Source organism: Amycolatopsis sp. CA-126428 (assembly GCF_002904335.1).
In the GTDB taxonomy this organism is placed as follows: Bacteria; Actinomycetota; Actinomycetes; order Mycobacteriales; family Pseudonocardiaceae; genus Amycolatopsis.
In genome coordinates this window covers 1-97781 of the sequence record NZ_PPHF01000142.1, presented here as the reverse complement: position 1 = coordinate 97781, position 97781 = coordinate 1, and the positions used below count along the sequence as shown (strand labels likewise).

Annotated in this window: 92 protein-coding genes; 47 read left to right on the top strand and 45 right to left on the bottom strand. The window is 73.2% G+C overall.

The genetic code is table 11. The features are described from left to right. Positions 1-72 (top strand): hypothetical protein (locus C2L58_RS51590; RefSeq protein ID WP_369903980.1); only part of this gene is annotated, 72 nt, incomplete at its 5' end. Positions 73-417: 345 nt separating this feature from the next. Continuing rightward, positions 418-771, top strand: a complete 354-nt coding sequence (locus C2L58_RS35885; RefSeq protein WP_103342092.1) for a VOC family protein — start codon at positions 418-420, stop codon at positions 769-771. On the opposite strand, the gene C2L58_RS35880 is transcribed toward C2L58_RS35885, so the two are convergent. The 6 genes from C2L58_RS35880 to C2L58_RS35855 are packed head-to-tail and all read right to left on the bottom strand — an operon-like array spanning position 768 to position 6053. Then, entirely contained in the window at positions 768-1769 is a 1002-nt protein-coding gene (locus C2L58_RS35880) for a proline racemase family protein (protein ID WP_103342091.1), read from the bottom strand. The two genes, C2L58_RS35885 and C2L58_RS35880, sit on opposite strands and share 4 nt — an antisense overlap. Further along, positions 1770-2681: a dihydrodipicolinate synthase family protein gene (locus C2L58_RS35875; protein ID WP_103342090.1), complete on the bottom strand. Its 912-nt coding sequence runs from the start codon at positions 2679-2681 to the stop codon at positions 1770-1772. Continuing rightward, on the bottom strand, positions 2678-3961 hold the full coding sequence (locus tag C2L58_RS35870; protein WP_103342089.1) for an FAD/NAD(P)-dependent oxidoreductase: 1284 nt from the start codon (positions 3959-3961) through the stop codon (positions 2678-2680). The genes C2L58_RS35875 and C2L58_RS35870 overlap by 4 nt, the downstream gene beginning before the upstream one ends. Further along, on the bottom strand, positions 3958-4224 hold the full coding sequence (locus C2L58_RS35865) for a (2Fe-2S)-binding protein (protein WP_103342088.1): 267 nt from the start codon (positions 4222-4224) through the stop codon (positions 3958-3960). The genes C2L58_RS35870 and C2L58_RS35865 overlap by 4 nt, the downstream gene beginning before the upstream one ends. Beyond that, positions 4221-5387, bottom strand: a complete 1167-nt coding sequence (locus C2L58_RS35860) for an NAD(P)/FAD-dependent oxidoreductase (protein ID WP_103342087.1) — start codon at positions 5385-5387, stop codon at positions 4221-4223. Before C2L58_RS35860 ends, C2L58_RS35865 begins: the two co-directional genes overlap by 4 nt. A gap of 51 nt (positions 5388-5438) precedes the next feature. Next, complete coding sequence (locus C2L58_RS35855; protein ID WP_103342086.1) at positions 5439-6053, bottom strand: helix-turn-helix domain-containing protein; 615 nt, start codon at positions 6051-6053, stop codon at positions 5439-5441. A 74-nt stretch (positions 6054-6127) separates the two neighbouring features. Here C2L58_RS35855 and C2L58_RS35850 point away from each other — a divergent pair, with 74 nt between their 5' ends. Then, positions 6128-7117, top strand: a complete 990-nt coding sequence (locus C2L58_RS35850; RefSeq protein ID WP_103342085.1) for a methyltransferase — start codon at positions 6128-6130, stop codon at positions 7115-7117. 74 nt (positions 7118-7191) lie between these two features. On the opposite strand, the gene C2L58_RS35845 is transcribed toward C2L58_RS35850, so the two are convergent. After that, a complete protein-coding gene (locus tag C2L58_RS35845; protein WP_103342084.1) occupies positions 7192-7491 on the bottom strand; it encodes a DUF1540 domain-containing protein in 300 nt (99 codons plus the stop codon). A gap of 114 nt (positions 7492-7605) precedes the next feature. Further along, positions 7606-9621 (bottom strand): phosphocholine-specific phospholipase C, encoded by a 2016-nt coding sequence (locus tag C2L58_RS35840; RefSeq protein ID WP_103342083.1) that lies wholly within the window; start codon positions 9619-9621, stop codon positions 7606-7608. Positions 9622-9798: 177 nt separating this feature from the next. Between C2L58_RS35840 and C2L58_RS35835 the strand changes: the two genes are divergently transcribed. Then, positions 9799-10335, top strand: coding sequence for a MarR family winged helix-turn-helix transcriptional regulator (locus tag C2L58_RS35835; protein WP_103342082.1), 537 nt, complete (start codon positions 9799-9801; stop codon positions 10333-10335). Next, positions 10332-10700 (top strand): hypothetical protein, encoded by a 369-nt coding sequence (locus C2L58_RS35830; protein ID WP_103342081.1) that lies wholly within the window; start codon positions 10332-10334, stop codon positions 10698-10700. Before C2L58_RS35835 ends, C2L58_RS35830 begins: the two co-directional genes overlap by 4 nt. A gap of 10 nt (positions 10701-10710) precedes the next feature. On the opposite strand, the gene C2L58_RS35825 is transcribed toward C2L58_RS35830, so the two are convergent. Both C2L58_RS35825 and C2L58_RS35820 read right to left on the bottom strand, forming a co-directional pair. After that, the gene (locus C2L58_RS35825) at positions 10711-11595 is read right to left on the bottom strand and encodes a hypothetical protein (protein WP_103342080.1); all 885 of its coding nucleotides are present in this window, start codon (positions 11593-11595) and stop codon (positions 10711-10713) included. Positions 11596-11599: 4 nt separating this feature from the next. Continuing rightward, positions 11600-12259 (bottom strand): hypothetical protein, encoded by a 660-nt coding sequence (locus C2L58_RS35820; RefSeq protein WP_103342079.1) that lies wholly within the window; start codon positions 12257-12259, stop codon positions 11600-11602. Between the two features lie 261 nt (positions 12260-12520). Between C2L58_RS35820 and C2L58_RS35815 the strand changes: the two genes are divergently transcribed. Both C2L58_RS35815 and C2L58_RS35810 read left to right on the top strand, forming a co-directional pair. Beyond that, positions 12521-12847 (top strand): lycopene cyclase domain-containing protein, encoded by a 327-nt coding sequence (locus tag C2L58_RS35815; RefSeq protein ID WP_103342078.1) that lies wholly within the window; start codon positions 12521-12523, stop codon positions 12845-12847. After that, the gene (locus C2L58_RS35810; RefSeq protein ID WP_103342077.1) at positions 12847-13164 is read left to right on the top strand and encodes a lycopene cyclase domain-containing protein; all 318 of its coding nucleotides are present in this window, start codon (positions 12847-12849) and stop codon (positions 13162-13164) included. The genes C2L58_RS35815 and C2L58_RS35810 overlap by 1 nt, the downstream gene beginning before the upstream one ends. 225 nt (positions 13165-13389) lie before the next feature. Here the strand turns inward: C2L58_RS35810 and C2L58_RS35805 are convergent, their stop codons facing one another. After that, positions 13390-14583: an MFS transporter gene (locus C2L58_RS35805; protein ID WP_103342076.1), complete on the bottom strand. Its 1194-nt coding sequence runs from the start codon at positions 14581-14583 to the stop codon at positions 13390-13392. 112 nt (positions 14584-14695) lie between these two features. On the opposite strand from C2L58_RS35805, the gene C2L58_RS35800 reads away from it, so the two are divergent. Beyond that, positions 14696-15409 (top strand): ArsR/SmtB family transcription factor, encoded by a 714-nt coding sequence (locus C2L58_RS35800; protein WP_103342075.1) that lies wholly within the window; start codon positions 14696-14698, stop codon positions 15407-15409. Positions 15410-15412: 3 nt separating this feature from the next. On the opposite strand, the gene C2L58_RS35795 is transcribed toward C2L58_RS35800, so the two are convergent. The 3 genes from C2L58_RS35795 to C2L58_RS35785 are packed head-to-tail and all read right to left on the bottom strand — an operon-like array spanning position 15413 to position 18782. Further along, complete coding sequence (locus tag C2L58_RS35795; RefSeq protein ID WP_103342074.1) at positions 15413-16159, bottom strand: succinate dehydrogenase/fumarate reductase iron-sulfur subunit; 747 nt, start codon at positions 16157-16159, stop codon at positions 15413-15415. Further along, positions 16156-18078: a fumarate reductase/succinate dehydrogenase flavoprotein subunit gene (locus tag C2L58_RS35790; RefSeq protein WP_103342073.1), complete on the bottom strand. Its 1923-nt coding sequence runs from the start codon at positions 18076-18078 to the stop codon at positions 16156-16158. The genes C2L58_RS35795 and C2L58_RS35790 overlap by 4 nt, the downstream gene beginning before the upstream one ends. Beyond that, complete coding sequence (locus tag C2L58_RS35785) at positions 18078-18782, bottom strand: succinate dehydrogenase cytochrome b subunit (protein ID WP_103342072.1); 705 nt, start codon at positions 18780-18782, stop codon at positions 18078-18080. Before C2L58_RS35785 ends, C2L58_RS35790 begins: the two co-directional genes overlap by 1 nt. Positions 18783-18863: 81 nt before the next feature. Here C2L58_RS35785 and C2L58_RS35780 point away from each other — a divergent pair, with 81 nt between their 5' ends. Next, on the top strand, positions 18864-19808 hold the full coding sequence (locus C2L58_RS35780; protein ID WP_103342071.1) for a LysR family transcriptional regulator: 945 nt from the start codon (positions 18864-18866) through the stop codon (positions 19806-19808). Here the strand turns inward: C2L58_RS35780 and C2L58_RS35775 are convergent. After that, complete coding sequence (locus C2L58_RS35775) at positions 19801-20655, bottom strand: TIGR03619 family F420-dependent LLM class oxidoreductase (RefSeq protein WP_103342070.1); 855 nt, start codon at positions 20653-20655, stop codon at positions 19801-19803. The genes C2L58_RS35780 and C2L58_RS35775 overlap by 8 nt on opposite strands. A 253-nt stretch (positions 20656-20908) precedes the next feature. Here C2L58_RS35775 and C2L58_RS35770 point away from each other — a divergent pair, with 253 nt between their 5' ends. Continuing rightward, positions 20909-25096, top strand: a complete 4188-nt coding sequence (locus C2L58_RS35770) for a cation-translocating P-type ATPase (protein ID WP_103342069.1) — start codon at positions 20909-20911, stop codon at positions 25094-25096. A 130-nt stretch (positions 25097-25226) separates the two neighbouring features. Further along, complete coding sequence (locus C2L58_RS35765; protein ID WP_103342068.1) at positions 25227-26342, top strand: serine hydrolase domain-containing protein; 1116 nt, start codon at positions 25227-25229, stop codon at positions 26340-26342. Between the two features lie 30 nt (positions 26343-26372). Here C2L58_RS35765 and C2L58_RS35760 read toward each other — a convergent pair whose 3' ends face one another. The 4 genes from C2L58_RS35760 to C2L58_RS35745 all read right to left on the bottom strand — a co-directional run bounded on the left by C2L58_RS35760 (position 26373) and on the right by C2L58_RS35745 (position 28588). Next, complete coding sequence (locus tag C2L58_RS35760; RefSeq protein ID WP_103342067.1) at positions 26373-26879, bottom strand: DUF6630 family protein; 507 nt, start codon at positions 26877-26879, stop codon at positions 26373-26375. Between the two features lie 52 nt (positions 26880-26931). Further along, positions 26932-27402 (bottom strand): hypothetical protein, encoded by a 471-nt coding sequence (locus C2L58_RS35755; protein ID WP_146073735.1) that lies wholly within the window; start codon positions 27400-27402, stop codon positions 26932-26934. Next, entirely contained in the window at positions 27399-27878 is a 480-nt protein-coding gene (locus C2L58_RS35750) for a hypothetical protein (RefSeq protein ID WP_103342065.1), read from the bottom strand. Before C2L58_RS35750 ends, C2L58_RS35755 begins: the two co-directional genes overlap by 4 nt. 131 nt (positions 27879-28009) lie before the next feature. Further along, on the bottom strand, positions 28010-28588 hold the full coding sequence (locus C2L58_RS35745; protein WP_103342064.1) for a helix-turn-helix domain-containing protein: 579 nt from the start codon (positions 28586-28588) through the stop codon (positions 28010-28012). Positions 28589-28654: 66 nt separating this feature from the next. On the opposite strand from C2L58_RS35745, the gene C2L58_RS35740 reads away from it, so the two are divergent. The 3 genes from C2L58_RS35740 to C2L58_RS35730 all read left to right on the top strand — a co-directional run bounded on the left by C2L58_RS35740 (position 28655) and on the right by C2L58_RS35730 (position 30490). After that, a complete protein-coding gene (locus C2L58_RS35740) occupies positions 28655-29272 on the top strand; it encodes a class I SAM-dependent methyltransferase (RefSeq protein ID WP_103342063.1) in 618 nt (205 codons plus the stop codon). A gap of 11 nt (positions 29273-29283) precedes the next feature. Further along, on the top strand, positions 29284-29766 hold the full coding sequence (locus C2L58_RS35735; RefSeq protein ID WP_103342062.1) for a DinB family protein: 483 nt from the start codon (positions 29284-29286) through the stop codon (positions 29764-29766). A gap of 229 nt (positions 29767-29995) precedes the next feature. Further along, positions 29996-30490, top strand: coding sequence for a hypothetical protein (locus C2L58_RS35730; protein ID WP_103342061.1), 495 nt, complete (start codon positions 29996-29998; stop codon positions 30488-30490). Positions 30491-30640: 150 nt separating this feature from the next. Here C2L58_RS35730 and C2L58_RS35725 read toward each other — a convergent pair whose 3' ends face one another. After that, entirely contained in the window at positions 30641-30994 is a 354-nt protein-coding gene (locus C2L58_RS35725; protein WP_103342060.1) for an STAS domain-containing protein, read from the bottom strand. Between the two features lie 253 nt (positions 30995-31247). On the opposite strand from C2L58_RS35725, the gene C2L58_RS35720 reads away from it, so the two are divergent. From C2L58_RS35720 to nrfD, 4 genes are all read left to right on the top strand, one after another. Next, positions 31248-32756: an MFS transporter gene (locus C2L58_RS35720; protein ID WP_103342059.1), complete on the top strand. Its 1509-nt coding sequence runs from the start codon at positions 31248-31250 to the stop codon at positions 32754-32756. A 173-nt stretch (positions 32757-32929) separates the two neighbouring features. Next, a complete protein-coding gene (gene fdh / locus C2L58_RS35715; protein ID WP_103342097.1) occupies positions 32930-36199 on the top strand; it encodes a formate dehydrogenase in 3270 nt (1089 codons plus the stop codon). Then, positions 36196-37245 carry a 4Fe-4S dicluster domain-containing protein gene (locus C2L58_RS35710; RefSeq protein WP_103342058.1) on the top strand — a complete coding sequence of 350 codons (1050 nt, stop codon included), beginning with the start codon at positions 36196-36198 and terminating at the stop codon, positions 37243-37245. The genes fdh and C2L58_RS35710 overlap by 4 nt, the downstream gene beginning before the upstream one ends. After that, on the top strand, positions 37242-38273 hold the full coding sequence (gene nrfD / locus C2L58_RS35705) for an NrfD/PsrC family molybdoenzyme membrane anchor subunit (RefSeq protein WP_103342057.1): 1032 nt from the start codon (positions 37242-37244) through the stop codon (positions 38271-38273). Before C2L58_RS35710 ends, nrfD begins: the two co-directional genes overlap by 4 nt. A 26-nt stretch (positions 38274-38299) precedes the next feature. Here the strand turns inward: nrfD and C2L58_RS35700 are convergent, their stop codons facing one another. Next, on the bottom strand, positions 38300-38719 hold the full coding sequence (locus tag C2L58_RS35700) for an STAS domain-containing protein (RefSeq protein ID WP_103342056.1): 420 nt from the start codon (positions 38717-38719) through the stop codon (positions 38300-38302). A gap of 283 nt (positions 38720-39002) precedes the next feature. Between C2L58_RS35700 and C2L58_RS35695 the strand changes: the two genes are divergently transcribed. The 4 genes from C2L58_RS35695 to C2L58_RS35680 all read left to right on the top strand — a co-directional run bounded on the left by C2L58_RS35695 (position 39003) and on the right by C2L58_RS35680 (position 44057). After that, the gene (locus C2L58_RS35695; protein WP_103342055.1) at positions 39003-40379 is read left to right on the top strand and encodes a serine/threonine-protein kinase; all 1377 of its coding nucleotides are present in this window, start codon (positions 39003-39005) and stop codon (positions 40377-40379) included. Positions 40380-40544: 165 nt separating this feature from the next. Then, the gene (locus tag C2L58_RS35690; RefSeq protein ID WP_103342054.1) at positions 40545-41918 is read left to right on the top strand and encodes a serine/threonine-protein kinase; all 1374 of its coding nucleotides are present in this window, start codon (positions 40545-40547) and stop codon (positions 41916-41918) included. Between the two features lie 125 nt (positions 41919-42043). Further along, positions 42044-43132, top strand: a complete 1089-nt coding sequence (locus C2L58_RS35685; RefSeq protein ID WP_103342053.1) for a LacI family DNA-binding transcriptional regulator — start codon at positions 42044-42046, stop codon at positions 43130-43132. A gap of 73 nt (positions 43133-43205) precedes the next feature. Beyond that, positions 43206-44057, top strand: a complete 852-nt coding sequence (locus C2L58_RS35680; RefSeq protein ID WP_233226125.1) for a protein kinase domain-containing protein — start codon at positions 43206-43208, stop codon at positions 44055-44057. Positions 44058-44061: 4 nt separating this feature from the next. On the opposite strand, the gene C2L58_RS35675 is transcribed toward C2L58_RS35680, so the two are convergent. Further along, positions 44062-45168, bottom strand: a complete 1107-nt coding sequence (locus tag C2L58_RS35675) for a substrate-binding domain-containing protein (RefSeq protein WP_233226124.1) — start codon at positions 45166-45168, stop codon at positions 44062-44064. Continuing rightward, positions 45168-46934: a heparinase II/III domain-containing protein gene (locus C2L58_RS35670; protein WP_103342050.1), complete on the bottom strand. Its 1767-nt coding sequence runs from the start codon at positions 46932-46934 to the stop codon at positions 45168-45170. Before C2L58_RS35670 ends, C2L58_RS35675 begins: the two co-directional genes overlap by 1 nt. Positions 46935-47042: 108 nt before the next feature. Between C2L58_RS35670 and C2L58_RS35665 the strand changes: the two genes are divergently transcribed. The 6 genes from C2L58_RS35665 to C2L58_RS35640 are packed head-to-tail and all read left to right on the top strand — an operon-like array spanning position 47043 to position 54749. After that, positions 47043-48347 (top strand): ABC transporter substrate-binding protein, encoded by a 1305-nt coding sequence (locus C2L58_RS35665; protein WP_103342049.1) that lies wholly within the window; start codon positions 47043-47045, stop codon positions 48345-48347. Further along, positions 48347-49279: a carbohydrate ABC transporter permease gene (locus C2L58_RS35660; protein ID WP_103342048.1), complete on the top strand. Its 933-nt coding sequence runs from the start codon at positions 48347-48349 to the stop codon at positions 49277-49279. The genes C2L58_RS35665 and C2L58_RS35660 overlap by 1 nt, the downstream gene beginning before the upstream one ends. 41 nt (positions 49280-49320) lie before the next feature. Further along, positions 49321-50130: a carbohydrate ABC transporter permease gene (locus tag C2L58_RS35655; RefSeq protein ID WP_103342096.1), complete on the top strand. Its 810-nt coding sequence runs from the start codon at positions 49321-49323 to the stop codon at positions 50128-50130. Then, the gene (locus C2L58_RS35650; protein WP_103342047.1) at positions 50127-51140 is read left to right on the top strand and encodes a hydroxyacid dehydrogenase; all 1014 of its coding nucleotides are present in this window, start codon (positions 50127-50129) and stop codon (positions 51138-51140) included. The genes C2L58_RS35655 and C2L58_RS35650 overlap by 4 nt, the downstream gene beginning before the upstream one ends. Beyond that, positions 51137-53059, top strand: a complete 1923-nt coding sequence (locus C2L58_RS35645; RefSeq protein ID WP_103342046.1) for a DUF2264 domain-containing protein — start codon at positions 51137-51139, stop codon at positions 53057-53059. Before C2L58_RS35650 ends, C2L58_RS35645 begins: the two co-directional genes overlap by 4 nt. Before the next feature lie 49 nt (positions 53060-53108). Next, entirely contained in the window at positions 53109-54749 is a 1641-nt protein-coding gene (locus tag C2L58_RS35640; RefSeq protein WP_103342045.1) for a glycoside hydrolase family 13 protein, read from the top strand. Positions 54750-54756: 7 nt separating this feature from the next. Here the strand turns inward: C2L58_RS35640 and C2L58_RS35635 are convergent, their stop codons facing one another. Next, positions 54757-55047, bottom strand: coding sequence for a helix-turn-helix transcriptional regulator (locus C2L58_RS35635; protein ID WP_103342044.1), 291 nt, complete (start codon positions 55045-55047; stop codon positions 54757-54759). Between the two features lie 184 nt (positions 55048-55231). Here C2L58_RS35635 and C2L58_RS35630 point away from each other — a divergent pair, with 184 nt between their 5' ends. The 3 genes from C2L58_RS35630 (at position 55232) to C2L58_RS50045 (ending at position 56836) form a co-directional block, all read left to right on the top strand. After that, the gene (locus tag C2L58_RS35630) at positions 55232-56155 is read left to right on the top strand and encodes a TerC family protein (protein WP_103342043.1); all 924 of its coding nucleotides are present in this window, start codon (positions 55232-55234) and stop codon (positions 56153-56155) included. A 2-nt stretch (positions 56156-56157) separates the two neighbouring features. Beyond that, positions 56158-56529, top strand: a complete 372-nt coding sequence (locus tag C2L58_RS35625; protein ID WP_233226123.1) for a bacteriophage spanin2 family protein — start codon at positions 56158-56160, stop codon at positions 56527-56529. Between the two features lie 73 nt (positions 56530-56602). Continuing rightward, positions 56603-56836: a hypothetical protein gene (locus tag C2L58_RS50045; RefSeq protein WP_103342041.1), complete on the top strand. Its 234-nt coding sequence runs from the start codon at positions 56603-56605 to the stop codon at positions 56834-56836. A 48-nt stretch (positions 56837-56884) separates the two neighbouring features. Here C2L58_RS50045 and C2L58_RS35615 read toward each other — a convergent pair whose 3' ends face one another. The 5 genes from C2L58_RS35615 to C2L58_RS35595 form a co-directional block, all read right to left on the bottom strand. After that, positions 56885-57853 carry an RNA polymerase subunit sigma-70 gene (locus C2L58_RS35615; protein WP_199191618.1) on the bottom strand — a complete coding sequence of 323 codons (969 nt, stop codon included), beginning with the start codon at positions 57851-57853 and terminating at the stop codon, positions 56885-56887. Next, complete coding sequence (locus C2L58_RS35610) at positions 57850-58422, bottom strand: maleylpyruvate isomerase family mycothiol-dependent enzyme (RefSeq protein ID WP_233226122.1); 573 nt, start codon at positions 58420-58422, stop codon at positions 57850-57852. The genes C2L58_RS35615 and C2L58_RS35610 overlap by 4 nt, the downstream gene beginning before the upstream one ends. Beyond that, positions 58400-59176, bottom strand: coding sequence for an isocitrate lyase/PEP mutase family protein (locus tag C2L58_RS35605; protein WP_103342040.1), 777 nt, complete (start codon positions 59174-59176; stop codon positions 58400-58402). Before C2L58_RS35605 ends, C2L58_RS35610 begins: the two co-directional genes overlap by 23 nt. Continuing rightward, positions 59169-60584: a DHA2 family efflux MFS transporter permease subunit gene (locus C2L58_RS35600; RefSeq protein ID WP_103342039.1), complete on the bottom strand. Its 1416-nt coding sequence runs from the start codon at positions 60582-60584 to the stop codon at positions 59169-59171. The genes C2L58_RS35605 and C2L58_RS35600 overlap by 8 nt, the downstream gene beginning before the upstream one ends. 88 nt (positions 60585-60672) lie before the next feature. After that, complete coding sequence (locus C2L58_RS35595) at positions 60673-63087, bottom strand: helix-turn-helix domain-containing protein (protein ID WP_103342038.1); 2415 nt, start codon at positions 63085-63087, stop codon at positions 60673-60675. Between the two features lie 141 nt (positions 63088-63228). Here C2L58_RS35595 and C2L58_RS35590 point away from each other — a divergent pair, with 141 nt between their 5' ends. Continuing rightward, complete coding sequence (locus C2L58_RS35590) at positions 63229-64299, top strand: alpha/beta hydrolase (RefSeq protein WP_103342037.1); 1071 nt, start codon at positions 63229-63231, stop codon at positions 64297-64299. 333 nt (positions 64300-64632) lie between these two features. Here C2L58_RS35590 and C2L58_RS35580 read toward each other — a convergent pair whose 3' ends face one another. Continuing rightward, the gene (locus C2L58_RS35580) at positions 64633-65583 is read right to left on the bottom strand and encodes a helix-turn-helix transcriptional regulator (RefSeq protein WP_103342035.1); all 951 of its coding nucleotides are present in this window, start codon (positions 65581-65583) and stop codon (positions 64633-64635) included. A 63-nt stretch (positions 65584-65646) separates the two neighbouring features. Here C2L58_RS35580 and C2L58_RS35575 point away from each other — a divergent pair, with 63 nt between their 5' ends. After that, the gene (locus C2L58_RS35575; RefSeq protein WP_103342034.1) at positions 65647-66795 is read left to right on the top strand and encodes an epoxide hydrolase family protein; all 1149 of its coding nucleotides are present in this window, start codon (positions 65647-65649) and stop codon (positions 66793-66795) included. A 6-nt stretch (positions 66796-66801) separates the two neighbouring features. Here the strand turns inward: C2L58_RS35575 and C2L58_RS35570 are convergent, their stop codons facing one another. The 4 genes from C2L58_RS35570 to C2L58_RS35555 form a co-directional block, all read right to left on the bottom strand. Further along, positions 66802-67380 (bottom strand): copper resistance CopC family protein, encoded by a 579-nt coding sequence (locus C2L58_RS35570; protein WP_103342033.1) that lies wholly within the window; start codon positions 67378-67380, stop codon positions 66802-66804. 81 nt (positions 67381-67461) lie between these two features. After that, complete coding sequence (locus tag C2L58_RS35565; protein WP_103342032.1) at positions 67462-68130, bottom strand: hypothetical protein; 669 nt, start codon at positions 68128-68130, stop codon at positions 67462-67464. Positions 68131-68136: 6 nt separating this feature from the next. Then, positions 68137-68508 carry a hypothetical protein gene (locus tag C2L58_RS35560; protein WP_233226126.1) on the bottom strand — a complete coding sequence of 124 codons (372 nt, stop codon included), beginning with the start codon at positions 68506-68508 and terminating at the stop codon, positions 68137-68139. 45 nt (positions 68509-68553) lie between these two features. Beyond that, entirely contained in the window at positions 68554-68922 is a 369-nt protein-coding gene (locus tag C2L58_RS35555) for a roadblock/LC7 domain-containing protein (RefSeq protein ID WP_103342030.1), read from the bottom strand. A 468-nt stretch (positions 68923-69390) separates the two neighbouring features. Here C2L58_RS35555 and C2L58_RS35550 point away from each other — a divergent pair, with 468 nt between their 5' ends. Together C2L58_RS35550 and C2L58_RS35545 are read left to right on the top strand one after the other, a co-directional pair. Beyond that, complete coding sequence (locus C2L58_RS35550; protein WP_103342029.1) at positions 69391-69906, top strand: RNA polymerase sigma factor; 516 nt, start codon at positions 69391-69393, stop codon at positions 69904-69906. 28 nt (positions 69907-69934) lie between these two features. Continuing rightward, positions 69935-70393 carry a redoxin domain-containing protein gene (locus C2L58_RS35545; RefSeq protein ID WP_103342028.1) on the top strand — a complete coding sequence of 153 codons (459 nt, stop codon included), beginning with the start codon at positions 69935-69937 and terminating at the stop codon, positions 70391-70393. Positions 70394-70402: 9 nt separating this feature from the next. Here the strand turns inward: C2L58_RS35545 and C2L58_RS35540 are convergent, their stop codons facing one another. Continuing rightward, positions 70403-71242, bottom strand: coding sequence for an LLM class F420-dependent oxidoreductase (locus tag C2L58_RS35540; RefSeq protein WP_199191616.1), 840 nt, complete (start codon positions 71240-71242; stop codon positions 70403-70405). A gap of 71 nt (positions 71243-71313) precedes the next feature. On the opposite strand from C2L58_RS35540, the gene ligA reads away from it, so the two are divergent. Then, positions 71314-73305 carry an NAD-dependent DNA ligase LigA gene (gene ligA, locus C2L58_RS35535; RefSeq protein WP_103342094.1) on the top strand — a complete coding sequence of 664 codons (1992 nt, stop codon included), beginning with the start codon at positions 71314-71316 and terminating at the stop codon, positions 73303-73305. A gap of 102 nt (positions 73306-73407) precedes the next feature. Continuing rightward, a complete protein-coding gene (locus C2L58_RS35530; protein WP_103342026.1) occupies positions 73408-73848 on the top strand; it encodes a hypothetical protein in 441 nt (146 codons plus the stop codon). A 348-nt stretch (positions 73849-74196) separates the two neighbouring features. On the opposite strand, the gene C2L58_RS35525 is transcribed toward C2L58_RS35530, so the two are convergent. From C2L58_RS35525 to C2L58_RS35510, 4 genes are all read right to left on the bottom strand, one after another. Beyond that, positions 74197-76488, bottom strand: coding sequence for an FtsX-like permease family protein (locus tag C2L58_RS35525; RefSeq protein ID WP_103342025.1), 2292 nt, complete (start codon positions 76486-76488; stop codon positions 74197-74199). Then, positions 76485-77174, bottom strand: coding sequence for an ABC transporter ATP-binding protein (locus C2L58_RS35520; protein ID WP_103342024.1), 690 nt, complete (start codon positions 77172-77174; stop codon positions 76485-76487). The genes C2L58_RS35525 and C2L58_RS35520 overlap by 4 nt, the downstream gene beginning before the upstream one ends. After that, positions 77174-77695, bottom strand: a complete 522-nt coding sequence (locus tag C2L58_RS35515; RefSeq protein WP_103342023.1) for a PadR family transcriptional regulator — start codon at positions 77693-77695, stop codon at positions 77174-77176. The genes C2L58_RS35520 and C2L58_RS35515 overlap by 1 nt, the downstream gene beginning before the upstream one ends. 133 nt (positions 77696-77828) lie before the next feature. Then, positions 77829-78446 (bottom strand): TetR/AcrR family transcriptional regulator, encoded by a 618-nt coding sequence (locus tag C2L58_RS35510; RefSeq protein ID WP_103342022.1) that lies wholly within the window; start codon positions 78444-78446, stop codon positions 77829-77831. 69 nt (positions 78447-78515) lie between these two features. On the opposite strand from C2L58_RS35510, the gene C2L58_RS35505 reads away from it, so the two are divergent. The 9 genes from C2L58_RS35505 to C2L58_RS35465 all read left to right on the top strand — a co-directional run bounded on the left by C2L58_RS35505 (position 78516) and on the right by C2L58_RS35465 (position 89022). After that, positions 78516-79400: an NmrA family NAD(P)-binding protein gene (locus C2L58_RS35505; RefSeq protein WP_103342021.1), complete on the top strand. Its 885-nt coding sequence runs from the start codon at positions 78516-78518 to the stop codon at positions 79398-79400. Positions 79401-79606: 206 nt separating this feature from the next. Next, complete coding sequence (locus C2L58_RS35500) at positions 79607-81508, top strand: hypothetical protein (RefSeq protein WP_103342020.1); 1902 nt, start codon at positions 79607-79609, stop codon at positions 81506-81508. A 24-nt stretch (positions 81509-81532) separates the two neighbouring features. Next, positions 81533-83116, top strand: coding sequence for an ABC transporter substrate-binding protein (locus C2L58_RS35495; protein WP_103342019.1), 1584 nt, complete (start codon positions 81533-81535; stop codon positions 83114-83116). 131 nt (positions 83117-83247) lie between these two features. Further along, positions 83248-84150 carry an ABC transporter ATP-binding protein gene (locus tag C2L58_RS35490; protein ID WP_103342018.1) on the top strand — a complete coding sequence of 301 codons (903 nt, stop codon included), beginning with the start codon at positions 83248-83250 and terminating at the stop codon, positions 84148-84150. Next, positions 84147-84911, top strand: coding sequence for an ABC transporter permease (locus C2L58_RS35485; RefSeq protein ID WP_103342017.1), 765 nt, complete (start codon positions 84147-84149; stop codon positions 84909-84911). The genes C2L58_RS35490 and C2L58_RS35485 overlap by 4 nt, the downstream gene beginning before the upstream one ends. Then, positions 84911-86041 carry a streptophobe family protein gene (locus C2L58_RS35480; protein WP_103342016.1) on the top strand — a complete coding sequence of 377 codons (1131 nt, stop codon included), beginning with the start codon at positions 84911-84913 and terminating at the stop codon, positions 86039-86041. Before C2L58_RS35485 ends, C2L58_RS35480 begins: the two co-directional genes overlap by 1 nt. After that, entirely contained in the window at positions 86038-86730 is a 693-nt protein-coding gene (locus tag C2L58_RS35475; protein WP_103342015.1) for a response regulator transcription factor, read from the top strand. The genes C2L58_RS35480 and C2L58_RS35475 overlap by 4 nt, the downstream gene beginning before the upstream one ends. Beyond that, on the top strand, positions 86727-88181 hold the full coding sequence (locus C2L58_RS35470) for a sensor histidine kinase (RefSeq protein ID WP_103342014.1): 1455 nt from the start codon (positions 86727-86729) through the stop codon (positions 88179-88181). Before C2L58_RS35475 ends, C2L58_RS35470 begins: the two co-directional genes overlap by 4 nt. 100 nt (positions 88182-88281) lie before the next feature. Continuing rightward, a complete protein-coding gene (locus C2L58_RS35465) occupies positions 88282-89022 on the top strand; it encodes a ribonuclease activity regulator RraA (RefSeq protein WP_103342093.1) in 741 nt (246 codons plus the stop codon). Here C2L58_RS35465 and C2L58_RS35460 read toward each other — a convergent pair. The 5 genes from C2L58_RS35460 to C2L58_RS35440 form a co-directional block, all read right to left on the bottom strand. After that, a complete protein-coding gene (locus tag C2L58_RS35460) occupies positions 89019-90287 on the bottom strand; it encodes a mandelate racemase/muconate lactonizing enzyme family protein (protein ID WP_103342013.1) in 1269 nt (422 codons plus the stop codon). The genes C2L58_RS35465 and C2L58_RS35460 overlap by 4 nt on opposite strands. Further along, positions 90284-92269, bottom strand: coding sequence for an ABC transporter permease (locus C2L58_RS35455; RefSeq protein ID WP_233226121.1), 1986 nt, complete (start codon positions 92267-92269; stop codon positions 90284-90286). The genes C2L58_RS35460 and C2L58_RS35455 overlap by 4 nt, the downstream gene beginning before the upstream one ends. Before the next feature lie 29 nt (positions 92270-92298). Then, positions 92299-93723, bottom strand: a complete 1425-nt coding sequence (locus tag C2L58_RS35450) for an ABC transporter substrate-binding protein (protein ID WP_103342011.1) — start codon at positions 93721-93723, stop codon at positions 92299-92301. Between the two features lie 166 nt (positions 93724-93889). Further along, positions 93890-95038: a Gfo/Idh/MocA family protein gene (locus C2L58_RS35445; RefSeq protein ID WP_103342010.1), complete on the bottom strand. Its 1149-nt coding sequence runs from the start codon at positions 95036-95038 to the stop codon at positions 93890-93892. A 50-nt stretch (positions 95039-95088) separates the two neighbouring features. Continuing rightward, positions 95089-95835 carry a FadR/GntR family transcriptional regulator gene (locus tag C2L58_RS35440; RefSeq protein ID WP_233226120.1) on the bottom strand — a complete coding sequence of 249 codons (747 nt, stop codon included), beginning with the start codon at positions 95833-95835 and terminating at the stop codon, positions 95089-95091. Positions 95836-95906: 71 nt separating this feature from the next. On the opposite strand from C2L58_RS35440, the gene C2L58_RS35435 reads away from it, so the two are divergent. Beyond that, positions 95907-97064 carry a mandelate racemase/muconate lactonizing enzyme family protein gene (locus tag C2L58_RS35435; protein WP_103342008.1) on the top strand — a complete coding sequence of 386 codons (1158 nt, stop codon included), beginning with the start codon at positions 95907-95909 and terminating at the stop codon, positions 97062-97064. Between the two features lie 114 nt (positions 97065-97178). Here C2L58_RS35435 and C2L58_RS35430 read toward each other — a convergent pair whose 3' ends face one another. Continuing rightward, positions 97179-97502 (bottom strand): hypothetical protein, encoded by a 324-nt coding sequence (locus C2L58_RS35430; protein WP_233226119.1) that lies wholly within the window; start codon positions 97500-97502, stop codon positions 97179-97181. Between the last annotated feature and the right edge of the window lie 279 nt (positions 97503-97781).

Sequence of the window (97781 nt, the reverse complement as noted above, 5' to 3'; positions counted from 1 at the left end):
GCCTACCACTCCGCCGCCGTCCTCGTCCCCGACGCCCTCGGCACCCTCGACGACGTCCAGGTCGGTCGCTGAATTACGGGAATGGTCACGGTGACCTCGGGCGCTGCCGAGGCGATCGACGACGACGGCGCCGATCGACGGCACCCCGCGTCACCGGAAGCGTTTCGGCCACGAACGTCACCGTGAAACGTCGGCGAAACGGCCACAGCGCCAGTTTTCCGCGGGCGTCCGGCTGCACGGAACCGGCACCGGCACGACGGCGGCCTGCGCCACCGGCTGACCTCGGCGCACGCGTGGTCCCGCGTCGGCCGAGGCCCGGCCGGCGCAGCGCCGGACGATCACAGCCGCCGCCCGGAGTGGACGGCACCGTCCGCGTGTCACCGCTCCCGGCGGCGGCCGGGCTGGCAGGATCGCGGCATGGAACGTGTGCTCGGAATCGGCGGGTACTTCATCCGCGCGGCGGACCCCGCAGCCCTCGGCGCCTGGTACCGCGACTGCCTCGGTCTCGACACCGACGAAAACGGCGTCTGGCAGCAGGAGCCCGGCCCGACCGTCTTCGCGCCGTTCGAGGCCGGGACCGACTACTTCGGCTCCGAAACCCAGCAGACCATGCTCAACTTCCGGGTCCGCGACCTCGACGCCATGCTCGAACAGCTCCGCGCCCGCGGCGCCGACGTGGCCGACGACGTCCAGGACATGGCCGGCGTCGGGCGGTTCGGCTGGGTCACCGACCCCGAAGGCCACCGGATCGAACTCTGGCAGCCCGTCTAGAGCACGAACCCCGTCGGGAACGGGTCGTCCGGGTCGAGCAGGTAGGTCGCGGTGCCGGTGATCCAGGCCCGGCCGGAGAACTCCGGGACCACCGCCGGCACGCCACCCACCGTCGTCTCGGCCACCAGCTCGCCCGTGAACGTCGTGCCGATGAACGATGCGTTCTCGAACGGCGTGTGCAGCGGCAGTTCGCCGCGGGCGTGCAGCTGGGCCATCCGGGCGGACGTGCCGGTGCCGCACGGCGACCGGTCGAACCAGCCCGGGTGGATCGCCATCGCGTTCCGCGACGCCCGCGCGTCCGAGCCCGGGGCGAGGAACTGGACGTGCTTGCACCCGCCGATGAGCGGGTCCTCCGGGTGCTTCGGCGGCCGCTGCTCGTTGATCGCGTCCATGATCGCCAGCCCGGCCGCGAGAATGCGGTCCTTCTCGGCCCGGTCGAACGGGATGCCCACCGAGGACAGGTCCAGGATGGCGTAGAAGTTGCCGCCGTAGGCCAGGTCGTAGCGGACCCGGCCCAGGCCGGGCACGGACACTTCGGCGTCGCGCTCGGCGAGGAACGAAGCGACGTTGCGCAGCTTGACCCGGGAAGCGCGCCCGTCGCGAACGGTGACCTCGGCGTGCACCAGCCCGGCCGGCGTGTCCAGGCGGACCACCGTCGTCGGCTCGGTCACCTCGACCATGCCCGTCTCCACCAGCACCGTCGCCACGCCGATCGTGCCGTGCCCGCACATCGGCAGGCAGCCGGACACCTCGATGTACACCACGCCCCAGTCCGCGTCCTCGCGGCAGGGCGGCTGCAGGATCGCGCCGCTCATCGCGGAGTGGCCGCGCGGCTCGTGCATCAGGAACTGCCGGAGGTGGTCCAGGTGCGCCATGAAGTACCGCCGCCGCTCGGCCATCGTGGCGCCGGGGATCGGCGCCACCCCGCCGGTCACCACCCGGGTCGGCATGCCCTCGGTGTGCGAGTCGACCGCCGTGATCGCGCGCGAAGACCGCATCTACGCCACCCCCAGCGCCGCGAGCGCGCGGCCCATGTCGGCGCGGACCTGCTCGCGGTGGACGTCCGAGAGCGGTCCCCGCGGCGGACGGCACGGTCCGCCGCGACGGCCCACCATGTCCATCCCGAGCTTGATGGCCTGGACGAATTCGGTGCGGGAGTCCCAGCGGAACGCGGCCACGAGCGGCTCGTAAAGCGCCCTGGCCTCCTCGAGCTTGCCCGCCGTGGCCAGCTCGAACAGGCGCGCCGATTCGGCCGGGAACACGTTGGGGAACCCGGCGAACCACCCGGACGCGCCCATCAGCAGGCTTTCCAGGACGACGTCGTCGGCGCCGCCGATCACCGCCAGCCCCGGCGCCCGCTCGCGGATCTCCAGCACGCGGCGGACGTCGCCGGAGAACTCCTTGACGGCCACGACGTTGTCGATCTGCGCGAGCTCGGCCAGCAGGTCCGGCGTGAGGTCGACCTTGGTGTCGAACGGGTTGTTGTAGACCATCACCGGCAGGCCCACCGACGCGACGGCCTCGAAGTGGGTGAGCACCTCGCCGCGGTTGGCGCGGTAGAGCGTCGGCGGCAGGCACAGCACGCCGTGCGCGCCGTCCTCGGCCGCTGCCTCCGCCCAGTACCGCGCCTGGTGCGCGCCGGGGCCGTGGACGCCGACGACGACGATCCCGTCCGTCCCGACGGCTTCGATCGCGGTGCGGGCGACGCGGCGGCGTTCGTCGTCGGTGAGCGAGGAGTACTCGCCGAGGGAGCCGTTCGGCCCGACACCGCGGCAGCCGTTTTCGACGAGCCACCGGCAGTGTTCGGCGTAGGCGTCGTAGTCGACGGCCAGCCCGGCCGGTGCCGTGTCGTCGGCCCGGTAGGGCAGCGCGGCGGCGACGACCACGCCCCCGAGGTCGCGGGTCTTCATGGGGTCTCCTTCGGATCGGCGAGCTCGCCCAGGCGGATCGGCTGGGCGATCGGACGGTGGTGCCGCTCGGTGCTCCCACACAGTTCGGCGACGGCCGCGCCGCACATCCGCCCCTGGCACGGGCCGAGCCCGGCGCGGGTGCCGAGCTTGAGCGCGTGCGGACCCGGGGTGGCCGGGTCCGCGGCGGCGCTGCGCAGATCGCCGTAGGTGGTTTCTTCGCAGCGGCAGACGACGGTGTCCTCGCGCAGCCACCCGGGCCACGCCGCACCGATCGGGTGGGCGGCGGCCAAGCGGCGGGCGAAGGCGCGGGAGCGGTCACGGCGCTTGATCAGCGCACGGCCCGGCGTCCTCCCGGCGGCGGCCCACCCGGCGACCGCTCCTTCCGCCGCGGCGGCGACCGCACCGCCGATGCCGGTGAGCTCCCCGGCGGCGAACACCCCGGCGACGCTGGTGCGCTGGTCGTCGCCGACCCGGACGAAGCCGCCGTCGAGGGCGCAGCCGGCCGCGACGGCCAGTTCGGGTTGCCCCGCGAACCCGTGCCCGACGCAGAGGGCGTCGACCTCGTGGGTGCGCTCGGTGCCGGGGACGACCGACCAGTCCGCGCGGACCCGCGCGGTGACGGCTTCGCGGACCCGGTCGCCGCCGCGGGCTTCGATCACCGCCTCGCCCATGCGGTACGGGACGCGGTGCCGGGCCAGCGTGGCGGCGTAACGAACCAGTTCGTTCATCTTGCCGATGTGCGCCGCCGCGCGCCAGGACCATCCCTTGAGGACGGTCTTCGCCGGGTTCGCTTCCAGGACAGCGAGTATTCCGGCGCCGACGTCCAAAAGGGACTCGGCGACCGGCAGCAGGAACGGCCCGGCCCCGGCGACGAGCACCCGCCGCCCGACGGCGACCCCCTCCCCCTTGGCCAGCGCCTGCGCGGCGCCCGCGGTGAAGACGCCGGGCAACTGCCAGCCGGGGAACGGCAGGACGCGGTCGTGCGCGCCGGTGGCCAGGACCAGCGCGTCGGGTTCGAGGGTGTGGCGTCGCCGGCTCGTCCCGTCGGCCGGGCCGCGCAGGACGTGGACCCGCTGGCCTTCCAGGGCCCAGACCGTGCTTTCCGGCCACCACGTGCACCGGCTCAGGAGCGCATCGAACCGGTGTGCCGCTCCCCGGTGGTACTGGCCGCCCGGGGCGTCCGCCTGGTCCAGGACGGTGACGTCGGCCCCGGCGGCGAGCGCGTGCTCGGCCGCCGCGAGCCCGGCGGGCCCGGCGCCGACGATGACGACGTGCCTCACGCGCCCTCCTCCCGCGACTGGGTCCGGACCTCGTCGCCGTCGGCGGCGCGGCGGCGGCAGGCGCGGACGTCGGCGACGCCGTTGACGGTGAGCAGGCAGTCGAAGCAGGCCCCGATCCCGCAGAAGACCCCGCGCGGCGCGCCGGACCGCGTGGTGCGCCAGGACAGCCGCCCGGCGGCGAGGAGGACGCCGGCGACGGTCTGCCCGGCGGCCCCGGTCACGGTCTCGCCGTCGACGGTGATCGTGATCGGCCGCTCGCTCACGCCAGCACCGCCGGCCGGTCCACAGTGAACTCGTCCACCGGCATCGACGGGGTCGCGCCGGTCAGCAGATCGCGCAGCAACCGGGCCGTCCCGACGCTCAAGCCGATCCCGGCCCCTTCGTGTCCGGTGGCGTGCCACAGGTTGCCGAGCCTCGGGTCCTCGCCCAGCACCGGCAGGTGGTCGTCGACGTACGGCCGGAAACCGCCGTACGCGCGCATCACCGCGGCGTCGGCCAGTGCCGGGAACAGCCGGACCGCCTTGGCCGCGATCGCGCCCAGCACGTGCGGCCGGATCGTGTCGTCGAAGCCCACCCGGCGGCGGGACGAGCCGATCAGCACCGTGCCGCCCCGCGTCGACTCGACCACCGCCGACGTCTGCAGTTCGCCGCTGTCCGTGCCGACCGCGCCGACGTAGTCCGCGTCGTAGACCTTGTGCCGCACCACGCCCGGCATCGGCGTGGTCACCAGGACCTCGCCGCGCCGGGGCCGGACCGCGATCGGCGCCGCCAGCCGGGCCGAGCAGGCACCCGCCCACGGGCCCGCCGCGTTCACCACGACGTCGGCCTCGACGACTTCGCCCGCCACCTGCACTCCGGTGATCCGGCCGCCTTCCGTCCGGGCGCCGGTGACCTCGGCTTCGGTCCGCAGCCGGGCGCCGTGGCGCAACGCCGAACCGAGCAGGGCGAGCGCGGCGGCGGCCGGCTGCACCTGGGCGTCGTCGGAGTAGCGGACGGCGGCGGTCAGCTCCCGGGTCAGCGCGGGCTCGGCCGCCGCGACGTCCGCCGCGTCGAGCCGCTCGGTGCGGACCCCGGCCGCGGCCTGGGCCTCGGCGAACGCGAGGAGCGCGCCGGCACCGGCCTCGGTGGTGGCCACGACGATGCCGCCCTTCGGGTCGAACTCCGTCGCGGCCGCCGCGCGCGGGTCTTCGTCGGCGATTTCCGCCAGCACCCGCGGCCACAACCGGGACGACAGCCGCGCGAGCGCGAGTTCGGCGCCCGGGCCCTTGTCGGAGACCAGCAGATTGCCTTCGCCGTGCGAAGTGGTGCCGCCCGCGGGCCGGCCGCGGTCGAGGACCAGGACGTCGAACCCGGCCAGGGCGAGTTCGCGAGCACACGCCGTGCCGATGATGCCGGCGCCGATCACCACCACCCGCGTTCGGTTCATCGACCCTCCAGCGTTCGATATAGCGAACGATAGTTGCCGATCGAGACGGGGTCAATCCGGCAGGACGGGGTGCGCCCGGCCGTCGAGCCGTTCGTCCGCGCGGTACTGGAGCAGTAGCACCGACTGCACGGGACCGTCCGGCGCGGTGTAGCTGTGCGGCTCGCGGGCGTCGAACGCGACGTAGTCGCCGGGCCCGAGGTCCACGGTCCGGCCGCCGACCTCGACCCGGAGCCGGCCGGTCTGCACGACGGTGTGCTCGACGCCGACGTGCCCCTGCGAGCGCTGCGGCGCGTCGCCGCGGACGACCTGGTCGTAGACCTCGAAGACGCTGTTGTCGCCCTCGATCCGGCGCAGCGGCCGCAGGTCGACGCCCTCGCCGCGGAGCACCTCGACCTCGGCGGCCCGCACGACGGTCAGCCCGCCGCGCGGCCGGTGGTCGAGCAGGTCGGAGATCGCCACTTCCAGCACCCGGGAGAGGCTGAAGACGGTCTCGATGGTCGGGTTGCCGGTCCCGCCCTCGAGCTGGGACAGCGTGGCCTTGCCGATGCCGGACCGCCGGGACAGCTCGGACAGCGAAAGGCCGCGCGCCGCCCGCGCCGCGCGGAGGTTGACCGCCAGCATGTCGCGGATCGACGGACCGCCGTCGTCGTTCGGTAAAGCGTCCATCAGCGGGCGCCTTTCGTTCGGTTTGCCGATCGGGCCAGGCGTCATGATGCCACGTCGTCGCTAGTCTCGACCGGGTGCAGCAATCGATCCTCGCGATGGCCGAGCTGGCCACGCCCATGGCGATCCGGGTAGCGGCGACCCTCGGCCTCGCGGACCACGCGGACGGGACGGCCGCCGAGCTGGCTTCGGCCACGCGCACGTCTCCCCCGGCGCTGGCCCGCTTGCTGGACCACCTCGTCACGGCCGGGGTCTTCGCCTTCGACGCGGAGTCCGGCCGCTACCGGCCCACGGAACTGGGTGCGCAGCTGCGTTCGGACGACGCCCGGTGGCTGCTCGACATCCGCTCCGCGGGCGGGCGCGCGGAGCTCGCCTTCGCGGACCTGCTGGAGACGGTGACCACCGGCACGCCCGCCTACGAACACCGGTACGGCCGCGATTTCTGGACCGACATCGACGCCGAACCGCGGCTGCGGCGCTCGTTCGACGCCCAGATGAACTGGCGGTTCCAGGTGCAGGCGCCGCAGATCGCCGCGCGTTTCGACTGGGGACGGTTCCCGCGGATCGTCGACGTGGGCGGCGGGGACGGCCTCGTGCTCGCGGAGATCCTGCGCGCCCACCCGGCGGTGCGCGGGGAGGTGGTGGACCTGCCGCCCTCGGCGACCGCGGCGGCGGACCGGTTCGCGGCGGACGGGCTCGCCGACCGGGCGCAAGCGGTGCCCGGCAGCTTCTTCGACCCGCTGCCGGAGGGAGCGGACGCGTACGTGCTGTCGGACATCCTCCACGACTGGGACGACGACCACGCCCGCACCATCCTGACCACCTGCCGCCGCGCGGCCGGGAAAGACGGCACGGTGGTGGTGATCGAGCCGCTCCGCGACGGCGCGTCCACGGCGATCAACCTGTTCATGCTGATGTGCTTCGGCGGCCGCGAGCGGACGGTGGCCGAGCTGACGGAACTGGCCGAAAGCTGCGGCTTGGTCCTACGCGGGACGACAAAGGTATCCGACGGCCGCACGGCCCTCGAGTTCGGCGCCGCCCCGAAACCCCCGCACGCCCGGTCGTGAGTGGTAAGGCGGGTTCTAACCCGCCTTACCACTCACGACCGCGGCGGCAGAGCGCTCGCCGGGACCGGCCGGCTCTACCTCGTCGTGTACGTCAGGCAGTTCGCCGCGTGGGCGCTGTCGCCCGGGCCGACTCGGATGCTGTCCGCCGTGCACTCCAGCGACGAGTTGTGCCGGCAGTCCGTCCGGGAACACGCGCCGACCTGGGCGACTACCCGGTCCAAGCCGCCCTTCGTGTTCAGTGGGACGAAGGTTCCGCAGTCCGCCGATCCGTTGCCGCCGCCGACCGTGATGGCGAAGGCGTGGCAGCCGTCGTGGTTGTAGGAACAGCCGCTGACCGTGCACTCGTGCACGGCCGGCATTTCGGTGGTGGTCATCCGCACTCCTGGTTCCGTGGTGGGAAAACAGTCGGTTACCCGACGCTCCCACCACGAACCAGGCCTCGCAAACGGACGCCACCACGGCCGGGTGACGAAGACCCCCGATAGGGCCTAGTTCGTGAGCGTGTTCGGGTCGCTCGTGCTCGGCCGCCCGTTCTCGACGTGCCCCGCCAGGCGGCGCAGGAACCGCGGATCGCGGTCCGAGGTGATCGAGACGTCGTACCAGTTGCCGCTGCGCCGCGTGTCCACCACCTCGACCACCCGCGCGCCCGGCCGCAGGACCCGCGACGTCGAGCGGCGGCCGTACGCGTCGGTCAGCGTGAGCCGCACCGGGGTCGGACCGCTGTTGGTCAGGACCAGCGCCAGGTTCCCGCTGCGCCCCTCCGGGCGCGCGCTCACCTCGGGTCCCGCCGAGCCGCCGCGGAACTGCCGGACGAAGCCGTTCGGCCCGTGGACGGTGTAGTCGTAGCCCCCGGAGACGGGCAGCGCGGCGGCGAGCGAGCACCCCGCGCCCGCGGTGTAGGTCCGCGGCTCACCCCCCGGCGAGGTGACGTAGAACGTCGCGCCCGCCCGGCCCTGGTTGACGAACGACAGGTTCACCGCCGCCCCGGCCTGGGCATCCACCGCCAGGTCGTACGGCAGCGCCCGCGCCGGCCGCAGCCCCGGCTCCTGCTTCGGCAGCACCGTTTTCGCCGGGACGGCGGGCACGTAGTCCGGGTGCCGCTCGCGGTCCGGCGGGAGGTAGCCCGCGGTGTCCGGCAGGGCGGGCACCCGCGCGTCGGTCCGCGCGAAGTCGAACGCCGAGGTCAGGTCGCCGCACACCGACCGGCGCCACGCCGAGATGTTCGGCTCGTGCACGCCGAAGCGCCGTTCCATGAACCGGATGATCGACGTGTGGTCGAACGTCTCCGAGCACACGTAGCCGCCCTTGCTCCAGGGCGACACCACGAGCATCGGCACGCGCTGGCCGAGCCCGTACGGCCCGGCCGGGTTCGAAGCCGAACCGGCGAAGATCTCGCCGGCCGTGTCCACAGTGGACTGTCCGGCGGTCGCGTACGGCGGGACGACGTGGTCGAAGAAGCCGTCGTTTTCGTCGTAGGTGATGAACAGCGCGGTCTTGCTCCACACGTCCGGGTTCGCCGTGAGCGCGTCGAGGACCTGCGCGATGTACCAGGCGCCGTAGTTCACCGGCCAGTTCGGGTGCTCGCAGAACGCCTCGGGCGCGGTGATCCACGAAACCTGCGGCAGCGTCCCGGCCTTGACGTCCGCGCGCAGCCGGTCGAAGTAGCCCTCCCCCGCCTTGGCGTTCGTGCCGGTGCGGGCCTTTTCGTACAGGGCGTCGCCGGGCTTGGCGTTGCGGTAGGAGTCGAAGTACAGCAGCGAGTTGTCGCCGTAGTTGCCGCGGTAGGCGTCATCGATCCAGCCCCAGCCGCCGGCGGCGTCGAGGCCGTCCCCGATGTCCTGGTAGATCTTCCACGACACGCCGGCCTGCTCGAGGCGCTCGGGGTAGGTCGTCCAGGAGTAGCCCTTTTCGTCGTTGCCGAGGACCGGTCCGCCGCCCTTGCCGTCGTTGCCCGTGTACCCGGTCCACATGTAGTAGCGGTTCGGGTCGGTCGAGCCCATGAACGAGCAGTGGTAGGCGTCGCAGATGGTGAACGAGTCGGCGAGGGCGTAGTGGAACGGGATGTCCTCACGCGTCAGGTACGCCATCGTGGTCGAGCCCTTCGCGGGCACCCACTTGTCGTAGCGACCCCCGTCCCACGCCGCGTGCGTGTCCTTCCAGCCGTGCGGGAGGTCCTGGATGAACTGCAGGCCCAGGTTGTCCGCTTCGGGGCGGAAGGGCAGGATGTCGCGCTTGCCGTCCGACTGCGCCCAGACGGACTTCCCGTTGACCAGGGTCACCGGCCGCGGGTCGCCGAAGCCGCGGACCCCGCGCAGCGAGCCGAAGTAGTGGTCGAACGACCGGTTCTCCTGCATCAGCACCACGACGTGCTCGACGTCCCGCAGCGTCCCGGTGCGGTGGTGCGCGGGGATCTCCGCGGCGCGGGCGATGCTGGTGGACAGCGCGGAAAGGGCGGCGGTACCGCCGGCCAGCTGCAGAAAACGTCGTCGGTTGACGTCCGTCATGGGGACTCCGGGGGTGTCGTGGTGGCGAGCCGGGTCAGTATGGGCGGCGAAGAGCGAACCTGTCCCGGGAGCGAGGCTAACGCCGGGCGAAACCCTGGTTAACGCCCGCGAGCGGACAGGCCCCGGACAGAGATGTTGACAAAGATACGGAAGCACGTACTAATGTAGTGCTTCACTATGAATGACGTAATCGACTTCCCCCGGGACGAGGACGACCGGCTCTACTCCCCCGACGCCCGCAGCGCACTGGCCGGGTTCACCCTCGGTGAAGACACCGGCGCGCTCGAAGCCGCGGCCGCCGTCCGCACCGCCGCGCGGAGCCTCGAGGCGCTGCGCTCGCAGGGCACCGACAGCCGCGGCCTCAGCCCCGGCGCCCTCGACATCCTGATCCGGCTCGGCACCGGCGAAGCGAACATCAAGGACCTCGCCGCCTCCGCCGGGGTGAGCTCCCGGAACGTGACCGGCCTGGTCGACACCCTGGAACGCGCCGGGCTCGCCGAGCGCGTACCCGACCCGCGCGACCGGCGGTCGGTGCTCGTCCGGATCACCGCGGACGGCCGGACGTGGCTGGCGGAGTTCCGGCGGCCGTCGCAGCTGGCCATGGCCGCGCTCTTCCGGGGGTTCACCGCCGCCGAAACGGCCCAGCTGCGGCACCTGTGCCTGCGGCTGGCCGAAAACCAGCACCACCTCGCCCGCCACCTGGAGGACCGATGACCGCACAGACCAGAGAAACCGTCCAGGCCTACCACCGCGCCCGCTTCGCCGGCGACGTGACCGCCGCGGCCGCGCAGCTGGCCGGCACGTTCACCTTCTCGAGCCCGCTGATCGCCTCCGCCGACGCCCGCGGCCACCTCGACGGGCTGGCGGGGTTCGTCGGGATCGTCACCGGGGTCGACCTGATCAGCGAGCTCTACGGCGAGACGGAGGCCACGCTCGTCTACGACGTGCACACCGCCACCCCGGTCGGCACCCAGCACACGGCCGAGCACTTCCGGCTGCGCGACGGGAAGATCGAGGCCATCACCCTGATCTTCGACGCGACGCGCTGGCACCCGCTGATGGCGGCCGTGCGGCGGTGAGCCGCCGGGATCAGGGCCGGCGGTTCTGGAACTGGAACTGGACCCGCACCGAGCCGTCCAGCGGGACGATGATCGTCGAGTTGCTCGCCGACCACTGGTCCGGCACGAGGAACATCCGGTCCTTGCCGTGGATCAGCAACCGCAGGTGCCGGTACCGGTAGTGGAAGGTCTGCCCGTCGGAGAGGGGCAGCTTCGTTTCCTGGACGCCCGGGCTGCGCAGGAACAGGCTCTCCTTCGTGTCGAGGATGACGCTGGGCAGCTTGTCCAGGCGGCTCGCCTCGTACATCGCGAGCCCGCGGCCGGACCACTGCGCCACGGTGGCCGTCATCCAGAACACGCTGACGGCGATCACCAGGTAGACGAGGACGACGAAACTCCGGTGGAGCGAGCTCGCGGGCGGCGCGTCTCCCGGAGTTCGCGGTGGCAGCCGGATGGCCGTGCCGTACTGGTAGAGGACGCCCCCCACCGCGATCAGCAGCGGGGTCACCAGCCCGTACAGCGGCCAGTCCCGCAGGAAGACGTAGCCCACCAGCAGCAGCAACCCGCCGATCAGCGCGCTCAGGCCGGCCGCCTGCACGCCACGGCCCAGCCGGCGCATCCGCGCCGTGGTCCGGATCCGCTGCCGGACCAGGGCGTGGACCGCGACCGCGCCCAGGCCGGCCGCGGTGAACACGAGCAGCGGGGTGAGCAGGGGCTGCGGGCTGCGCATGACGTAGTCCTGCGTGCCGAGCCCGATCGTGTCGACGTCGACACCGAAGTATTCGTACTTCGCCCGGGCGGAGACGTAGCCGAAGTAGAACAGCAGCGCGCTGAGCAACGTCAACGGCGGGATCACCGATTTGCCCGCGTCGACGAGCCGCTCGATCCGGCCGGGTGCCGTGCGTTCCCCGGCCACCGGCTCATCCACTGGGGCTCGACGAGGATTCGGTCACCGAGGATTCGGTCACGGAAGATTTGGGCACGGAAGATTTGGGCACAGAGGATTTGGGCACCGACGATTCCGATCCGGTGATCCCGTGCAGGGAAATGTGTCCCCCGCACGAGCTTCCCTGCCCGGGCGGGCAGGTGAACTTGCCCTTGAGCGTCAGCTCCGCGTCGTCCTTGCCGAACCCGTTCACCTGGACGGTGCAGCTGAGGGCGTTCCGCCGGAAGGTGAACGAGCCGCAGGCAGGCCCTCCGCAGCCCCCGGCCACGCTGAAGCCCTTCGGCGGCGTGATTTCGATCTTGGCGACCGTGACGCCGTTGTCCGGGAGCAGCTCCGGCCGGTTCCAGCCGGCGGTCGCGCACTGGTTCCCGGCGGCTTTTTCGTCGCTGTTCCCGCCGATCGGCAGCTGGGCGAGCGCGAGCGCGGGTTCGCCGTTGCCGCTGGGCCTCGGGGCTTCCGGCCCGGACGGCTCCATGCTCGGGGTGCCCCCGCCCGAAGTTTCGGCGGCCGGGGACGACTCCGGGGCGGAGCTCGGCACGCCGGGATCCGACGACGCCGAGCAGCCGGACACCCCGAACGCCAGGACGGTGGCCGCCACGAACAGGGCGCGGCGGGTCGATCGGAACGCATTCATCGTGGTTCCTCCTCGCCTTGCAGAGCCGCGCGGGCAGGAGGTGATACGCGGTCGTGCCGCGCCGGACGGGGAAGCCGCTCGATCCGCCGCCGTCTTCGGCTCGGCGGTGATCACCGCGTTGCGTAAACTGCCGTATGGCTCGCAGAAGGACTGGAAAAGAAGACGGCCGGCCGCTGTCCGACGCCGGTTTCCGCCGGGCGCCGGCATCGCTCGCCGCCGGGAACGCCGCGCCGTGGCGCCGGAACCGGGCGGGGATCTGACGTGGGGCGCGCGGAATACCTGGTCGTCCTCGCCGTCTGCGTGCTGGTGACGCTGCCGATCGAGCTGGCCGGCGCGCGGGTGTACCGCAGGCCGGGCCGGCTGGTGCGCGCGGTGCTGCCGGTGGCGGCGGTGTTCCTCGTCTGGGACGCGCTGGCCATCGCCGCCGGTGTCTGGCACTTCGATCCGGCGTTCGTCACCGGGCTGCGCACCCCGTTCGGGATCCCGCTCGAGGAAGTCCTCTTCTTCGCGGTGATCCCGGTGTGCGGCGTGCTGACCTACGAAGGGGTCGGCTTGACCGGGCGGCTGCTGCGGCGGGTGCGCCGGTGATGCCTTGGGGCTACACGGTTCCGGCCGTCGCCGCGGTGCTCGTCGTCGTCGCGGCGGAGCTGCTGGTGGTGCGCACCGGGCTGTTCCGGCGGCCGGCGTACTGGGTCACCATGGTGATCGTCGTGGCCTTCCAGGTCCCCGTGGACGGGTGGCTGACGAAGCTGTCGGCGCCGGTCGTCCGGTACGCCCCCGGCGGCATCACCGGCTGGCGGTTCCCGTGGGACATCCCGGTCGAGGACTTCCTGTTCGGCTACGCCCTGGTGACCGCCGTCCTGGTGTTGTGGGAGCGGGGAAAAACCCGGGAGGACGGGGCTTAGGCCCGCCTCCGCTCAGCGGAGGTCCGAGGGGGGTCGACCTGCGAGCGGAGGCGGGAGTTCGAGGTCGGTACGGGGGTCGCCTCGCGGCGAAAGGCACAACACGGCTCCTGCGTGACCGGTATTCCGTGAAGGCAAGGGGTGAGGCCCGGGGACACCGCCGTACCGACACTCTGTACAACGTCGCGGCCCCGCTGGTGTTCCGGCCGCGGAGGTGACGTGCGTCGCTCAGCGGGCCGGCACGGGCTGCCGCGTCCGGACCGCCCAGCGGGTCAACGCCGGCACGGGCGCGACGGCCGCGAGGAACACCACCGCGACCAGCAGCCATCCCGGGCCGCCGAGTCCGCCGACGGCGAGGGTGAACACGCCGGGCCCCACCATCTGCACGGTGGCCGTGGCCGCTTCGGTCGCGCCTTGGTAGGCACCCTTGGCGTCTTCGCGCATCAGCCGCACCGACAGGCCCCAGCCGGCGGCCACGTACGCCAGCTCCCCGACGACGTGCAGCACCGCGGCCAGCCCCACCACCGCGACGGCGGCCGCTCCGGAGCCGCCGGAGGTCGTGGCGAGCAGCACACAGCTCGCCGCGAGCACCACGCCGGACACCACCGCCGTCCGCGCGGCCTGGCCCGCCGTGCGCGCGAACCGCGAGAACGGCACCTGGAACACGGCGATGCCCACCGAGCTGATCACGACCACCACGCCACCCAGGCCCAGCGGCAGGTGCGTCCAGCCGGACAGCCACAGCGGCAACCCGGCCGACAACATGGCCCAGCACAGCGAAAGCACGGCCGTCGCCGCGGTGAGGCACAGGTACGGCCGGTCCTTCAGCACGACCCGGGACGGCTTTCCCGGGATCGGGTTTGCCCGGGCCGGCGCGGGCACCAGCAGGGTCGCGCCGGCGAGCACCAGGAAGCTGACGGCGTTCCCGGCGATGGCCAGGGTGTAGGCCCACCGGGCGTCGGCGGTCAGCACCAGGGCGCCGAGGCCGGCCCCGGCGGCGTACCCGACGTGCTGGGCCACCCGCTGCCGCGCCAGCACGCGCACCCGCTCGGCGGGCTCGGTGACCAGCGCCGTGATGAGCGCCGTCCGCACCGCCGTCCCGCCGGTGGCCAAGGCGGTGAACGGCACCGTCACGGCCAAGAACGACCAGGTGCCGTCCACCGCGAGGTAGCCGGCCATGGCGGCGGCCCGCACCAGGGTGAGCACGACCAGCACCGGCCGCGCGCCCACCCGGTCCGCGAAGGCGCCCAGCGGCACCGCGGCGGCCATGCCCACCGCGCTCGCCACGGCCAGCCCGGCGCCGACCGTGACCGCCGGGAGCCCGGCGATCCGGGTGAGGTAGAGCGCCCAGATCGTGAACCAGAGGCCGTCGCCGAGCGCGGAAACCCCGCGGCCCCACAGGAGGCTTCGCAGTCCAGCCATGCACTCACCCTTCACGAAGGCGTGAATGGTAACCACGGTCCGCGCGGCCGCGCAATCATCATTCATGATCTCGTGAAGCGTGTTACGCTCGGGCGCGTCGGAAGGAACGGTGATGGGCGGACTGGTCGATCCGGGCAACGCCGTCCAGGGCGCGATCGTCGAACTGACGCGCGAACTGGCCGATCCGGTGCGGCTCACGGCCCTGCAGGTGCTGGCCGCGGAAGGCCCGCACACGATGGTGCAGCTGGCCGACGCCCTCGGCGTCACCGCACCGCGGCTGGGCAACCACCTGGCCCGGCTGCGGGCCGCCGGGCTCGTGACGGCCGAACACACCGGACGGCACGCGCTCTACCGCGTCGGCCGCGAGGACCTGCTCGGCGTGCTCACCGCCCTCGCGCGCTATGCCGGTAATGAGAACATCACCCCGCCGGACCGCGCCGAGTCGGGCGCGGACATCGCGCACACGTGCTACGACCACGCGGCGGGACGTCTCGGCGTGGCGGTGTTCGCCCTGCTCGTCTCCCGGGGAGCGCTGCGGCCACCGGACGGGTCCGCACCCGAAGTCGCCCTCGGCGACGACCTCTCGGCGTTCGGGGACCTCGGCGTCTCCCCGGCGGAGGTGGCCCCGGGCCGCCGCCGCCCGGCGACGGCGTGCCTCGACCGGACCCACCGCGTCCCCCACCTCGGCGGGGTCCTGGGCCACGAGGTCCTGGAGGCGTTCCTGGCCGATGGCCTGGTCCGGCGCGGCCCGGAGGACCGTGAGCTGCAGATCACCACGCGCGGCCGGCGCCGGTTCGGTGCCCTGCTGCCGGAGTTTGCGCCTTAGCCGTCAACCACGGCCGGAGCGGGTGGCGGCGAGGTACTCGCGGTTGAGCGTCGCGATGCTCGTGAACGGGATGCCCTTCGGGCAGGACGCCACGCACTCGCCGGTGTTCGTGCAGCCGCCGAAGCCCTCGGCGTCCATCGCCTCCACCATGTCGAGCACCCGGCTCGCGCGCTCAGGGGCGCCCTGCGGCAGCAGGCTCAGGTGGGTCACCTTCGCCGCGGTGAACAGCGTTGCCGAGCCGTTCGGGCACGCCGCCACGCAGGCGCCGCAGCCGATGCAGGTTGCGTTGTCGAAGGCCAGGTCCGCGTCCGGCTTGGGAACCGGGGTGGCGTGGGCGTCCGGGGCGCTGCCCGTCGGGGCGCTGACGTACCCGCCGGCCTGGACGATCCGGTCGAGCGCCGAGCGGTCGACGACCAGGTCCTTGACGACCGGGAAGCCCCGGGCCCGCCACGGTTCCACGTCGATCACGTCGCCGTCGGCGAAGGAGCGCATGTGCAGCTGGCACGACGTCGTGCGCTCGGGGCCGTGCGCCTGTCCGTTGATCACCACGCCGCACGAGCCGCAGATGCCCTCGCGGCAGTCGTGGTCGAACGCCACCGGCTCGTCGCCGGCTTCGATCAGCCGCTGGTTCAGCACGTCCAGCATTTCCAGGAACGACATGTCCGGGCTGATGCCGTCGACCGGGTAGGCGACCAGCCGGCCTTCGGCGGCCGGCCCGGCCTGCCGCCAGACGCGGACGGTGAGTTTCACGTGTAGCTCCGCTGGGTCGGGTGGACGTGCTCGAAAACCAGGTCTTCGCGGTGCAGCACCGGCTCGGCGCCGTACTCCCACGCGGCGACGAAAGCGAAGTTCTCGTCGTCCCGCAGGGCTTCCCCTCCGGCGGTCTGGTGCTCTTCGCGGAAGTGCCCGCCGCACGACTCCTCGCGCGCGAGCGCGTCGACGAGCATGAGCTCGGCCAGCTCCAGGAAGTCGGCCACCCGGTTCGCCTTTTCCAGCTCCTGGTTGAACTCCGCGCCGCCGCCGGGCACACGGACGTCACGCCAGAACTCCGCCCGCAGCTCCGGCACCCGGTCCAGGGCCTTGCGCAGGCCTTCGCGGGTGCGGGACATCCCGCAGTGATCCCACATCAGCAGCCCCAGCTCGCGGTGGAACGAGTCGGCCGACCGCGTCCCCCGGACGGCCAAGAGACGGGAAATCCGGGCGCGCACTTCGGTCTCGGCTTCACGGACCGCGGAGGCGGAAACCTCGTCGAGCCGCGTGCTGCCGAGGTAGTCGTTGACCGTCGCGGGCAGCACGAAGTAGCCGTCGGCGAGCCCCTGCATGAGCGCCGACGCGCCGAGCCGGTTGGCGCCGTGGTCGGAGAAGTTCGCCTCGCCGATCACGAACAGCCCGGGGATGGTGCTCTGCAGGTCGTAGTCCACCCAGAGCCCGCCCATCGTGTAGTGGATGGCCGGGTAGATCCGCATCGGGGCCGCGTACGGGTCTTCCGCGGTGATGCGCTGGTACATGTCGAAGAGGTTGCCGTAGCGGGCTTCGATCGCCGGCCGGCCGAGGCGCGCGATCGCGTCGGCGAAGTCGAGGTAGACACCGAGTCCGCCGGGACCGACGCCGAACCCGGCGTCGCACACGTTCTTCGCCGCCCGCGAAGCGATGTCCCGGGGCACGAGGTTGCCGAAGCTCGGGTAGAGGCGCTCGAGGTAGTAGTCGCGCTCGTCCTCGGGGATCTCCCCCGGCGGCCGGGTGTCGCCCGGCTGCTTCGGGACCCAGATGCGGCCGTCGTTGCGCAGCGACTCGCTCATCAGCGTCAGCTTCGACTGGTGTTCGCCCGACCGCGGGATGCACGTCGGGTGGATCTGGGTGAAGCACGGGTTCGCGAAGTGGGCGCCGCGTTTGTGCGCCCGCCAGATCGCCGTGGCGTTGGAGCCCTTCGCGTTCGTGGAGAGGTAGAAGACGTTGCCGTAGCCGCCGGTCGCGAGCACGACGGCGTCCGCCAGGTGGGTGGTGATCTCCCCGGTGACCAGGTCGCGCGCGACGATGCCGCGGGCGCGCCCGTCGGCGACGACGAGGTCGAGCATCTCGGTGCGCGCGTGCAGCTCGACGTTCCCCGCGTCGATCTGCCGGGACAGCGCCTGGTATGCGCCGATCAGCAGCTGCTGGCCCGTCTGGCCGCGCGCGTAGAACGTCCGCTGCACTTGAACGCCGCCGAAGGACCGGGTGTCCAGCAGGCCGCCGTACTCCCGCGCGAACGGCACCCCCTGCGCCACGGCCTGGTCGATGATCTGCGCCGACACCTGGGCCAGCCGGTACACATTGGACTCGCGGGCCCGGAAGTCGCCGCCCTTGACCGTGTCGTGGAACAGCCGGTATACCGAATCGCCGTCGTTGCGGTAGTTCTTCGCGGCGTTGATCCCGCCCTGGGCCGCGACGGAGTGCGCGCGCCGTGGCGAGTCCTGGAAGCAGAACTGCACGACGTGGTAGCCCTGCTCGGCCAGCGTCGCGCCGGCCGAGCCGCCGGCCAGCCCGGTGCCCACGACGATCACCCGGTGCCGGCGCCGGTTGGCGGGGTTCACCAGTTTTGCGGCGAACTTCCGCTCGTCCCACCGGCTTTCGAGGGGAACGGCGGGGGCCTTGGTGTCGGCGATCGGGTCGCCCACGCGGTAATCGGACATCAGTGCACCAGTCCCGTCATGATCGCGACCGGGACGAGGGCGTAGCCGCCCGCGACCACGACCGCCGTCGTGCTGCCGAAGATCCGGATCGCCCGTTCCCGCCGCGGGCGGGTGAGGCCCAGCGTGCGTGCCGCGCTGGCGAAGCCGTGGTGGATGTGCAGGCCAAGCATGGCCAGGGCGGCGAGGTAGATCAGGTTGACCCACCAGACCCGGAAGTCCGCGACGAGGTTGTGGTACGCGTCGCCGGGGACGAAGCCGCGGTTCACCGTGCCGACGGTGAAGTCGAGGATGTGCCAGACGACGAACACCGCGAGCGTCGCCCCGCCCCAGCGCATCGTCCGCACCGCGAAGGTCGCGCGGGCCGGTGGCCGGTGGACGTACCGGACCGGCCGGGCGCGGTGGTCGCGCCGGGCCAGCTGCACCGCCGCGGTGACGTGCAGGACCAGCGCGGCGAGCAGCACCGCGCGCTGGAGCCAGAGGAACCACTCGCGGCGCAGCACCGGTTCGCCGATCGTGCGCAGCCAGCCGGCGTAGTGGTTGAGCTCGGCGGCGCCCAGGAACGTCTTGAGGTTGCCGACCATGTGCGCGAACACGAAGGCGAGCAGGAGCACGCCGGTCACCGCCATGACGGCTTTCTTGCCGATCGTCGAGGCCCAGAAGCGCCGGACGCCGGAGCGCCGGTGCGGGGCGAGCGTGTTCACCACCCGATCGACGGTAGGAGCGCGTCGACCAGAGGTCAAAGACATGATGGCTCTGCGCTCGATAGCCAACAGCTATCATGGGGTATGCAGTTCCAGCAACTCGCCTACTTCGTCGCCGTCGCCGAGCACCGGCACTTCACCCGGGCCGCCGAGCAGGTGCGGGTGGCCCAGCCGTCGCTGTCCCAGCAGATCCGGGCACTCGAACACGACCTGGGCGCGCCGCTGTTCCACCGGATCCGCGGCAACGTCTCCCTCACCGAAGCCGGGGAAACGCTGCTGCCGATCGCGCGGCGGATCCTGGCCGACACCGAAACCGCCCGGCTGGCCATCCGGGAACTCGACGAGCTCGATCGCGGCCGCGTCCGGCTGGGTGCGCCGCCGAGCCTGTGCACGGGCCTGCTGCCCGCGATGCTCGCGGCGTTCCGCCGCCGGTACCCGGGCATCCAGCTGGAGCTGCACGAAAGCGGGTCGGGCGACCTGCGGCAGCGGCTGACCGAGGGCGCGCTGGACCTGGCGTTGCTGGCGGGCGCCCGGACGACGGCCGAGGCCGGTCTGGCGGCGACGCCGCTGCTGCTCGAGGAGCTGGTGGTGATCTCGGCCCCGGACGCCGCTCCCGGCCCGGTCGCGGGCGAGCGCCTCGGCATCGGCGACCTCGCCGGCGTCCCGCTGGTGATGTTCCGCCGCGGCTACGACGTCCGGGAGGCGACGGTCAACGCCTGCCGCGCCGCCGGGTTCGAACCGTCGTTCGCGATCGAGGGCGGCGAGATGGACGCGGTGCTCGAACTGGTGCGCGCGGGCGTGGGCGCGGCGGTGGTGCCGAGCACGGTGGCGGGCGACCGGTTCCGGAGGACCCGGTTCACCCCCGAGGCGGGGATGACGCGCGTGGTGCAGCTGGCCCACCGCGCGGACGTGGAGCCGACCCGGGCGGTGCGCGCGCTGCGGTCGGCGATCGCCGGGTTCGTGGCCGACCCGGCCCGGCGGGCGAGCCTGCCGCCGGGCATCGAGTCGCTGGTGGACGACGTCAGCTGAGGCCGAACCGGTCGGCGAACGCGGCCATCTCGTCACGCCTTTTCGCGGGTTCGGCCGTGCCCGGGGTGACGACCAGGCGCGTCACCCCCTGCCGGGCCAGCTCCTCGACGTCCTCTGTGGACATGTCGAGGCTCCCCCAGCGCGTGTACTGCAGGCTGTCCGGGTCGCGGCCGGTCTCCTCCGCCGTCGTCCTGGCGAGGTCGAACTGGCGGCGGCGCTCGTCCGTGGTGAGCGCCCCGCCGGGGAAGTACCCGTCGCCGCGCCGGCCCGCCCGCCGGGCCGCGGCCGCGCTCGAGCCGCCGATGTGGATCGGCAGCTCGCGGACGCCCACCGGCTTCGGGAAGCTGCAGACGTCCTCGAACCGGAAGAACTCGCCGTCGAAGGAGACTCCGTCTTCGCCGCCCGCCCACAGCAGCCGCAGGACGTCGATGGCCTCGTCCGCCCGGCGCCCGCGGGTGGCAAAGTCGACGCCGGCCGCCCGCGCCTCGCCGGGCAGGGCACCCACCCCGACCGTGAGCAGCCGCATGCGGCCGCCGGACAGCACGTCGACCGTCGCCAGCCGCTTGGCCAGCACCACCGGGTGGTGGTAAGGCAGCAGCAGGACACCGGTCCCCAGCAGGATGCGGCCGGTGACGGCGGCGACGAAACTCAAGCACTCCAAGGGATCCGCGTACGGCAGGGACGGCGGCAGCGCCATCGGCCCGATCTTCGCGCCCGGATACAGCGCGACGTGCTCCGGCAGGTACAACGACTCGAACCCGCACTCCTCCGCGTCCCGCGCGAACCCGGCGATCACCTGCGGGTCGGCGCCGAAAAAGGGAGTGCTGTAACTGATCCCGAACTTCACCCCCGAGAAGCTAGACGTTGACGCCCACGTCAAGGCAATGGCCGGAGCCCTGTCAATCGCGTGAGGGCGGCGAACCCGGCATCGGTGCGGGCCAGCGTCGGTGGGGCGCGGCGGTCCGGCCGCCGGAGTGTTGCACGCTCACTCCGCCGTGGTCCGGCGCTGTCGCGCGATCGGGCTGAACACTCCCCCGGCGGGTTTGGCCTCCCCGCGCCGGGGAACGCCGAGCGGACATGATCGGCAGGCGGAGGTCGGAGTGCTCGGAGCGGTGTTCGCGGCGACGAAGGTGGGGATGACGCTGGCCCTGGCCGGCCCGGTTCTCGTGACGCAGCAAACGAAACGGGCGGCTTCGGCGCTCGGTCCGCTCGCCGGGGAACTGACCGCGGGAGCGACCGGGACCGTCGCGGAAGCGACCCGGACGAGCAGCCGCACGGCCGTGCGCGCCGCGCGGGTCGTGCGCAACGCCGCCGGCCCGCGGACCGCCGTCTGGCGCGCCGGGCGGCGGCTGCACGTCCCCCTGCGGCCGATCGTCGACGCCGATCACCCGGACGGGTCCGCGCTCGCCGCCGAACTGGCCGCCCACGCCGGGGTGGCCGGGGCCTACTGGGACGGTGGGCTCGGCAGTGTGGTCCTCCACCTGGCCGAGGCGGCCGCCGCCGACCGTGTGGTCGGCTGGGTCGCCGAGCGCTGCGCGCGGCACGGGCTGACCCCGGCCGAGCCGGGTGACTGCGCTCCGGCCCACCCCGGCGACACCTACGGGGTGCGGGCCGCGGCGCTCGCCCTGGCGATGGACGTCGCCGGGCTGGGCGTCTCGGTCGGCACCCGCGCCGTGCGCTCGGGACGGCTGCACGAAACCGTGCGCGCGGCGGTGGCGGCGGCCCGCGAACACCCCGCCGTCCGCGCGGCGCTCGACGAGCAGTTCGGCTGGTACACGGCCGAACTGGCGCGCTCGGGCGTGTCCGCCGCGGTGCGGGGGCTCAGCCAGGACCCCCTCGAACTGGTGCTGGACGCCCTCCTGCGCACCGGCCAGCTCACCGAGGCGATCGCCCGGCTCACCGCGTTCGACGCCGCCCACGACGACCTCTGTTCGCCGGAGCGGCCCAGCCTCGGCGTGACCCCGCCGCAGCGGCGGGTCCGGATCCCCATGGAGGACTACGCCCGCAACGCCGTCGGCAGCGGCCTGCTCGCCGCGCTGGCCGACCTGCTGGTGCGCCGCAAACCCCGCGAAGCCGCCGAAGCGTTCCTCGCGGCGTCGCCGATGCCGGCCCGGTACGCCGACACCGCCTTCCACACCGCGATGGGCACCGCGTTCGCCCGCGAAGGCGTGCTCGTCCGCGACCCGGACCGGCTCAAGGCACTGGACACTGTGGACACCGTCGTGCTGCACGCCGACGCGCTGCACGGCGAAGACGGCCTCGATCCGCACGCCGAAGCCGTGCTGGACGCGGCCCGCCGGGCCGAGGCGCGGGTGGTCATCGCCGGCGACGACGCCCGCGGCCGGCTCGGCGAGTTCGCCTCGCTGGCCGACGACGTCGCACAGGAATCGTTCTTCGGCCTGGTGACGCGGCTGCAGGACGAAGGCCGGGTCGTGCTCACCGTCGGCCGCCCGCCCGCGCGGTGTGCGCCGCACTGCGACGAGGTGGCGGGCCTGCTCGCCGGCGATCTCTGCGTCGCCCTCGCCGATCGCCACGCGCCGGTGCTCTGGGGCGCCGACCTGGTCGTCCGGCCGGGGCTGTCCGGCGTGTGGCGGGTGCTGCGGGCGGCCGGCGCCGCGCGGGTGAACAGCAAGCGGGCCACCCGGGTGGCGACCGCGGGCAGCCTGATCGGCGGCCTGCTGCTGATGTCACGCCGGCGGCGGACGCTGGTGCCGTTCGTGCCCCGGCTGGACCCGGCGCTGCTCGGCGGCCTGACCGGGCTGGCGATGGGCACGCTCGCCGCGGCGCGGGTGGCCGCCGCCCGTCCCCCGGCCGGCCGCACCCGGATCGCCTGGCACGAGCTGACCGGCGACGAGGTCCTCCGCCGACTCGCCGACGCGGAAACCGAGCCCACGAAACGGGAATTGACGGCCCGGCGGGTGCGGGCGGTGGCCGGCGCGGTGGCCCGGCACCCGGCCGCGGCGCCGGTCCGGTTCGGCGCGGGCCTCGCCGCCGACGTCGCCGCCGAGCTGAAGGACCCGCTGACCCCGGTGCTGGCCCTCGGCGCGGTCGCGTCCGCGGTGGTCGGCTCGCCGGTGGACGCGCTGCTGGTGGCCGCGGCGATGGGCCTGAACGCCGTCGTCGGCGGCGCGCAGCAGTTCCGCGGCCGCCGCGCGCTGGCGAAGCTGCGGGACGGGATGCGGCAACGGGCGCGCCGGGAAGGCGGCGGGGTCGTCGACGCACGGGCGCTGAAGGCGGGCGACCGGATCGCACTGCGGGCCGGGGACGTCGTCCCGGCCGACGCCCGGCTGCTGACCGCCAACGACCTCGAAGCGGACGAATCCGCGCTGACCGGCGAGTCGCTCCCGGTCGCCAAGCAGCTCGACCCGGTGCCGGGCGCGCCGATGGCCGAGCGCAGCTGCCTGGTCTTCGCCGGCACCACGGTGGTCAGCGGCGAAGGCACCGCGGTCGTCGTGGCGGTCGGCTCGGAGACCGTGGCCGGCCGGGCGGTCGAGCTGGCCACCCGGACCGCAGCCGCGGTGGGCATCCAGGCGCGGCTGCAGGACCTCACCCGCCGCGCCCTGCCGCTGACGATGCTCGGCGGCGCGCTCGTCACCGGCCTCTCGGCGATCCGCGGCCGTCCGCTGCGCCGCGCGCTGGCCGGTGGTGTGGCGATCGCCGTCGCCGCGGTGCCCGAAGGCCTGCCGCTGGTGGCGACCGTGGCCCAGCGGGCGGCGGCCCGGCGGCTGTCCGCGCGCGGCATCCTGGTCCGCGCGCCGCGGGCGCTGGAGGCGCTGGGGCGCCTCGACGTCGTGTGCTTCGACAAGACCGGCACGCTGACCGAGAACCGGCTGCGCGTGGTGGCCACGACCGGGCCCGGCGGCGAGGCGCGCGAGCCCGGGCCCGGGGACGCCGTGCTGCGGGCCGCTGCCCGGGCCTGCCCGGGCACGCTCGACGACCCCCACGTGCGGGCCCACGCCACCGACCACGCCGTGCTCGAGGCCGCCGGCCCGGACGAGGGCTGGACCGAGCTCGCCGGGCAGCCGTTCGAAGCGAACCGGGGTTACTCGGCGACGATCGGCAAGGACGCCGACGGCGAGGTGACGCTGGTCGTCAAGGGTGCCCCGGAGGTCGTGCTGCCCGCCTGCGCCGGCGCGAACGAGCTGGCCCGCGCCGCGGAAGCGTTGGCGGACAACGGATTGCGCGTGCTGGCGGTGGCGTCCCGGAAGGCTCCGCCCGCGCTCGACGGCGACGACGAAGAAGTGCTGGCGGACCTGGAATTCCTCGGGTTCCTCGGGCTGGCGGACACGCTGCGGCCCACCGCCGGGCCGCTGATCTCCGGGCTGCGCGCGGCCGGCGTGGCGCCGGTGATGCTCACCGGCGACCACCCGAACACCGCGCGGGCCATCGCGGCTTCGCTCGGCTGGCCGTCCGACGCCCCGGTCGTCACCGGCGACGAGCTCGCCGCCCTCGACCGGGCCGGCCGGGCCCGGCTGCTGTCGGGCGCCGGCGTGATCGCCCGCGTCGCCCCGGAGCAGAAACTCCAGGTCGTGGAGGCGCTGCGCGAAGCCGGGCGGGTGACGGCGATGGTCGGCGACGGCGCGAACGACGCGGCGGCCATCCGCGCCGCGGACGTCGGCATCGGCGTGCGCGCCCGGGCGTCGACCGCCGCCCGCACCGCGGCCGACGTCGCGCTGACCGGCGAGGACCTGACCGTCCTGCTGGAGGCGGTGGCGGAGGGCCGGGCGCTGTGGCGCAGCGTGTCGGACGCGGTGGTGATCCTCGTCGGCGGCAACGCGGGCGAGATCGGGTTCTCGGTGCTGGGCACGCTGCTGTCGGGCGACTCGCCGCTGGGCACGCGCCAGCTGCTGCTGGTCAACCTGCTGACCGACCTGTTCCCGGCGATGGCGGTGGCGGTCACCCGCCCGGACGACGACGGTTCCGGCGGGCTCGGCGACGGCCTGACCCGCGCGATCACCAGCCGGGGCGTGACGACGGGCGTCGGCGCGACGACGGCGTGGCTGATCGGGCGGTGCACCCCGGGAACGGTGCGCCGCACGAGCACGATGGCGCTGTGCGGCCTGGTCGGCACCCAGCTGGCCCAGACCCTGCGGGGCCGCCGCCGCAGCCCCCTGGTGGTCGGCACGGCGGTCGGGTCGGCGCTGGTGCTGGCGGCGATCGTGCAGACGCCCGGGGTGAGCCGGTTCTTCGGCTGCACCCCGCTCGGCCCGCTGGCGTGGGCCGGAGTCGGCGCGGGCGTGGCGACGGGAGCACTGACGTCCTCGCTGCCGATCCTGCGGCAGCCGTGACTCGCGGACCGGAACCGGGTCGGGGGTAGCGCTGGCGCTACCCCCGACCCGGTGGTCCGCACTGCTGATCTTCGCGCCGGATCCCGGCATCGTGAGCGGTGTCCGAATCCGGTGACGAAGGAGCGAGAAGATGAGCACTTCCTTGGCGCGCAAGGGTGTGGTGGTCCTGGCGGTGGCGGGCCTGCTGGGCGCGGCGGTCACGACGGCCGAGGCGGGGCCGCCCCGCAACGGCGTCCTCCAGAAGGAACTCGACGCGCTGGTGGGCCGGTTCCCGGCGGCGCTCGCCTCGGTGAGCCGCGGCGGCCGCACGGAGTCGCTGGTCGCCGGCTCCGCGCGGCGGGGGAGCCGGGTGCCGGTCCCGGCCGACGGGCGGGTGCGGGCGGGCAGCAACACGAAGTCGTTCACCGCGGTCGTCGTGCTGCAGCTGGTGGCCGAGGGCAAGGTGGAGCTGGACGCGCCGATCGAGCGGTACCTGCCCGGCCTGGTACCCGGCGGGGCGGCGATCACCGTCCGGCAGCTGCTGCAGCACACCAGCGGGCTGCCGAACTACACCGAGTACCTCGGGCTGGACGACATCGCGAAGCTGCGGCACCGGTACTTCCAGCCGCACGAGCTGCTCGCCCTGGCACTGGCCCACCCGGCGAAGTTCGCCCCCGGCACGAAGTGGGAGTACAGCAACACGAACTACGTGCTGGCGGGCCTGCTGATCGAGCGGGTCACCGGGCGCCCGGTGGCGGAGCAGATCACCGAGCGCGTGATCCGGAAAGCGGGCCTGCGCAACACGTACTGGCCCGAAGTCGGCGACCAGGCCATCCGGGGCCCGCACCCGCACGGCTACGCGCGCTCGGGCAGCGAGGTGATCGACGTGACCGAACTGGACCCGTCGTGGGGCTGGGCGGCCGGTCAGCTGATCTCGACGCCGGGCGACCTCGCGCAGTTCTCCCGCGCGCTGCTGGACGGCAAGCTGCTCCCGGCACCGCAGCTGGCCGAGATGCGCAAGACGGTCGACGCGCCCCTGCTGCCGGGCTGGCGCTACGGACTCGGCCTGTTCAGCGTCCCCCTCAGCTGCGGCGGCGTGTACTGGGGTCACGGCGGCGACATCCACGGATTCGAAACCCGCGGCGGCGCCACGGACGACGGCCGTTCGGTCGGCTTGGCCGTGACGGCGCTGCCGGGCACCTTCGGCGACGCCGACCAAGCGGCCCTGGCGGTGGTTTCCGCGGTGGACACGGCGTTCTGCCGCTGACGCCGGATCGGCCGGAGCCCACGGGCCTTCCTAGCGGCCGAGCACCTCGGCGGTGAACCCGGCCGCCGCGGCGAAGGCGGTGAGCTCGTCACCGCGGGCGGCGGGCAGGAGGACGAGCGGGTAGCAGTCGGACTCGATGTCGAGGACCGCGAGGGCCGTTCCCGTGCTGTGCAGCCGGTTTCCCGCGGCTTCGAGGAACTCGTAGGTGGGCAGCTCACTCCGCGCCAGTGACGTCCAGAGCTCGTCCGCCGGCGGCGCGGACCGCAGGGCCCGCAGCCGCCCGGTGATTTCGCCGGCCGGCTCCTTCCAGTCGACTTCGGCGAGCAGCCCGTGATCGGCGAGGGCGTTCACCAGCGCGATCCACGCCAGCAGCGGGAAGGGTTCGTCGATCCCGCGCTCGTCGAGCCGCTCGGCGTGCTCCGGCAGGAAAGCGCCGGGATCGTCGTGGGCGGCCCCGGCGTGCTCGGCCACCCGCGGCGCGTCCGGCGCCAGCAGGGCGGCGACGGCGAGGAGCGCGTCACGAGCGGGTGCGGTCATCGATGTCCTCCGTGGGGCCGGCGTGCGACGGGACAGATCATGGCAGCCCCCCTCACCGGCCGGCGGCGTCCGGGTACACGTGGTGGGCGCCGGCTCCCGGCCGGACCGGGTCCCGGTCGAACAGCCGCCACTGCTCGATCGGGCCGCCGCAGGCCGGGAGCACCTCGATCACCACCGCGTCGGTCAGCTCCAGCGTCATCGCCCCCGCGCGGCCGAGAACCGCCGACTCGACGACGTACGCCACGGCCTCGAAGCGCTCAGTGAGGCGGCGGGCCTTCCTGTCGAACATCGTCGCGTTGCGCCGGAAGGCCTCGCCCGGGTCCGCGTCCGCCGTGGCCGGGTAGGCCATGTCGACCGTGCCGAACAACGTCGTCTCGCCGCGGGTCACCCGGAACGGGCACTGGGCGTGCAGCCGCGTTTCCGTCGTCCCCCGGGCGAACCCGACTTCGGCGATGTCCACCGTCCGGCCGAAGCCGGTGACCCGTGCGGAAACCAGCCCGGCCACGGCTTGCTCGAGGCTCAATCCCGGCCTGCCGCTTCCGGGTACACGAAGTGCCCTTCGCCGTCGCCGAGGCCGAACAGGCGCCAGCTCTCGATCCACGGCCCCGAACAGTCCGGAAAGACTTCGAGCCGGATCGGATCGCCGTCGCCGGTGGCCTCGATGGCCAGCCGGCCGCCGGGGCCGAATTCCGTGCCGGTGACCCGGAAGTCGCTCGTCGCGCACCGGGCCGTCAGGAATTCCGCCTGCGCGTCGTACTTCGTGGTGCCGTTCTCGAACGCTTCGTCACGGTCGGTGCCGCGATCCCGCGGCCAGTTCAGGTCGCGTGAACCCAGCAGGATCACGTCGCCGTGCGTGATGCGGAACGGGCATTGGGCGTGGATGGTCCAGCCGGGCCCGTCGCCGGGCCGGAACACGACGATCGCGAGGTTCGCCACCCGCCGGACTTCGGTCAGGCGCGTGCCGGCCAGTGCCCGGACCGCGGCGGAAATCGCGCTCATCCGGCCCGGCCGGACAGTTCGAGTCTTTCGCGAAGAATGTCGTGACTCCTCGGATCAGGTGGTGCGCCGGCTCTTTTGCCGTGCGGTGGGCCGAGCGTAGCCGGAATCGCCGGGTGATCGCGGCGAATTATTCAGTGCGCGCGGGCGCGCAGGTGCGCGCGTTCCCCGTGGCGGCCGAACAGGATCAGCAGCTCGACCGCCTTTCCGTCGGCACTGCCGAGCCAGTGCGGGATCGTCGTGTCGAACTCCGCCGCCTCGCCCGCGGGCAGCACCAGGTCGTGCTCGCCGAGGACCAGCCGCAGGCTTCCGTGGAGCACGTACAGCCACTCGTGGCCGTCGTGGGTCTGGTGGTCCGGCACCGGTGGCCGGTCGGTGCCGGGGATGATCATCTTGTACGCCTGCATGCCGCCGGGGCGCCGGGACAGCGGCACGAACGTCATGCCGTGGCGGTGGATCGGGGAGAGGTGGATGCGGGGATCGCCGGTCCGGGGTGCGCCGACGAGGTCGTCGAGCGGGACGTCGTAGGCGCGGGCCAGCGGCAGCAGGAGTTCCAGGCTGGCCCGCCGCTGCCCGCTTTCCAGCCGCGACAGCGTGCTCTCCGAAACCCCGGTGGCGGCCGCGACGTCGGCGAGGGTCATCCCGCGGTGGCGGCGCAGCGCCCGCAGCCGGGGTCCGACCGCGTGCAGCACGTCCTCGAAGTCGTCGCTCACCCGGCCATCTTGCCGGAACCGCAAGAAACCGTGCCAATTGCGCCGGTGTCGGGTCAGGGTGGGCCCATGACCACCTCCACCACCGAAGCGTCCCGGTTCTGGGACGGCCACTACACGGCCCACCTCCCCGGCGGCGAGCCGCGCGCCAACGTCCGGCTCGTCGAGGTCGTCGCCCGGCCGGCCCCGGGCCGGGCCCTCGACCTCGGGTCCGGCGCCGGCGGGGACGCGCTGTGGCCGGCCCGGCGCGGCTGGCGGGTGACCGCCGCCGACATCTCCGCCGTCGCCCTCGCCCACCTCGGCCGCCGCGCCCGGGACCTCGGGCTCGCCGGCCGGATCACCGGGGAACGGCACGACCTGGCGGCGACGTTCCCCGCCGGCCCGTTCGACCTCGTCTCGGCGCACTACCTGCACACGTCCTTCCCGCTCCCCCGCGACCGCGTGCTGCGGCAGGCCGCGGAAGCGCTCTCCCCCGGCGGCCGGCTCCTGGTCGTCGAGCACGGGTCCGTCGCGCCGTGGTCGTGGCACCAGGACCCGGCGGCTCGCCCGCCCCTCGAAGCGCCGTCGCTCGATCCGGCGGGGTGGACCGTCGAGCGCGCCGACGCCCTCACCCGCCGGGCCACCGGCCCCGGCGGGCAGACCGCCGAAGTCGTCGACCACCTCCTGCTGATCCGCCGCACCCGCTGAAAGGCCGAGCGATGCCCCGAACCCGGCGGCGGGACACCCCGCCCCCACGCACCGGACCGGCCGAAAAGGAGGTGCTGCGCGGTTTCCTCGACCACCTGCGGGCCGCCGTGGTGGCCAAGGCGCAAGGCGTGCCGGAGCCGCAGGTCCGCACGCCCGGCGTCCCGTCGGGCACGTCGCTGCTGGGCCTGGTCCGGCACCTCGCGCACGTCGAACGCTTCACGTTCCTCGGCGAGGACACCGCGGACTGGCCCGGGACGTTCCGGCCGCGCCCGGACGAGACCGTCGACTCGGTCGTGGCGGACTACCGCGCCGCGTGCGACCGGGCGAACGCGGTCATCGACGCCTGCACCGACCTGACGCGGCCAGTGGCCCGGCCCGGCCGCTCCGCGCCGTCGATGCGCTGGGCGCTGGTTCACCTGATCGAGGAGACCGGCCGCCACGCCGGGCACGCCGACATCCTGCGCGAGCTGATCGACGGCAGCACCGGCCGCTGACCACGGCTCGCGCGACCGGGTGGCCGGGCGCGGACGAGGTGCCACGACCGCACCGCACCCGATCTTGCGTTTTTTCGCGCCCCGGCCCGGGAACCGCTTGTGAATCCACTGTGGAACGGCGACCGGAAGGGGAATTTCCGCGTGCGGACCGGAGCCGGAAAAGGGGCGGCCGGGAACGCCCGGCCCGCTCGCCCTGCGAGTCGCCCGGAAGAGTGCTATTTGATCCTTTATGAGTGGATCACCGAACTACCCGCAGTCGTCCGCTTCGACGGGCCCGGCGCCCGCTCCGGCCCGGCCGGGCACGGTCGAAGGCGCCTTCTGGGCGTTCATCGTCGCGCCGGTGATCGGGCTCATCGGGGGCCTGCTGATCTTCGGCAACCGGGACCGGATCGCCACCACCATGCGTGACACGAACAGACAACGCGGCGGCAACCTCACCGACGCGCAGATCGACCAGGCGGTGAACGTCACGATCATCACCGCGATGGTGATCGCGGTGATCATCGCCGGGCTGTACCTGCTGTTCGCGTTCAAGCTGCGCGCCGGCCGCAACTGGGCGCGCATCGTGCTGACCGTGCTCGCCGCCCTGCAGCTGCTGTCGGTGCTGATCGGCCAGAGCACGATCGGCGGCTACCTCGCGGTGCTCGCGGCGGTGGTCGGCGTGGTGCTGTCGTTCACCGGCCCGTCGAACGCCTACTTCGCGGCGGCCAAGGTTCAGCGCTGAGCAGCTTCGCGCGGCGGCCCGGTGCGGACCGCCGCGCGGACCCTGCCCACCACGGCGATCGGGTGACCTTGCGCGGCCTTGGCCGGCGGGAATCAGGTGACGTTATCGGGACCACGGAACCCCGCCGGGTAAACCGTCCGCTGTGGACAGTCAGCTGTTCCACATCCGGGCGGTCAGCCGGAGGAACTCGCGGCCGTCGCCGGCACTCAGCGCCGCTCCCCGATCGGGGTAGACGTCCAGCACCCGGTCCACCCCGGTCAGCCGCAGCGCCCGGCTCACCACCGCGTTCTCGCCCGTGACGACGCGGAGCCGGGCGTTCCGGGCGGCAGCCTGGTCGGTCAGCGCGCTCAGCGCGCGAACGCCCGCCGCACCGAGGAAGTGCAGCCCGGCGAGGTCCACCAAGATCACCCGCGGTTCCGGGCTGCCGGCCAGCGCGGCGGCCACCGATCCCACGACGACCCGCACCGTCCCGGCGTCGAGCTCGCCGGTCAACGCCAGGAGCACCGGCTCACCGTGCGAGCACGAGACTCGCAATCGCCCTGACGGGCAACCGAAGGACGCCACGCGAAAACACCCCATCTTCGTCAAGGGCCGGCACGAACAGGCAGTGCGGCCCCTGCACGACCCGCCCGCGCGCCAGACTAATGAGCGTATCCGGCCGATCACAAGCCGTGACCGCGCGAGTCGACCCGATCGTGTTTCGCCAGGGCACGACGGGGGAAGTCACGCTGGGCGATCTGCTCACAAGGAGGTTGTCATGGCGGCAACACCCGATCCGGCGTCCACGGGGGTGCGCACGCTCATCCCGGCACGCATCGACCGGTTGCCCTGGTCCCCGTTCCACACGCGGATGGTGGTCGCCCTGGGGGTGGCCTGGATCCTCGACGGCCTGGAGATCACGGTGGCCAGCGCGGTCGCCGACACGCTCACCAAGCCCGAGACGCTGCACATGTCGTCCGCGGCCGTCGGGCTGCTGGCGACGATCTACCTGGCCGGCGAGGTGGTCGGGGCGCTGTTCTTCGGCAGCCTCTCCGACAAGCTCGGCCGCCGGAACCTGTTCATGCTGACCCTGGCCGTCTACCTCGTGGGCAGTGGCCTGACGGCGCTGACCCTCGGCAACGGCGCGGGCTGGGTGATCTTCCTCTACGCGACGAGGTTCGTGGCCGGCATGGGGATCGGCGGCGAGTACGCGGCCATCAACTCGGCGATCGACGAGCTGATCCCGGCCCGCTACCGGGGCCGGGTGGACATCGCGGTCAACGGCACCTACTGGGCCGGGGCCGTGCTGGGGACGATCGGGACCTACATCCTGCTGAACCGGATGGACCTCGCCCTGGGCTGGCGGCTGGGCTTCCTCATCGGGCCGGTGCTCGGGCTGGTGATCCTGCTGGTGCGGCGGCACCTGCCGGAGAGCCCGCGGTGGCAGATCATGCACGGCAAGGCGGAGGCGGCCGAGGAGTCGATCACCCAGATCGAGCAGGAGGTCGAGCACACCGGCCGCAGCCTGCCGCCGGTCGACGAGAAGAAGGCGATCGAGGTGACGCCCGCCGAGCGGATCGGGTACGTCGCCCTGGCCAGGGTGCTGTTCCGCGACTACCCGTCGAGGGCCGTGCTGGGCGCGTCGCTGATGATCAGCCAGTCGTTCCTGTACAACGCGATCTTCTTCACCTACACGCTGGTGCTCGGCAAGTTCTACGGGGTGTCCTCCGAGGCGACGCCGATCTACCTGATCGCGTTCGCGGTGGGCAACCTGGTGGGCCCCTTCACCATCGGCCACCTGTTCGACACCCTCGGCCGGCGCAAGATGATCTCCGGGACGTACGTCGTGTCGGGTGTCCTGCTGGCGGTGACGGCGGTGCTGTTCTACGCCGGCGCGCTCAACGCGACCACGCAGACGATCGCGTGGTGCGTGATCTTCTTCTTCGCCTCCGCCGGCGCGAGCGCGGGCTACCTGACGGTGAGCGAGATCTTCCCGCTGGAGGTCCGGGCGAAGGCGATCGCGGTGTTCTTCGCGATCGCGCAGTGCTTCGGCGCACTGGGCCCGGTGATCTACGGCGCCCTGATCGGCACCGGCGACCACCCGGTCCGCCTGTTCATCGGCTACCTGCTGGGCGCGGCCGTGATGATCGCGGGCGGCTTGGTGGCCCGGTTCCTGGCGGTGGACGCGGAAGGCAAGTCCCTGGAGGACATCGCCCAGCCCCTCGCCGCCGCGGGCCGTCGCGGCCGCACCCGCGCCGAGGGCGCGTCCTCGCCGTTCTCGACCTGACGCACGCCGGGTTCGAACGTCGCGGATGCCTCATCCGGGGGCCTCGGATGTCCCGGATGAGGCATTCGCGACACCGGCGCCGGGCGTGAAAGCGGCGGGAAGGACCGGGCCGGTTTAGGCTCGGGAAGCTCCGGGTAGTCGGCCGGCGGAAACGGCAGAGTCGGGAGGTGGGCGTGGGACCACGGCGGTGGCTCGAATCCTGGCCCGTCTACCGGCAACTCACCGGCCCCGACCCCCTCGGCCGGGGCAAGGCGGCCGAATCCCCGCGCTCCGAAGCCCTCGTCCCGCGCACCGCGAGCGCCGACCGGGTGGCCAGGTCCGTCTGCCCCTACTGCGCCGTCGGCTGCGGGCAGCAGGTCTTCGTCAAGAACGAGAAGGTCGTCCAGATCGAAGGCGACCCGCACAGCCCCATCTCCCGCGGCCGGCTCTGTCCCAAGGGCTCGGCGAGCAAGCAGCTGGTCACCGGCCCGCAGCGCGAGCAGAAGGTCCGCTACCGCGCGCCCTACGCCACCGAATGGACCGAGCTCGACCTCGGCACCGCCATGGAGATGGTCGCCGACCGCGTGCTCGACGCCCGCCGGAAGGGCTGGCAGGACGCCGACGAGCACGGGAAGCCGCTGCGGCGCACCATGGGGCTGGCCAGCCTCGGCGGCGCCACCCTGGACAACGAAGAGAACTACCTGATCAAGAAGCTCTTCACGGCACTGGGCGCGATCCAGATCGAGAACCAGGCCCGTATTTGACACTCCGCCACCGTTCCCGGTCTGGGGACTTCCTTCGGTCGCGGTGGCGCGACGGACTACCAGCAGGACCTGCAGAACTCCGACTGCGTCGTCATCATGGGCTCGAACATGGCCGAGGCGCACCCGGTGGGGTTCCAGTGGGTGATGGAGGCGAAGGCCCGCGGGGCCGAGGTGTTCCACATCGACCCGCGCTTCACCCGGACGAGCGCGCTCGCCGACGCCCACGTCCCGCTGCGCGCCGGCACCGACATCGCGTTCCTCGGCGGGGTGATCAACCACATCCTCGGCAACGACCTCGACTTCCGCGAGTACGTGGTCGCCTACACCAACGCCTCCTTCCTGGTGTCCGAGGACTACCAGGACACCGAGGACCTCGACGGCCTCTTCAGCGGCTACGACGAAGCCAAGGCCGCCTACGACCCGTCGACCTGGCACTACGAGGGCATCCGGCCGGCCGAGAGCGGCGGGCACGGCAAGGAGACGTCGGCGTCCGACCAGCACGGCTCGGGCGGCCCGGTGCTCGAAGGCGGCAGCGAGGAAATCGCCGCCGACCCGACGCTGCAGCACCCGCGCTGCGTGTTCCAGATCCTCAAGCGCCACTTCGCCCGCTACACGCCCGAAATGGTCGAGGCCACCTGCGGCACGCCGAAGGAGCTCTTCCAGCGGGTCTGTGACGCCTGGACGCGCAACTCGGGCCGGGAGCACACGGCCGCGCTCGTCTACAGCGTCGGCTGGACGCAGCACAGCGTCGGCGCCCAGTACATCCGCGCAGGCTCGATCATCCAGCTGCTGCTCGGCAACATCGGGCGGCCCGGCGGCGGGGTGTTCGCGCTGCGCGGGCACGCCAGCATCCAGGGCTCGACCGACATCCCGACGCTGTTCAACCTGCTGCCCGGCTACCTGCCGATGCCCACCCCCGAGCAGGCCACGCTGGCCGGCTACCTCGACAGCGTCCGCGGCGACAAGCAGAAGGGCTTCTGGCGCAACGCCGACGCCTACACCGTGTCGCTGCTCAAGGAGTACTGGGGCGAGAAAGCCACGCCGGACAACGACTTCTGCTTCGGCTACCTGCCGAGGATCAACGGCGACCACGGCACCTACCGCACGGTCATGGACATGGTCGACGGCAAGGTCTCCGGCTACTTCCTGCTCGGGCAGAACCCGGCCGTCGGGTCCGCGCACGGCCGCCTGCAGCGGCTCGGCATGGCCAACCTCGACTGGCTGGTCGTCCGGGACCTGACGATGATCGAGAGCGCCACCTTCTGGAAGGACGCGCCGGAGATCGAGACCGGCGAGATCGTACCGGAGCAGTGCCGCACCGAGGTGTTCTTCTTCCCCGCCGCCTCGCACGTCGAGAAGGAGGGGACGTTCACCCAGACCCAGCGCATGCTGCAGTGGCGCGAAAAGGCCGTCGAGCCGGCCGGGGACCAGCGCTCGGAGCTGTGGTTCTTCCACCACCTCGGCCGGCTCGTCCGCGAGCGGCTGGCGGGCTCGGAAGACGAGCGCGACCGGCCGGTGCTGGACCTGGCCTGGGACTACGAAGTGCACGGTGACGAACCCTCCGCCGAGGACGTGCTGCGGCGGATCAACGGCCAGGACCTGACCACCGGCAAGGAGCTCTCCGGATACCTCGAGCTCAAGGCCGACGGCAGCACGTCCTGCGGCTGCTGGATCTACAGCGGCGTCTACGCCGACGGCGTCAACCAGGCCGCCCGCCGGAAGTCCCGCTTCGAGCAGGACTTCTACGCCCACGAGTGGGGCTGGGTGTGGCCGATGGACCGGCGGGTGCTCTACAACCGCGCGTCGGCCGACCCGCAGGGACGGCCGTGGAGCGAGCGCAAGGCCCTGATCTGGTGGGACGCCGAGCGCGGCGAATGGACCGGCCACGACGTCCCCGACTTCGAGAAGACCAAGCCGCCGGACCACGTCCCGCCGCCGGGCGCCGTGGGGCCGGCCGCGCTGCGCGGCGACGACCCGTTCATCATGCAGTCGGACGGCAAGGCGTGGCTGTTCGCGCCGTCGGGGCTGGCCGACGGGCCGCTGCCGGCGCACTACGAACCGCACGAATCGCCGTTCCGGAACCCCTTCTACGCGCAGCAGGGGAATCCGACGCGGAAGGTCTACGGCCGCCGGGACAACCCGTCGCACCCGTCGCCGCCCGAGCCCGGCGGCGAGGTGTTCCCGTTCGTGTTCACCGCCGCGCGGCTGACCGAGCACCACACCGCGGGCGGGATGAGCCGGACGCTGCCCTACCTGTCGGAGCTGCAGCCGGACCTGTTCGTCGAGGTCTCCCCCGAGCTGGCGAAGCTGCGCGGGCTGGCGCACCTGGGCTGGGCGCACGTCGTCACCGCACGGGCGGCCGTCGAGGCGCGGGTGTTCGTGACCGACCGGATGGCGCCGCTGCGGGTGCAGGACCGGGTCGTGCACCAGGTGTGGATGCCCTACCACTGGGGCGGCTCCGGGCTGGTCGCCCGGGACGTCGTCAACGACCTCTTCGGCGTGGTGCTGGACCCGAACGTCTTCATCCAGGAGAGCAAGGTCGCCACCTGCGACGTCCGGCCCGGACGGCGGCCGCGCGGTGCCGAGCTGCTCGCGTTGCTCGAGGAGTACCGCGCGCGGGCGGGCATCACGCCGGAAACGGGTACCCGGGTCGCCACCGAGCACGTCGAACCCGGCCACGCCACGGAGGACCGATCATGAGCATCGAGAACCGGCTGTCCGGGCCGCTGCCGGACGTCGCCGGCGAGGCCGGGCACACCGGGCACCCGCCGCGCGTCGGGTTCTTCACCGACACGTCCGTGTGCATCGGCTGCAAGGCCTGCGAAGTCGCCTGCAAGGAGTGGAACGCCGTCCCCGAAGACGGGCTCGACCTGCTCGGCATGTCGTTCGACAACACCGGCGCGCTCGGCGCGAACTCGTGGCGGCACGTGGCCTTCATCGAGCAGCAGCGCCCGCTCGGCGGCCAGTCGCCCGGCCTCGAGGGGCTGCCGACCGGGCCGTCGGCGATCGACGTGACCACCGCCTTCGTCGCCGAGGAGCTGCGGGAGGCGCCGCGGGGCGGCGGCGGGCTGGGCACCTCTCCCCTGCCGCGGGCGCCGGAAGACCTCGGCATGCCGTCGTTCGACCTGCCCGGGGCGACGACCGGGGCCGAGGGCCGGACCGACTTCCGCTGGCTGATGGCGTCGGACGTGTGCAAGCACTGCACCCACGCCGGCTGCCTCGACGTCTGCCCGACCGGCGCGCTGTTCCGCACCGAGTTCGGCTCGGTCGTCGTGCAGCAGGACATCTGCAACGGCTGCGGCTACTGCGTCTCGGGCTGCCCCTACGGCGTCATCGACCGCCGCCCGGACGACGGGCGCGCGCAGAAGTGCACGCTCTGCTACGACCGGCTCCACGACGGCCTCGAACCGGCGTGCGCCAAGGCCTGCCCGACCGACTCGATCCAGTTCGGCGAACTCGACGAGCTGCGCGAACGGGCGGCCCGCCGCGTCGAGGACCTGCACGAGCGCGGGGTCACCGAAGCGCGGCTCTACGGGCACGACCCGTCCGACGGCGTCGGCGGCAACGGCGCTTTCTTCCTGCTGCTGGACGAACCCGAGGTCTACGGGCTGCCGCCGGATCCGGTGGTGCCGACCCGCGAGCTGCCCGCGATGTGGAAGTACGCCGGGATGGCGGCTTCGGCGCTGCTCGCCGCCGCGGTCGCGTCGTTCGGGCCGTTCGGGTCGTTCGGAAGGAAGCGCCGGTGACCTCGCACGAACCGCGCAGCGACGCCGGGGCCGCCGACACCCGGGCCCGCGTCTTCGGCCGCCGCAAGCGAGGCGGGTCCGGGAAGCGAGGCGGGGCCGGGGAAGAGCTGATGGTGCCCCGGGCCGAGTTCCGGTCCTACTACGGGCGGCCGGTGCTCAAGCCGCCGGTGTGGGAGTGGAAGGTGCCGGCGTACCTGTTCACCGGTGGGCTCGCCGCGGGCACGTCGCTGCTGGCCGCCGGGGCCGACGTGACCGGGCGGCCCGCGCTGCGCCGGGTGGGCCGCACGGGTTCGCTGGCGGCGCTGCTCGCCAGCGTCTACCTGCTGGTGGCCGACCTCGGCCGGCCGGAACGGTTCCACCACATGCTGCGCGTCGCGAAGCCGACGTCGCCGATGAGCGTGGGCACCTGGATCCTGAGCGCGTTCGGTCCGGGGGTGGGCGTGGCCGCGGCCGCCGAGGTGCTGCCCGCCGGGCTGCGGCGCGCGCTGCCCGGCCGGCTCCTGCGCGCGGCCGCCCGGCCCGCCGGACTGGCCTCGGCGGTCATCGCGCCCGCCGTCGCGTCGTACACGGCGGTGCTGCTGTCGCAGACGGCGGTCCCGGCCTGGCACGAGGCCCACGCCGAGCTGCCGTTCGTGTTCACCGGCTCGGCGGCGGCGAGTTCGGGCGGCTTCGCGATGGCGCTGGTCCCGGTCGAGGAGGCCGGCCCGGCGCGGGCGCTGGCGGTCTTCGGTGCCGCGACGGAACTGGTGGCGTCGAAGGTGCTGGAGAACCGGCTCGGCCTCACGGCGGAGGCGTACACGACGGGCAAGGCGCACCGGCTGCGGAAGTGGTCGGAGCGCCTGACCGCGGCGGGCCTGCTGGGCGCGGTGCTCGGGCACCGCAGCCGCGCGGTCTCGGTGACGGCCGGGGCGGCGCTGTTCGCCGGGAGCGCGTTGCAGCGCTTCGGGGTGTTCGAAGCGGGGGTGGAGTCCACAAAGGACCCGAAGTACGTCGTCGTGCCCCAGCGGGAGCGCGCGAACCGGCGATGACGACCGCGGTCACGGCCGAGCCGCGGTCAGTCCCGCCCGCTCCCCCGCAACCGGGGCAGCACGGCCAGCCAATCCAGCGCCGCGTCGACACTTTCGTGGATCGGCAGCAGCTGCTCCAGTCCCAGGACCCGGATCGGCCGCCGCACCGCCCGGCCGGCCGCCGCGATCGCGAAGGGCACCCCGCTCACGTGCGCCTCGGACGCCGCCACCAGCAGCTCCGTGATCCCGCCCGCGCCGCAGAACGACACTCCCGGCAGGTCGACCACCAGGGCCCGCGGGGCGAGGTCGATCTCCTCGCCCAGCCGGGTCCGGAGCCGGCTCAGCACCGGCAGGTCGATTTCGCCGCGGATCGCGACGACCGTCGCCTCCGCCGTGGCGGTCACCCGCAGGGTCATCGCGGACGGGACGTCGACGCGGAACTGCGGAGCGGCGATCTGGTCGAGCACACAGGCCTCCTCGGAGCGAGGGACGGCACCCGCGGGACGGCGCGCGGGAAGCTGGGGGGCGGCTGCCTGTTGAACCGCGATGCCCCACACGGTACGCCTGTCCGACAGCGACTTGCCCGCCGACACCGAATTCGTCGAATTCGGACTCGCGGAGCGGCGAATTCCCGAATGCGCCGCCGCCGAGCCGGATAACGGTTCGGAGATCCCGTCGGTCCCGAAGCCCACCGGACGCCCTTCTTCTGCTAAAAAGTTCATCGTTTCACCGACCGACGCAGGGGTACGGGTGGCTTTCGAGGAACAGCTCGTCAACGGGCGGTACCGGCTACTGGGGCACCTCGGCCGCGGCGCGATGAGCCTGGTGTGGCGGGCCAAGGACGAGCGGCTGGATCGCGTCGTGGCCGTGAAGCAGTTCCTGCACGAGCCGGGCACGGGCGGCGACGTCTGCGAGCGGGCGATCCGGGAGGCGCGGCTGGCGTCCCGGCTGCGGCACCCGCACGCCGTCGCGGTGTACGACGTGTTCGAGGACGCCGGCTCGATGTACCTGGTCATGGAGTACGTGCCCGCCCGGTCCCTGACCGAGCTCCTCGTCGAACGCGGGCCGCTGCCCCGGTGCGACGTGCTGCGGCTCGGGCGGCAGGTCGGCGCGGCACTGGCCGCCGCGCACGGCGACTGGATCCTGCACCGGGACGTCACGCCCAACAACGTGCTCGTCACCGACGACGGCACCGCCCGGATCACCGACTTCGGCGTGTCGCGCGCGCTCGGCGAGCACCCGGCCGCCGACGAAGGCGTCGTCGTCGGCACGCTGCCCTACCTGGCTCCGGAAGTCGCGCGGGGCGGCGAAGCGGGGCTGCCGTCCGACGTCTATTCGCTCGGCGCCACGCTCTACACCGCCTTGGAGGGCACGCCGCCGTTCGGCACCAGCGACGACCCGATCACCCTGCTGCGGCGGATCACCGAGAACCAGCTCACCCCACCGGTCCACGGCGGCCCGCTGACCGCCGTGCTGCTGCGGATGCTCGAACGCGATCCGGCCGTGCGCCCGTCCATGCAGGAGACGGTGGAGCTGCTGGCCGCCGTCGGCCGGCCGGTCCCGGCTCCGCACCGGCGGTCCCGGCTCCGCCGCGCCACCCTGATCGGGGCCGCCGCGTGCCTGACGTCGGTGAGCGTGGTGGCCGGTCTCGCCCTCGCCGACCGGCCCGCGACCACCACCGCGGCCCCCATCGAGCACCTGCCGACGACGATCACCGCCGACCACACGGTCAGCAGCACCACCACGGCGCCCGCGCCGGTGCCGGCCCGCGCGTCCGAAGGGCCGGCGCGGCGCTCCACGCCGCCGGCTCCGCCCGCGACCTCCGGGTGCACCGCGCGCTACGAGGTCACGAACGCCTGGCCGGGCGGGGCCCAGGCGCAGGTGACCGTGCACAACGACCGGGAGACCCGGCTCACCGGCTGGACGGTGACCTGGGTGCAGCCCGGCGGGGCCGGCATCCGGGACCTGTGGAACGGCACCCTGACCCAGGCCGGGTCGTCGGTGACGGTCACCGACGCGGGCTGGAACGCCCTCGTCGAGCCGGACGGTTCGGCTTCGTTCGGGCTGAACCAGGACATCACCGACGGCCACCCGGGCGTCCCGGCCCTCAGCTGCCGGACGCAGTGAGACCGTTATCGGTCCGTCACAACCGCATGGCCGATTCTTCCGTAGTGACCGGCCGGCGTTTCCGGCATCCGGAACGAATACGTCGAACGCATTTCGTACCCCCACCCAGGTGAGTGAATTGGTCCGACGAGCCGAACTGCGCGCCGGAACCGGCCGTGTTCCCCGATGACGGAAACGACGGAGGGGAGCGTGCCCGTGCACGAAGGGGCAGTGATCGCCGGCCGGTACCGCGTGCTGGGCCGGGCGGGTCACGGCGCGATGGGGACCGTGTGGCGGGCGAAGGACGAGCGGCTCGACCGGCTGGTCGCGATCAAGCAGCTCTTCCCCGGCTCCCCCGCCGACCCGGCGGCCGCCGAGCGCACGCGCGCCCGGACGATCCGGGAGGCCCGGGTCACCGCCCGGCTGCGCCACCCGCACGCGGTCGTCGTGTACGACGTCGTCGAGCAGGGGTCCGCGGCCTACATCACGATGGAGTACCTGCCGGCCCGCACGCTGACCGAGCTGATCGAGGAGCACGGCCCGCTGGTGCCGGAGCACGTGGCCGAACTGGGCACCCAGCTCGCCTCGGCGCTGGCCGCGGCGCACGCGGAAGGCGTGGTGCACCGCGACATCAGCCCCAACAACGTCCTGGTGACCACCGACGGCGCGGCGAAGATCACCGACTTCGGGGTGGCCCACGCGCGCGGCGAAGGCACCGCCACCGGCCGCGGGCTGGTCGTCGGCACGCCGGCCTACCTCGCCCCGGAAGTCGCCGACGGCGAGGAACCCGGCTTCCCTTCCGACGTCTACTCGCTCGGCGCGACGCTCTACACCGCGCTCGAAGGGCGGCCGCCGTTCGGCACCGACGAAAACCAGCTGGCCCTGCTCAAACGGGTCGGTACCGGCACCGTGACCCCGCCCGTCACCAGCGGCCCGGTCACCGACGCCGTCCTCCGGTTGCTCCACCGGGATCCGGTCGCCCGCCCCACGATGGCCGGGGCCGCGCGGCTGCTGACCCGCGCCACCGCGCCCGGGGTGGTCCCGGTGGCGGCCCCGGCGGACAGCGTTCCCGCGCCGGTGCGCCGTCGCCGCTCCCGGCCGGCCTTCGCCGGGACGGTGCTGGCGTTGACCGCGGCCGCCGTGGTGGCGGCGACCACGTCGATCCCGCCCGGCCGGGAGGCCGCGAGCGCGGCGGCCCAGCTCGCATCGGCGCCGTCCACGACCCCGCCGGCGTCCCGGACCCCGGGTCCCGCCGGCTGCGCCGCGCGCTACCAGGTGGTGAAGTCGTGGGACGGCGGCTTCCAGGGGCTGGTGACCGTCCGCAACAGCGGGTGGGCCCCAGTCATCGGGTGGACGGTCAGCTGGACCACCCCCGCCGGGACGAGCATCGACGACCTCTGGAACGGCAGGCTCGTGCGGACCGGCGCCACCGCGGCGATCGCGAACGCCGAGTGGAATGCGGTGCTGAAGCCGGGCGAATCGACCACCTTCGGCTTCATCGCCCTGGCCCGCGGGGGCAACCGCGGGATGCCGGTGACCGACTGCCGTCCCGGGGAATGAATCGGCGCCGAGGCGTTTTCGATCATCCGACGAAGGTGGCTTGACCAGCGGTGTTGACCGGCATTAAGGTCGGCCTCCACCCCTTCTTGTTAGCGCTAACTTCCGGCCGGACAACGGATCGGACAATGAGTCTCGAGAAAGTCCTCACCAAGATGACGAATTTCCGCGACGTGGCGGACGAGCCGTCGGGCGGCGGCCGCGGCGCGGTGACGATCACCGACGTGGCGAACGCGGCCGGTGTCTCGGCGAGCACGGTGTCCTACGTGATCACCGGGAAGCGGACGATCTCGCCGGCCACCCGCCGCCGGGTCGAGGAAACCATCCGCGCCCTCGGCTACCGGCGCCGCGGCGGCTCGCCGTCCCCCCGCGCCGGCGTCCTCGCGGTGGCGGTGCCGCCGCTCGGCGACCGGCAGCTGGGCATGGAGATGGAGTTCTTCTCCGCCGCTGCGGGCGCGGCCCGCGAACTCGGCTACGACCTGCTCCTGGTCACCGACGACGACGGCACGTCGGGCCTGCACCGGGTGACGTCGGCCGCACTGGCCGACGCGGTGATCGTGCTGGACGCCGGCGACGACGACCCGCGCGTGCCCGTCCTGCTGGCCTCCGGCCGCCCCGCGGTGCTGGTCGGCGCGCCGGCGCAGTACCGCGGGCTGGCGTCGGTGACGCTCGACTTCGCGCCGGCCGGCCGGGCCTGCCTCACCCACCTGGCCGGCCTGGGCCACCGGTCGGTCGCCCACCTCGGGCCGTCGGCGACCCTGCCCGGGCACCGGCTCCGGTACCTGAAGGGCTTCGCGGAAAGCTTCCGGGCCGCCGCCGGCGAGCGCGGCGTGAAAGCGGTTTCCCGGCCCTGCGCGCCGGCCGCCGAAGACGTCGCCCGCGGCCTGGACGAACTGCTCGCCGACGGCGGCCCGACCGCGCTGGTCGTGCACGACGAAGCCGCCCTCCCGCTGGTCATGGGCACCCTGCGGCACCGCGGGCGGCGGGTACCCGGCGACGTCTCCGTCGTCGCGGTCTGCTCGGACACCGTGGCGGGGCAGCAGCGGATCCGGCCCACCGCGGTGGTGGTCCCGGCGGCCGAGCTGGGGGCGCTGGCCGTGCGCCGGGCGGTCGGCCAGCTCGACGGCGGTCCGGCCGCCGAGCCCGCCGCGGTGGTCCCGGCGTTCGTCACCGGGGAAAGCACCGCGGCGGCCCGCACGGCGTTGTCCGAGGCGTGAGAATCACCGAACCTGTTTCCCGTTGCGGCCGTATTTCCTTTCAGGGATCCGTCGACGGCGACAGGGGATACGGGTGGCAGCGAAAAAGGGTGCATTGGCCGGGCGGTACCGGCTGCTCGAACCGGCCGGCCACCATCCCGGCGCCACGGCGTGGCGGGCCAAAGACGAATTGCTGGACCGGTTCGTCGTCGTCGAACAGCTGCCGCCCGGATGCCCGTTCGACGCGGCCCATTCCGACCGCGTCCGGGCCAAGGCGATCCGCGACGCGCGCGCGGCCGTCCGGCTGCACCACCCGCACGTCGTCGTCGTGCACGACGTCTTCGAGCACGACCTGACGCCGTACGTGGTGACCGAGGACCTGGCGACCGGCACCCTGGCCGAACTGGTCGCGCGGCGGGGAAGCGTGCCGCCGGACCGCGTCGCGGCGCTCGGCGCACAGCTGGCTTCGGCGCTGGCGGCCGCGCACGCCGAGGGCGTCCTCCACCGCGGGTTCGGCCCGGACAAGGTGCTCCTCACCGCGGACGGGACGGCCAAGATCGCCGGCTTCGGGCTGGGCACCGGCGGTTTCCCCGCCCCGGAGGTGGCCGGGGGTGCGAGCCCGGGGTGTGCCTCGGACGTCTATTCCTTGGGCGCCACCCTGTACTTCGCCCTCGAAGGGCGGGTGCCGGGCACCGCCGTCCCGCCGCGCACCCGCGGCGCGGTCCTCGACGCGCTGCTGGAACTCGTCCGCCCGGAACCGGCGGCCCGGCCGTCGATGGCGGACGCCGAACGCACGCTCACCGGCCTCGCCGGGTCCCGCCCGCTGGTCCCGGCCCGGAAGATCCGGTCCCGGGCGCGTGTCCTGGTGACGGGCACGGTGCTCGTCGTCGCCCTCGGCACGGCGGTGACGACGCACGCGGCCCTCCGCCGCCTCGCGGCCTCCTGAGGTTTCACTCGAGTGCGGCTTCCGGCGCGCCTCCGCACGATTCGCGCACGACGAGCGTCGGCCAGAGCTGCAGCCGGTGCACGGGCCGCCCGGTCGTGTCGGCGAGCCGGGCCAGCGCGAGCTCGGCGGCCACCGCGCCGAGCCGGTGCTTCTGCGGGCACACCGCGGTCAGCGGCGGGTCGGACGCCGCCGCGACCTCGTCGTCGTAGGAGACCACCGCCAGCTCGCCGGGCACCGCGATGCCGCCGTCGCGCGCCCGTTCGATCAGGCCGATGGCCTCCCGGTCGGCGTGCACGAGCAGCGCCCGGACGCCGGCGCGGAGGCAGCGGTCCAGCAGGGTGTCGTACTCCTGCGCCCACCCCGGGGAGCCGTAGACGGGCACGTCGAGGTCGAGCGCCGCGCCGGTGTCCAGCCCCAGGGACCCGATCGTCTCGCGCCAGCCGGTGCGCAGCGCCCGGCTCGTCGGGCTGGACCGGGACGTGACCAGCCCGACCCCGCGGTGGCCGAGGGACACCAGGTGCCGGACGGCCAGGCCCGCGCCGAGCGCGTGCGCCGTGGTGGCCGCGTCCAGCGCCAGCGTCGGCAGCTCCGGCGGCGGCAGGCGCTCGACGAGCACCACCGGGACGCTCAGCGAACCCAGCCAGCGCAGCAGGTCCAGGGCGCCCCGCCCGCTGGTGGCCGGGGCGACCAGCAGGGTCTGCACCCCGCGTTCGAGGAGCTTGGTGATCTGACGGCGGTCCTCGGCCGCGTCGTAACTGGACGCGCGCAGGACGAGCCGGCCCCCACTGGCGGCCACGGTGGACTGCGCACCCTGGACCACCGTCGGCCAGTAGTACTCGACCGACGGCGCGACCATGCCGACCAGTGCACCGTGCGCGGCCGGGCCGAACGCCGAAGCCGCGCGCCCCGGCTCGGGATGGCCGCCGCGGGGCCGGGTCAGCGTGACCCCGCCGTGCACCCGCGTCAGCAGGCCGCGGTCGGCCAGCTCGGTGACGTCCCGCCGCACGGTGACCGCGGTGACGCCCAGCCGCTCCACCAGGTCGGCGAGCCGGACCGCGCCGTGCTCGCGCACCACCGAAAGGATCAGCTGGTGCCGTTCGGAGGCGAGCATCACCGGACCTGCTCCAGCCGGACCCGCGCCGGGCCCTCGCGCACCAGCAGGGTGAGCCGGCTCAGCTGCGCGCCCCAGGACGCCCGCAGCAGGGGATCGTCCAGCGGCCGCCGCTCGAGTTCCGCGGTGGTGTGCCGGGCGTCCCAGCTCAGCCGCAGCACCCGCCGGCCGTCCAGGGACGCGAACGCTTCGCCCTCCCCCAGCTCGACGTCACCCGCGAGGACGTGCCGCAGCCGGACCGGCCGGACGGACTCGTCGTCCGCCACCTCGACGTACGCGGGCGAAGACCGGACCAGCCGCACCGACCGGAGCCAGCGCGGCACCCCCGGGTAGGCCCCGGCGAGGTCCGCGGACAGCGTGGCCGCGGACGCGGTGAGCTCGACCCGGACGTCCCGCGCCGCGCGGTCCTCCCCCGGTTCCTGCGTGACGCCCGGCTCGGGGACGTTGTGCCACTCGCTGCGCAGCGCCCAGGCCCGGTAGCGGTCCGGCCCGAAGCTGGCCGCGGTGTAGGTCGGCTGGCCGGCGTCGGCCACCACCGGCACCCCGTCGACCGCCACCCAGTAGGACCCGACGTCGAGGTGGTTGTGCCGCTCGCCGTTGTGCCCGGCCTTGGCCGCCACGGTCAGCCCGCGCGGCGTGCCCGCCGTCTCCCGGGCCACGAGCACCTGCACCCGCGGCAGCCACTCTTCGCGGGCCAGCCAGCTCGCGCCGGGCTCCGCGGTCACCGCCTTCCGCCAGTCCGGGTCGGCCAGGCCGGCCAGGGCGCGGCCCAACCCGGCCGACGGCCAGACGAGCCGGCCGCTCGCACGCGCCCGGCTCACCGCGTGCGCCCGGACGTCGTCGTCGCCGAGCCGCTCGCCCCACCGGTGCAGGACGTGCCACGGCTGGGCCGGCGACAGGCGGGCCGGGGCGTCCCCGGCGTTGACGTACGCGTCGCCGCCCAGGTGCATGCGGTGCGGAAAGCGGATCAGCTCGGGCAACACGGGAAGATCCGCCGAGCCGGCGAGCAGGTCCAGGCACTCCAGCAGCCGGCAGGCTCCGTGCCACCAGTAGGCGACGCCCTCGTCGATGCCGCCGTCGTCGGGCAGGACCGCGACGTAGTGCTCGAGGCCCTCGACCACCAGCCGCACCAGCCGCCGGCGCCGCTCGTCGTCGGCCACGAGCAGGAGCGCGGCCGTGAGGACGCCGGAGTGGATCCACGGGTTCCAGTTGTGCGCGTCGCCGTCGAGGCCGAGCCAGTGCCAATCGCGGACGCGCTCGAACGGCGTCAGGACGCGGACATCGACCTCGCGCCGCAACCGTCTGCGCAGTCCCGGGGCCCGGAGGTCGAGGTGCGGGCCCAGGACGTGATCGGCCCAGGCGAACAGGGACGCGACCTCGGCCGCGCCCAGGTCGAGGAACGGGTCGTCGGGGTCGGCCAGCACCTCGCCTCGCCCGGCCGCGTGCCGGTCGTGGGGTGCCCAGCACCACGTGGTCGCCTCGGCGAGCGCGACCAGCCCGTCGATCGCGCCGTCCAGGAACGGTACCGGGCCCGGCGGCACCTCGCCGGTGAGCACCGCGGCGAGCACCAGCAGCGTGACGCGTTCACGCAGCTCGCGGGCGACGTCTTCGTAGTCGGTCCGGACGCCGTCGCGGAACGTCCGGGCCCACGCCGTGGCCGTCAGGACCGGGGCCGGACGCGTGAGCACGGCCCGGGCTTCGGCGAGGATCGCCTCGCCGTCCACGGCGTCCCAGACCGTCCGGTCGCGCACGTCGGGGAGCCGCATCGCTCCGCCCTTTCGGTTCCGATCGTTTGTGATCGCTTTTGAGCTGAATTGTTGACTCGCACTATGGCACAGCCCGACAGTGACAGCCATCACTTCGACGGAGGAGCAATGAAGCTTCAGGGGTTCGACCGCCGGACGTTCCTTGCGGCCACCGCCGGGCTCGCGGCCGGCGGGCTGCTCGGCGGCTGCGCGTCGACAACCACGGCGTCCGGCGCCACCCGCGTGACCATCTGGTCGTGGCTCACCGGCATGGACAAGTACGTCGCCGCGTTCAACGCCGCCCACCCGGACATCGTGGTGGAGCTCAACGTGATCGCGGCCGGCCTGAAGGGCGGCTACGCCCAGCAGACCAACGCGTTGCGCGCCCACAACGCCCCGGACATCCTGCACGCCGAGTACCAGGGCCTGCCGCAGCTGCTCACCACCGGCGGCCTGCGGGACCTCACCGGCGACCTGGCGGACCTGGAGCGCGGCTACTCCCCCGCGGCCTGGCAGGGCGTGCGGCCCGGCGGCCGCACCTGGGCGGTGCCGATGGACCTCGCCCCGATGGTGCTCTACTACCGCAAGGACCTGTTCGACCGGCACGGGATCGCGGTACCGCGCACGTGGGACGAATTCCGCACCGCCGCGCAGGCGGTGCAGAAGGCCGACCCGGCGGCGCGCGTGACGACGTTCCCGCTCAACGACGGCTCCTTCTTCGCCGGGATGTGCTGGCAGGCGGGCGATCCGTGGTGGCGCGTCGACGGCGGCTCGTGGCGGGTGGACATCGACGGCGCCGGCACCCTGCGCACCGCCGGCTACTGGCAGGGCATGATCCGCGACGGCCTGGTGGCCACCGCCCCGACGGGCGACCAGGACTGGATCGGGGCGATGCACACCGGCCGGCTGTGGGGCCTGCTCGGCGCGTCCTGGAGCGTCGGCACGCTGGTGAAGTCCATCCCGCAGGACAAGAACCGGTGGGCGGTCACCACGATGCCGACCTGGGACGGCGTCCCGGCCAACGGTGTGCAGGGCGGCAGCGCGTTCGCCGTCTCCGCCGAAAGCAAGGTGCCCGAGGCCGCGGTGAAGTTCCTGCGCTGGCTGAGCACCGACCCGGCCGTCGCGAAGATCGGCACCACGTTCACCACGCCGTTCCCCGGCTACCTGCCGAGCCGGGACGTGGCGCGGAAGGCGTACAAGGGCGGCTACTTCGCCGGCGCCCCGGTGTACGACGTGCTCGACGAAGCCGCCCGGCGCGTCCCGGACTGGACGTGGGGGCCCAACGCCCTGCGGACGTTCTCCACCGTCGTCGACCGGATGGGCGGGGTGAAGACGGGCGGCACGACGCTGGCCACCGCCGTCCGGCAGACGCAGGCCGGCGCCGTCGCCGAGCTGCGCGAGCGGGGATTGACCGTGCTGGAAGGGAAAGCCTGATGACCGTCCTCACCCCGGAACGCGCCGCGAGCGTGCCGGCGCCCGCCCGCCCCGGCGCCACCGCGCAGGGCCGCCGTGGCCGCGGCCGCGCCGGCCTCGTGCTGGCGGCCCCGTTCGCGATCCTGCTGACGGCCACCGTGCTCGTCCCGATCGGGTACGCGCTCTACCTGAGCTTGTTCACCGATCGCCTGTCCGGCTTGGGTTTCTCCGGTCCGACACAGGCTTTCGTGGCGCTCGGCAACTACGTCGACGTGCTCACCGACAGCGGGTTCCACGCGAGCCTCGGCAACGTGGCGCTGTTCGTCGTGGTGCACATCCCGATCATGCTCGGCCTGGCCCTCCTGCTCGCCCTGCTCATCGACTCCGCCGTCGTGCGCCTGAAGCGCGTGTGGTCACTGGCAGTCTTCCTGCCCTACGCGGTGCCGACCGTGATCACCGGGCTCATCTGGGCCTACCTCTACAGCCCGAACTCGGGGCTGACCGCGCTCCTGCCGTTCGACCCGCTGGGCAAGACCGGCATCCTGCCCTCGATCGTCAACATCGCGACCTGGCAGTGGGTCGGCTACAACATGATCATCTTCTACACGGCACTGCAGGCCGTCCCCCGGGACGTCCTCGAAGCCGCGCGCGCCGACGGCGCCGGGGGCGTCCGGACGGCGTGGTCGGTCAAGGTCCCGATGATCCGGCCGACCATGTTCGTCGCCCTCGTGTTCACCGTCATCGGGTCCCTGCAGCTGTTCACCGAACCCCTGGTGCTGCGCGGGTTCACCGGCTCGGTGACGAGCACCTGGTCCCCGAGCCTCTACGTGTACGAGGCCGCCTTCATCGCCAACGACTACGGCCGCGCCGCCGCGGCGTCCGTGCTGCTGGCGCTGGTTTCCGCCCTGCTCTCGGCGCTCGTCATGCGCCTTTCCGACCGGAGGTCCCGGTGACCCTGTCCCCTACCGGTTCGCGGTGGACGTCACGCACGGTCGTGCACGTCCTGCTGGTGCTGGCCGCGCTGTACGCGGTCCTGCCGCTGGTCTGGCTGGTCACCTCGGCCACCAAGTCCGTCGGCGACTTCTCCACGACCGGCGCGTTCGAGTTCGGGCAGTTCACCCTCGGGGCCAACCTCAGCGCGCTGTTCACGCAGGAAAACGGCGTCTTCCTCGCCTGGATCCGCAACTCGCTGCTCTACGCGGGCCTCGGCGCGGTGCTCGGCTCGCTGATCTGCGCCGCCTGCGGGTACGCGATCGCGAAGCTCGACTTCCCGGGCCGCCGCGCGCTGTTCGCGGTGACGCTGACCGGGGTCCTCGTGCCGACCACCGCGCTGGCCCTGCCGCTGTACCTGCTGGCCTCGCAGCTGGAGATCGTCGGCACGTTCTGGGCGGTGTTCATCCCCTTGCTCACCAACCCCTTCGGCGTCTACCTCGCCCGCGTCTACGCCGAAGCCGCGGTGCCCGGCGAGGTGCTCGAAGCCGCCCGGACCGACGGCGCGGGCGAGCTGCGGACGTTCTTCACCATCGCGCTGCCGATGATGCGGCCCGGCCTGGTCACCATCTTCCTGTTCCAGTTCGTGGGGATCTGGAACAACTTCTTCCTCCCGCTGGTGATGCTCACCGACCCGAAGCTGTTCCCGATGAGCCTCGGCCTGTACCAGTGGAGCACGCGCGTCACCCAGTTCCCGCAGTACAACCCGCTCGTCATCACCGGCTCCCTGCTGGCCGTGCTGCCGCTGGTCGTCGCGTTCGTCCTGCTGCACCGGCAATGGCGGTCCGGGCTGGCGGCGGGCAGCGTCAAGTGACCCGGCGTCCGGAGACCCTGCTGGTGATGGCGCGGGACACGAGGGAACTGCAGTTCGGCGCCGCGGAACTGGCCCGGCTGCGCGCCACCGCCCGGCTGGGCGAGCCGCTGTGCACCGACGAGCTCGCCTCGGCGCCGGTGCGCGCGCGGCTGGCCGAGGTGGAGGTGCTGATCACGTCGTGGGGCTGTCCCCCGCTCGACGAGGCGGTCCTGCGGGCCGCGCCGAACCTGCGGGCGGTGCTGCACGCCGCCGGCAGCGTCCGCGACCACGTCGGCGCGGCCGTCTTCGACCGGGGCCTGCTGGTCACCACGGCCGCCGACGCCAACGCCGAGCCGGTCGCCCGATACACCCTGGGCGCGATCCTGTGGGCGTTCAAGAAGGTGCCGTTCCTGGCCGCCGACGCCCGGAAGTTCCGGGAGGACTGGAGCTACCGCGAGCAGCGCGGGGAGCTGTCCGGCCGTGACCGGACGGTGGTGCTGGTCGGGTTTTCCCGCGTCGGCCGCCGGGTCGCCGCGCTGCTGCGGCTGCTGGACCTGGCCCGGGTGCTCGTCGTCGACCCGGTGGCCGCCGCGAGCGAGATCCGGGCGGCCGGCGCCGAGCCCGCGACCCTGGCGGAAGCCCTGCCCCAGGCGGACGTGCTGAGCCTGCACGCGCCGTCGCTGCCGGAGACGCGGCACATGATCGGCGCCACCGAGCTGGCCGCGCTACCGTCCGGTGCCGTGCTGATCAACACCGCGCGCGGCGCCCTCGTCGACACCGCGGCCCTCGAACACGCCTGCGCCACCGCCGGCCTGCACGCCGTCCTCGACGTCACCGAGCCCGAGCCGCTGCCCGCCGGCTCCCCGCTCTACGGCCTGCCCAACGTGGTGCTGACGCCGCACGTAGCGGGCTCGCTGGGTTCGGAGACCCGCCGGATGAGCGCCGAGGCGCTCGGCGAGCTGGAGCGCTACGCCGCGGGCCTGCCGCCCCGGGCCCCGGTGACGCGGCATTCCCTGGCCGTGCAGGCATGACCGCCGTCGAAGACCGGCGGCTCTCGCCGTACACCGGCTGGACCCGCGGGCACTGGGCGGCGTACGCCAACCGGCTGCTCGGGGCGGCCGGGAAGTACCGCTCCCCGGCGGGCGCCCGGATCGACCTGCCCGGCCCGGCCAGCCGCAACGGCCGCGTCTCGGACGGCCTGGAAGGGTTCGCCCGGACGTTCCTGATCGCCGGCTTCCGCGCCGCCGGGGAGGGCGGCGCGGACCCGGGCGGTCACCTCGAGCACTACGCGCGCGGGCTGGCCGCCGGCACCGATCCGGCGTCACCCGAGGCGTGGCCGCGGCCCGACGAACTCGGTCAGTCCAAAGTGGAGGCCGCGTCGATCGCGCTGGTGCTGCAGCTGACCAGGCCGTGGTTGTGGGACCGGCTCGACGACAGCGTCCGCGACCGGGTCGTCGCCTGGCTCGCCACGGTGATCGGGCAGCCCTACCCGCCGATCAACTGGGTGTGGTTCCGGATCGTCGTGGAGTCGTTCCTGCGGGAGGCGGGCGGGCCGTGGTCGGCGGCGGACGTCGAGGAGGACCTCTCCGTGCACGCGTCACTGCGGCGGCCGGGCGGCTGGCTCAGCGACGGCGACGAGCGCGCCTACGACCACTACACGGGCTGGGCCCTGCACCTGTACCCGCTGCTGTGGACGCACCTGTTCGACGTCACCGGCACCCTGTGCCCCGGCTCACTGCGGCACCAATGGGGCGCGGACCTCCGGGACTACCTCGACGACGCCGTCCGGCTGGTCGGCAGCGACGGCTCGCCCCTGCTGCAGGGCCGCAGCCTGGTCTACCGCTTCGCGGCCGCGGCGCCGTTCTGGGTCGGCGCCTTCACCGGGACGTCGAACCTGTCCCCGGGCCTGACCCGGCGGGTGGCCGGCGGCATGGTCCGGCACTTCGCCGGCCGGGGCGCGCCCGGCGGCCTGCTGGATCTCGGCTGGCACCACGCCTGGCCCGCGATGCGCCAGGCCTACTCCGGGCCCGGTTCGCCGTACTGGGCGGCCAAGGGCCTGCTGGGGCTGGCCCTGCCCGCGCACCATCCCGTGTGGACGGACGTCGAGGAGCCGCTGCCGATCGAGACCGGGGACGTGGCCCGCGTCGTCCCCGCGCCGGGCTGGCTGGTTTCGGGACGACGTCGCGACGGCATCGCGCTGGTGGTCAACCACGGCACGGACCACGCGCGCCCGGGCGACCCGCGCGCGGACGCGCCGCTCTACGCCCGGCTCGGCTATTCGACGGCGACCTTTCCGCCGGCTTCACTCCCTGACAACACGGTGTACGTGCTCGACGCGGACGGCCGGGCAAGCCACCGCGCGGGGTTTTCGACGTGCTACGCGATCGAGTTGCCGGGCGGGGTGCTGGCGGCCGCGTCCCAAGGACGGGTCCGCTGGGTCGACACCTCCGGCGACGACTCCCCCGACCACGGATCGGGTCGCCGCGGGCCGGGGGTGCCGGGGCCGGTGCTGACGGTGGTGTCCGTGGTGCGGCGGGGTGTGGAGGTGCGGCTCGCGCGGCTCGACGACGTCGACGATGCGGTCCGTTCGCTGCGGCTGAGCGGCTGGCCGGTGTCGGGCGACACCCGGCCGGGGACCGAGCCGGGGACCGCCGCCGCCCGGACCCCGGACCTCCGCTCGGAAGTGCGTCCGCTGCGGGGCTTCACCACGGCGGACGTGGTGGTCGAGGCCGGGGCGTCGCCGCTGGGCGAGTGGACCGCGCTCCCGTTCGTCGCCACCGACGGGCCGCCGGAGCCGGGAGCCGTGTTCGCGGCGGTGGTGGCCTTGGACCGCGGCGGGCCGGAGGACGCCGACCCGTCCCTGGCGATCGCCGCGGACGGCCGCCACGTCACCCTGACCTGGCCCGACGGCATCTCCGCCGAAGTTCCCGTGCCCGCGGCACCGTCCTGAAGGCCGTGCGCACCCCGGCTGGGGCAGTGACACGTGCGAAGATCCCGAGGTGCCTTCGACCTCCTCCCGCCCGCGTTCGTTCTGGGACGACGCGGTGGTCTACCAGCTCTACGTCCGGTCCTTCGCCGACAGCGACGGCGACGGCGTCGGTGACCTCGGCGGGGTGATCCGGCGGCTCGGCCACATCGCCGGGCTCGGCGCGGACGCGATCTGGCTGAACCCCTGCTACCCCTCGCCGCAGGCGGACCACGGCTACGACATCGCCGACTACCACGGTGTCAACCCGGAATACGGCAGCCTCGAGACGTTCGACCGCCTGGTCGCCGAGGCGCACGGCCGCGGCCTGCGGATCCTGATGGACCTCGTCCCCAACCACTGCTCCGAGCGGCACCCCTGGTTCGCCGCGGCGCTGGCCGCCGGTCCCGGCTCCCCCGAGCGCGCGCGGTTCGTCTTCCGCGACGGCCGGGGTGACGAGCCGCCCAACAACTGGCAGTCGGTCTTCGGCGGGCCCGCGTGGACCCGGGTCACCGAACCCGACGGCACGCCCGGGCAGTGGTACCTGCACCTGTTCACCCGCGAACAGCCGGACTTCGACTGGCGCAACCCGGAAGTCCTGGCCTACTTCGACGACGTCCTGCGCTTCTGGTTCGACCGCGGCGTGGACGGCTTCCGCATCGACGTCTGCCACGGCCTGATCAAGGACGCCGCCCTGCGCGACTGGGACCCGGCCGACGGCGGCTACAACGCCTACAGCTGGAACCGGCCGGAGGTGCACGAGATCTTCCGGCGCTGGCACGCGCTCGCCGCCGGCTACGGCCGCGAGCGCGACCTGCTGCTGGTCGGGGAGGTCTGGGTCCCGGACCCGGCCGACCTGGACCGCTACCTGCGCCCGGACGAGCTGCACCAGGCGTTCTCGTTCGACCTGCTCGTCCAGCCGTGGGAGGCGCGCGCCCTGCGCGGGGCCATCGAGCGCGCCACGGCCCGCACGGCGGTGCACGGCGCCCCGGCGGCGTGGACGCTGGCCAACCACGACGTCCACCGGGCGGTCACGCGCTACGGCATCGTCCGCCCCGAGCCCGCCCCGGCGAGCAACGACGCCTTCGCGGCCCTGATGCGCCCCCGCGGCGAAGTCGACGCGGAGCTCGGCGAGCGCCGGGCCCGGGCGGCGCTGCTCCTGGTGCTGGCCCTGCCCGGCTCGGTTTTCCTGTACCAGGGCGAAGAACTCGGCTTGCCGGAGGTCCAGGACCTGCCCGACGAAGCCCGCCAAGACCCGGTGTTCCACCGCACCGGCGGCGCGGAGAAGGGCCGCGACGGCTGCCGGGTCCCGCTGCCGTGGGCCGCGGACGCCCCGGCGTTCGGCTTCGGCACGGGGGTGCCGTGGCTGCCGCAGCCGCCGTGGTTCGGCCGGTACGCGGTGGACGCGCAGGAGAAGGACGACACCTCGACGCTGCAGCTGTACCGCCGCGCCGTCCGGGCCCGGCGGGAATTCCGGCTGGGCGAGCCGGGCCCGGTCGAGTGGCTGGACACCGGCGACGACGCGGTTTCGGCGTTCCGGCGCGGGAAGCTGGTGTGCGTGGTCAACACGGGCAGCACGCCGTTCACCGCGCCGGACGGCTGGGGCGAGGTCGTGCTCGGCAGCGACGGATCCGGTCGGGTGGCGGGCGATTCCGCGGTCTGGCTGGTGTCCTGAGGGTGCGTTACGCCGGGGCCGCGGGTTCGTCGCCGAGCGCCGCGACCAGGTCGGCCACCCGGTGGTGCGCCTCCAGCGGGTGGCGCAGCCGGCCTTCCGGGTGGATCTTGTAGTGGTTGCGCCGGCCGACGCGCTCACGCTCGAGGTAGCCCTCCGCGATCAGGTCCGCGAGGATCAGCTGCACCCCGCGTTCGGTGATGCCCACCCGCTCGGCGATCTCGTGCAGCGTCCGGTCGGGATCCGCGGCCACGCACAGCAGGACGTGCGCGTGGTTGCTGAGGAACGTCCACGAAGCCATAGCGGCCACAGTAGACGTCCGAACTTGACAGACGAAGTGCAGTTCGTCATTCTGGAGTGGCGGAGGGGAGTACCCGCCCGGTCCGGCATCGTCAATCCGGCTGCCCCAGAGCAGCCCGGTGCCGGCGTCACCGTCAGGTGACCGGGGAGACCTCCGGTTCGTCACCGAACCGGAGGAGTGTCTCGTGACCGTCCCGATCTGGGCCTGGGCCGCCGTGCTCGGCGTGATCCTGGCCATGCTCGCCATCGACCTGCTCGCCCACCGGCGCGCGCACGCCGTCGGCGTCCGGGAAGCCCTCGCGTGGTCTGCCGTGTGGGTGGCGCTCGGGCTCGCCTTCGGCGCCGTGATCTGGTGGGCCTGGGGCGGGGAGTTCGCGGGCCAGTACTTCGCCGGCTACGTCATCGAAAAGTCCTTGGCCGTCGACAACGTCTTCGTCTTCGCGATCATCTTCGGCTACTTCGCGGTTCCCCGCGAATACCAGCACCGCATCCTCTTCTACGGCGTCCTCGGCGCGCTGGTGTTCCGGGCGGTGTTCATCGCCGCGGGCTCGGTCCTGATCGCGAGCTTCGCGTGGATCCTGTACGTCTTCGGCGCTTTCCTGGTCCTCACCGGGATCCGGATGGCGCTGCACCGGAACGAGACCGTCGACTACGAGAACAACGCCGTGCTGCGGGTGTTCCGCCGGATCGTCCCGGCCACGGACCGGATGCACGGCAAGAAGTTCCTGGTGCGCGAGGCCGGCCGCTGGGTGGCCACGCCGCTGCTCACCGTCCTGGTGCTGATCGAGGTCACCGACATCGTCTTCGCGGTCGACTCGATCCCCGCGATCTTCGCGGTCACCCAGGAGCCGTTCGTCGTGTTCACGTCGAACGCGTTCGCGATCCTGGGCCTGCGGGCGATGTACTTCCTGCTCGCCGACCTCATGCACCGGTTCGTCTACCTCAAGATCGGCCTGGCCGCGGTGCTGGTCTGGGTCGGCGTGAAGATGCTGCTGCTGGACGTCTGGAAGATCCCGACGGCGCTCTCGCTGGGCGTGGTCGGCCTGATCCTCGCGACCGCGGTCGGCGCCAGCCTGATCCGCACCTCGGCTCTCTCCCGGAAGGAATGACCATGCGCCTGACCACGACGCTCCTCGCCGGAGGCCTCCTGCTGACCCTGACGGGCTGCGGGGTGGCCGAGACGGCGGGCCAGGTGGGCAATGCGGCTTCGACGGCGGCGGTCTGCGCGGACGCGGTCCGCATCGCCACGGCCAACCCGGACCTGACCAACCCCCAGGCGGCGGCCGACCGCGCCCACGCGGCGGCGGACGAGCTGACGGGCTTGGCTTCGAAAGCGGCGAACACCACGGCGGCCGACGCGATCAACGGCCTGGCGACGACGATGCGCGAGACAACGGTCGACGACCTGGTGAGGACACCTGCGGAGTGGGTGCAGAAGAAGGCCGACCAGGTGGCGGCCCTGACCAAGGCCTGCACCGGCTGACCCCACCACGGCGCCCCGCGGCGGCCCGCACCGAACGTCGCGAATGACTCATTCGGGACCTCTGAGGTCCCGAATGAGTCATTCGCGGCAGCGGGGGGCGGGGCCGTGCCCGACGTTCGCCGCCGGGCGGGGGAGCTTCAGCCTCGGCGGTGCCCTCTTCTGGACCACCCTCGGGTCCGTGGCCGGTGCCGTGGTCGTCTACCTCGCGGGCGCGCTGCTGGGGCACGACCGGATGCGCCGGCTGGCCGGCATCGTCGCGATCGGACTGTTCGTGGTCCGCCGGGTCAAGGCGCGCAAGGGCGTTTGAGGTTCCGCCCATGAGCCAAGCCGTCGTGGGCGTGAAGCTGCCGGCCCGCTAAAGCCGGTCCGGCAACCCGGCCGCCGTCACCAGCCGGGGGTCGTGGAACTTGACCGCCCGGGAGAAGCGGCCGCCGGTGATCGTGAACACCCACAGGCCGTCGGCGCGCCGGACGCCGGAAGCGTCGAGGCGGTAGCTGCCCGCGGCGGGCTGGCCGTTGGCCCGGGTGGGCAGCAGCCGGGCGGCGCCGCCCGGGGCGGAGAAGGCCCGCTCCAGGAACGGCAGGCACACGCCGACACCCTTGAACCACACCGGGTGCGGCACGGCTTCGAGGCTGAAGTCGTCCTGGATGATCGCCCGCAGCGCCGCGGTGTCCTCGGCCTCGAAGGCGGCGATGTAGCGGTCGAGCAGCGCACGCACCTCCTCCGGGCCGGGCAGCGGCACAGGGGTGTCCGGGTCCAGTTCGTCGAGCCGGACGCGCGCCCGCTGCAGGAGGCTCTTCACCGCGGGCACGCTGATACCGAGCGTTTCCGCGATCTCGGCGGCCGACCACGACAGGACTTCGCGCAGCAGGAAAGCCGCGCGCTGCCGGGGTGGCAGGTGCTGCAGCGCGGCGACCAGCGCGAGCCGGACGGACTCGCGCCGCACGACCACCTCGCCCGGATCGCCGAGCACAGCGTCGGGCAGCGGCCCGAGCCACGCGACGGAGTCGTCGGCGAAGACACTCGTCCCGGGGTCGTCCGAAGGTGTCCCGAGCCCGGCGGGCAGCACCCGCCGGCCGCGGTGGTTCAGCTCGGTGAGGCAGGTGTTGGTGGCGATCCGGTAGAGCCACGTCTTGAGCGACGACCGCCCCTCGAAGGCGTCCACGCCCCGGGCGGCCTTGAGGTAAGTCTCCTGGACGACGTCCTCGGCGTCCTGATAGGACCCGGTCATCCGGTAGCAGTGCGCGACCAGCGCCGGGCGCAGCGAGCCGAACTCGTCCCGCAGCCGCTCCTCGGAAGACACCACACGCTCCTCGTTCGTCATGGACATCGTCGATCATCCCTCCCGAGGGCGGCGAGCAGGCGTACGCCGGGCGGACGCCCCGGCGGCAGGGCGACGGGCTCGGCGAACACGCCCCGGCGGGTGCCGCGGCCGAGCACCGACGGCAGGGCGGCGAGCAACCGGGTGGCGAGCTCGCCGGGGATCGCCCGGGCCGGGTCGGCGTCCCAGCCGTGGACGGCGGCTTCGATGGCGCCCACCACGATCAGCTGGTGACACGGCAGTGCCAGCTCCTCGACGGCGACCGCGCGCCGGCCGCGGAGATCCCGGGCCGCAGCCGTGAGCGCGGCCGCGGCCTGGCCGAGGTCGCGCCGCAGGGACCGGGCGGTCACCGGACCATTGCGCGCGGGCGTGTCCGGTGGCACGGCGCCGGACACCAGAGAGGTGGCCACGCAGCGGAGGGACCCCGTGAGGTGGGCCAGCGCGTCGGCGACGGTCCAGCCGTCGCAGGCCGAGGGACGGCCGAGATCGGCGAGACCGACCCCGGCCGCCGACGCGACGGCGTACTCGAGCGCGGCGGCGAGCATCGCCTCATCGGCCGGCCGCCCGGGCACCGGGCACCTCCATCCCCGCCGCGATGCGCAGCTCCGCCAGCGAGCCGCGCATCGCCGCCATCCCCGCGCGGTAGAACCGCGGCCCGAAGGACACCCTGGCGACCCCCAGCGCCGCCAGGGTGTCCAACTCCAGCTCCGCGCCCGTGTTCCCGTTGACCGGCCCGGGCACGCCGGCGACGACCTTCCCGAGGTCGGCCGCGGTCGAAATACCGATCGGGTAAACACAATCCGCTCCGGCTTCGCGATACAGCCGCCCGCGCCGGATCGCCTCGTCCGCCCGCTCGGCTCCCGAAAACCCGCTCGGCGGCAGGAAAGTGTCGATCCGCGCGTTGAGCACCAAGGACTCCCCGGCCGCCGCGCGGATCGCGGCCAGCCGGTCCGCCTGGGCCGGCGCGGCCACCAGTCCCCCGGCCCGGTGGTCGGTGTCCTCGAGGTTGCAGCCCACGGCCCCGGCGGTCAGCAGCTCGGCCACGAGCTGGTCCGGCTCCAGGCCGTAGCCCGCCTCGGCGTCCACCGTCACCGGGACCGGCACCGCGCGGGCGATCCGCGCCACGGCGGCGAACATCTCGCGCCACGGCGCCCGTTCGCCGTCTTCGTACCCCAGCGCATCGGCCACCGCGGCACTGGACGTCGCCACGACCGGGAATCCCATGTGGACGACGAGTTCCGCGCTCGCCTCGTCCCACGCGTTGGGCAGCACCAGCAGCTTCCCGTGGTGCAGTTCGCGCAACAGATCGGCTTTCAGGTCAGACATCGCTTCGCTCCTCGGTCGAACGGCGGGGAATGAGGGAACCGGCCAGCGCGCCGGCCGCGGCGAGCACGGCGCTGCCCACGGCGGCCGCGGTGAACCCGGCGGAAAACGCGGCACTCGAGGCGTAGCTGCCGGCCAGCGAGAACGCGGCGACCAAGAGCGCCACGCCGAACGCCCCACCGAGCTGACGCATCGCGCTGAAGGCGCCGGAAGCCTTGCCGAGCAGCCGCGGCGCGACCGAGGTCAGCACCGCGCTCTGCGCGGCCGGCAAGCACATCGCGATCCCCGTCCCGGACAGCACGAGCGGCACGGCGATCACCCCGTAGCCGATCGACGGCCCGGCGACCAGGGCGATCCACACCATGGCGAGCGCGTGCAGCCCCAGCCCCGCCACGATGAACGGCCGCTCGCCGAACCGGCCGGCCAGCCGGCCCGCCAGCTGCGGGACGACCGTCGTCGTCAGTCCCCACGGCGCCAGCCCGAGCCCGGCGGCCAGCGGCCCGTACCCCAGGCCCTCCTGCAGGAACTGGGCCATGAAGAACACCGCGCCCAGCGCGGAGGCCCAGTGGAAGAAGATCACCGCGTTGCCGGCGGCGAACCGGCGGGACCGGAACAGGTGCAGCGGCAGCATCGGGTGGGCGGCTCGCCGCTGCCACGCCACGAACGCGCCGAGCGCCACCAGGCCGCCCACCAGCGGCCCCAGCACGGCCACGCCGGTCCAGCCGGCCGAGTTGCCCTGGACCAGGGCCCACACCACCCCGAAGGAGCCGGCGCCGGCCAGCACCAGGCCCGGGACGTCGAGGGCCGGGTCCGGGCCGTGGCTCTCCTCGACCCGGGTCAGCGCGAAGTACGCCAGCGCCGCCCCGATCGGGACGTTGATCCAGAAGATCCACGGCCACGAGATGCCTTCGACGACCGCGCCGCCGAGCAGCGGCCCGAGGGGCACCGCCACCCCGCTGACGCTCGCGAACACCCCGAGGGCCCTGGGCCGCAGCTCCGCCGGGAAGGCGGCGCCGAGCAGGGCTAGCGCGAGCGGCATGACGAACGCGGCCCCGGCGCCCTGCAGCACCCGCCCGGCGATCAGGACCTCCACGCCGGGTGCGACGGCGCAGATCAGCGACGCCGCCGCGAACAGCGTCACCCCGGCCGCGAAGACCCGGCGCCGTCCCCAGCGGTCACCGGCCGCCGCCGCCGTCATGAGCAGAACGGCGAAGCTCAGGCCGTAGGCGTTGACCGTCCACTCGAGCTCGGTGACCGACGCGCCGAGGTCCGTCCTGATCGCCGGCAGGGCGGTCGCCACGACCAGCGCGTCGAGGACGACCATCAGCGACGCCACCGAGGTGACGGCCAGCACCCATCTTCGCTGCGCCTGTCCCACGGCCACCGGTGTGGGTGAGGTCCTGGTGTGCACTCGGGTCTCCTTGCCTCCGGTCGTCGGCGTCGTGCCGCTTCCGAAGACTTGGACACCGCGCGGTCCCCGAAGGAATCGGTGCCCCCGGCTACCGCGCCACCGGTTCCCGCGCGGGGGCCGCCGGTGCCTCGAACGCCCGCGCCAGGTGGTCCTGGAGCCGGGCGTGGCGGAACTGGTAGACCGCGCCCGCCTGGCGGAGGATCCCGCGGCGGTAGGCGTCGTCGAGGAACGCGGCGGTCGCCCACGGCAGGCGGCCGGTCAGGGGCAGCCACACCCGGGACACCACCAGCCACTGGCCCCACGCGGTGAAGGCGAAGACGTACGCGACCGCCCCGCCCAGGCCGCCGACCGCACCGACGACCAGCCCGCCGGTCAGGCTCCAGGCCAGTGGCCCGAGCACCCCCTGCAGGAGCTCGACCACGATCCGGCCGCCGGCCGCGATGGCCAGGGCCAGCAGCGGGCCGAACGCCAGCACCTGACGCAGCACGGTGGTGCGGTTGGCGCGCAGCAGCGTGCCCGGGCTGGCGGCCGAGCTGATGTCGAGCGGCGTCTCCAGCACGGCGACGAGCCCGAACGCCGCCCCGGCGGCGAGGCCGAACACGAGCCCGCTCACGAGCGTGTTGACCGCCGCGGTCTCCACCAGTTCGCCGAGCTCCGGCGGGAACCCGGCCATGACGGCCCGGGAAATCACCGTCACCGGGCCGTAGCCCAGCCCGACGACGAATCCGCCCAGCAGCCCGGCGCCGAACCGGCCGGCGAAGCGGCGCAGCAGGGAGCCGGGCCGTCCGGCGCGCCCGCGCAGCCGGACCTGCATCCGCGACGGCTCGAACACCAGGCCGCCGTAGACCACCATGATCCCGTGGACCAGGCCGAACGCGAGGCCGACCACCGAGCCGACGAGCAGCCCGTCCACGAGCGCGGCGCGCAGGCCCGGCAGGAAGCCGAGCCCGGCGATGTCCACGGGCACGAAGAACAGCCAGTCGGCGACCGCGGTGGCGAGCATGGCCGAGAGCACGACGGCGAGGATCCGCGACGACCGGCGCAGCGAGCCGCCCAGCCGCCACCACGCCAGGTCGTGGGTGCCGAGCCGGTCGAGGTGCCGGGCGAGGTAGCCGAGCCAGCGCCCGGCGCGGCCCGGGTCCCACCGCGGCCGATCGCGGTACACCGTCGGCACGAAGCTGCCCAGCAGGTGGTCTTCGACGGCTTCGGCGGTCGGGAACCGCCGGGTGTCGTTCAGGATCGAGGGGTCTTCGCCGGGTGCGTCGCTGTAGACGGTCCGCGCGAGCACGACCATCAGCGGCGTGCGGAGGACGGCGGCGAGCGCGGCGCCGGCGTCGCTGTCCAGTCCCGCGAGGACGGGGTCCCACACCGTCCCGGCCGCGTCGCCGGGCGCCGGGCGGCGGGTCGTGCGGGGCAGGTAGCCGAGCACGTCACCCGGGGTGAGGTCGGTCAGCTCGACCCCGGCGGCCGCGGTCAGCACGTCCGTGGCCGCGACGGCCGCGGTGTACTCGGCCGGGCGGCTGGTCAGCACCAGCGGCAGGGTGGTGCCGTTCAGCGCTTCGAGGGCGGCGCGGTGCAGGCCGTCGGCGAGTTCGTCGAAGCCGTCGAGCACGGGCAGGACGTGCCCGGCTTCGACCAGCGCGGCGGCGAGCGTGGCGCCGCCGGGCGCGGCCGCGGCGAGTCCGGGGTAGTCACGCAGGAGGCCGTCGATCAGCCAGTCGCGCAGCGGTGTCGCGCCGGGGTCCCACGAGCCGAGGCCGAACAGCACCGGCACCGGCTCGCCGGGCACGCGGGTGCGCAGCCGGTCGAGGACGAACCGCAGGGTCAGGACGGTCTTGCCGGACCCGGCACGGCCGAGCACCACCAGCCGCCCGGACGGGATCCGCCGGTAGGTGGCCGCGATCTCGCCGAGTTCGCCCGACAGGTCCAGCGGGCCGGCGGTGGCCCCGGCCGGAACGCGGCGGACGTTGGCCCAGTGGTCGGTCAGCCGCGCCGGCAGCGGCCGCCACCGCACGGGCAGCGGGAACGGGTCGTGGATCCGGCGGTGTTCTTCTTCGCGCTGCCACCGCCCGGCGACGGCGTGGGCGAGCCGCTCGGCCGCGTCGGCGAGGTCGCCGCGAGGGGAGGGGTTGCCGGCAGCCACCGACTCGCCGCCCGGCGCGGGCTCCGGCGTGCCCTCGCCGGGGATGGCTTCGGACTCCGAAGCGCCGCCGGTGGCGGCCAAGTCACCACCGGCAACCCCCTCCAGCGCCCCACTTCCGCCGGCTGCCGCGGCCAGGTCGCCGCCCGCGGCGACCGCCAGGAGCCTCCGGTGGTCCGCCGGGGCGATTCCCAGTGCGTCGGCGAGCAGCTTCACCGTGCCCAGCCGGGGGTTGCTGCCCTTGTCGCGCTCGAGGCGCCCGATCGTGCGCACCGCGATCCCGGACCGCTCGGCCAGCTCGTCCTGCGTCATCCCCGCCTGCCGCCGGAATTCCCGCAGCAGCGCTCCGAACCCGCTCGTCACTTCCGCGCATCCCCCCAGCGGCGCCGGTTGCGTTCCCGACCGACCCTAGCGTGCCGACCGGCCTTATTTGGCCGGTCCGCGTCCTGGTGCCCCGACCTGCGCGAACAGCAGGCTCAGCACCGGAACGAGAGGGGAACCACCATGGAAAGTCACGTAAAGCGCACCGCGGCCCTGACCGCCGTCTTCGCCGCCGCGTCGGTCCTCGCCGCCCCGGTGGCGGCCGCCGAAACCGGGCCGCCGCCCTTCACCAGCGGCTTCGGGCTGACCGTCACCGAACAGCCCGCGTGGGTCGACGAGACCCACCGGACCTTCACCCTCGCCGTGCGCTCCGACCAGGTGCCCACGCCGTCGACCCTGCCGGGCCAGACCCCGGGGCAGCACGTCCTCATGGTCACCCTGCCCGCCGGCTACGACGGCGCGGCCGCCGCCCGCTACCCGGTGCTGTACTCCCTGCACGGCAACGCCGATCTGCCCAACACCCAGCGGAACCTGGACATCACCGAGTCTTCGACGCGGTCGGCGCCGCTGATCACCGTGCACCCCAACGGCGGCCGCAGCTGGTACTCGAACTGGGTCAACCCCGGGGCGCTCGGCCTGCAGAACTGGGAGAACTTCCACCTCACGCAGGTCATCCCGCTGATCGACGCCAACCTCCGGACGATCCCGGACCGCACCGGCCGCGCGATCGCCGGCCACTCGATGGGCGGCTTCGGCGCGGTCCACTACGCCGAGCACCGGCCGGACCTGTTCGGCTACGTCGGCAGCTTCTCCGGCGGCCTGGACCTGCAGAACTCCGAACAGCGCGCGGTGGTGGCGGAGACCGCGCTGGATCCGGCGTCCGGCACGCCGACGACGTCGGTGGACGCGATCTTCGGCCCGCCGATCTGGCCGTTCGACGGGATCTGGAACGCGCAGAGCCCGGCGCAGCACGTCTCGGCGCTGCGCGGCATGGGCGTGGCGCTCTACATCGGCAACGGCGGTGATCTGACCGTCGATCCGCTCCACGCGGTGGTCGAGAGCCGGGCGCGGGAGACGAACCTGGTGACCGCGGCCAACCTGACCGCCGAGGGCATCCCGTTCACCTTCGCCGACTACGGCGACGGCAGCACCTGGGCGCCCGGCTGCACCGGCAAGCACAACCAGCAGCCGTGCCTGCAGGCGGACATGGACCACTTCGTGGGGCTGCTCATGGCGGCCCTGCGGCACCCCTGATCTTCCGGGCCGGGCGGAGACGGGGGCCGCCCGGCCCGGATCCCCCTCCCCGGAAGGAGGCCCGATGGCCGCGAACCACCGGTACTGGTGTGGCGAATGCCCCTACCGGACGCCGTGGCTGACCGAGTCGGAAGGCGCCGCGTGGCAAGCCCGCCACTACGCCCGGCGGCACGTGCCGACGCCACCCGGCGGCCGCGTGGAGGTCCGCGGGAAACGCAGGGAGGGCGGCGGCTGCGTGTGGCTCGTCGCGGTGCTGTTCCTGGTGCTGCTGCTGGCTTCCACGTGCCGGCAGGAGGCCCGGAGCGCGCCGCAGCCGTGTGTCGCGCGAGAGGCTCAGCCGACCGCCTTGCCGAACCTCGCCGCCAGCGCCCGGACGTGGTCGACGAGCTCGGGTGGCTCGTGCACCTGGAAGTCGAATCCCTTGCCGGCCACGTAGATCGCCAGCTCGTCGAGCGAGTCGGAGCCGGCACGGAGGGTGCAGCTGTGCTCGTCGATCGGTTCCAGCGCCGCGGTGGTGGGCGCGATCCGCCCGGCCGCGGTCTCGGCGCTGACGTGCAGGGTGAACCGGCCCTGGTAGCGGTAGGCCGACGTCGAGATCGCCCGCGAGGTGTAGCCGCCGGGATCGGGGTCGGGCGGGGTGCGCGGGGTGAACCGCGGCCCGGTGGGCGTGCGGGGTTCGAGGCGGTCGACGCGGTAGGTGCGCCAGTCTTCGCGGTCGACGTCCCAGCCGAGGAGGTACCAGCGCCGTCCGGTGTGCACCAGCCGGTGCGGCTCGGTCGTGCGGACGCTCTCGGTGCCGTCGTGGGCGCGGTAGCCGAAGCGCAGCCGCACCGAGTCGCGGACGGCGCCGGCGATGGCGGTGAGGGTGTCCGGGTCGGCGGTGGGGCCGGTGTTGGCCAGCGGCACCGTCGCCGACCGCAGGGCGTTGATCCGGTGGCGCAGCCGCGACGGCAGCACCTGCTCGAGCTTGGCCAGCGCGCGCACCGACGTCTCCTCGATGCCGGTGATCGAGCCGCCCGCCGCGGTGCGCAGGCCCATCGCGACGGCGACGGCTTCGTCGTCGTCGAGCAGCAGCGGCGGCAGGTCCGCGCCGGCGCCGAGCCGGTAGCCGGCGGTGCCCGCGGTGGCCAGCACCGGGTAGCCGAGCGCGCGCAGCCGTTCGACGTCGCGGCGCACGGTCCGCGGGGTGATCTCCAGGCGTTCGGCCAGTTCCGCGCCGGACCAGTCGCGCCGGGCCTGCAGGAGCGAGAGCAGACGCAGCAGCCGTGCCGAGGTTTCCCACATGCCGTTCAGTTTGCCCTTCGCCTAGGACCGAACCTGACCTAACCGGCTTCTAGGGTTGGCGACATGCAGAACACCGAAGAGATCCGGCCCTTCACCATCGACGTCCCCCACGCCGAGCTGGACGACCTGCGCGACCGGCTCGCCCGCACCCGCTGGGGCGCGGACCTGCCCGGGGTGGGCTGGAGCCGCGGGGTGCCGGTGGGCTACCTCAAGGAGCTGGCCGGGTACTGGCGCGACGGCTACGACTGGCGCGCCCACGAGCGGAAGCTGAACGCGTTCCCCCAGTTCGTCACCGAGATCGACGGGCAGGACATCCACTTCCTGCACGTCCGCTCCCCCGAGCCGGACGCCCTGCCGCTGATCCTGATCCACGGCTGGCCCGGATCGATCGTGGAGTTCCTGAACGTGATCGGCCCGCTGACCGACCCGCGCGCCCACGGCGCCGACCCGGCGACCGCGTTCCACCTGGTGATCCCGTCGAACCCGGGCACGGCCTTCTCCGGGCCGACCCGCGAGCCCGGCTGGGACACCGGCCGGATCACCCGCGCGTTCGCCGAGCTGATGCACCGGCTCGACTACGAGCGTTACGGCGCTCAGGGCGGCGACACCGGGGCCGTCGTCGGCCCGGGCCTCGGCCGGCTCGCCCCGGACAAGGTCGTCGGCGTGCACGCGAACGGGCTCTACGCGTTCGACGCACCGGACGACGGTGCCGAGCTGACCGAGGCCGAGAAGGCCCGGCTGGAGCACTTCGCGCACCTGCGGACCGAGCAGTCCGGGTACGTGGCGATGCAGACGACCCGGCCGCAGACGCTGGCGCACGGGCTGCACGATTCCCCGGTGGGGCAGCTGGCCTGGATCGTCGAGAAGTTCAAGGAGTGGACCGACCCGGCGGCCGAGCTGCCGGAGGACGCGGTGGACCGGGACCTGTTGCTCACCAACGTGATGCTCTACTGGCTGACCGGCACCGGCGGGTCGTCGGCCAACTGCTACTACGAGACCGCGCACGCGGGCGCGTGGGGCGCGAGCGAGCGGTCGCCCGTGCCGACCGGGGTCGCGGTGTTCCCGCTGGACGTGTCGATCCGCGGCGCGCTCGACCGCGAGCACACGATCGTCCACTGGTCCGAATTCGGCCGGGGCGGCCACTTCGCGGCGATGGAGGCGCCCGACCTGCTGGTGGACGACGTCCGGGCGTTCTTCGGCGAACTGCGGTGAGGAGCCTTACGGCCGTCGTCGCACCAGCCGCAGCGCGACGACGGCCGCGGCCACCACGACCAGGACGGCGACGAGGATCCACACCCAAGCCGGAACACTGCTGCCGAGGTCGCTCGCCGGAGTCGGCGTCGGAGTCGGCGTCGGAGTCGGAGTCGCCGAGGCGGCGCCGGTCGGTGCGGCGGCCGACGACGTCGGCGCCGCGGAGCTGGCCGAGACCGGCGCGGTGAGCGTGAAGTGCACCGCGGCCGTCACCTTGTCGCCGTCGTCCGACACGACCTTGTAGGTCAGCGTGTAGGCGCCGGCCGGGCCGGACGGGGTCACCGGGGCCGTGATCACCGCGTCGACGACCGCGGGGGTGCCGACCGTCCACTTCGCCCCGTCCGGGCCGGTCACCGAGATCGGGTCCGGCTGCAGGGTGACCGGCTCCTCGAAGGTGAGCTCGATCTTGCCCGGCGCCGCGGCGAGGCTCGCCCCTTCGGCGGGGGAACTCGACTCGAGCTCGGTGTGGGCCGACGCGGGCCCGGCCGTCAGCAGCACGCCGGACAGCGCGAGCAGGAAGGCTCCGGACAACCGGGCGATCTTCATGCGGGTTCCTCGATCCGATGGTGGCCGGCGACATCCGTACCGGAGCAGTCTGGCAGGGTCCCGTCGCCGGCGAGGCGCCGGTCAGGGCGACACCTCCACCTCCATTCCCAGGATCCGCGTGGTCCGGCGCCGCCGGAGCCAGCCCCGGACCGGTGCGTCGTCCGGTACCTCCGCCAGGAACGCCTTGCGCTGGGCCGACGTCGCCGAGCGCCAGCGCAGGGCCAGCACCGGGCGGACCGGGGCGATGTACGCCCGCACCCGTTCGTGCGCGCCGGCCACGCGGGTCTCGTACTCGCGGTCCGGCCGGTAGGCCAGGTCCAGGTCGACCAGCGGCGGGGCGCCGCCCGCGCGGTGGTGGCAGCGCGACAGCATCCGCGCGAGCTCGTCCATCGCGCCGCGCACGCGGCAGGGCATCTGGTCCTGCCAGCGGCCGAGCCGCGGGACGGACGCCGGTGCGGCGGTCACCTCGTCGGCGAGGACGACCAGGGCCCGGATCGCCGAGCCGGCCAGCTCGACGCGGATCCGCCGCCCGTTCGCGTCGACGAAGAAGCGCGGCACCCGGCCGGCCACCACGGTGCCCGAGCGCAGCCGGACCCACTCCGCGACGGCGTCCGGTGACGGGCAGGACGACACGAACGTGAACGCCAGCTCTTCACCGGCGAGGTTCATCGTCACGGGGAACAGGGACCCGAGGTCGTGCACGAACGCCGAGCCGACGACGAGTGCGGCGCGGGAGCCGCCTCCGCTCATCCCGGGCTACACCTGCAGATCCGTTTCGATGCGTTTGAGGTAGTGCCGGGCCAGCGCCAGGTTCGCCCGGTCGCGGTCCAGCACCAGGTACAGGAACAGCGAATTCCGGGAACCCACCGAATTCAGCAGCCGGATCAGGTGGTATTGGCGGTGCAAGGTGATCAGGATGTCCTCGATGGAATCGTTGAGCGCCAGCGAGGACATCACCCGCAGTTTCGACCGCACGACCTCGGTGTTCCCGGCCGCGGCGACGTCCAGGTCGAGCCATTCGCCGCCGCCGCTGGTGCCCAGGGACATCCCGCTTTCGTAGTCGACCAGCGCGACGCCGACGGCGCCGCTGATGGACATGGCTTCCTTGAGTGCCGTGTCGATGTTCATCATCGTGTGCGCTTCCTCTCCGTGAACGGGTGGTCGGCCGGCGTGCTACGCGGCCAGGATCGAGCCGATCCGCTCGATGACGGGCCGGGATTCGAACAGCAGGCGCCCGACGTTCAGGCCCTTGTCCCCCAGCACGACCATCAGCGCCAGCCGCCCGATGGCGTAGACGGCCATGTAGCCTTCGCTGCCGAACACCACGGTCTGGTTCAGCGTGCCCTTGCCGGTGATTTCGGTGGCCTGCCGGGCGATCCCGAGATCGGCCGCGGCGAGCGCGGAGATCTTCGCCGGGTCGATGTCGTCGGCGGCGTCGGCGATGATCGGGATGCCGTCGACCGCGGCCAGCACCGTGTCGGTCACCCCGGCGACGTTCTCCCGCAGGTTCCGCAACTCGCCGGCCAGCGCTTCGAAATCCAAGGCTCTTTCTTTCTGTTCCGGAATCGCGGAAGGCGAGCGGCGAAATAGTCAACCATTCGGTTTGCCCTCCACGGGGCGACCTTACCGGCGTCATTACTTTTGGCCAACCAACACCGGAGCCCGAATTTCAGCGTCACACGATCGAGTGAAAAAGATTCTCCGTCGTAACGGAAACAGGTGACGATGTCCATTGATCACGAAACCGGGGTTTTCGATGTTCGGCGTTTCCGGACGGGCGGCGGGAAATGCCACGACACGACGGCGCCGGGCAACGGCTCGCCACCGGCACCGCTCGCCGCGGGCGGGAGGCGGCCCGGAAGCCCCCGGCCCCGGACACGCTGAGCGACCAACCCCACCGCCGGTCCGGGGCCGGCCACCCGCCGGGCCGCCTTCCCGGACCGGCGGTGAATCCTTTCGGGGCGCCGGAGCCTCTTATGGGGTGTGGTCACGCCGAGAGGGAGAGATGCGATGGGTTGGGTCAGCGAGCAGCTCGTCGAAGCGGCGCAGGGTGGCGACCTCGAGTCGATCACCGCGGTCGTGCACGGGGCCCACCCGCACGTGCGGCGCTTCGCCGACCACCTCTGCGCGTCGCCGCAGGACGCCGAGGACGCGGCGCAGGAGGCCCTGCTCGTCCTCTACCGCAAGATCGGGTCCCTGCGGGCCTCGGCGGCGCTGGCCTCGTGGATGTTCCGGATCGTCCGCAACGAGTGCCTGCGCCGCGCCCGGCGCCTGCTCGAAGACGTCGCCGACCCCGGGCTCGCCGCGTCGGCCGAAGACGAGGTCCTCAGGCGGCTCGAAGCCGAGCGCGTCGCCGAAGCCATCCGCGCGCTGCCGGACGTCCAGCGCCGCGTGCTCATCATGCGCGACGTCCTCGGGCACCCGGGGCGGGCGGTCGCCGGCGCGCTCGGGCTGAGCACCCCGGCGATGAAGTCCCACCTGCACCGGGCCCGGGCCGCGGTCCGGGCCCGGCTGTACACCGCCTGAAAATCCCACCCGTGAAAGGAAGTCCACCGTGCTCGAAGCCGGATCGCCCGCACCGCAGCTGGTGCTGGAAGACACCGACGGGCAGACCGTCCAGCTCCCCGGCCACCACGCCGTGCTGCTCTACTTCATGCGGTCGACGACGTGCCCGGTCTGCCGGCGGCACGTCCGGTCCCTCGCCGCGGACGCCGCCGCGCTCGAGGCGGCCGGCGTCCGGATCCTGATCGCCGTCCCCGAGGACCGCGCGACGGCCGCCGCGTGGCGGGCGGAGCAGGAGATCCCGTTCCCGGTCCTCACCACTCCCCGCGGCACGCCGCACGAGCGGGCAGGGCTGAACCGGGCCGTCTTCGGCGCGCTGCAGCGGTCCGGCAGCATCCTCGTCGACGCCCGGGGCGTGGTCCGGCACGCGCACAGCGCCACCCTGCCCACCGGCAGTTACGACCGCGCGGGCATCGCCGCGGCCGTGGCCGCCCGGGGTGCCCCGGCCTGACCGGCCGGTTCAGCGCAGCGGCTCGAGCGCCTTCGCCAACGGCTCCAGCACGGCCGGGGTGTGCGGCGGCGGCAGGTACACGATCGCCAGGTCCACGCCCGCTTCCCCGAGCGCCTCGGCTTCGGCGGCGACCTTCGCGTAGTCGAGGTCCGGGTCGAGCCGGACGTGCGAGGACAGCGTGATCTCCGCCGGGTCGCGGCCGACGTCCGCGCAGTGGCGGTGCAGGACGTCACGCTTGTGGGCGAACTCCTCGGGCGTCCCGCCGACGAAGTTCCAGTGCTGGGCGTACTTCGCGGCCGTGCGCAGGGTGCGCTTCTCGCCGCTGCCGCCGATGCAGATCGGCGGGTGCGGCCGCTGGACGGCCTTCGGCTCGCAGCGGGCGTCGGTCAGCTGGTAGTGCTCGCCCCGGAACGTCGTGGTCTTCTGCGTCAGCAGCCCGACGAGGACCTCGCACGCTTCCTCGAACCGGTCGCTGCGGGCCTTGATCGAGCCCAGCTCCATGCCGTACGCGCCGGACTCCTCTTCGTTCCAGCCGGCGCCGACGCCGATCTCCAGCCGGCCGCCGGAGACGATGTCGAGCGTCGCGGCCATGTTGGCCAGCAGCGCGGGGTGGCGGTAGTGGATGCCGCTGACCAGCGTGCCCAGCCGCAGCCGCTTCGTGGCCTGGGCCAGCGCGGTCAGCGTCACCCAGCCTTCCAGGCAGGGTCCGGTCGGGTCGGAGAAGATGGGGTAGAAGTGGTCGAAGGTCCAGGCGGACTCGAACAGCTCGATTTCGTCCGCGGCCTGCCAGACGGCGAGCATGCCGGCCCATTCGGTGTTCTGCGGCGAGGTCTTGATGGCGAATCGCATGATCTTCATCGTAACCCTGGAGTTCTTCCAGGATGCGGTTCTTGTCGGGGGTGCCCGGTAACGTCCCCGGGGTGAACGCTCAGCAACGCATCCAGGAACTCGCCGACCGCATCACGGTGCTGCGTGACGCCTACTACCGGGGGTCGCCGCTGGTGGCCGACGCGGAGTACGACGCGGTCGAGGACGAGCTGCGGAGCCTGATCGAGGCGCACCCGGACCTCACGCCCGACCCGAACCCCCTCGACCAGGTCGGCGCGCCCGCGGTGCTGCACGCGCCGATCCGGCACTCGCGCCCGATGCTGTCGCTGGAGAAGGCGACCAAACCCGAGCAGGTCGAGGCGTTCTTCGGCCGCTTCCCCGGCCAGCCGGTGGTCGTGATGCCGAAGCTGGACGGCCTGTCGCTGGCCGTCGTCTACGAAAACGGGCGGCTGGCCCGGGCCGTCACCCGCGGCGACGGCACGACGGGCGACGACGTCACGATGCTCGTGCGCGCCCTGACCGACGGGATCCCGGAGCAGGTCGAGGCGCCGGGCCGCGTCGAGGTCCGCGGCGAGGCCGTCATGCTGCGCTCCACCTTCGCCGCCTACAACACCGCGCACCCGGACAAACCGCTGATCAACCCGCGCAACGCCGCCGCCGGCACGCTGCGCGCGAAAGACCCCGCGACGGTCGCCGAGCGCCGGTTGCGGTTCTTCGCCTTCGACCTGTACACCGAGCCCGACAGCGCGGAGACCGATCTCGGCAGCGCTCTGCACACCCTCGGCTTCACCGCGGCCGACATGCGGCGGTGCGCCGGCGCCGCCGAGGCGCAGAGCGTGATCGGCGAGATCGAACAGCAGCGCAACGACCTGGACTACGACCTCGACGGCGCCGTGCTGCGGCTGGCGAGCCGGGACGCGTACGCGGCGGCCGGCACCCGGTCGAGCTCGCCCCGCGGGGCGCTGGCGTTCAAGTTCGCCGCCGAGGAGAAGACCACCGTGCTGTCCGAGGTGGTCTGGGACGTCGGCAAGACCGGCAAGATCGCCCCGGTCGCCTGGCTGGAGCCGGTTTTCGTGGGCGGGACCACGGTCACCCGCGCGACCCTGGCCAACCAGGAGGTGATCCGCGCCCGCGGCATCAAGATCGGCGACACCGTGCTGGTGCGCCGCGCGGGTGACGTGATCCCGTTCGTCGCGGGCGTGCTCGACGCCTCGAAGCGCACGGGCGCCGAGCGGGAGATCGTCCCGCCGGAGGTGTGCCCGTCGTGCGGGCAGCCGCTGACCGAGCAGGGCAACAGCCGGGAACTGTTCTGCACCAACGTGTCCTGCCCGGCCCAGACGGTGCGGCGGCTGATCCACTGGGCGTCGCGGGCGGCGGCGGACATCGACGCCATCGGCGGCGTGTGGATCGAACGGCTGGCCGAGGCGGGCATCCTGGAGCACCCGTCGGACTTCTACGGGCTGACGAAGGAAAAGCTGCTCGAGTTCGACCGCATCGGCGAGGTTTCGGCCACCCGGATGATCGAGTCGATCGACGCGAGCCGGGCGGTCGGCCTGCGCCGGGCGCTGATCGGGCTGGCCATCCCGATGGCGTCCGAAGGCACGGCCGCCCGCCTGTGCCGGGCCGGGTTCGGCTCCCTGGAGGACGTCGTGGAGGCGGGGGTCGAGGGGCTCGTGGCGGTGGAGGACATCGGGCCGAAGGTCGCCGCGTCGCTGATCGAGCACCTCACCCGGCTGCGCCCCGAGCTCGAGCGCCTGCGGGAGGCCGGCGTTTCGCTGGACGTGCGCGAAGAGGACCTCCCGCCGGTCGTGGCGGCGGGCGCGCCGCTGGCGGGCAAGACGGTGGTGGTCACCGGCTCGATCAGCGACCCCCGGTCGGGCGAGAAGGTCCCCCGCCCCACGTTCCAGCGGCTCTGCGAGAAGGCGGGCGCGACCACGGCGACGTCGGTTTCGGCCAGTACCGACCTGCTCATCACCGGCGCCGACGTCGGGGCGAGCAAGCTGACGAAGGCCGAGAAGCACGGCGTCGAGGTCGTCGACCAGGGCGAGATCTGGCAGCAGCTGATCGCGGCGGGCATCGTGTAGCCGGCCCGGTGTCTCGCTTCCCGGACGCGGGTCACCCGGTCGTGGAAACCGGCCAAGCGCGACACTGAGCGTGAGTACCCGACTTCGTCCGAAGGGACCGCGATGACCACGTCCGACCTCATGGTCGCCCGCCAGCTCGGGGTGCACGAGTTCCTCACCGCCCGGGGCTGGCTCCTCGAAGGCGACAGCGACCCCGCGCGGGTGTGGTTCGCCAACGACGTGCACGCGGGCTGGCACTACCCGGAGACCTACGGCGGCCAGCAGATCAACGACGTCGGCGACACCACCCCGGTGCGGCTGCAGAGCTACTTCACGTTCGGCAACGAGGGCGAGGAGGTCTTCGCCCTCGTCCCGGCGGGCAACCTGCGCGGCAGCGGCTGCCCCGACCACGACACCGGGGAGCGGTTCTTCCCGCTGACCGCGGCGGGTGTCGTGGACCTGGACGAGATCGCGACCCTGCTCGACACCCTCGAGCCGCGCGCACGGTCCCTCGACCCGCGGGCGTTGATCGAGTGCCGGTACTTCGGTCCCTGCGGGCGGTGACCAGCGCCGGCGCGGTGCTAGGCCGCGCCGGCGCCGCTGCTGCTCGCGGAGGTTCACCGCCGCCGGGACCACGGCCGGCCTGCCCGGACGCGCCGGGCAGGCGAGCCGGGGTGCCGGGCGGCGCGCCCGAGCACCGGGCAAGCACGCCCGAGCACCCGGCAGCGCGCCCAAGCACCGCGCGAGCAAACCCGCGCACCCGGCAGCACGCCCAAGCACTGCGCAAGCACCGCGCAAGCGAACCCGCGCACCCGGCAGCGCACCCGAGCACCGCGCAAGCGAGCCCGGGCGCCCGGCAGGCGAACCCGCGCGCCCGGCAGGCGAGCCGGGCCGGGGCCGACCGGCCCCGGCTCATTCCGAGCGCAGCGTGTCCAGCCGGGTCACTTGCCTCAGCAACGGCATCGTCAGCGCGGTCACCACCAGGACCGCCGCCACCGTGGTCGCCGCCAGGGTGAGCAGCACCGGGATGTCGATGATCATCGGCCGGTCCGCCAGGCGCAGGATCGGCGCCGTCAGCCCGAGGCCCGCCGCGACCGCCAGGACCACGCCGACCACCACCGGGATTCCGGTCTGCCACAACGCCCCTCGCGCCAGCACCCCGATCGGCACGCCGGCCGCGGACAGCGCCGCCAGCGGGCGCCGGCGTTCGCTGATCTGCTCGATCGAGAGCATCAGCAGGCTCATCGCGGCCACCGCCAGCACGAACAGCGACGCCGTGATCAGCACCGCGCGGAAGCTCTCCACCAGCCGCTGGTCGCGGGCGCGGAACTCCCCGAGGTAGTCGCTCTTGGTCGCCGTGGCGTTCCAGGCGAGCGGCTGGACCGCCCGCGCGACGTCGTCGGTCAGCGCCTGCGGGTCGCCGGTGCCCGACACGTAGACCGCGACGGAGGACGCCGGGAGGGCGAGCCCGTGGAGCGCGCCGGGCGTGACCAGCAGGCTCTGGCCGGATTTCGCCGCGTCGTCCGACCGCACGACCCGGATGGTGCCCGGGACCGTCCACTCCGGACCGTTCACGTCCCCGGTGCGGGAATAGCCCTGCAGCACCACTTTGCCGGTCGGGGCCGCGCCGCCCTGTGCGGGTGTCAGGTAGAACGCGTCGCCGTCGGAGCAGTCGCCGATGTCCGCCTGCACCCGGAGCGCCACGCAGTCGCCGACCATGCCGTAGTCGCGCTGCTCCCCGGACCGGAACATCAGGGTCCGGGCCGGGTGCACGCCGGTCACCCCGGGCGCGGCCGCCACCAGCTTGCCGACCTCGGCCTCGTGCGCGGCGGTGGTCTGCACCTGCACCGGGGCGGCGGTCACGCCGTGCGGAGTGGCCTGCCGGTTGTCCTCGCTCGCGAGCGAGGTGATCACGCCCTGGATCAGGATCGTGCCGGCGAGCACGACGACCAGGCCGGACACCACGCGGCTGGCGGTGCCGCTGTCCAGCTGCAGCCGCCGGATCGCGAGCTGCCACGACGGCGAACCGCCGTGCAGGCGCTCCACGAGCCGCTCGACCAGCCACGGCAGCAGGGCCGCGACGCCCACGAGCAGGAACACGCTGCCCACCGAGAGCGCCAGCGCGGCGGGCGTGTCGCCGGTCCCCCGCTCGAAGGCCAGGGTGGCGGCCAGTAACAGCACGCCGATCGTGGTGAGCGCCCAGCGCCACCACATCCGCCGGCGCACCGGCTTGCCCTGGCGGACCACGCCGAGCGGTTCCACGATCGTGCGGCGCAGCCCGAACAGCGCCGAGCCGACCGCGAGCCCGGGGACCAGCAGCACGATCACCACGACGAGCGGCCAGGACGGGACCAGGTCCTCCGGGAAGATCCGCAGGCCGAACGGCAGGATGTCGGCGACGAACGTGCGCAGCAGGGCGAAGAACCCGATCCCGGCCGCGAGCCCGAGCACGGCCCCGACCAGCGATTCGGCCGCCGCGATCCGTTTGACCTGCGGGGAATCCAGGCCGAGCAGCCGCAGCGCGGCGAGCCGGCGTTCCCGTTGCGCCGCGCCCATCCGCGACGCGGTGGTCACGAAGATCAGCAACGGCAGCAGCAGGACCGCGGCGGTCGGCAGGATGATGCCCAGCATGAGCGCCGACAGCCCGAGCCCGGTGTAGGGCCGGCCGAACGCGTAGACCTTCCTGCTGTCGGCGCCCTCGGCTTCGATCTGCGCGGCCGGCACGCCGTAGTACGCGGTCAGATCGCCCGCGCCGGAGACGCCTTCCCGCGAGATCCGGTCGACGACGCGCCCCGGCAGCTGCGCTTTGAACGAGCCGCCGTCCGGTCCGGCCAGCTTCGCGGCCAGCTCCGGCGACACGACGAGCTCCCCCGGCGCCGGCAGCCGGCTGAGCCCCGGCGGCACCGGCGAGCTCGGCCCGGTCGGCGCGACCGCGGTGACCTGCGCGAAGTCCTCACCGAGCGACGCGTACCAGTTGTAGGCCAGCAGCGGGGCGACGCCCGCGCGCGGCTGGGTGATCTGCGTGATCGCCGCCTTGCGCTCCGCCTGCGCGCCGACCAGGTGGTGGACCGCCGCCGCGGGCAGCAGCACGGCGACCGCGAGCGCGATCCCGAACGCGGTCATCGCCAGGCGCAGCAGCGCCGCGCCGGACATCCGGCCGCCCCCGACGGCCAGCCGGAGGCCCAGCGCCAGCTCCCGCATCATGCGACCAGCTCCCGGTCGACCGTGCGCCCGTCGAGCACCATGATCTCCCGGTCCGAATAGGCGGCCACCCGCGGCTCGTGGGTCACCAGCACGACCGCGGCGTGCGTTTCCCGCGCCGCATCGGTGAGCATCCGCATCACCTTTTCGCCGTTGAGCGAGTCGAGCGCGCCGGTCGGTTCGTCGGCGAAGACCACCTTCGGCCCGGTCACCAGCGCCCGCGCCACCGCGACCCGCTGCGCCTGCCCGCCGGACACGTCGCCGGGGCGGCGCTTGGCCAGCCCGTCGACCTCCAGCCGGGCCAGCCACTCGGTCGCCTTGGCCTCGGCCTGCTTCCGCCGGCTTCCGGTCAGCCGCAGCGGAAGCGCGACGTTCTCGAGGCAGGACAGCTCGGGGACGAGCTGGCCGAACTGGAACACGAAGCCGAAGTCGGTGCGCCGCAACGCACTCCGGCCCTTGTCGTCCATCCCGGCGAGGTCGGCGCCGCGGTAGCCGATGGTGCCCGCGTCCGGCCGGATGATGCCGGCCAGGCAGTGCAGCAGCGTCGATTTGCCCGACCCGGACGCGCCCATGATCGCGAGCACCTCCCCCGCCGAGACCGACAGCGCCGCCCCGTCGAGCGCCCGCGTGGGGCCGAACGACTTGTACAGTCCCTTGCCGACGAGCAACGGCGTTCCCGGCCCGGTCATCAGCGCACCGCCTGTTCGAGTTCGCCGAGGCGCGCGGCGGTGAGCTCCAGCCACCGCAGGTCCGCCTCGAGGTGGAAGAGAGCGTGATCGCAGATCAGCTGATCGGCGAGGTCGCCCCCGCGCTTGCGTTTGGTGAGCGCCCGCATCACGTCCAGGTGCTCGCCGCGCTGGACGTTGAGCACGTCGGCGGCGCTGCGGCCGGACAACAGCGCGAGCACCACCTTGGTGTAGAGCGTGTTCTGCAGGTACGGCTGCGGGTTTTCCGGCGTGCGCAGCCACGTTTCGACGTCGGTGACCCCCGCGTCGGTGATCGTGTAGCGCTTCCGCTCCGGCCCCTCGCCGCTCTCGACGCCCGCGACCTCGACCATGCCGTTGCGCAGCAGCCGTGACAACGTCGAATAGACCTGGCCGTAAGCCAGCGGGCGGTCCTGCCCGAACTGCTCGTCGTACGCCCGTTTCAGGTCGTAGCCGTGCCGCGGCCCGGACTCGAGCAAAGCGAGCAAGGTGTGTGAAATCGACATTCCCTTGATTCCCTCCTTGCCCCCGGGATCCCGGGGGTGCGGATCACTATACCGCAGGAGTATACCCAGCGTGTATACCGCCGCAGTATAGTGCATTTGCGCAGTTCAGAGGCCTACCGGGGTGGCCGTCGGCTCACCGACGCGAGCCGAGCACGACGCGGAAGAGCCGGCCGATCCGGTCGAGATCGACCTCCGCCGCCAAGTCGGCCTCGTCGGGCAGCTCGTCCACCGGAGCGTCGATGCCGAACAGCAGGCGCGGCAGCGTCGGGTGGAGGACGAGGCCGATCAGTTCGTTCGCCACCGCTTCGGCCTCGCCGGTCGCCAGCCCCAGTGCCGCCACCAGGTGTGCCGCGAGGTCGTCGGCCGTGGTCCCGAAGAGGACGTCGTAGAGGCCCGCCGCCAGCTCCGGCAGCCGATCGGCCTCCGCGATCCCGAGGCGCAGCATCCGCGCGACCGAGGACCACCGCACCAGCTGGAGGAACCGCCCGCAGTACCGCACGACCGCGTCCTCCGGCGCCCCGGCGTACTCGGCGGGCGTGCGCATCCGGGCGCCGAACAGGGCGCGGACGCGCTCGACGACCGCGAGGAACAGCGCATCCTTGGTCGGGAAGTGCGCGTACAGGGAACGCTTCGACGTTTCGGCGCGTGCCGCGATCGCGTCCATGGAGGTCCGCTCGAAGCCGTCCTCCAGGAAGGCCAGCTTCGCCGTGTCGAGGATGTGCTCGCGTAGCGCTTCCCCACGTCGGGCCATGGCGTCCACCTCAAAGTATACGGTACAGTCGAGTTTACTTCTGCTTCCCGCTGATCGGAGCCATCATCCATGATTGTGATCACCGCCCCGACCGGGCAGATCGGCAGCAAGCTCGTCGCCACGCTGCTGCGGCGGGACGAGCCGATCCGGGTCGTCGTCCGGGACCCGGGCCGGCTGCCCGCCGACGTCCGGGAGCGAGCCGAGGTCGTCGTCGGCTCGCACCGGGATCCCGACGTCCTCGACCGCGCTCTCGACGGCGCCGACGCCCTGTTCTGGCTCATGCCGGCGGCCGCGACCGCGAGCAGTCCCTACGAGGCTTATGTGACCGCCTCGATCCCGGGCGCCGACGCCGTCGTGCGCCACGCGGTGCCGCGCGTCGTGATCATCTCCGCACTCGGGCGCGGGACGCAGATCTACGCCGGCCACGTGTCCGCGTCGCACGCGATGGAGGACCTCTTCCGCAGCACCGGCGCGCACGTGCGCGCCCTGGCCCTGCCCGCCTTCATGGACAACCTCCTCCGGCAGGTGGCCACGATCAAGGAGGGCGTGGTTTCGGGCACCGTGCCCGCCGAGTCGAGGATGCCCTGGATCGCGACGAAGGACATCGCGGCGCTCGCGGCGGAGTACCTGCTCGACCACACCTGGACCGGGCAGGAGTCGGTCGAGGTGCTCGGCGGCGAAGACCTGTCGCACCGGGAAATCGCCGAAGTGCTGACCGAAGTACTCGGCACGCCCGTCCGGTTCCGGCGCGGAGACCGCGCCGCCGTCGGGCAGTTCCTCGTCGGCCGCGGGTTTTCCGAGGCGATGGCCCGGTCCATGCTGGACATGGACCTCGCCGGCGAACGCGGTATCAACAACGCCGCCCCGCGCACCGCCGCGAACACCACGCCCACCACCTTCCGCGAATTCGCCGAAGAATTCGTCAAACCGGCCGTGCACGCCGCACAGGGCTGACCCGGCCGGATCAGTTCCCTCCTCGGCCATCCGGCAGCACCGGTCACCCCGCGTGCCGCGGACTGCGGCATTCAGGTCATCGGCCCGGCGTTCGGCTGACCTTTTGGCCGCTTCGTGCCATTCTTGCCCTCCCGCCGGCGCGAAAACGATAAAGTTCCGGTCTTCGCGGGGAAACGGCGAAAAGCGAATGGCGTCGAGGGGGACCTATGTTCGTGGGCCGGACGTCGGTCCTGGAGCTGATCGGGGAACTGACCGAACCGCGCGGGGAAAACGCGCCGGCCGGGCCGCGGCCGGTCGTGATCCTGACCGGCTGCGGCGGTTCCGGGCGGACCGCGATCCTCCAGGAAGCGCTGCGGGACTGGCGGGACCGCACGGCTTCCGTGCTGGTCCAGCCACTGGTGCCGGACGGCGATCAGACGTCGCCGCGACCGTTGCTGACCTCGATCATGCTCGGGCTGGGAGTGGGTGTCCGGGGATATCCGGTGACTTTTCCGCGTTCCCTGGTCGCCCAGCTGGCCATCACCGCGAATTTCGCCGGGCTGCTTCCCGGCGACCAGCTGACCCGGCTGCGGGAACGGCTCAACGAATACAAACGGAAACCCGCGCTCGACAGTTTCCTCACGGCACTGGCCCGTGATTCGTTCGCCCTCGTGCACGTCCAGGTGCCCGGGCTGTCCGAGCTGGTCCCGAGGCTGGCGGCGGAAGTCACCCGGAGCACGCTGAACCGCCTGTACCGCGGGGGCGGCCTGATGCGGTTCTCCTGGGGCGACGCCGTGGACTGGTTCAGGCACCAGGACCAGGACTTCGCCAAGAACCCCGAGACCACGCTGATCGAGCTCAGCGCCCGGGCCGGGAGCGCGGACCCGCTCGTCCGCCGCGGCGTGGACGACGTCCTGGTCGGCGCGTTCCTCGCGGACCTGCGCCGCAGCCACGCCCGCGTGCGGGGCCGGCCGCCGCAGATGCTCCTGCTGCTGGACGACGGCGACGTCCCGGAGGCGGTGACCTTCGTCCGCTCGCTGCTGCGCGTGCGCGACGCGATCGCCGGCAGCCGGCCGACGCCGGAGAACCGGCGGCCCGATCCGCTCACCGTGGTCACGACCAGTGCCGGGCCGGCCGCGGCGGGCGCCGTGCCCTGGCCGGGAGCCGATCCGGTGGACGGCCCCCGGGTGCGGGTCGACGTCACCGACCTGAGTTCGTCCGAGGTGCTGCAGCTGGCCCGCAGCCAAGACTGGACGACGTCGGAGCGCACCGCCCGGACGGCGTTCCGGCTCACCCACGGCCACCCGGCCGCGACGGGGTTCGTGCTGCGCCGGCTGGCGGAAAACCCGCGGTTGCTCGACGATCCGGACGCGCTCCTGGACGGCCCGGACCCGGACGAGGAGGGGCGCGCCGACCGGTACCTGCTGCGGATCTTCGTCGGTGGTCTCGACCCGCACCGGCGGCCGGACGACGCCTCGGCCGAGGCGCTGATCACGCTGTCGGCCGCCCGGACCTGGCAGGAGGCCGGGACGCTCGTCCGCCTGCTGCCGCCGCCCTTCGGCCTCGGTTCGCCGCTCTACACCTCGCCGACGTTGTGGCCCGCTTCCGGCGACGGCGAACGCCGGCTCCACCCGCTGGCCCGCTACCTCGGCCTCCGGGCACTGGCCGCCCGCGCGGACGCGCGGACCGGCTGGGACGGCGTTTTCCGGCTCCTGCGCGGGAAAACCCACCCGGACGACCGGGCCGGGCGGTGGCACCACGAGCTGATGCTCGGCGGCCGCGCGAAGGTCGCGGACTCGCTGGCCGTCCTGCTGCCCGAACTGCCGTCCGCGCGGTGGCTGGCGCTGTTCGACGCCGTGGTCGTCACCCCCGATCCGCGGGTGACGGATCCGGCGGAGATCCGGGGGATCGGCCGGCCACCGACCCCGGCCGGGCACACCGACGCGCTGCTCGGCATCGTGCCGGCGCTGGAACGGGACCCGTGCGTGACGCGGCCGGAGGACATCGCCGCCCTGCGGCAGCTCGCCTGGCACGGCTTCCTGCAACTGGCCGAAAGCGAGGGCGTCGCGGACCGGCAGCCGTTCCTCGACCGGGCCGGCCGCTACTCGGCGGACCGCAACCGGTACTGACCTCCCGTCCCGAAAGGACCCGCCGTGGCCCCGCGCTTCCGCTGGCTGTTCGTCCCCGATCCGAACCGGGATTTCCCGCACCGGTGGACGGACTGGTGGCGGCTTTCCGCCGTGCTCGCCGTCGTGCTCCTGCTGGCGGGCGGCCTGGTCTTCCACCGCCCGCTGCGGCGGGCGGTGACCTGTGGCTGGTTCGACGGCTCCGCCTGGTCGGCGGCCGACGAGTGCGTGGGGCTCAGCGACGGCTCGTACGACTTCGGCCTCGACCGCTTCTCCGCCGTGCTGCACGTGGTCGAGCGGCAGAACGCCGCCGCCGCGGGCAAGTGCGATCCCCAGGGCACCCCGGTGACGGTCGGCGTGCTGCTGACGCTGACCGACCGCAACGCCGGCGGGCGCGCCCTGCACGAGCTCGAAGGGATGGCCGCCGGGCAGCGCCACGCCAACGACACCGGCTGCCTGCACCCGATGCGGCTGGTGGTCGCGAACATCGGCGCCTACGGGCCGGCCGGCGAGGCCGTCGAAGTGGCCCGGGAACTCGCGGACGACCCGGCCGTCGTGGCGGTCGCGGGACTCGGGCTGAGCCGGCAGCGCTCGGCCGAGGTGGCGGACCTGCTGGCGGCGGCGAAGGTCCCGATGGTGTCGGACCTGATCACCGCCGAGGGCTTCGACCAGACCGGGTCCCGCGACGACCAGCCGGACTTCAGCGCGTGCGACCCGGACATCACCTACCCGCGCGGCGTCGGGAAGGACTACTTCTACCGCGTCGCCTACCGGAACGCCGTGCAGATCGAGCGGCTCGCGGCGGCCCTGCCCGGCCGTCCGGACTTCCTGATGGTGCCCACCGGCGGCTCCGACCCGTACCCGTGCACCGCGCTGCCGCTGATGCAGCGCCGGTTCGGCGGCAAGATCACCGAGGTCAAGTTCGACGCCGACGAAGCCAGCACGGTCCCGCTGACCGCGCAACGGGTCTGCGGCACGGCGAAGGACGTCGAAGTGCTCTACATCGCGCGCGGCGGCGACCTGGCCCGGTTCCTCTTCAGCCTCGACGAAGCCCTGGTCGGCGGCCGGTGCGCGGCCGGGTCGGTCACCGTGGTCAGCACGTCCGACGGCCTCCGGGTCCGCTCGCCGGAGGACGACGCGATGCTGGAGGACCTCCGCCTGCGGGCGTTGCGCTCGCCCGGCTTCACCGACGGCCGGATCCGCCTGGTGTCCACTTTGGTCTCCGGCGCCGACCGCTTCCGCGGCGACAACCCGGGCTTCCGCGACCTCGAAACGGCCTTCGCCGCCGCCGGCTTCGACGCAACCCACCTCGACGACGGCTGGGCGGTCAACGGCTACGACTCGGTGACCACGATCTCGGCGGCCCTGCGGACGCTCCCGTCGGCGAAACCGGTCCAGCGCAGCCAGGTCAACACGGCGATCAGCGGGTTCTCCTCGAGCGGCCAGGCGGTGGCGGGCGCGGGAGGGCCGATCACGTTCGACAACAGCGGTAACCGCGCGGACGCGGGGCCGCCGGTGGTCCGGGTCTGCCCACTGCCCGCCCCGAGCGGTGACCAGGCGGCGCGGACTCCGAGCGTGGTGGTCCGGCCGGACACGCCGCCGATCTGTTGACCGTCCGGCCCGGCGGTCCGGTTGCGATTTCCGGGGCGATCCCCACCCCGGGCCACCCCTGACGGCCGGATTCTCAGAGTTCTCCCAGCACCTCCCAGGATCCGGCCAGGCGGGGCCACCACCCTCGGGGCATGACGATCGAAATCCGGGGCCTGACCAAGCGGTACGGGCCCGAAACCGTGGTGGACGACCTGTCGTTCACCGTCCACCCCGGGCAGGTGACCGGGTTCCTCGGGCCCAACGGTGCCGGCAAGTCCACGACCATGAAGATGATCGTGGGCTTGGCCGCGCCGACGCGGGGCTCGGTCACCATCGGCGGGCGGCGCTACCGGGACCTGCCCGTGCCGCTCACCGAGGTGGGCGCCTTGCTCGACGCCGGGGCCGTCCACGGTGGCCGGAAGGCTCACGACCACCTGCTGGCTCTCGCGGTGAGTAACGGCCTCCCCCGCCGCCGGGTCGGTGAGGTGCTCGGCCGGACCGGGCTGGACGGGGTGGCCGGCAAGCGGGCGGGCGGGTTCTCGCTCGGGATGCGGCAGCGGCTCGGTCTCGCCGCCGCGTTGCTCGGCGATCCGCGGGTGCTGATCTTCGACGAGCCGGTGAACGGCCTCGACCCCGAAGGGATCCGCTGGATCCGGGACTTCATGCGTTCGCTCGCCCGCGAGGGCCGGGCGGTGCTGGTGTCCAGCCACCTGATGAGCGAGATGGCGCAGACCGCCGATCACCTGGTCGTCATCGGCCGGGGACGGCTCGTCGCCGACACCACCGTGAGCGAGCTCGTGCGTGGTGAAGGCACCGTGGTCGTCCGCACCTCCGAGCCGGGCTTCGCGCGGCTGCTGACCACGGCCGGGGCCGCCGTGCGGGAAGGGACCGAGGCGTCGCTCGTCGTGTCCGGCATGACGAGCGCGGAAATCGGGAAGGTCGCGGCCTACCACGGTGTCGCGCTCGCCGAGCTCACGCCGCAGCGCGTCTCGCTGGAAGACGCCTTCATGGAACTGACCAAGGACCGCACCGACTACCAGGGGGCCGTCGCATGAGCGTGTCCTTCGCCCACTCCGTCCGCGCCGAGTGGATCAAAGTACGCAGCCTGCGTTCCACCTGGTACACCCTCGCGTGCCTGTTCGCGGTCGGGCTCGGCATCACCGCCCTCGCCATGAACGCCGCCGCGCGGCAGTACCCCGGCGACGACCCCTGGGACCCGACCGGCCGCAGCCTGACGTCGTACATCGTCGCGCAGCTCATCGTCGGGGTGCTCGGCATCCTCGTCGTCACCTCCGAGCACGCGACCGGCCTGATCCGGACGTCCCTGACCGCGACGCCCCGGCGGCACCGGCTGCTGGCGGCCAAGGTGGTCGTGGCGGTCGCGGTCGCCGTGGTGGCGGGCCAGGTGCTGATGTTCACCGCCTTCTTCCTCGGCCAGGCCGTCCTCGCCGCCCACGGCGTGCCGCACGCGCGGATCGGCGATTCCGGCGTGCTCTCGGCCGTGGCGGGCGGCGGGCTCTACCTCGCGGCGATCGCGCTGCTCGCGGTCGGGCTGGGCACGATCATGCGGGCGACGGCGGGCGCGCTCGCCACCCTGGTCGGGATCGTCTTCCTGGTCCCCGGCTTCGCGGGGCTCTTTCCGGCGTGGCTGCACGGCCTGCTCTTCTACTGGCCGACGCTCGGCGCGGCCGCGGTCTTCAAGACGGTCCCCGATCCCGATTTCCCGCACCCGTGGCTGAACCTGGCCGGGATGTGCGCCGGGGTCGCGGCCGTGCTGGCCGTGGCGTTCGTGGTCTTCCAGCGCCGGGACGTGTGATGCGGGAGGCGGGCCGGGGCCTGCTGGCGGCGGCCGCCGCCTTGCTCGCCATGGCGGGGGTCGCCGCGGCCGGCCTGGCCCTCCTGGGCGCCGGGCGCTTCGGAGGGCTCGGCGCGCTGACGGCGGCGGCCGTCGCACTGGCCGCGGGCGGCTCGGCCGAGGTCGGCACGACCCCGGCCGGTGGGCTCCCGATCGCCGTGCGGGGCGGCCTCGACGTGCTGCCGCTGGGGGTTTCCCTGGCGGGCGCGGTGGTGCTGGGGTCGCTGCTGCTGCGGCGCCGCGAAACCGGGGTGCTCGTCCGCGGTGCCGTGGCGGCGGTGGCTCTGCCGGTGGGACTCGCCGCGATCGCGCTCTTCGCCCGGGGAACTCTGACGATGCCGGCCGGCGTCACGGCAGGTGGTGCGGGTGGCTGCGGGCGAGCCATCGGTCCCGCGCGCCTGCCCCTTTCCGGCCGGTTCGACGCCGGATTCTCCGTGGCCGTCGGTCCGGCGGTGGTGGGTGCGGTGGCCGGGGCGCTGGTGGTCGTCGGAGTCTGCTGGCTCGTCACGCGATTCCCCGCCGTGGCCACGGGGTTGCGGGCCGCGCGGTGGCCGGCAGCCGGACTCGTGGTGCTGTCTCTGACCGTGGCCTGGGCGTTCGGCGGCGGTGCCGCGGCCGGAGGTGTCCTGCTCGCCCTCCCCCAGCTGGTGTGCGGTGCCGTGCTGCTGGGGCTCGGCGTGCCGTGGACGATCAGCTCCTCGGGCGTGTTCTCGTGTGCGCTGCACGCCGCGCCCGTCCCGACGGGCGGCCCGCTGCTCGGGCTGTCGGCCGTCGTGTTGCTGGGCTGGGGCCTCGCCTTGGCGGCCGGGCGCCGCCGGCCCGGCGGACCGCTGCGCCGGGCCGCGGCCTTCACCGGGTGGTTCGCTCCGGCGACCGGTGCGGTGCTCGCCGTCGTGACGCTGCTGTCGCGGATTTCCGTCGACGTCACCGTCGGCGCGTTCGGCTTCTCGCTGCCGGTCTTCGCCGCGCGGGTGACGGCGAACCCGCTGCTCGCGGTGCTGGCCGGGCTCGCGGGCGGCGCGGTGGCCGGCTTCGCGGGCTCCCTGCTCGCCGACGGGATCTCCGTATCCTCGCGGGTATGGAAGCGATGACGTCCCGGCTGCTGGTGGTGGACGACGAGCCCACCGTCCGCGAGCTGCTTTCCGCCGCGCTGCGGTTCGCCGGCTTCCGGGTGACGTCGGCGGCCACCGCGCGGGAAGCCGTCGCCGCGGCGACCGCGGAGCCGCCCGACCTGGTGCTGCTGGACGTCATGCTGCCGGACATGGACGGCTTCGAGGTGGTCCGGCGGCTGCGCGAGCGGCACCCGGGCCACGGCGCGCCGGTGCCCGTCCTGTTCCTGACGGCGCGGGACCGCCAGTCCGACAAGGTCACCGGCCTGTCCCTCGGCGCCGACGACTACGTGACGAAGCCCTTCGACCTGGCGGAGCTGATCGCGCGGATCCGCGCGATCCTCCGCCGGACCGCGGGCCACCCGGCGGCCGTGCTCACGGTGGGCCCGCTCGCGCTCGACGCCGAAGGGCACCAGGTGACCCGCGAGGGGCAGGCGATCCGCTTGTCCGCCACGGAGTTCCGGTTGCTGCACTACCTGATGGAGAACGCCGGGCGGGTGGTGTCGAAGGCGCAGATCCTCGACCGGGTGTGGCGCGACGACTTCGGCGGGGACGCCGGCATCGTCGACACCTACATCTCCTACCTCCGGCGCAAGGTCGACACCGCGGAGCCGAAGCTCGTCCACACCGTGCACGGCGTGGGCTACGTGCTGCGGGAGCCCCGCCGGTGAGGCGGCTTTCCCTGCGGGCCCGGCTGCTGCTGCTCACCGCGGGCCTGCTGCTCGCCGGCCTGACCCTGATCGGCGCGCTGGTTTCCGAGCAGCTGGAGCGCTTCCAGCTCGACCGCCTCGACGGCCAGCTGCGCTCGATGACCGAGCTCATCTCCCTGGCGGCGGGGCCGCCCCCGGCCGCGAGCCCGGCCGTGCGGCCCGATCTCGTCGATCCCGCGCTCGCGCTGTTCGGCACCCCGTACGTCGTGTACCTCGACGCGAGCGGCGCGGTGGCGGGCGGCCTCCACTCGTCGCGGGTGGACGGGGCGGCACTGCCGCCGATCGACGCGCTGCGCACGGTTCCCGCCGACGGGACGGCCGTCGACCTGGACGCCATCGACGGGTCGCAGCGCTGGCGGGCCGTCGCGCGGCCCGCCGCCCGCTGGGGCGGGACGGTCGTTTCGGCCGCGCCGCTCGCCGAAGCCGACGCCACGATCGCCCAGCTGCGGACGAGCAGCCTGGTCACCGGCGCCGCCCTGCTCGTCGTGCTGACCGCGGCCGGCTGGCTCGCCCTCGGCCGGGGCCTGCGGCCGCTGCGCCGGATCGAGCACACGGCCGCGGCGATCGCCGGCGGCGACCTCACCCGGCGCGTCCCGGACCTCGCGTCGCCCGGCACGGAGATCGGGCACCTCGCGGGGTCGCTCAACACGATGCTCGGCCAGCTCGAACGGGCCTTCGCCGACCGGGCCGCGTCCGAAGCGCGGATGCGCACGTTCGTCTCGGACGTCAGCCACGAACTGCGCACCCCGCTGTTCGGCATCAAGGGGTCCACGGAGCTCTACCGGATGGGCGCACTGGCCGGACCGTCCGATGTGGACGAAACGATGCGCCGCATCGACCGCGAAGCCACCCGGCTCACCGCGCTGACCGAGGACCTGCTGCTGCTCGCCCAGCTCGACGAGGCACCGGAAGAGCAGCTCGACCGGGCTCCGATGGACCTGCGCACCCTCGCCGGCGACGCCCGGCACGACCTGCGGGCCCTCGACCCGGCCCGCGCCGTTTCCCTGACCGGCCCGGGTGGGGCCGGCCCGCCCGGCCCGGCCCCGGTCGACGCCGACGAAGCGCGGCTGCGGCAGGTCGTCACCAACCTCGTGGGCAACGCCGCCGCCCACACGCCACCGGGCTCGCGCGTGCGCATCGGGGTCGGGACGGCGGACGGCCGCGCGGTGCTCGAGGTGGCCGACGAGGGTCCGGGGATGACGGCCGAGCAGGCGAGCCGCGTCTTCAACCGCTTCTACCGGGCCGACCGCTCCCGGACGCGCACGCCCGGCGCCGACGCCGGCCTGGGCCTCGCCATCGCCCGTTCCCTCGCCCGCGCCCACGGCGGCGACGTCGAACTCGAGACCACGCTCGGGGAAGGTGCTTGCTTCCGGCTCACGCTGCCGTTGCCGGAAAACGGGTTCACGCCCTGAAGCCAACCGAACTTTGTCCCGGCGGCGGCGCGTTCGCCGGACTAGGCTCGGGAAGGAACTCCGACAGTTTCCGCCCATGTGGACCGAGGGAGCTACCGACGTGGTCGAGACGCCCGACATCGTTCGCCCGCCCGCCGAGCTCAGTGCGGCCCTCGCGGCCATCGGCAGCGCGACGGCCAGCGGGGAGCTGAGCCGCATGGGCATCCGCAGCGCCTTCATCCGCGGCCCGGTTTCGGTGACCCCCGGCGTGCGCGTGGCCGGCCCGGCGCTGACGCTGCAGTTCCTGCCGAAGCGGGAAGACCTGTACCCCGTCGACGAATACGAAGAACCGGAGAAGCAGCTGCACCGGCACGTCATGTACCACGCCCGGCCCGGCGACATGATCGTCGTCGACGCGCGCGGGGACATGGAAAGCGGCGTGTTCGGCGAGATGATGCTGACCTACTTCAGGGGCCGCGGCGGCCTCGGCGTGATCGTCGACGGCTGCCTGCGCGACACCGGCGAGGCCAAGCAACTCGGCCTCGGGCTGTGGATCCGTGGCGCCACGCCGAACTTCCACGCCCAGACCGGCATCGTCCCGGCCGCCGTCAACGTACCGGTGGCGTGCGGCGGCACGCTGGTCGAGCCAGGCGACATCGTCGTCGCCGACGATGATGGGGCCGTCGTGGTGCCGGTCAAGCTCGCCCCCGCGCTGGTGGCCCACGCGCAGGAGCACGCGGAGTGGGAGGAGTTCTCCCGAATCCGGCTGTCCGAGGGCGGCGACCTGCGGCGGTACTACCCGCTGTCCGACGAGGCCCGGCCCGAGTACGAGCAGTGGCGCGCCGAGCAGGGCCGCGCCTAGCTCCACAGCCGGTCGTGGCTCGATTCGGCGTCCCAGTGCGTCGTCTCCGCGAAGAACACCGGGTCGCGCGGGTCGAGGTGGCGGCGCAGCAGGTCCTCGTCGAGGTCGCCGAATCCGAGGCCCGGGGTGTCCGGCACCGTGATGTGGCCGTTGCGGATCAGGGGGCGGGGCAGGCCGGTGACGAGGTCGCTCCAGAAGTCCACCTCGGCCGCGTGGTGTTCGAGGGCGAGGAAGTTCTCCGTGGCGGCGGCCAGGTGCACGCACGCCATCGTCGCGATCGGGGACGCCGCCAGGTGCAGCGCCATCGCGATCCCGTGTTCTTGCGCGTGGTCGCCGAGCCGCTTGGTCTCCGCGATCCCGCCCGCCGTCGCCGGGTCGGGGTGCACGATGCGGATGGCCCCGGCGTCGAGCAGCGGACGGAAACCCTCGAGCAGGTAGATGTCCTCCCCCGTGCACGTCGGGACGGCGACGGCCTCGGTGAGTTGCCGCCACTGGTCGGTCAGCTGCCACGGGATCAGGTCCTCGATCCACGCCAGCGTGAACGGTTCCAGCGCGCGGCCGATCCGGATGGCGGAGTCGAGGGCGATGTGGCCGAAGTGGTCGGCGGCGAGCGCGACGTCGTAGCCGACCACCGACCGCACGATGTCCACATAGGACACCAGGTGCCCGACACCGCGAGCGGTGACCTGGATGCCGGTGAACGGGTGCATCGTCGTGACGTCCTCGCGGGCACCGGGTGGCGCGATCAGCGCCCCCGGCACGTCCCACAGCAGGTCGATGCCCACGTCCATCTTCAGCAGCGTGAACCCGCGCCGCTTGCGCTCCAGCAGCCGGGCGCCCATCTCGTGCGGGTCCGGCAGCGACGGCGTGTCCGCGTAGCAGCGGACCTCGTCCCGGAACCGCCCCCCGATCAGCGCGTACGCGGGCACACCGTAGGCCTTGCCCGCCAGGTCCATCAGCGCCATCTCGACGCCGGAGACGCCGCCGCCCTGGCGGCCGTGGAAGCCGAACTGCTTGATCTTGCGGAAGATCTTGTCGACGTTGCAGGGGTTCTCCCCGACGAGCCTGCTCTTGAGCACGAGCGCGTAGGTCGCGCTGGCCTGGTCGCGCACCTCCCCGTAGCCGGCCAGGCCCTGGTTGGTGTCGATCCGGATGATCGACGAGCGGAAGGGCACGCCGGCCACGTTGGCCACCCGCAGGTCGGTGATGCGCAGGTCGCTCGGCCGGGACGCCGTGGCGACGTGCTCCTCCGTGATGGCGCTCATCCCTTCACGGCCCCCGCGGTGAGGCCCTCGGTCAGGAAGCGCTGCCCGAAGCCGTACATGAGCACCACCGGGATGCTGATCAGCAGCGAGGCCGCGGCCAGCTGCCCCTGCGGCACGACGTCACCGAAGATCATCGACTGCATGCCGACGGGCAGCGTCTTGTAGTCGTCCTTGGTGATGAACACGAAGGCGAACAGGAACTCGTTCCACGCGTTGGTGAGCGTGAACAGCGCGACCGCGAGCAGGCCCGGCTTGGCCAGCGGCAGCACGATCCGGCGGAACGCCCCGAACCGCGTGCAGCCGTCGACCAGCGCGGCCTCTTCGAGGTCGGCCGGGATCGACTTGAAGTAGCCGACGAGCAGCCACGTCGCGAACGGCAGGGTGAACGTCGGGTAGGCGAGCACCAGCGACCACAGCGAATCGTTGAGGCCGATCCCGCTCATCAGCTGGTACAGCGGGATGAACAGCAGCGCGCCCGGCATCACGTAGGTGAGCAGGATCGTCACCGTGAAGCTCTCCGAACCGCGGAACTTCAGCCGGGCCAGCGCATAGCCGGCCAGCGCCGCGCAGACCAGGGCGATCACGGTGGAGGCCACCGACACCAGGATCGTGTTGAGGTACCAGGTGCCGAACGCCTTGCCCGTGAACAGGTTGGTGAACTGCTCGGTGCTCCACGGGGTCGGCCAGAGGTCGTCGGTGCGGGCGACGATCTGGTCGTCGGACTTGAAGGCCGTGACCGTCATCCAGTAGATCGGGGCGAGCACGAACCCCAGCAGGCCCACCAGCGCCACCCCCGAGCCGCCGCCACCGACCAGGCGCGCCGCCAGCCGGTTGCCGCGCGCGGCGAACGCGGAGACGACCCGGCCGACCGCGGCCGCGAGCACCACGAACACGCCCAGCACGAGCGCGGCCTTCCCCACGATCTGCGGCGACGCCCAGACCAGCACGAGCACCGAGCCCGCGACGATCACCCACGGCAGCGCCCGGCGCTGGGCGTCGGTCAGCCGCCGGCGCCCCAGGTCGGCCGCGCCCGGCTGGTCGCTGCGGCGCATCATCCGCACGAGGATCACCACGAGCACGGCGATGATCGGCAGCATCACCAGCGTGACCGCGGCGCCCGCGCCCAGCTGCAACTGCTGGATCGCCTTCGAGTACGCCACCATCACGTACGGGGCGGTGGCGTCCCCCGGGCCGCCCTGGGTCATCAGCCAGATCAGGTCGAAGTTGTTGAACGTCCAGATCGACGACAGCAGCACCGTCACGATCATGACCGGACGCAGCCCGGGCAGCGTGATGTGCAGGAAGCGCTGCCACGGCGAGGCGCCGTCCACCATCGCCGCCTCGTGCAGGTTGGCGTCGATGGCCTTGAGCCCGGCGAGGAACGTCACCGTGAAGAACGGGATGCCCTTCCAGACGTTGACCAGGATGACCGCCGGCATCGCGAGCGCCGGGTCGGACAGCCACTCCGCGGGCCACTTGTCGACAAGCCCGATCGCCGCGAGCGCCGGCCCGATCCCGGAGTCGGTGAGCAGGACGTTGACGCTGCCGAAGATCGGGTCGAGCAGGGACCGCCAGGTGAAGGCCGTGACGACCGTCGGGATCACCCACGGCACCAGGATCACCCCGGCGATGATCGCCCGGCCGCGGCGCATCTGGTGCAGCATCAACGCCGCGATGAGCCCGAAGGTCACCTTGAAGATCTCGGCGTAGGCGGTGAAGACGAACGAGTTGAGCACGCCCTTGTGGAACAAGGCGTCGTCGATCAGGGCGGTGTAGTTGTCCAGCCCGGCGAAGACCGTCTCCGCACCGTGGCGCTCCGTGACGCTGGTGAGGACCGAGCTGACGATCGGGACCAGGATCAGGCCGGCCACCAGCACCAGCGTCGGCCCGATGAACACGGCGGCGAGGCGCCAGTCGCGCCCGAGCCGCCGCTGCGCCGGCGTGAGCGAGGACGACCCGCCCGGCGCCGGGCGGGCCGGCACCGGGGGTGTCCTTTTCGGACGGAGGACGGTCACTGCCGGTAGCCCTGCTGCTCGAAGATCTGGACGATCCGGCCGTGGGTCGCGGCGACGGCGTCGGCCGGCCGGGTGCCCTGGATGACCGACTGCATCATGTCGGTCAGCAGGTAGGCGGCGGTCGCGGCCTGCTCGCCGGGGCTCGGGGTCTGGGGGAACGCGTAGCCGGTCTTGGTGGTCACCGGGAGCTGCGCGCGGGTCTGCTCCCGCAACGCGGGGAAGGCCGGATCACCGCTCGTGTAGTACGGGTCGGAGTCCCACACCTTGTCCCACGAGGGGTTGACCAGGCACGGCGCTTCCTTCGCGACCCCGAGCAGCGCGCTCCCGCCGACCATGAACTTCGCCACCAGCTTGGCGAGGGCGGGGTTCTTCGCCCCCTTGAACACGACGAACGAGTTGGACTCGCCGTACGCCAGCGGCCGGTCGAGCGCCGGTCCGGTGGCGCCGTTGAACACGTGCGTGTTGGCGTACACCGGGTTCTTCTTGGTCTTCGAGTCGGCGTAGACGCTGAACTGGTTGAGCGTGAGCCCGAGGATCTGGGCCAGCCAGTTCTCGTTGTTGCTCGAGTCGGTCCAGCTCCCGATCCCGGGTGGCAGCATCGGCTTGTACTTCGGGTTCGTGTAGATGTCGCCGATGAACGTGACGGCGGCGACGGTCTCCGGCGAGTTGAACACCACCTTCGTGCCGGTGTTGTCCGCGATCGCCCCGCCGTAGGTGTTGATGACGTTCGCGATGAAGCCGTTGGCGTCGCCGGAGCGGTTCACCGTGAGCCCCCAGCCGAACCGCCGCTTCGCCGGGTCGGAGACCGCCAGCGCGTTGTCGCGCAGCTCTTCCCACGTGTAGTGCGGCTTGAGCGGGAGGCCCTTCTCCTGGTACCAGTCCTTGCGCAGGTACATCCCGGACGCGATGAAGTGGTACGGGATCGCGAACCAGCGGCCGTCGAACACGCAGTAGTCGTTCGCCTCCGTCGCGGGTTCGCCGTAAAGCGCCTTCATCTCGGTGACCACGTCGGTGACATCGGTGAGGGCGCCGAGGTTGTGGAGCTGGCCGACGAACCGCCGGTCGCTCACGAAAGCCAGGTCGCGGGCGGTGCCCGCCTTCACGTCGGCGTCCATCTTCGCGACCATGTCGCCGGCGTCGCCGGAGACCAGGTCGTTGCGGATCGTGGTGCCGGTGGCGGAGGCGAACACCTGCAGCGACTTGTCCAGCGCTTTGTTGGCGGCCTCCGCGTACAGCTTCTGCGAGAGCATCCCCACCGACCCGCCGCGGAGCGCGGCTGCCTGGTCGAGCAGCGCCTTCGGCACCTGGACGTCGACCTGCGGCGCGGGGGCGGGACTGCTCCCGCACCCGGCGAGCCCGAGCACGCCCAGCGCGCTCAGCCCGAGGAACGAGCGTCTCGACCAGTCCGTGTTCTCTTCCATGACAACTCCTCATACCGACGGGGCGACGGTGCAACCGGCGGGGCAGCGGGGCGAGTGCCGCGCTGCGGGTCCAGCAAGCTGTTGGTCCGAGCTGTGGGGCTACCGAGCTGTGGGTCCATCAAGTCATGAGTCTGTCGAGCTGTGAGTCTGTCGAGCTGGGGGTCGGTCAAGCGGCGAAGGAAGCCGAACTGCTGATGCGTTGTCCTGGCAGCCCGTCGAACAGCCCGACCGATCCGCGGGGCCGCCACAGCGGCACCGGGCCCGCGCCGGGCACCGGGTCGAGCGCCAGCGCGGCCGCCCGTTCCGCGGAGTCGAACGCCCGCTGGACGACCATCGCGTTGGCCACGCTCTGGGCAACGCTGCCGACCGGCCGCACGCCGAACTGCACGGCGTCGGCGAAGTCGACGAGCTCCGCGCGGTAGCCGTTGTCGCTGCCGCGGAAGACTGTCGTGTGGGTGGTGGCGTCGGAGCCGCTGCGCGTCACGCGGCACTCCGGCTCGGGTCCGGCGAGCACGAGCACGCCCTCGGTGCCGTACAGCCGCATTTCGTTGGGTTCCGGCGGCACCGGGATGTCGGGGAAGGACGCGGTGTAGTTGCCGATGGCGCCTCCGGCGAAGACGAGGTTGAGCGTGAGGTCCGACGGTGCGTCGATCGTGCTGTTGGCCGCCTGCACGGCACCGTGCACCCGCGCGATGTCGCCGCAGAGCAGCCGGATCTGGGCCATGTGGTGCACGCCGAAGTCGAGGTGCACGCCACCGCGGTACTGCGGCCGCTGCCGCCACGGCGTGCCGGTGAACCCGCCGGCACGGGGCACCGACCGCGCGGCGTACCGCCACGCCATCAGGTGCGGGCGGCCGATCGCGCCTTCGTCGAGCAACGCGCGGGCGTAGCGCAGGTCGTCGCGGTAGAAGTAGTTCTCGCCCACCATGAAAGTGCGGTCCGGGTGCCCGGCCGCCAGGGCGAGGAAGGCCGCGGCCTGCTCCGCGTCGGCACCGGCCGGCTTCTCGCAGAACACGTCCTTGCCGGCCGTGAGCGCGTCCCGCGCCACTTCGTACAGGTGCGGGATCGGCACCGAGATCAGCACGGCGTCCACGTCTTCGCGGGCGAGCAGCGCGGCCCGGCCGGCGACGGCCCGGGCCGGATCGGTTCCGCTGTACCCGGCGAACCGCCGGCCCTGCTCGGCGGCGGAGTCGGTGAACGCGGTGACCACGAACCGGTCGGCGAGCCCGCGCAACGCCGGCCAGTGCAGCTTCTCGACCGCGAGGCCGGTGCCGATCAGCCCCAGCCGGATCGGCTTGATCGCGGATGCTGCCATGCCTCGTCCGTCCTCGTCATCGGTTCCGGAACTCGGTCGTGCAGGGGTGTTCAACGCCGCTTGGCGGCCCGCTTGCTTCGCTGCTCCTTCTCCGCGAGGAGCGTGGAGTAGTTGTTGCTCAGGTGCTCGCGCATCGCCGCGCGGGCGGCCGAGGGGTCGCGCGCCACGAGCGCCTCGTAGATCTCCGTGTGCTGGGCGGTGGCGCGGCGCAGCCCCGCCGGCGCCTCGTTGGTGAGGCGCCGGCTGGCCGTGCCCAGCCAGCGTGCGGAGTACATGATCCGGTCGAGGATGCGGTTGTCGGCCGCCCGGCAGATCTCCATGTGGAATTCGTGGTCGACCTCGAGGTAGGCCTCGGGGTCCGCCTCGAGCGCCGACATCCGCTCGATCTCTTTCCCCAGCCGGGCCAGCGTCTCGTCGGTGATGCTGGCGGCGGCCATCGCGGCGAGTTCGGGTTCGAGCAGTGCGCGCATCTGGTGCAGTTCCTGCAGCAGCTCGTCGACGATCTCCGTGGGCAGCCACTCGATCAGCAGCGGGTTCAGGTAGTCCCACTCCGCGCGGGGGCGCACGACGACCCGGCGGCCCTGGGCGACGTCGACGATGTCGAGCGAGGCGAGGATCTTGAGCGTCTCCCGCGCCACCACGCGGGAAACCCCGAACTCATTCGAGATCTCGAGTTCCGACGGCGCCCGGCCGTCCTCGATTTCGCCCTTGACGATGCGCCGGGTCAGGTGGGCCGCCACCTGCACCGGAAGAGTCCGGACCTTGACAGCGTCCGGAGACTCTTGTCTCCTTGGCATGTCATCAGCTTATCGGACAAGTTGAACATCGCGACAGTCCTTTCTCGGCACTACCCGGCGGCGGGAGAGCAATGCGGATCGTGAACGTCACGACGGCGGTGGTGGCCTACCACGGTCAGGCCACGCTGGTGCGGATCGACACCGACGAGGGCCTCAGCGGGTTCGGCGAAGCCAATCCCGACGCCGGCGCGGGTGCCGTCGTCGGGATGATCCGGTCCTTGACGCCGCTCCTGATCGGCGAGGACCCGCGCAACGTCGAGCGGTGCTGGGAAAAACTCCGCCGCAGCAAGGTTTTCGCGGGCGCGCAGAGCGGGGTGTTCGTGATCGCCCTGTCCGGGATCGAGCTCGCGCTGTGGGACCTCGCGGGCAAGGCCGCCGGGCAGCCGGTGCACCGGCTGCTCGGCGGGAAGTTCCGCGACCGCATCCGCCTCTACGCCGACTGCGGCGACGGCGACGACCCGGCGGGCTCGGTCGCCGGGTGCGTCGACCGGGCCCAGCGGATGGTCGCCGAAGGCTTCACCGCCCTCAAGTTCGACATCGACGACCTGCACCACCCGGCCAAGTTCGACGCCTTCAACCACACGGTCAACGCCGCCGAGCTGCGTTCGATGGTCGAGCGCGTGGCGGCGGTCCGGGACGCGATCGGCCCGGACGTCGACCTGGCCATCGACCTGCACGCCCGCTACGACGTGCCGAGCGCGTGCCGGATCTCGTGGGAGCTCGAGCCGTTCCGCCTGATGTGGCTCGAGGAGCCGCTGCCGGCGGAGAACGTCGACGCGCTGGTGCGCGTGCGCGAACAGACCCGCACCCCGATCTGCGCCGGAGAAAACCTTTACCTGCGGTGGGGATTCCGCGAGCTGCTCGAACGCGGCGCCGTGGACGTCATCGAGCCGGACGTGCCCAAGTGCGGCGGGCTCGCCGAGGCCAAGAAGATCGCCAACCTCGCGGAGCTGCACTACATCCCGTTCGCCCCGCACCTGGTGTCCACGCCGCTGGGCACGATGGCCACGTCGCACCAGTGCGCGGCGATCCCCAACTTCTTCGTCCAGGAATGGCACGCCCTGGAGGAGCGCGCGGTGTGGGACAGCTACGTCCACGCCCCCGACGGAAGCGGCTCGATCGTCAAGGACGGCTACATCACGCTTCCGGACACGCCCGGCATCGGCGTCGAACTCGACCTGGACGGCGTCCGGGCCCACGCGGTCGCGGGCTACGGGGTGTTCGAGTAGCGGAGCGATCACCCCACCCGAACCGGTTCCCCCACCCGGAACAGGCGGCTTCGGGCCGCCGGCCCGGCTAAGTGGTCGCTTTCGGAAGTTCTTCGGGGGTCGTGGCGGCCCTGGTCAGGTGGGGTTGTCGAGGTAGAGGCGGCAGGCGCAGTCGAGTGCTTCTTCGGGGCTGCCGATGGGGAGTCCGGAGGGCAGGATCTGGTTTTCGTAGCGGTCGCTGCTGGCCAGGTAGAGCCCGAAGCCCCAGTGGCGGGCTGAGCCGCCATATCGGAGCCGGATCAGTGGTTGCGCTGTCCCGTCGGGCAGGTGCGCTTCGACGTAGACGAATGCGCCGCGGTAGCGGAATTCCAGGTCGCCCACCTGGGGCCAGTGGGTTGCGGCGTGGGCGCGCAACCGTTGCCCGACAGAGATCTTGGTGGATTCCGGTGGGGTGGCCATGACCGACATCGTGCCCGATCGGCGTCCTGGGCGCCCGTCTTGACTCCTCGATCATGAAACGAGCCCGTCGCGATGCCCATGGCCCAGGCCTGCCCAGTGACGGTGACCGGCGCGATACGGCGGGTGCTGACCCGTCGTTCCCGGGGTCAGAAGACGCCGTATCGGGACAAGGTCCGGGCGCAGATCGTGTTGCTGGCCGCCCGGCGGTGTGATGCGCCCCGGGTCTGGTGCAGGTCTCGTTATCTGTCACCGAGCCCGGGCAGGCTCGACAGGCTGATC

Coding starts and splice junctions, on each gene's coding strand:
- C2L58_RS35560 (WP_233226126.1), bottom strand. CDS start 68,508: ATGAACATCGACACGGCACTCAAGGAAGCCATGTCCATCAGCGGCGCC.
- C2L58_RS35790 (WP_103342073.1), bottom strand. CDS start 18,078: ATGTCCGATTACCGCGTGGGCGACCCGATCGCCGACACCAAGGCCCCC.
- C2L58_RS35740 (WP_103342063.1), top strand. CDS start 28,655: ATGACCACCTCCACCACCGAAGCGTCCCGGTTCTGGGACGGCCACTAC.
- C2L58_RS35435 (WP_103342008.1), top strand. CDS start 95,907: ATGCGGATCGTGAACGTCACGACGGCGGTGGTGGCCTACCACGGTCAG.
- C2L58_RS35675 (WP_233226124.1), bottom strand. CDS start 45,168: ATGCTCGCCTCCGAACGGCACCAGCTGATCCTTTCGGTGGTGCGCGAG.
- C2L58_RS35810 (WP_103342077.1), top strand. CDS start 12,847: ATGCCTTGGGGCTACACGGTTCCGGCCGTCGCCGCGGTGCTCGTCGTC.
- C2L58_RS35625 (WP_233226123.1), top strand. CDS start 56,158: ATGCGCCTGACCACGACGCTCCTCGCCGGAGGCCTCCTGCTGACCCTG.
- C2L58_RS35505 (WP_103342021.1), top strand. CDS start 78,516: ATGATTGTGATCACCGCCCCGACCGGGCAGATCGGCAGCAAGCTCGTC.
- C2L58_RS35540 (WP_199191616.1), bottom strand. CDS start 71,242: ATGCGATTCGCCATCAAGACCTCGCCGCAGAACACCGAATGGGCCGGC.
- C2L58_RS35605 (WP_103342040.1), bottom strand. CDS start 59,176: ATGTCTGACCTGAAAGCCGATCTGTTGCGCGAACTGCACCACGGGAAG.
- C2L58_RS35820 (WP_103342079.1), bottom strand. CDS start 12,259: ATGAATGCGTTCCGATCGACCCGCCGCGCCCTGTTCGTGGCGGCCACC.
- C2L58_RS35710 (WP_103342058.1), top strand. CDS start 36,196: ATGAGCATCGAGAACCGGCTGTCCGGGCCGCTGCCGGACGTCGCCGGC.
- C2L58_RS35615 (WP_199191618.1), bottom strand. CDS start 57,853: ATGACGAACGAGGAGCGTGTGGTGTCTTCCGAGGAGCGGCTGCGGGAC.
- C2L58_RS35565 (WP_103342032.1), bottom strand. CDS start 68,130: ATGAGCGGAGGCGGCTCCCGCGCCGCACTCGTCGTCGGCTCGGCGTTC.
- C2L58_RS35525 (WP_103342025.1), bottom strand. CDS start 76,488: ATGATGCGGGAGCTGGCGCTGGGCCTCCGGCTGGCCGTCGGGGGCGGC.
- C2L58_RS35800 (WP_103342075.1), top strand. CDS start 14,696: ATGGGCGGACTGGTCGATCCGGGCAACGCCGTCCAGGGCGCGATCGTC.
- C2L58_RS35830 (WP_103342081.1), top strand. CDS start 10,332: ATGACCGCACAGACCAGAGAAACCGTCCAGGCCTACCACCGCGCCCGC.
- C2L58_RS35660 (WP_103342048.1), top strand. CDS start 48,347: ATGACCGTCCTCACCCCGGAACGCGCCGCGAGCGTGCCGGCGCCCGCC.
- C2L58_RS35875 (WP_103342090.1), bottom strand. CDS start 2,681: ATGAAGACCCGCGACCTCGGGGGCGTGGTCGTCGCCGCCGCGCTGCCC.
- C2L58_RS35805 (WP_103342076.1), bottom strand. CDS start 14,583: ATGGCTGGACTGCGAAGCCTCCTGTGGGGCCGCGGGGTTTCCGCGCTC.
- C2L58_RS35430 (WP_233226119.1), bottom strand. CDS start 97,502: ATGGCCACCCCACCGGAATCCACCAAGATCTCTGTCGGGCAACGGTTG.
- C2L58_RS35480 (WP_103342016.1), top strand. CDS start 84,911: ATGCGGGAGGCGGGCCGGGGCCTGCTGGCGGCGGCCGCCGCCTTGCTC.
- C2L58_RS35735 (WP_103342062.1), top strand. CDS start 29,284: ATGCCCCGAACCCGGCGGCGGGACACCCCGCCCCCACGCACCGGACCG.
- C2L58_RS35485 (WP_103342017.1), top strand. CDS start 84,147: ATGAGCGTGTCCTTCGCCCACTCCGTCCGCGCCGAGTGGATCAAAGTA.
- C2L58_RS35440 (WP_233226120.1), bottom strand. CDS start 95,835: ATGCCAAGGAGACAAGAGTCTCCGGACGCTGTCAAGGTCCGGACTCTT.
- C2L58_RS35550 (WP_103342029.1), top strand. CDS start 69,391: ATGGGTTGGGTCAGCGAGCAGCTCGTCGAAGCGGCGCAGGGTGGCGAC.
- C2L58_RS35880 (WP_103342091.1), bottom strand. CDS start 1,769: ATGCGGTCTTCGCGCGCGATCACGGCGGTCGACTCGCACACCGAGGGC.
- C2L58_RS35490 (WP_103342018.1), top strand. CDS start 83,248: ATGACGATCGAAATCCGGGGCCTGACCAAGCGGTACGGGCCCGAAACC.
- C2L58_RS35765 (WP_103342068.1), top strand. CDS start 25,227: ATGAGCACTTCCTTGGCGCGCAAGGGTGTGGTGGTCCTGGCGGTGGCG.
- C2L58_RS35750 (WP_103342065.1), bottom strand. CDS start 27,878: ATGAGCGCGATTTCCGCCGCGGTCCGGGCACTGGCCGGCACGCGCCTG.
- C2L58_RS35460 (WP_103342013.1), bottom strand. CDS start 90,287: ATGAGCGCCATCACGGAGGAGCACGTCGCCACGGCGTCCCGGCCGAGC.
- C2L58_RS35860 (WP_103342087.1), bottom strand. CDS start 5,387: ATGAACCGAACGCGGGTGGTGGTGATCGGCGCCGGCATCATCGGCACG.
- C2L58_RS35885 (WP_103342092.1), top strand. CDS start 418: ATGGAACGTGTGCTCGGAATCGGCGGGTACTTCATCCGCGCGGCGGAC.
- C2L58_RS35590 (WP_103342037.1), top strand. CDS start 63,229: ATGGAAAGTCACGTAAAGCGCACCGCGGCCCTGACCGCCGTCTTCGCC.
- C2L58_RS35515 (WP_103342023.1), bottom strand. CDS start 77,695: ATGTCGATTTCACACACCTTGCTCGCTTTGCTCGAGTCCGGGCCGCGG.
- C2L58_RS35645 (WP_103342046.1), top strand. CDS start 51,137: ATGACCGCCGTCGAAGACCGGCGGCTCTCGCCGTACACCGGCTGGACC.
- C2L58_RS35835 (WP_103342082.1), top strand. CDS start 9,799: ATGAATGACGTAATCGACTTCCCCCGGGACGAGGACGACCGGCTCTAC.
- C2L58_RS35510 (WP_103342022.1), bottom strand. CDS start 78,446: ATGGCCCGACGTGGGGAAGCGCTACGCGAGCACATCCTCGACACGGCG.
- C2L58_RS35780 (WP_103342071.1), top strand. CDS start 18,864: ATGCAGTTCCAGCAACTCGCCTACTTCGTCGCCGTCGCCGAGCACCGG.
- C2L58_RS35530 (WP_103342026.1), top strand. CDS start 73,408: ATGACCACGTCCGACCTCATGGTCGCCCGCCAGCTCGGGGTGCACGAG.
- C2L58_RS35500 (WP_103342020.1), top strand. CDS start 79,607: ATGTTCGTGGGCCGGACGTCGGTCCTGGAGCTGATCGGGGAACTGACC.
- C2L58_RS35575 (WP_103342034.1), top strand. CDS start 65,647: ATGCAGAACACCGAAGAGATCCGGCCCTTCACCATCGACGTCCCCCAC.
- C2L58_RS35580 (WP_103342035.1), bottom strand. CDS start 65,583: ATGTGGGAAACCTCGGCACGGCTGCTGCGTCTGCTCTCGCTCCTGCAG.
- C2L58_RS35635 (WP_103342044.1), bottom strand. CDS start 55,047: ATGGCTTCGTGGACGTTCCTCAGCAACCACGCGCACGTCCTGCTGTGC.
- C2L58_RS35685 (WP_103342053.1), top strand. CDS start 42,044: ATGAGTCTCGAGAAAGTCCTCACCAAGATGACGAATTTCCGCGACGTG.
- C2L58_RS35570 (WP_103342033.1), bottom strand. CDS start 67,380: ATGAAGATCGCCCGGTTGTCCGGAGCCTTCCTGCTCGCGCTGTCCGGC.
- C2L58_RS35670 (WP_103342050.1), bottom strand. CDS start 46,934: ATGCGGCTCCCCGACGTGCGCGACCGGACGGTCTGGGACGCCGTGGAC.
- C2L58_RS35760 (WP_103342067.1), bottom strand. CDS start 26,879: ATGACCGCACCCGCTCGTGACGCGCTCCTCGCCGTCGCCGCCCTGCTG.
- C2L58_RS35690 (WP_103342054.1), top strand. CDS start 40,545: ATGACGGAAACGACGGAGGGGAGCGTGCCCGTGCACGAAGGGGCAGTG.
- C2L58_RS35855 (WP_103342086.1), bottom strand. CDS start 6,053: ATGGACGCTTTACCGAACGACGACGGCGGTCCGTCGATCCGCGACATG.
- C2L58_RS35450 (WP_103342011.1), bottom strand. CDS start 93,723: ATGGAAGAGAACACGGACTGGTCGAGACGCTCGTTCCTCGGGCTGAGC.
- C2L58_RS35665 (WP_103342049.1), top strand. CDS start 47,043: ATGAAGCTTCAGGGGTTCGACCGCCGGACGTTCCTTGCGGCCACCGCC.
- C2L58_RS35520 (WP_103342024.1), bottom strand. CDS start 77,174: ATGACCGGGCCGGGAACGCCGTTGCTCGTCGGCAAGGGACTGTACAAG.
- C2L58_RS50045 (WP_103342041.1), top strand. CDS start 56,603: ATGAGTCATTCGCGGCAGCGGGGGGCGGGGCCGTGCCCGACGTTCGCC.
- C2L58_RS35730 (WP_103342061.1), top strand. CDS start 29,996: ATGAGTGGATCACCGAACTACCCGCAGTCGTCCGCTTCGACGGGCCCG.
- C2L58_RS35720 (WP_103342059.1), top strand. CDS start 31,248: ATGGCGGCAACACCCGATCCGGCGTCCACGGGGGTGCGCACGCTCATC.
- C2L58_RS35845 (WP_103342084.1), bottom strand. CDS start 7,491: ATGACCACCACCGAAATGCCGGCCGTGCACGAGTGCACGGTCAGCGGC.
- C2L58_RS35475 (WP_103342015.1), top strand. CDS start 86,038: ATGACGTCCCGGCTGCTGGTGGTGGACGACGAGCCCACCGTCCGCGAG.
- C2L58_RS35840 (WP_103342083.1), bottom strand. CDS start 9,621: ATGACGGACGTCAACCGACGACGTTTTCTGCAGCTGGCCGGCGGTACC.
- C2L58_RS35445 (WP_103342010.1), bottom strand. CDS start 95,038: ATGGCAGCATCCGCGATCAAGCCGATCCGGCTGGGGCTGATCGGCACC.